This is a genomic window from Shinella sp. BE166 (assembly GCF_051201095.1).
GTDB lineage: Bacteria > Pseudomonadota > Alphaproteobacteria > Rhizobiales > Rhizobiaceae > Shinella > Shinella lacus.
In genome coordinates this window covers 567,608-679,461 of record NZ_JBPEHL010000003.1, presented here as the reverse complement: position 1 = coordinate 679,461, position 111,854 = coordinate 567,608, and the positions used below count along the sequence as shown (strand labels likewise).

Below are 111,854 nucleotides of genomic sequence, written 5' to 3'. Positions count from 1 at the left end.
TTGCCGTCGATGAAATTCATCACGCCGATGAAGTTCGCGACGAACCGGTCGGCCGGCCGCTCATAGACTTCCTCCGGCGCCCCGACCTGCAGCAGGCGCCCGTCCTTGAGGATCGCCATGCGGTCGGCCATCACCAGGGCCTCTTCCTGGTCGTGCGTGACGATGATGAAGGTGATGCCGGCCTCGTGCTGCATGCGCTTCAGCTCAAGCTGCATGCGTTCGCGCAGCTTCTTGTCGAGCGCGCCGAGTGGCTCGTCGAGCAGCAGCACCTTGGGGCGCTTGACCAGTGCGCGGGCGAGCGCCACGCGCTGCTTCTGGCCGCCGGAAAGCTGCTCCGGCTTGCGGTCAGCGAAGGGCGTGAGGTCGGTCATCGCCATGGTCTCGTCGACCCGGCGGCGGATTTCGGTCTTGGCGAGCCGCTCCATTTCGAGCCCGTAGGAAAGGTTCTGCCGCACCGTCATATGAGGAAACAGTGCATAGGACTGGAACATCAGGTTGAGCGGCCGCTTTTCCGGCGGCAGCGGCGAAATGTCCTTGCCTTCAAGCAGGATGCGGCCGGTATTCGGGCTCTCGAAGCCGGCGAGCATGCGCAGGAGCGTGGTCTTGCCGCAGCCGGACGGACCGAGCAGGGCGAAAAACTCGTTCTCACGAATATCGAGCGAAACATTGTCAACGGCCGTCACCGGCCCGAACGACTTGCCGACGCCCTCGATGCGCAGGATCGGGTTGCTCGATGAATTCATGGGACCTGCTGTTCTCTGTTGAGCCATTGCGAGATCAGGAGCGCCGTCGCGCTGACACCCATGACGATGGTGGCGAGCGCGTTGACCTCCGGCGTGATGCCGAAGCGGATCATCGAATAGATCTGCATGGGAAGGGTGATGGACGAGCGCCCGGCGCCCGCCGTGAAGAAGGCGATGATGAACTCGTCCACCGAAAGCGTGAAGGCGAGCAGCGCGCCCGCGACGATCGACGGCAGCAGCACCGGGAAGGTGACGCGCCAGAAGGTCGTCCAGCCGGAGGCGCCGAGATCGCGCGAGGCCTCGACGATGGAGAAGTCGAAATGTTTCAGCCGTGCGCGCACCACCGAGCAGACGAAGGCAAGGTCGAAAATGACATGGCTGATGATGATCGTGTGCAGCCCCATTGCCAGGCCGAGGCGCGAGAAGAAGGTGAGCAGCGCCACGGCGAGCACGATATCGGGAATGACCATCGGCGCGAAGGCGAGCGCTTCCAGCCCGTTGCTCTTGCGCCTCCGCGTTTCCATGCCGAGCGCCAGCAGCGTGCCGAGCACCGTCGAGATGACGGTTGCGAAGACGGCGACGATCAGCGTGTTCCAGGCCGCGCGCAGGATATCGGTGTTGGCGAGCAGCGCACCGTACCAGCGGGTGGAAAAGCCGGACCAGGAGGTCGGAAGGCCGCTGTCGTTGAAGGAAAGCAAAACCAGGACGGCGATCGGCAGGTAGAGGAAGCCGAAGACCAGCACGAGCACGATGCGGCCGGGCAGCTTGTGCGACAGCGCGGCACTCATCGCTCCGCCTCCGCTTTCCGCTCGCCGGAGGCATGCGCCGTTGCGCGGGCTTGCAGCAGCAGAAGCACGATCATCGTGAGGATCAGCGCCGCGCCGAGCGCCGCCCCGAAGGGCCAGTCATTGGCGGTCAGGAACTGGTCGTAGACGAGGTTTCCGACCATCTGGAACCGCCCGCCGCCGAGCAGCGCAGGGGTCACGAAATTGCCGATAGAGAGCACGAAGACGAAGACGCCGCCGGCCGCGACGCCCGGCAGGGTGAGCGGCAACGTGACGCGCAGGAAGGTGCGGACCGGGCCGGCGCCGAGATCGCGCGAGGCCTCCATCAGTTCCGGGTTCAGCCGCGACAGTGTCGAATAGATCGCGAGGATGACGAAGGGCAGGTAGTTGTAGACGAGGCCGGTGATGACGGCGCTCTCGGTGTAGAGCATCGAGAGCGGCTCACCTGTATAGCCGAGCGTGCGCAGCAGATTGTTGATCAGGCCTTCACGGTTGAGCAGCACGATCCAGGCATAGGTGCGGATCAGGTAGTTGCTCCAAAAGGGCAGCACGGCGAAGAACAGCAGGATCGGCTGCGTCATTCTGGGTGCGCGCGAAATCGCGTAGGCGGCCGGATAAGCGATGAGGATCGCGACGACTGTCGCCGCCAGCGCGATGCGGGCGGAATTGAGAAAGATCTTCGCGTAGAGCGGATCGACGACGCGGGCGAAATTTTCCAGCGTGAACGTATATTCCACCCCACCCCAGACGCCGCGCTGGAAGAAGGCATAGCTCAGCACCAGCAGGCACGGCACCACCATGAAGGCGACGAGCCAGGCGACGCCGGGCGCGGCGAGCGGGGTCGGTCTGGTGGCGTTGAAAGACACTATTTCACTCCCGCGGGGCCGCAACCTGCACCCGCGCATCGATGGATTCAGGACTGGAATTGCCCGTGGCGGCGTGAACCGCCACGGCAGGGGCGCGCGATCAGTTCGCGGCCTTGATCTCGCTCACGATGCGCGAATAGTCTTTCTGCGCGGTGCCGAGGTCACGCAGCAGCTCGTATTTCACGAGGTCGGCCGGGGCCATCGCCATGTTCGGATATTGCTCGGCCAGCGCCTTGTCGAGGCTTTCCATCGCGGCCTTGTTCGGCACCTTGTAGAGAATGTTCTGCGCGGCCCAGGCGTGGTTCTTGGCGTCCAGGATGAAGTTGATGAACTTCATCGCGGCTTCCTTGTTTTCCGAGCTCTTCATCACGACGATCGTGTCGATCCAGAGGTCGGAACCCTCCTTCGGCACGACGAACTTGATGGCCTTGTTCTCGGTGATGCCGTAGTTGCACCAGCCGTCCCAGGCCTGCACCAGCGAGGCTTCCCCTGAAACGAGTTTGGAATAGAAGGTCGTGTCGTCATAGGCGAGCAGGGTCTTCTTCGCCTCGACCAGGAGGTTCTTCACCTCTTCCAGCTTCGCCAGGTCCTTCTCGTTGACCGAATAGCCCTTGGCAAGCTCGCCGGCCGCCATCAGCCAGCGGTCGGTGGCGAGCATCGTCGTCTTGCCCTTCAGCGCATCGGTCGGCTGTAGCAGGTTCATCCAGCTGTCCGGCGTGCCTTCCACGAGGTCGGAGCGGTAGCAGAGGCCCGTCGAACCCCAGGTATAGGGCACGGAGAAGGTGTTGCCGGGGTCATAGGCAAGCGTGGTCGCCTCCGGATAGAGGTTGGCGAGGTTCGGCACGGCCGCCTTGTCGATCGGCTCGGCAAGGCCCTGCCCGTTCAGGATTTCGGCGAAGGGCGAGGAGACGAAGACGACGTCATAACCCTTGCCGCCGCTCGCCATCAGCTTGCCCATCACCTCTTCGTTGGTGGCGTGGTTGACCACCTCGATCTCCAGCCCCGTCGCGGCCTTAAAGGCATCGGCGATGTCGGGCGCCATGTAGCCGTCCCAGTTCGAGATGACGAGATCGGCGGCGGAGGCCGCGCCCGCCGCTAGGCATGCGGCAATGAGTGCCGCGGCCGCTGAGGTCGCAGTCAGTCGGTTCTTCGCGTTCACGGAAGACTCCCTTGTTCGATTGTTCCAACCTCTTCGACGGGCGCGCCGGTTCTCCGGTCTCATTCCTGTCGGAGTGGCAGTATTATTTATAAAAAAAATACGTCAATAGGCTTTGGCGATTTTGTGCACGGAAACGAAATCCCGTGCGGCGGACTTGCGAAAAGCGGGCGCAAAGGGCAGCATGCGCGGCGATAGATGTGAGATGCCGCAGATGACCCCGGAGCCGAAGCGCACCAATTTTCGCCATGTCGAACTGGCGCAAAAAATACTGGACGTCGCGGGCGAGCGCGGCATGGTGCCCGGTGAGCGGCTTGCCGAACAGGCGCTGGCCTCCCTCTGCAACGTCTCCAGAACACCAATCCGCAAGGCTTTGCAGATACTTGCCGAGCGTGGCGTGGTGACGGCGGATGCCGAGGGTGGGTATCTCCTGGCCGTGGACCCGGTGGCGACAGCGCGCCTAGAGGACACAGCGGAGGGCGATGGCGAGAGTGAAATCTACGCCGGGATCCTGCGCGATCTTTCCGCCGGACGCATCACGGAGAACCAGACGGTGGCCGCTCTCCAGCGTCGTTATGACGTCTCGCGCCAGATGGTACAAAACGCGCTGATGAAACTGGCGGAAGAAAACCTCGCCGAGCGCGGCGCCGGGCAGCAATGGTTGCTAAAGCAGTTTGCGATCAGCGGCGATGCAGCGGCGAAGAGCTATGAGTTTCGGCTTGCGACCGAGCCGCTCGCGCTGACCCTGCCGGATTTCAAGCGCGATATCCCGGCGATGACGGCGCTGCGCCAGTCCATGCTCATCCTGCGCGGCATGAACGAGACGAGCTTCGACCGAAAGCTCTTCGACCGCACGGATTTCGATTTCCACTTGCTGATCGCGCGCTCCTGCGGCAATCCCTTCATGGCCGAAGCGCTGGTCAACCACCATCGCCGCCGCCGCGCCAGTCCGCCTGCCGGCCATGTCAATGCCTTCCGGCTGATGCAGTCGAATCTCGAACATATCCAGATCCTTGAGCAGATCGAGCGCGGCCAGATGGAGCTTGCCGCCGATCTGATGCGTGTGCATATACAGCTCTCCCAATCGCAGCGCCCCCGGCTTGCCGGCCGCGGCGTTCCCCCCGCCTTCAAGCTTGTCGTGCGTTAGCCCCCATGGCGCCAGCAAAGACCATCGCCCTGTTTCCCGAAGCGAGCTACGGCGCGGCGCTGAACTGCGTCGGCATCGCGCAGGAGCTGCGGCGCCTGGGCCTTCGCCCGGTCTTTATCTGCCATCCGGGTTTTTCCGGCGTCTTTGCCGAATATGGGTTTGCCGAATATCAGCTCTCGGACGCCGAGGCCGGCGGGCCGACCGACTGGACCGATTTCATCGAACGCCACCAGGATGCCTTTCGCCAGGCGCCGCTCGACCAGCTCGAAAGTTATGTCGGCCCGACCTGGGAGGCGATCGTCGACACGGCGATGCGGGTGGAAGAGCCGCTGCGCCAGCTTCTCGCCCGGCTGAAGCCCGATGCCATCGTGCTCGACAACGTGGTGATGTTCCCGGCCATCGCCAATGCCGGCGTGCCCTGGATCCGCATTGTCTCCTGTGCCGAGACCGAGATTCCGGACGAAAACGTGCCGCCTTATCTCTCCGGCTGCGGCGACGATGAGCGCGCGGCCTGGGCAACCTTCGCCGCCGGCTACCAAAAGACCATTGCGCCAGCACACAAGCGGTTCGCCGACTTTCTTGGCGACTGCGGCCTCAAGACGCCGTCTTCACCTAATTTCCTCGACCCGTCGCCCTGGCTGAACCTGCTGCTCGCACCTGAAATCATCCGGCACGAGCGCCATCAGCCACTCGATCCAAAAACCTTCGTCTTCCTCGACGGATGCGTGCGCCACGAAGCGCCCTATACGCCGCCGCGTTTTGCCAGCCACAACGAAGCGCCGCTGGTGCTGACGAGCTTCGGCTCGCTGGGCGCGATGGACGTGGCGATGATGAAGCGCATGATCGGCGTCTTCGCCACTTTGCCATACCGTTTCCTCGTCAATGCCGGGCATTGGCGCGACGACTATCGCGAGGTGCCGGACAATGTCTTTATCGACAGCTGGTTCCCGCAGCCCTCGGTGGTCGAGCAAGCGGGCCTCTTCATCCATCACGGTGGCAACAATTCCTTCTGCGAGGCGCTCTATTACGGCGTGCCGTCGCTCGTCATGCCTTACTGCTGGGACGGTCACGACAATGCGGCGCGCGCCGCGGAAACCGGCGTCGGCCAGCGGCTCGCAAGATACGACTGGAGCGACGCCGAGCTTGCGGCCGCAATCAAAGGCCTGCTCGGAGACACGGCCATGCATGCGCGCCTGAAGGCGAATGCAGCAAAGATGCACAAGGCGGCGGGCGTAACGCTGGCGGCGGAGGAAATCGTGCGTGTCGCGACTGGTGCTGCACGGGCCTCCAGCTAAAGAACGGGAGACAGGGGATGCGCGAACAACTCTTCATAGACAGCAAATGGGTGTCACCTGCGAAGGGCGGCACTTTCCCGGTCATCGATCCGGCGACCGAGGAGGTCGTGCATCACGCCCCGGCCGGCACGGCCGCGGATATCGACGCCGCGGTTCAAGCGGCGCGGCGGGCTTTCGATGAAGGTCCGTGGCCAAAAATGTCCGGCAAGGAGCGGGCCGCCGTGCTGCGGCGCATCTCGGAGATCATCCTAGCCCGCAAACACGAGCTCGCCCGTCTCGAAGTGATCGACAACGGCAAGCCGATGCCGGAAGCCGTCTGGGACATGGAGGATACGGCCGGCTGCTTCTCCTTCTATGCCGGCCTTGCCGAAGAGCTGGACGACAATCCGGAAGAGACGATCGCGCTCGCCGAGCCGCGCTTCTCCTCCAAGGTGGTGCGCGAGCCGATCGGCGTCTCGGGCGCGATCATCCCGTGGAACTATCCGCTGCTGATGGCCTCGTGGAAGGTGGCGCCGGCGCTCGCCGCCGGTTGCACCCTGGTGCTGAAACCCTCCGAACTGACGCCGCTCACCGCGCTGGAACTCGGCGCTATCGTCACGGAGGCCGGGCTTCCGGCGGGCGTGCTCAACATCGTGACGGGGCTCGGCCCTGAGGCCGGCCAGCCGCTCTCCGAACATCCCGGCGTCGACAAGCTCGCCTTCACCGGCTCGGTGCCGACGGGTGCCAGGATCATGGCCGCCGCCGCGCGCGACATCAAGAATGTCAGCCTCGAACTCGGCGGCAAGTCGCCCTTCGTCGTCTTCGCCGACAGCGATATCGAGAAGGCGGTCGAGTGGATCCTGTTCGGCATCTTCTGGAACCAGGGCCAGGTCTGCTCTGCGACCTCGCGCGTGCTGGTCGAGGAAAGCCTCTATCCGGCGCTTCTGGAGCGGCTCGTCGCGGAAGCGGCAAAGATCCGCATCGGCAATGGGCTTGAGGAGGGAACCTTGCTCGGCCCGCTCGTCTCGAAGGACCAGTACGACAAGGTTCTCGCCGCAATCGAACGCGGCAAGGCGGAGGGCGCGACGGTTGCCGGCGGCGGCGAGCGGCCGGCAGGGCTCGACACCGGCTATTTCCTCGAACCGACCATCCTCACCGCCATGGCGGAGGACAGTTTCGTGTGGAAAGAGGAAATCTTTGGGCCGGTCGTCTGCGTAAAGCCGTTCAAGGACGAGGCGGACGCGATCCGCATGGCGAATGACAGCCGTTTTGGCCTCGCCGCCGCCGTCATGTCGAAGGACAAGGCGCGTTGCGAGCGGGTGGCGCGGGCGTTTCGCGCCGGCATCGTCTGGATCAACTGCTCGCAGCCCACCTTCACCGAAGCGCCGTGGGGCGGCTATAAGCAGTCCGGCATCGGGCGCGAGCTCGGCCGCTGGGGTCTCGCCAACTATCTGGAAGTCAAGCAGATCACCTCCTTCAACAGCGACGAGCCCTGGGGCTGGTACATCAAACCCGCCTGAGCGTGGGTTGCGACGCCAGCCGTTCTGGGCCATAAATCCCCTCCCCACCTGTCGAGGCCAGCCGTCATTGCGAGCGTTGCGGGCCGTGCGTGATCTTCACGCCACGGTATCTCTCCCCGCGCTCCGGCTGTCCAAGGCTCAAGGGCACGATAAATGCGGACCGATCAAAAAGGAGAACGCATCATGGGCGCAACGGGACATCTTGGCACGGCTTGGCGCAAGCGCGACTATCACCGCCAATGGCTCTGGCGGGAAGCAAACCGCCTGTTCGATTTCTTCCAGAACCGGGCCTTCAATCCGGTCGGCGGCTTCCACGAGCTCGATGCGGACGGTCGTCCGCTCAATCCCGGCAATCCGGTGCGCGGCATCCATTCGACCGCCCGCATGGTGCATTGCTTCGCCATCGGCAGCCTGCTCGGCCGCCCCGGCTCCGATGATATCGTCGACCATGGCATGAAATATCTCTGGGAAAAGCACCGCGACCAGGAGCGCGGCGGCTACCATTGGTCGCTCGACAATTCCGGCCTGCTCGATTCCAGCAAGCAGGGCTACGGCCATGCCTTCGTGCTGCTGGCCTCGTCCAGCGCCAAGCTCGCCGGCCACCCGGATGCCGACCGCATGATCGCAGACGTCACCGAAATCCTGGAGCGGCGCTTCTGGGAAGGCAAACACGGCGCGATCGCGGAAGAATTCGATGCCGACTGGACGCCGGTCCCCGGCTATCGCGGCCAGAATTCCAACATGCATCTGACGGAAGCCCTGATGGCCGCCTTCGAGGCGACCGGCGAGAAGAGCTATCTCGACAAAGCGGAAAGCATCGCCGACCTCGTCATCCGCCGCCGCTCTGGCGAAAACGGTTTTCGCGTGCCGGAACATTTCGACGAGAACTGGGTGCTCGACAAGGAGTATCGCGGCAACGAGATGTTCCGCCCCTCCGGCACCACACCCGGCCATTGGCTGGAATGGGCGCGCCTCATCCTCCAGCTCTATGCGCTTGGCGGCAAGAAGCACGGCTGGATGTCGGAAGCGGCCAAGGCGCTCTTCGCGCAGTCCATCGCGCTTGGCTGGGACAAGGAGAAGGGCGGCTTCTTCTACACGCTCGACTGGAACGACGAGCCGGCAAAGCGCAACAAGCTCTGGTGGCCGATGGCCGAAGGCGTGGGGGCCGCGGCCTTCCTGGCGGAACACCTGCCGAGCGACTTCCACGAGACCTGGTATCGCAAGATCTGGGATTCGATCGCCCGCCATTTCCTCGATCAGGACCGCGGCGGCTGGCATGAAGAGCTCACCGAGGATCTTCTGCCAAGTTACACCCTGTTCGCCGGCAAGGGCGACATCTATCATGCGCTCCAGGCCTGCCTCATTCCGCTCTATCCGGCGACGGGCAGCCTGACCAAGGGCATCATCGAGGCAGGCGGCCGATAAGGCCGTCTGTCGATCGGACGGGAGCGGAATGATCGATATACCCGACCAGATCTCGACTGTGTGGATCGCCGCCGCCTCGGTGGCGTTCCTCGTCAAACATTTTTTGGCGGATTTCGTCTTCCAGACGAGCCGGATGGTGGTGGGTAAGGACCGGCCGGTGGGCTGGTTCAAGCCGCTGGCGATCCATGCCAGCGTGCACGGCGTGATCACCGCCATGCTCTTCCTCGTCGTGTCGCCGCCGCTTGCCTGGCTCGGCCTCGCCGATGCCCTGGTGCATGGAACCATCGACCGGCTGAAAAGCATCGCGACGCGGCGCCAGAAACTGACGCCGGGCCAGACGACATTCTGGTGGTTCTTCGGCGCAGACCAGACGCTGCACCACCTGACGCATGTGCTGCTGGCGATCCTTCTCGCCGCCGCAGGCTCCGGGGGTTCCGCGGGTTAGGCGGCAGCGGCGGGCTGCACCTGCGCTACCGCCTCGCGCAGCAGCAGGTCCGTCAAAGCGAGTTTGTCGGCAAACCAGCGGTCTGCGGCATGCCACATCGTCGGCGTCAGGCGGATGTCGTGGCCGCCGCGGGCTGTGGTGGTCACCAGGCCGGCATCGCGTGCCGCTTCGACGATACGGCGGACATGGGTGCGCGAAACGCCGGTCTGCGTGGCGAGACGCTGGTATCCGGTGGAAATGGAGTTGTCGCCGCTCTCCCGGCCGCCGCGCAGCAGAAGCAGCAGGATCATGTAGCCGCAATCATGGGCGAAGAACGGCGCCAGCGGCAGATGCCGGCGAATGATGCGGCTGAGGCCTGGCAAAAGCGGCAGCGTGGCGCGCCGCATGCCGCGATGCAGTTCCGCGGGCAGCGGCCCCCTGCGTCCATCCGTCGGCGAAAGCCCGAAATCCGACAATCCATCGACGAGAAGCCCGAGGATGCCCGCATCGCGCGCCAGAAGGGCAGCACTCGGCACGAGCAGGCGCACCCGCCGGTCCGAGGCATGCGGCTGCTGCGTGAGGAACCCGTATTTGCGCAGGCACGAGACCTGCGCCTCGACCCGGTTGCGGCTGGCCACGCCAAGCTCGGTGACCTCGCGCTGGAGACGCCCGAGCGTCAGCCAGGTGGAGGGCTGTGCCATGTCCTGACTGGCATGGAGCGACAGTGCGGCGAGATAACAGAGGAACCGGCCTTCTTCCAGGATCAGCCGGTTGAAGAGGTGGTTGCCCTCATAGAGCGCGAGCTTGCCGGCAATCAGCCGGTCCCTCGTCTCTGCAAAACCCGGTGCGCTTAAGAATTCGAACGGCGGCACCTTGAATGCCACCGAGCCATCGTCAAAAGAAATCTGGTCCATGCCTGCTGTACCCCAAATACGAATCGGCACGCCTTGTTATGTTCTTGTCACGGTGCCGCAGGCCCGAATGGACCCTTTATTTTCCATGGGGTTGCAGTGTGGGGAAACTGTCAATTGTATTACTTAGCGCAACCCGCAATATGAGACGGGGGGACAAAAGAATGAGACGCCTTGCCAAGCCTTCAATTGCGGTGCGCTGGTGAATTTTCGGGAACCTTCGACCGTACCCATCCTTTGATAGGCATGTTGTCCGTTGTCCCAGCATCGTGAGAGAGAATGAGTTCTGCTGCCAAGCTGCCATCCAACTCCGTGCTTGCCGAAGCCGGCGCGGATTGTCGTCGCAAAAGCCAGCTCTTTGCCGAGACGCTCGATCCTGTCTTCGGCACGACCATGGCGACACCGGAAAAGATTACGGATTTCCGCGCGGGGCTTTCGACTTATTTCATGGGGCCGGCCGTGTTCTTCGTCGCGGATCTGCTCGGCACCACCTATACCTTTTCCCGTGATTCCGAGCGCATCGCCCGCAGCGGCCTCGACCTCATCTTCGTGCAGAAGACGCTGGAGGGCAGCGATGTGCGCACCGTCAACGGCGAGACGATGCTGGTGGAGGCGGGCGACATCTCGATCTTCGACCTCTCGCGCCCGATGCATGCCGAGACACAGTATTGCCGCAATCTTACCCTCGCTTTGCCGCGCCATTTGCTGTTCAGCAAGGATGTGCAGAACGATGCCCTGCACGGCCTCCTTCTCAAGCGCTCGACAAGTAGCGCCCGGCTGATCGGCAGCCATCTGCGCGCCCTTTTCGAGGATCTTGCGGATATCAGCCAGGAGGAAGCCCCGGCGATCGTCACGGCCACCGCCAATCTCGTGACGAACCTCGTCGGCCCGCAGGTCGCCGATCGCAGCCTTCCCTCGCCCACGGTGCGCGGTGCCGTCATCATGCAGATCCGCCGTTATATCGAGCAGCACATCGCGCTGCCGGATCTCGGCCCGGATCATCTGTGCAAGATGTTCGGCCTGTCGCGCGCCTCGCTGTACCGGCTGTTCGAGCCGATCGGCGGCGTCACCGACTATATCCGCACCCGCCGCCTGCGTGCCGCCTTCGACATGCTGGCGAACGAGCGCCATCGCACCGTCGGCGAGATCGCCTATGCTTGCGGCTTTGCCGATATTTCCGCTTTCTCCCGCGCCTTCCGCCACCAGTTCGGCATGAGCCCGAGCGAGGTGCGCGATATGGGCGGCGGCATGCCGCATGCCCGTGGCTCCGCCGATAGGCAGGCGGCCACCTCCGTGCACGACTGGCTGCGCATCGTCAGCGCTTTGTAGCCATCTTGTCGTTTGACACTTGAAATCACATCAACCAATATGTGATCACATTTCATTGGGGGTACGGCATGGAGAGGGCGAACCTGGAGGCGCGCGCCCGCGCGCTCATCGAGGCGGAAGCGGAGGTTTTTCGCGCACGGCGGCCGCGCTGCGCAGCCGCGCATGACGAAGCGGGATCGGGCTTCTTCGACGGCGTGCCGCAGCATTGGATGCTCGACTGGCCGACCCCCTTCCCGATGGTCGTCGACCAGGCGAGCGGCGTCGAACTCGTCGATCTTGACGGCAACCGCGTCGTCGATGTCTGCCTGGGCGATACCGGCGCGATGTTCGGCCACGGCCCGGCGCCTGTGCTGGAAGCGCTGAAGAACGCCGGCACGCGCGGCCTTACCACCATGCTGCCCTCCTCCGATGCGCAGGCCGTCGGCTACCTGCTCGTCGAGCGCTTTGGCCTGCCGCGCTGGCAGCTCGGCGCTACCGCAAGCGACGCCAACCGTTTCGCCATCCGCATCGCTCGCGCCGTGACCGGCCGCGCCAAACTGATGGTCTTCGATGGCTGCTACCATGGCGCGGTGGACGACACGCTGGTCGATCTCGTCGACGGCAAGACCATCTCCCGCCGCAACTTGCTTGGCCAGGTCCGCGACCTCGGCGAGCTGACTGTCTCCATCCCCTTCAACGACGAGGCGGCGCTCGAAAAGGCGCTCGCGGCGCACGACATTGCCTGCGTGCTCGCCGAACCGGTGATGACGAACTGCGGCATGATCCCGCCCTCCCCCGGTTTCCACGACGTGTTGCGTCGCCTGACGCGCGCGGCCGGCACGCTGCTGCTCATTGACGAGACGCACACCATCTCCACCGGGCTTGGCGGCTACACGAAGGTGCATGGGCTCGAGCCCGACCTGATCGTGATGGGCAAACCGATCGGCGGTGGTGTTCCTGTCAGCGTCTGGGGCATGAGCCAGGCGATTTCCGACCGCCTGCATATCATCCGCCGCGAGCAGAGCGGCCACGGCCATTCCGGCATCGGCACGACGCTTTCCGGCAGCGCCTTGCAACTCGCCTGCCTGCGGGCCTGCCTGGAACACGTCATGACGGAAGATGCCTACCGCATCATGCAATCCCGCGCGGATCGCATCGAGACAGGCTTCAAGTCGGCGATCGCCGCGGCCGGCCTCGACTGGACGGTTTCGCGCGTCGGCGCCCGGCTGGAAGTCGTCTTTTCGCCCGTGCCCGTGCGCAATGCCGAGGAAGCCCGCGCGGCCGCCTCCGACACGATCGAGGCAGCCCTGCACCTCTCCATGTTGAACCTCGGCTATCTGCTGACCCCCTTCCACAACATGGTGCTGGTCAGCCCGGCGCTTTCCGAAAAACAGGCCGATGGCCTCGTCGAGGCCTTTGCGACCGTCATCGGCCGCCTTGCAGAACGGAGGGCCGCCGCGTGAGCCGCGATCTCGCCACACGGCCACCGGAGGCCGCGGATATTGCGGAGGCCGAAGCCTTCCTCGCCGCCCATCCGGACATTACCGCCTTCGATCTCGTCCTGATCGACCTCAACGGCATTGCGCGCGGAAAAATCATCCGCCGGCACGAGTTGCTGCCGATCTTCCGCTCCGGCCGGCATCTGCCCGGCTCCATCCTCGGTCTCGACGTGACCGGCGAGGATGTCGAGGAGACCGGCCTCGTCTGGTCGGATGGTGATGCCGACCGCCGCGCTTGGCCGGTCGCCGGCTCGCTCGTACCGCTCCCCTGGACATCGCCGCAGCGTGGCGAACTGCGCCTCGCGTTGTTCGAACTCGACGGCGTGCCGATGGCCTGCGACCCGCGCCATGCGCTGGCGCGACAGGTGAAGCTGCTCGAAGCCGATGGTTTCCATCCCGTGCTCGCCTATGAGCTGGAATTCTACCTGCTCGATCGCGAGCGCACCGCTGAGGGCCAATTCCAGCCGCTGCGCCTGCCGCTCTCCGGCGAGCGGCCGGATGGCATCCAGGTCTATGGCGTGACGGAACTCGACCGGCTGGAACCCTTCATCGACGCCGTCTATCGCGGTGCCGAGGCGCAGGGCCTGCCCGTCGAGACGATGATTTCCGAATATGCCCAGGGCCAGTTCGAACTGACGCTGCGCCACGGCAATGCGCTGCGCGCCGCCGACGATATCGTCATGCTCAAGCGCCTGATCCGCGCCCTCGCCGTGCGCCACGGCATGATGGCCTGCTTCATGGCCAAACCCTTCGCCGGCCGCGCCGGCTCGGGCATGCATGTGCATGCCAGCCTCGCCGATGCCGAGGGCACGAACCGCTTCGCCGACCAGGGCGAGGCGCTCTCGCCCGTGTTGAAACACGCCGTCGCCGGCCTGCTGGAGACGATGCAGGATTCCATGCTGGTCTTCGCCCCGCATTTCAATTCCTGGCGCCGTTTTGCAGCTCAGAGCTACGCGCCGACCACACCCACCTGGGGCACCAACAACCGCAGCGTCGCCGTGCGCATTCCCGCCGGCTCCCCCGCTGGCCGCCATCTCGAACAGCGCGCCGCCGGCATCGATTCCAACCCCTATCTGGTCGGCGCGACCGTGCTCGCCGGCATGCGCAAGGGCATTCTCGCAAAAGCCGATCCCGGCCCCGAGACGACAGCCTATGCCGAAACCGCGGGCGACGACCTGCCACCGGACTGGCGCAGCGCCATCGAGACGGCGACTCGCTCCGCCTTCCTGAAGGAGGCGCTGGGCGAACGCCTGCACCACGTCTTCCTCGCCCTGAAGCGCGCCGAATACCGCCGCTTTGCCGCCGAAGTGACGGCGCTCGAACGCAGGTTTTATGGTGAAGTCGTCTGATGAAAACCTTCTACACGGCAGACCATCACCTGCATCACAGCGGCATGGAGCTTTCCTTCGGCCGCATCGTCGAAACCTTCGAGAAGCCGGTACGCGCCGAAATCGTGCTGCGGCGCGTAAACGAGGTCGGCCTCGGCCCGGTCATCGAGCCGCCGTCCTACGAGCGTGCGGTGATCGAGCGCATCCACACGCCCGACTATCTCGATTTCCTCGAAACCATCTTCGCCGAATGGCGCGCTGCCGGCCGAGACGGCGAGGTCTGGCCCTATAGCTGGCGCCACCGCTCCATGCCGATGATCGACGCCCCGCCCTCCGGCCTCGATGCCCGCCTCTCCTACTATTCCTTCGACATGGCCGGCTCGATCACCGAAACCACGTGGCAGGCCGCAAAACGCGCCGCCGACACCGCGCTCGCTGGCGCCGATGCGGTGCTCGCCGGCGACCGTGCCGCCTTCTCGCTCTGCCGCCCACCCGGCCACCATGCCGGCCGCGATTTCTTCGGCGGCTACTGCTACCTCAACAACGCCGCCATCGCCGCCCAACGCTTCCTCGACAACGGCCACGCCCGCGTCGCGATCTTCGATATCGACTACCACCACGGCAACGGCACGCAGGAGATCTACTACGACCGCGACGACGTGCTGCTCGCCAGCCTGCACGGCGACCCGGATTTCGAATTCCCCTTCCACCTCGGCTACGCCCGCGAACGCGGCGCCGGCAAGGGCGAAGGCTACAACCTCAACTATCCGCTCCCCGCCGGCACCGCCTGGCCCGAATGGCAGGCGGCCTTCGAAGACGCCCACGAAAAGATCCGCACCTACGCCCCGACCGCCCTCATCATCTCCCTCGGCGTCGACACCTTCAAGGACGACCCGATTTCGAAATTCAAGCTGGAAACCGAGCACTTTTCGACCATCGGCCGCCGCATCGCCGATTTCGCCTTGCCGACGCTCTTCGTCATGGAAGGCGGCTATGCCGTCGACGCACTCGGCATCAATGCGGTGAATGTGTTGCAGGGTTTTGAGGGCGGCTGAGGCGCCCTCACAAATCCTTGTGCAGGTTGTTGCGCGACAGGTTCTTTACATCCCGCTCGCCGCACAGCGCCATGGTCACGTCGAGTTCCTTGCGGATGATTTCGAGTGTGCGGCGGACGCCGGCCTTGCCGCCGGCGCCGAGGCCGTAGAGGAAGGGGCGGCCGATATAGGTGCCTTTGGCGCCGTAGCAGAGCGCCTTCAGCACGTCCTGGCCGGAACGGATGCCGCCGTCGAGATGGACTTCCATCTTGTCGCCGACGGCGTCGACGATGCGCGGCAGCATGCTGATCGAGGAGGCGGCGCCGTCGAGCTGGCGGCCGCCATGGTTGGAGACGATGATGGCGTCCGCGCCGCTATCCAGCGACATGCGGGCATCTTCCTCGTCCAGAATGCCCTTGAGGATCAGCTTGCCGCCCCAGCGGTCGCGGATCCACGCGATATCCTTCCAGGAGAGCTGCGGATCGAACTGTTCCGAGGTCCAGGAGGACAGTGACGAGAGGTCGCCCACACCCTTGGCGTGGCCGACGATGTTGCCGAAGGTGTGGCGCTTGGTGCCGAGCATGTCGAGGCACCAGAAGGGGCGGGTCGCCATCTGCCAGAGATGTTTCGGCGTGAAGCGGGGCGGCGCGGAGAGGCCGTTGCGCAGGTCCTTGTGGCGCTGGCCGAGGATTTGCAGGTCGAGTGTCAGCACCAGCGCCGAGCAGCCGGCCGCCTTGGCGCGGTCGATGAGGTTGAGGACGAAATCCCGGTCCTGCATCACGTAGAGCTGGAACCAAAAGGGCTTTGACGTGACGGACCGCACATCCTCGATCGAGCAGATACTCATCGTCGACAGCGTGAAGGGCACGCCGAATTCTTCCGCGGCCTGTGCGGCGAGCATCTCGCCATCGGCGTGCTGCATGCCGGTGAAGCCGGTCGGCGCGAGCGCGACGGGCATCGAAACCTTTTCGCCGATCATCTCGCTTGCCAGCGACCGGTTGGTCATGTCGACGAGCACGCGCTGGCGCAGCTTAATCTTGTGGAAGTCGTCCTCGTTGGCGCGGTAGGTGCCCTCCGTCCAGGCGCCGGAATCCGCATATTCGAAGAACATTTTTGGCACGCGGCGGCGCGCCTGGTTCTTGAGGTCTGCGATCGTCAGGGCCTGGTTCACGCTCATGCTGTCCGTCCTCGCACCGTCCGGCTGTTCCGGGATCACATTCTTTTACGAGGCGGCACACCCGCTCGCAACGGAAACGTTAGAGCGAAGTCGCACTCATATGAATGAGGTATTCACGCATAAATGATAGGGAAGTGCTGTCAATGCGGATTCAGCGCGATGGCGGCCACCCGCCAGGAAAATCGCCCTCCCGATGGTGTGGGAGGGCGAAAGTCTTATGCCGTGGCGTAGAATTTCGCCATGTCGGGCAGGCGCTTGACGCGGATGCTGGAGGCCTTGCCGGCGGTGCGGAAGGCTTCGAAACGCTCGCGGCAGACTTCCGTCATGCGGGCGGTCGCCGGCTTCAGGTAGGTGCGCGGGTCGAAATTGTCCGGCTTTTCCTTAAAATTCTTGCGGATCGTGCCCGTCATGGCGAGGCGAAGATCGGTGTCGATATTGACCTTGCGCACGCCGAGCGGGATCGCCTTCTGGATTTCGGAGACCGGCACGCCCCAGGTCTGCTTCATCTCGCCGCCATAGGTGGTGAAGAGGTCCTGCAGGTCCTGCGGCACCGAGGAGGAGCCGTGCATGACGAGGTGCGTGTTCGGCAGCTTCCTGTTGATGTTGGCGATCGTTTCGATCGAGAGGATGTCGCCGTCCGGTGCGCGGGTGAACTTGTAGGCGCCGTGGCTGGTGCCGATGGCGACCGCAAGCGCGTCGACGCCGGTCTTGGAGACAAAGTCGAGCGCCTGGTCCGGATCGGTCAGCAGCTCTTCGCGGGTCAGCTTGCCCTCGAAGCCGTGGCCGTCTTCCTTTTCCCCAGCGCCGGTTTCCAGGTTGCCGAGACAGCCGAGTTCACCTTCGACCGAAACGCCGGCCGCATGCGCGATCTTCACGACTTCCGCCGTGACGTCGACATTGTATTCGTAGCTGGCGATCGACTTGCCGTCGGCGAGCAGCGAACCGTCCATCATGACGGAGGTGAAGCCGTTGGTGATGGCCGAGATGCAGGTGGAGGGCTGGTCGCCGTGGTCGAGGTGCAGGCAGACCGGGATATGCGGGTATTCTTCGGCCGCACCCAGGATGAGGTGGCGCAGGAAGGCGTCGCCGGCATAGGCACGCGCACCGCGGCTCGCCTGCAGGATCACCGGGGAATCCGTCGCATCCGCCGCGCGCATGACTGCCTGGATATATTCCAGGTTGTTAACGTTGAATGCGGGCAGTGCGTAGTCGTTTTCCGCTGCGTGATCGAGCAATTGCCGCATGGTGATCAATGCCATTCCTGTCCTCCTTGGATGCAGTCTTCACGGGTCGGCGGCACTATTCACACATCGTCCGCCATATGCAACAGGCCTCAAAGACGGCACTGTAAGCCAAATCGATTAAATGGCGCGCGTGGAATAAATTTCCCGTGGACATGGCAAAAATCCGGCCCGCGGGTGCAGGCCGGATCCGGAAAATCCATCGGATTCAAATAAGTAGGACAATTGCCCGGCCGCTGGGCACATGCGGCCGGGAAAATCTCATTCCGCGTCGTCGGCTTCCGGTGGCGCCTGGAAGCTGCCCCGCTCGCCGCTGATGATCTCGCGCTTGCCGACATGGTTGGCGGGGCCGACGAGACCTTCCTTCTCCATGCGCTCGACGAGGGAGGCGGCACGATTGTAGCCGACGGCGAGACGGCGCTGGATGTAGGAGGTTGAGCACTTGCGGTCGCGCATGACGACCTTGATGGCCTTTTCGTAAAGGTCGTCGCCGTCTTCGGCACCCATGTCACTCTTGTCGAAGACCGCGCCGCCGCTGGCCGGCTTTTCGTCCTCGTCGTCCTCTTCCTCGGCGGTCACCGTTTCCAGATATTCCGGACGGCCCTGCGCCTTCAAGTGCAGCACGACCTTTTCGACTTCCTCGTCGGAGACGAAGGGACCGTGCACGCGCGAAATACGCCCGCCGCCGGCCATGTGTAGCATGTCGCCCTGGCCGAGAAGCTGTTCTGCTCCCTGCTCGCCCAGAATGGTGCGGCTGTCGATCTTCGACGTCACCTGGAAGGAGATGCGGGTCGGGAAGTTCGCCTTGATCGTGCCGGTGATGACGTCGACCGAGGGACGCTGCGTCGCCATGATCAGGTGGATGCCGGCGGCACGCGCCATCTGGGCAAGCCGCTGGATCGCGCCTTCGATCTCCTTGCCGGCCACCATCATCAGGTCGGCCATCTCGTCCACGATGACGACGATATAGGGCATCGGATCGAGGGCGAGTTCCTGCTCCTCGTTGATCGCCTCGCCGGTTCCCTTGTCGAAACCGGTCTGCACGCTGATGGTGATCGTCTCGCCCTTGTCGCGCGCGCCGGCCACACGGTTGTTGTAGCCGTCGATATTGCGCACGCCGAGGCGCGACATCTTGCGGTAGCGGTCCTCCATCTCGCGCACCGCCCATTTTAGCGCCATGACGGCCTTCTTGGGATCGGTAACGACGGGGGTCAAGAGATGCGGGATGCCGTCATAGATTGACAGTTCCAGCATTTTCGGATCGACCATGATCAGGCGGCACTCTTCCGGGCGGAACCGGTAGAGCAGCGACAGGATCATCGTGTTGATGGCGACGGACTTGCCCGAGCCGGTGGTGCCTGCGACGAGCAGGTGCGGCATCTTCGCGAGTTCGGCCACCACCGGCTCGCCGCCGATCGTCTTGCCGAGGCAGATCGGCAGCTTGTAGCCGGACTTGGCGAAATCGGCCGAGTCGATCATCTCGCGGAAATAGACCGTCTCGCGCGTCTGGTTCGGCAGTTCGATGCCGATGACGTTGCGGCCGGGCACAACGGCGACACGGGCCGACAGCGCTGACATGGAACGGGCGATATCGTCGGCAAGGCCGATGACGCGGGAGGATTTCACGCCCGGCGCCGGCTCGAATTCATAGAGCGTGACGACCGGGCCGGGGCGGACGTGGATGATCTCGCCGCGGACGCCGAAATCTTCCAGCACGCTTTCAAGGAGGCCGGCATTCTGCTCCAGCTGTTCCTGCGTCAGCACGAAACCGACGGTGCGCGGCGGCTCCTGCAGCAGCTCGCGCGGCGGGTATTCGTAGGCATCGCCGGCAGGCGCCGCCAGGGTGACCTGGAACGGCTTGGCGCGGGAGAGCACCGAGGACGGCATTTCGCGCACGGGCTCGACGACGGCGGCAGGAGTGATGACGACCGATGCGGGCTTGATCTCGGCTGCGACCGGGACGATTTCCGCCACGGCTTCGATGACGGGCGTTTTGACCGGCTCGGCCTTCGCCTCGGCTACGGCAACGACAACGGTCTCAGTGACCGGCTGGCGGGCAACGGGTGGGCGGCATTCGACCACCCGGAAGAGCGCGGTGATGGAGTTCGGCTCGTCCCGCTTTTTCGCAGGCACGGGCATCGTGACGGCGACCGGCGGGGCGGGCGTCGGCGCTGGCATGCGCACGACGGTGGCAGCCTTCTTTACCGGCATTTCGGATGCGTCCTCGTCCGGAACCAACGTTTCCCAGAAGGCATGGTCGGAGAGATGGGCGAACCGGCTGATCGCGGCGCGCACGTCCGCCTTGGCGACCGGTTTTGCGACCGCGACGGGTGCCGGCAACGGCACGGCGGGCTTGTAGACGACGGCGGCATCGGCGGGCGTGCCGGTCGTGCCGGCGGCAACGACGGCCTGGACCAGCGGCGGCACGGGCTCGGCCGGAGCGGCGGCCTGCTGTTCCTCGAAACGGCGGCGGCGATCGTCGAGCGCTTCGCGCAAACGCTGAAGCAGTTCCGATTGGGAGAGCTGCGCCGCCTCGGAAAGTTTCGTGGCCGGCACGGCCTGTTCGACGACCGGCTCGGCCTGCTGCACCTCTTCGGCAGCCGCCTCTTCGATCTTGGCGGCGACCTTGTCCGGGGTGCGCGTGAAGCGGACGTTCGGGGCCATGTAGAAGTGGCTTTCCCAGCTTCCGTCGGCATATTGGCCGGGGTCGTAGCTTCTCAGCGCCGGCGAGCGGAATCGCGGGCGATAGTCCTCATCGTTGGCAACCGGCTCGTCTGCCGCATGCCACTCTTCAGCCTCCGGCACAAATTCCGGCAAGGCATTGTTTTCATGGGTGTAATACGGCGCTTGCGCGTCGCTTTCCCCTTCGGTCTCTAGGATGGGATAGAAGTTTGTTCTGGAAATACGCATGAACCTGCAAACTCGACGATCATTGCCGATAGGGATGCGTAGATGGTTAGGAAATGAAGGTTAACATTGTCTTTGGAACGGACGGAAATCGTCTTCACGATCTCGTTTCAATCCACTCGTGTGCCCTCCGCGCCGAAGAGGTGAAGCTTGTCCTGCGGCAGGTCGACGCGGACGTTCGGCCCGGGATTGAGCATCGCCCGGTCGAGCGTAAAAATTTTCATCGGAATATCGTGGATGGTGACATGCATGATGATGCCGAAGCCCGTCGGCTCGATGAGATCGACCTTCGCCTCCAGCGCACCGCCATCTGCGATCACGACATGTTCCGGGCGGATGCCGAGCGTCGCCACCGAGCCTGATTCGATGCCGGGCCGTTTTCCGAGCGGCAGTCTCGCGCCGTTTGCCAGTTGCAACTCCGCGCCCTCGCTTGAGGCGGCGTAACGCCCTTCGAAAAAGTTCATGCCCGGCGAGCCGATGAAGCCCGCAACGAAGAGATTGGCCGGACGGTCATAGAGATCGAGCGGCGTGCCGACCTGCTGCACGACGCCGGCATGCATGGCGACAATGCGGTCGGCGAGCGTCATCGCCTCGATCTGGTCGTGGGTGACGTAGATGGAGGTCGCGCGAAGATCGCCGTGCAACTTCTTGATTTCGGCCCGCATCTGCTCGCGCAGGCGCGCATCGAGGTTGGAGAGTGGTTCATCGAAGAGAAAGGCCTTTGGTTGGCGCACGATGGCGCGGCCCATGGCGACGCGCTGGCGCTGGCCGCCGGAAAGCGCGCGCGGGCGGCGCTCCAGGAGCGGATCGAGGCCGAGCTTCGAGGCGGCATTGCCGACGGCGCTGGCAATCTTCTCCTTGGTGGAGCGGCGCAGCCGCAGGCTGTAGCTCATGTTGTCGGCGACGCTCATATGCGGGTAGAGGGCGTAGGATTGGAACACCATGGCGATGTCGCGGTCCTTGGGCGCGAGGTCGTTCACCCGCTTGCCGTCGATGCGGATCTCGCCGGCGGTGACGTCCTCCAGGCCGGCGATCATGCGCAAGAGCGTCGATTTCCCGCAGCCGGAGGGGCCGACCAGCACGATGAACTCGCCGTCGCGGATGGTGAGGTCGACGCCGTGCAGGACCGGAAAGGTGCCAAAACTCTTGCGGATGCCGTGGATATCGATGGAAGCCATGAAAGACCCTTTCAGCCTTTGACCGCGCCGGCCGTGAGGCCCTGCACGAGGTAGCGCTGGATGAGGAGGAAGAAGAGGCAGGCCGGAATGAGCGCGAGAATGCCCGCCGCCATCATCTGCCCGAAATCGACGGAGAATTTCGAGACGAAGGTGAGTAGGCCGACCGGGAAAGTCGCCGCGTCGTTGCCGGAGATCAGCATCAGCGCGAAGAGCAACTCGCTCCAGGCGGCTGTGAAGACGAAGCCGAGCGTCGCCGCGATGCCGGGCAAGGTCAGCGGCAGGATGATCTGGCGAAAGGCGATGAACTGCGTCGCCCCGTCGATCATCGCCGCCTCTTCCAGGTCCTTCGGAATGCCGTCGAAGAAGGACTGCATCAGGAAGGTGGCGAAGGGCACGTTGAAGGCGGTGTAGACGATGACGAGGCCGGTGAGGCTGTTGGTGAGGCCGAGCGGCGAGAGCATCTTGAAGATCGGCGCGACCAGCATGACGAGCGGAAACATCTGCGTGATGAGCATCAGCGCGACGATCCAGTATTTAGCCCGGAAATTGAAGCGAGACAGCGCATAGCCGGCGAGCGAGGCGAGAATGGTCACGGCGATGGCCGTGGAACCCGCGACGATCAGGCTGTTCTTGAAGAAGGTCGGGAAGGCGCTGTGCGCGATGACGAATTCGTAATGCTCGAAGGTCGCGCGCGACGGCCACATGCGTACGCCCTCGCTGTAGAGCAGGTCGTTCGGCGTCACCGAGACTTTCAGGAGCCAGAACAGGGGGAACAGCGCCACGACGATATACGCGAGGATGGCGAGGCGGTGCGCGACGGTGAGGAGGAGCTTGCTGGTGCGCATGGTGTCAGCCTTTGTTCAGCAGCGTCTGGCGCAGCAGCACGATTAGCATCGAATAGGCGAGCAGCAGCACGAGCAGCACCAGGGCGATGGCCGAGGCGTAGCCGAAATCGAGCCGCTTGAAGGCCTGCGTGAAGATGTAGCTCGCGACGATCTGCGTGCGGTCGGCCGGCCCGCCATTGGTCATGACGACGATGAGGTCGGCGAAATTGGAGATCCAGACGGTGCGCAGCAGGATGGTGATGGCGATGGTCGGCGCGAGGAACGGCAGCGTGATCGAGAAGAAACGCTGGACCGGCCCTGCTCCGTCGATGCTGGCGGCCTCATAGAGGTCGCGCGGGATCGCCTGAAGTGCGGCGAGCAAGGTGATCGCGAAGAACGGAATGCCCCACCAGACATTGGCGACGATCGGCCCCCACATGGCGAGATGCGGATCGGACAGGATGTTGTTCGGCGCATCCATGATACCGAGCGCATACATCCAGTGCGGCAGCGGCCCGATGACCGGGTTGAACAGCCACGCCCAGTTGAGGCCGGCGAGAAAGCTCGGCACCGCCCAGGGCAGGAAGACCAGCGCCTGCGCAATCCCACGACCGGCAAAGGGCTTGTCGAGCAGCAGTGCGAGGATGAGGCCGAAGAGGAATTGCAGGAAGACCGAGGCGCCCGTCCACCACAGCGTGTTGCGCAGCGCGCGGAAGAAGGCCTGGTCCTCGCTCAGCGCGCGAAAATGATCGAGCCCGATGAAGCCGCCGGACAGCGGGTTCAAAAGCTGGATATCGCGGAAGGCATAGGAAATGCCGAGCGCCAGCGGCACCAGCATGACGGTGATGATGAGGATCAGCGCAGGCGCACTGTAGAGATAGGGCTCCGACGCGTCGGCGATCCGCTTCTTGAGCGGTCGCACGGCTTGCGGATGGGCAGCAATGGTCATCGTCTCGCTTCCGTTCTCGGGTTGCGCGGCGTCTCATAAAGATGGCTCCGGGCGGAGCCTCGTATCTCCGCCCGGAGGTTCCCCGGCCTATTTCTTGGCGAGGAACTTCTGCTGTGCCTTGGTCAGGTAGTCCGCCCACTGGTTGGCGAGGTCTTCCGGTGTGATGTCGCCGAGAAGCGCTTCCTGCGAGGTTTTGATGACCAGCGAGTCCTTGAAGAAGGCGAACTCTTCGAGATGCGTCGGCATCACGGTCGGCACGGCGTCCTTGTCCTCAAGCTCGGCGAACCAGCCCTTGAACTGTTCGCTGGCATAGAACGGGTCCTTTTCCGCCGAGGTGTGCACCGGCAGAGCGCCCGTGCGCTTGTTCCACTCGATATTGCCTTCCGGTCCTTCGAGCGTCTCGATCAGCTTCCAGGAAAGATCCTTGTTGGCGCTGGAAGAGAACATCGACCAGCCCGCAAAACCAATGGTCGGGAAGGTCTTGCCGTCCGGCCCCTTCGGCATGGTCATGATGCCGTAGTCTTCGGCCTTCATGCGCTCGGCAATGGCGATGAGCGCATCCGGGTCCTGGTCGAGGAAGGCGCAAGTGCCGGAATAGAAACCGGCGACGATCTCGTTGAAACCCCAGTTGACGCTGTCCTTCGGGGCATAGCCGTTCTTGTAGAGGTCGACCACCCAGGTGAGGCCCTTGACCCAGCCTTCGCTGTTGAAGGTGGAGGTGCCGTCCTCGTTGAAGAACTTGTTGTCGCCGGCCATGGAGGCGCCGAACATCACCCAGCCATTTAGGCCGCCGGGGCCGCCGCGCAGGCAATAGCCATATTTGCCGGGCAGTGCCGAAACCTTCTTCGAGGCTTCCGCGAATTCGTCCATGGTCTTCGGCGGCTTGGAAACGCCGGCCTCGGCGAGCAGCTTCTTGTTGTAGAACATGGCGCGCAGATAGAAGCCGTAGGGCAGCATATAGGCCGTGTCCTTGATGTCGCGGCCGAGTTCCAGCGCGCGCGGCGTCAGGCCGGCGGTGTGTTCCCACTTCGCGAGATAAGGCTCCAGGCTTTCGAGCATGCCGTTGTTGGCATAGAGCGACAGCCAGGTGTCCGGCATTTCCATGACGTCAGGCACTTCGCCCGCGGAAACCATGGTGGCGAATTTCTGGAACGCCTCGCCCCAGGGCAGCGAGATGATCTCGACCTTGGTGCCGGGGTTTGCGGCCTCGAACTTGCCGACGATGGATTTCAACGTTTCGGTGCGCTCGGGGCTGGTGATCACCTCGACGAGCTTCAGCGTCGTATCGGCCAATGCGCTCGATGCCATCAGCGTTGTGATGAGAGCGGCAGTCAAAAGTCTCTTCATGGTCGTTCCCTCTTTTCTGGTTTGCTTCTGATGTCTGACGTCAGTTTGCGGATGCGGCTGTTATCGCCGCTTCCAGATCCCTCCACAGGGCCTCGGTTCCCTCCAGGCCGACATGGAGACGCACGGACCGCGCATCGATGCCGAAGGCATGCGCGGAATTTGGTTGGGCCTTCTGCTGCAACACCACCTCACCCGGCACGATCAGGCTCTCATGCCCGCCCCAGGAGACGCCGAGCTTGAAAAGCTGGAGGTGATCGGCAAAGGCGCGGATGTCGATGCCCTCGCGGAAGGTGAACGAGAACAGGCCGGATGTGCCGGTGAGCCCCGGCGGCAGGCGGTTGGCGAGCGCCGGATGAAACACCTTGTCGACGATATCGAGCGCTTGGAGCCGGTTGGCGATGTCGAGCGCGGAGGCCTCGTGCGCCTTCATGCGGATCGGCAGCGTGCGCAGCCCGCGCACCAGCAGCCAGGCATCGAAGGGCGACAGCTTTCCGCCGAGATAGGGATAGGCCTCCGAGCGGATGCGGCCGATCAGTTCCTTGGAGCCTGCGACGATGCCGGCCACGACATCGCTGTGCCCGCCGAGATATTTCGAGGCCGAATGCAGGACGAGGTCGACGCCGAGCGTCAGCGGCCGCTGGAAGATCGGGCTCGCCCAGCTGTTGTCGATGACGCTGACGACGCCGTGGCGTTTGGCAAGGGCCGCAAGCGCGCCGACATCATGCGCCTCCATCACCCAGCTCGTCGGACTTTCGAGATAGAGCAGCTTTGCGCCCGGCAAGGCCTTGGCAACCGCTTCTTCGTCGCGCCCGTCGACATAGGTCACCTCGACCTTCATGCGCTTCAGATGCGTGCCGAACAGGCGGAAGGCATCCGGGTAGCAATGACGCACCGCGACGATGCGGTCGCCCGGCTCGACGAACGTGAGCACGGTGGACGAAATCGACGCCATGCCGCTGGCAAAACCCAGCGCATCCTCGGCGCCTTCGAGCTTCGCCAGCATGTCCTCGAAGGCCCGCACCGTCGGGTTGAGGCCGCGCGTATAGATCGGGCGCACGATCTCGCCACGATAGGCGGCCACCATCTCGTCATAGCTGCCGAAGGTGAAGAGCGAGGTCTGCACGATCGGCGGCACCACGGCCTCGAAGGCATTCGCCTCGTCATGGGCGACGATAAGAGAGGCAAAGTCGAACGGATCGGCTCCGTTGATCATCGGGACATGTCCTTGATGTCTTCCTCGACAACGGCGAGGATCTTTAGGGTTTCCGCCCGCGCAGCCTCGGGGTCTTCGGCAGCGATGGCGTTGAAGAGCGTGCGGTGGAAAGGAAAGGAGCGACGGGCGAAATCCGGCCGGTTGAAGGGCTTTTCCCAGAACCGCTCGAAGGCGCCGCGCATCTGTTCGAGAAGCTGCTTGAACAGCGGATTGTGCGTGGCGTCGTAGATCGCGAGGTGGAAGGCCAGGTCTTCCGGCCCGGACGTGCCCTTGGCGAGATGCACGCGCTCCATCTCGTCGAGCTTCTCCTCGATATTGACGAGATCCTCCGCCGTGCGCCGCCGCGCCGCCACCATGCCGGCCTCGCATTCGATACCGCGGCGGACCTCCAGCGTCTGGAGCAGCACGTCGCGCAGGTGGATTGCATCGAAGGAAAGCGGCATGTGCACGGTGGCGCTCGTCACCGGCTTCAGCAGGTAGGTGCCGCTGCCCTTACGGCTTTCCATCACGCCGAGCGCCTGAAAATGCCGGATCGCTTCGCGGATCGTCGAACGCCCAACGGCAAGCGCCGCCATCAATTCGCGCTCGGCCGGCAGCCGGTCGCCGGCCTGCAGGTTCGCGCGGTCGATATAGGACGCCACGGCCTCGGTCACCTGTCGCGCCCGGTCGATGGGCGGCAACGGCTCGATCTGCGGCCTGTCGCTCGGCTCGGTTGGCATGATGCCAATTCCCCTGTTCGTGTCAGCTTCTCAAATTGGTCTGACATCTTAGCATTATGCGGCGCGCTTGCTCTGTCAAGCGGCAATCAAGGGGATTAATTCGCGAGCTGTTTGGGAATGATGGAGCGGCACCAGTCTTCCAGCACGCGGCGCATCGCCGTCTCGAAGGGCTCGGCCTGCGTGAATGCCCACCAGGTATGAGCACCCTGCCAGACACATGCCATCTGCCAGCCGAGACGCTCCGCCTCCTGCGGCTCGGCGGCAAGTCGCCGCCCCAGCGCCTCGACGATCTGCCGTGACCACCGGGCACCCCGCGCCCGCAGCACGGGATCGCGCACGTCTTCCCGAAGCAACAGAAGCCCGTCGCTGGCGTTCTGGTCCGCAAGCTCCGGCGGCATCAGCCGCATCAGCAGATCGACGGCGCCTGCAACGGTCACGGGCAGCTCGGCATCTGCCGCGGTCGTATCCGCATCAAGACGATCCCAGCTGCGCAGCAGGATCGACCGGACCAGGCCCTGCCGATCGCCGTAGCGCTGAACCAGGGTTGCCGGCGCCAGCCCGCAGGCCCCCGCCGCCTTGGCGAAAGTCAGGTTGTCCGGGCCGATGGTGAGAATGAGCGACAGCAACGCATCGAGCACCGCTTCGTCGGAAATGGTCCTGTTTCTCGTCATGATTCTTTTTATAAACGTATGTTCATTTATGTAAAGGAGGAGCGTTCGATGGCGAGAATTCTGGGTTACATCGCGGCAAGTCTCGACTGCTACATCGCGACAGAGGATGACGGGCTCGACTGGCTGTTCAAATACGACAGCGACAACCTCGGCGAGCACGATTACCGCCTCTTCATAAAACGCATCCGCACCGTCGTCATGGGCCGCGGCACCTATGATTTCATTGCGAAAGAATCTTCGCCCTGGGCCTATGCCGACCAGCGCGTCATCGTGGTCACGTCCAATCCCATCCCCGATCCCAAGGGCGCTCTGGAGGTCAGAGACGACGTCGACGCCCTCATAGCCGAACTGCGCGCGCTCGACGATGGCGACGTCTGGATGCTCGGTGGAGGAAAGCTGCAAATGGCGTTCCTGGAACGCGATGCACTGGACGAAATCGAGATTTACATCATCCCGGAAATGCTGGGTGGCGGACGTCCGCTTTTTCCCGCAACGGGCTTTCGCTCCACCCCGACGCTGGTCAGCGCCAAGGCGCTGGGCCAGGGCGTGCGCCTGCACTACAAATGGCGTTGAGGCGAGCCGGGCCGCGTAACCCTCCAGGGTTATTGGCTTTGCCGCCGGTTTCCCCGACCCTTCGGGCCTGTCTTCTGAGGAGGGGAACATGACGCAAAATACCATCAAGCTGGACCGCACCCTTGGCCTGTGGTCCGTGGTGCTGTTCGGTCTCGCCTATATGACGCCGATGATTGTCTTCGGCACGTTCGGGGCCCTAGCCTCGGCGAGCCAGGGCACCACGGCGATGGCCTATTTCATCGCGGCGCTGGCGATTTTCCTGACGGCGACAAGCTACGGCATCATGGCGAAGGTCTATCCGGTTGCCGGATCGGCTTATACCTATGCCCGCAAGTCTCTGAATTCCGGGGCCGGCTTTCTCGTCGGCTGGGCCGTGCTGCTCGATTATTTCTTCCTGCCGATGGTCATCTGGCTGATCGGTGCCGCCTATCTGAGCTCGGCCTTTCCGGCGGTTCCGGCCTGGCTGTGGATCGTCGGTTTCATCGTGCTGACGACCGCCGTCAACGTCATCGGCATCGCCTTCGCCAACCGGGTGAACGTCGTGCTCATGCTGGTGCAGCTCGCGGTACTCATCGCCTTCGTGGCGCTCGCCGCCCGCTATGTCGCCGCCCTCAACGGCGCTTCCGGCCTCGTCTCGGTCCGGCCGTTCTTCGAGGCCGGCGTGCCGTTCAGCGCTTCCGTCGCGGGTGCGGCCATCGCCGCCTATTCGTTCCTCGGCTTCGATGCCGTCTCCACGCTGACGGAAGAGACCCGGGATCCGACCCGCACCATGCCGAAGGCGATCATGATCATCGCCGTCATCGGCGGCATCATCTTCACGGGCTCGGCCTATATCACCCAGCTCGCCCATCCCGGCGGTGAGTTCACTTCCGTCGATTCCGCCGCATCGGAAATCGCCCTGATGATCGGCGGCGACCTGTTCGTCACGGTGTTCCTCGCCACGCTTGTCGTCGCGCAGTTCACCTCCGGCCTGGCCGCGCAGGCGAGCGTCGGCCGGCTGCTCTTCGCCATGGGGCGCGACGGCGTGCTGCCGGCCAGCATCTTCGGCAAGCTGCATGAGAAATGGCGCACGCCCGTGCTCAACCTTGTGGTCGTCGGCATCGTCGGCCTGCTCGCGCTGACGCTCGACATCACGACCTCGACGTCCTTCATCAACTTCGGCGCGTTCCTGGCCTTCACCGCCGTCAATATCTCGGTGATCGCGCTTTACCTGAAGGAAAACCCGATCGTCCGGCCGCTCGGCCCGCTTCTCGGGCTTGCCGTTCCGGCCGTTGGCGCGGTCTGCGACCTGTTCCTGCTGTGGAACCTCGATGGGCACGCCAAGCTGCTCGGCGTGATCTGGCTGGCGATTGGCGTCTGCTACCTCGCCTATCTCACCCGGTTCTTCCAGGCCGCACCGCCCGAAGTGGAGTTCGTCGAATAGTCAGCGACGACTCAAGAAGAGATGGAAGAGTTCCGCCTGGCTGGAAATGGTGAGTTTCGCATAGACCTGCCGGCGGTGCACTTTCACCGTATTGGGCGAAAGCCCGAGCGTCGCGGCGATGGAATAGGTCGAGTGACCCTTGAGGATGAGGGTCACGATCTCCAGCTCCCGTTTCGAAAGCAGCGGGTGGCTGATCGTCGCCGCGGCATTCGCCTCCCCGGCCTGCGGCTGGAACAGGGCATGCCAGTGTTTTTCGGCAAGTGCGCGCACCAGCGGCGCCGCACTTTCCAGCCGCGCGATGTCGCGCTTGGAAAAGACCGGCACCGCGCCGATTCGCGAGAGCGACAGCACCGCATCGACATGCTGAAGCTTCAGGATGAAGCCGATCTCGTCGACGATGCCCGTCGCCTGGTAGTGGCGCCGGTAATATTCCGTCTCGGTAAAGCGGTCTGGCGCGAGGCGCCGCATCACCAGCACGGCTGGCTGCGGCGAATTGCGGACGGCATCGTAGAACGGGTCGAGGATATAGGCGCCTGCCAGATAGTGCTCGACGATGGTGGTGCGATCGCCAACGATGCGATCGTTGTCGAGGTCGAAGGCCTTGCCGTTCGCCGCATAGGCAAAGCCGTTCATCATCTCGAAGGACACGAGATGGCGCAGCGCATGCTCCAGTGCCTCGGGGAAATCCGGCTCGCCGAGCGCCGATACCGCCTTGGCGACCCCCGCGTTCCACAGGTCGGCATGGTTTCCCGTCAGGCCCGCTTTCGTTACCAAGTCCATCCCCCGTTTGTCGAAACCAAGACCTAGCACGGAGTCCGCCGCCATGCAGACTGTTTCTCGCGCCGCCTCGCAGGCTCATCCGCTCGATCTTCCGGCACCGGAAATCGCGGCCGGCATTCGCGCCCGCGCTTTTTCGGCCGTCTCCGTGGTGGCCGAATCCCTGCGGCGCGCGAAGATCGTCGACCAGGCGCTGAATGCCTTCACGCTCTTGCGGGAGGAGGCAGCGCTTGCGGCCGCGCGGGAGGCCGATCGGCAGGTGGCGACCGGCGCCGTGACGCCCGCCCTCATCGGCGTGCCCTTCGCCGCCAAGGATCTCACGCCCACCCGCGGTGACCTCACCACGCTCGGTTCGTGGACCCGGGAGGATAGGGTTCCCACCGAGACCGCGCTGTGCATCGCCCGGCTGGAAGTCGCGGGCGCGATCCTCATCGGCAAGACGACGACGCCCGAATTCGCCCATTCCAGCTTCACCGCCAGCCCGCGCTGGGGCATCACGCGCAATCCCTGGAATGTTTCGCGGACCTGCGGCGGCTCGTCGGGCGGCTCGGCGGTGGCGGTGGCGACGGGCGTGGTGCCCTTTGCCGAAGGCACCGACATGGGCGGCTCCGTGCGCATCCCCGCCGCCTTTTCCGGCGTCGTGGGCTTCAAGCCGAGCCTCGGGCGCATCCCCATGACGATCCTACCCAGCGTCTTCGACAATATCTCGCATTTCGGCCCGCTGGCGCGCACCATTGAGGATGCCGTCGCCTTCATGGCGGTCGCTTCAGGTCCCGACGACGCGGACATCACCTCGCTGCCCGTGTCCTTCTCGCCGGAAAAGGCGCGCCGTGGCCATGTCGCGGGCCGCCGCTTCGCGCTGTCCCTCGACTTCGGCTATTACAGCGTGGACGCACCCGTGCGGTCCGCCATTCTCGCGGCGGTCGATGAAATCCGCGCCGCCGGCGCCATCGTCGAAACCGTGGATCTCGGCTGGTCGCGGGCCGTCAATGACGGCTGGTACGATCTGTGGTGCGTGTTCATGTCGGCGTTTTTCGGCGAGACGCTCGAAGCCTACCGCGAGCGCATGGATCCGCTCGTCGTCGAATTGATCGAACGCGGCCGCACGATAGGCGCCACGCAATACAAGCGCGTGGAACTGCTGCGCACCGCCATATGGAAGGACCTTTCCGCTGTCCTCGCCCGCTATGACGCCCTGCTCTGCCCCACTTGCGCCGTAACCGCGCCCCCGGTCGAGGCGAACGACAACGACTATGTCGCCGATCTGCCGGACGGTCGCTTCCAGGGGCTGGATATGACCTGTCCGTTCAACCTCCTCCCGCAATGCCCTGCTTTGTCTGTACCGGTGGGCTTGGCCGAGGACGGCCTGCCCGTCGGCCTCCAGATCGTCGGCCGGCGTTACGCCGACGAGGACGTCCTGTCGATCGGCGGCGCCATTGAGCGCACGCTTCGCGCGATCGGCCGTCCGGACGGCTGGCGCTGGTAGATTGCTGTCAAACGAAATGCAATCTCTAGGAGAATTTTGGGTGTATGGCAGCGGTTGGCGTGTGAGTAACCGGGTAGCATTCAACTCGACCTATGCGCGAGTTGGCTCAACCTTTGTTCTGGGTGCGCTTTAATCGCGCTATAGATGTATCTCGTTCTCAGGCTTTTGTGGGTTCAGAATAAATATTAGATTTTTTCAGTGCATTGTTTCCCGACTTCTTCCGTAAGCTTTGCAAAGATCAGCTTTTATAAAGCTTAATTCAATATTTACCAGTTAACCAAATATTTACGATCTGCTTAAATCTCATGGTAGCACGGTGTAAGCCACTTCAATCAGCGGGATGGTCCGTGGCAGGTATCGACAAGAGTTTCCGAAATAGCCTCGGCGAAAAAATACATCTATTGGTAGAGTTTGGTTGCGGCTTCCTTCTCCACCGTCATCCGGTGAATTCACCCTGGTCTTGCGGCCGAACCACCTCGCACCGGAGCCCTGGGAATCTTCGCGGCGGCGCAGTGCGGACATGACCAGCTTGCCGGCATAGGCGCGAAAATCCTCGTCGACCGTCCAGCTCGACAGGTTGCAGCGGACGGCCTCGACGCCCGGGTGGTGGAAGTAAAGCGTGAGCATGACTCCGACCACCCGCCCTTCGCTCACAAGCGTATAGCCATAGCGCGGAAAATCGCCGACGGCGGGACGCCGGGCCATGCGGGCAAGCGCCTCCTCCCAATGCTTCCGTGCACGTTCGGGAAAACCGCGGCCAAGGCAATCGATGACGCCGGCCAGTCGGCCTCCTCGATCGGGCGGCAGACGAGACTTTCTGGCAGAGCACCCAGGACACCCATTTCGGCTCCAGTTCTAAATCTATGAGTGTGAATCAGTAATTGCACACTTAAAAATAGAAATCATGGATTGGCAATCCACTTTTGCGATCAGCGTCGCAGGAACGATCGGCGCAATCTCGGTTCAGGCAGCCGCCAGGGCGGCCGCGACGGCTGCGGAATCGTAGGGTTTTTGCAGGAGGATGGCCGGGCGGTCGCCGGGAATGCTGGGCAGGCTGTTATGGCCGGTGGCGAAGACGACGCCGATGGCGGGGTTTTCCTCGCGCGCAAGGGTGGCCAGCTCCGTTCCGGGCATGGCCGGCAGGCCGATATCCGTCAGCAGGATATCGAAGGCGTGGGCCTTCAGCAGCGGCAGTGCCTCCTCCGCGGTCGTCGCCTCGACGATGTCGTGGCCGAGTTCCTGCAGCAGATCGGCGGCATTGAGCCGGATCAGGAAATCGTCCTCGACCAGCAGGATTTTGAGTGTCTTGGCCTTGATCGCCCCTTTCCCGGATTGGCCCTCGCCGGCCGGGCTTTCGGCATCCGCCTTCTTGCGGCCCGTCAGCGTCGCGCGCACTTTTCGCGCCAGCGCCTCGCGGCTGTAGGGTTTCGACAGGAGCTCCACGCCGGCATCGAGCCGGCCTTCATGCACGATCGAATTTTCCGTGTAGCCGGAAGTGAAGAGCACCGCGAGGTTCGGCAGGCGCTCACGCGCCTTGCGGGCGAGATCGGGGCTGCGCAGCGGCCCCGGCATGACGACATCGGTAAACAACAGGTCGATCGACACGCCGCTTTCGATGACAGTTAACGCACTCGCCGCATCGCGCGCCTTCAGCACCGAATAGCCTAGGTCGCCCAGCATTTCGACGACGGTGGCGCGCACCTCGTCGTCGTCCTCGGCGACAAGGATCGTCTCCGTGCCGCCGGTGACCGGGCCGTAGTCGATATCGGTGAGCCGGTCTTCCTCTTCCTTCGAGCGCGGCAGGTAGATGCGCACTGTCGTGCCCTCGCCCGGCTCGCTGTAGATTTTCACATGCCCGCCTGATTGCTTGACGAAACCATAGACCATGGAGAGCCCGAGCCCGCTGCCCTTGCCGACCGGCTTGGTGGAGAAGAATGGTTCGAAGGCGCGTTCCAGCACCTCGGCGGTCATGCCCTCGCCGGTATCGGTAACAGCGAGCAGCACATATTGCCCGGGCTTGATATCCGGATGGTGCCGGGCATAGGTGTCGTCGATATAGGCATTGCCCACCTCCACCGTCAGCTTGCCGATGCCGTTCATGGCGTCGCGCGCATTGATGGCGAGGTTGAGCACGGCGTTCTCGATCTGCGATGGATCGATATAGGTGTTCCACAGGCCGCTGGAGCGGATCGTCTCGACTTCGATCGCCTCGCCGATCGTGCGGCGCAGCAGGTCTTCCAGGGCGGAGATGAAGCGGCCGATATTGATGACCTTCGGCTCCAGCGCCTGCCGGCGGCCGAAGGCGAGGAGCTGGTTGGCGAGCTTGGAACCGCGCCCGACGCCGGCAATGGCATTGGCGATGCGCTGTTCCGCCCGCGCATTGCCGGCAATGTCCTTGCTCAGCAGTTGAAGATTTCCCGATATGACTTGCAAAAGATTGTTGAAATCGTGCGCAACGCCACCGGTGAGCTGGCCGATCGCCTCCATCTTCTGCGCCTGGCGCAACTGCTCCGAGGCGTCGGTCAGCGCGCGAGCCTGTTCCCGTTCCGCCGTCACGTCACGCCCGTATGCGAAGGTCAGCCCCTCCTCGACGAAGATGCGCCAGGAGATCCAGCGCGCCGATCCGTCAAGATGGCGAAAGCGCACGTCGAGGTCCGGCATGCGCCGGTCGCCTGTCAGGAACATTGCCGCATCGTCTGGCCAGACGAAGGTGCCGAGGCGCCGGCCGACGCTTTCGCGCGCCGGAAAACCCAGCACCGCCGACCAGGCCGGGTTGACCGAGCGGATCGTGCCGTCCTCGCCGGTCACCACCAGCAGGTCGCGCGCGTTGCGCCAGAGGCGGTTGACCTCGGCGGTGCGCTCGCTGACCTGGCGCTCCAGCGAGTTGGCCAGCTGTTCGAGCTTCTGCTCGGCGCGGCGCCGTTCCACGGCGACGCGGGTTCGCGCGGCGACGTCGCGCACGAAATCCAGGTCGCCCGGCGCCCATTCGCGTGCTTCCTCGTGGTTCAGATAGAGTAGTGCCACGAGGCCGGAGGCCTCGGTGATCGGCATGTTGATGAAGGCCCGCGCCTTGATCGCCTTCAGGGCGTCTGCGGTCGTCTTCGTGCGGGGATCCGTCTCGGCATCCGTGACGACGACGGTTTCGCCGCGCCGAAGGTCTTCGATATAGCTGCCATAGTCGCGGAATTTCAGCACGCCGGCGATCGTGTCGACGCCAGGCGCATTCCAGTCGCGCTCGATGGTGATCGTCTCGCCGACGAGGTCGATGGTGCCATAGCCGGCGCGGCTGACATTGTGCACCTTCGCCAGCATCTCGGCCGCCGCAAAGGCGATGTCGGCGGGCTCGGTCAGTTCGCTGAATCGGTCGGCAAGCTCGATCAGCGAATTGCGCCGCATTTCCTCCGCGCGCACCTCGGTGACGTCGACATTGACGCCGATCATGCCAATGAATTCGCCGCCTGCGCCGAAACGCGGCTGGGCCTCCGTGTGCAGCAGCCGGTAACAGCCGAGCTTGCGGCGATAGCGCGCCTCCACGGAAAACGGCACCTGCCGCCGCATGGCTTCGCCCACCGTTTCCACGAGCCCCGGAAGGTCGTCGGAATGGACGGTCTCGTTCCAGTCGAAACCGGCGACATCCTCCAGTGCGACGCCCCAGAATTCCCGTTTCGCGGCATTCAGGTAGAGGCATTTGCCGTTTTCGTCGCCCATCCACAGCATGACGGGCGCATTGTCCGCCGCCAGCCGGAACCGCGCCTCGCTCTCCCGCAACGCATCCTCGGCGCCCCGCTGCTCGGTGACGTCATGGCCCTGCACGAAGACGCCGGTCGCCCGGCCGGCCTCGTCGAACACCGGCTGGTAGATGAAATCGAGGTAGCGCTCGTCGGGCGCGCTGTCGTGGCGGCGGCGCAGCAGCACGCGCACGCCCCTGCCGACATAGGGGCGACGGGTGGAGAGCACCCGGTCGAGCAGGGCGACGAAACCCTGTTCCACGACCTCGGGCAGCGCCTCGCGGATGGGCTTTCCGAGGATGTCGCGTTGGTCGACAAGCTGGAGATAGGCATTGTTTGCGATCTCGAAGACATGGTCCGGCCCGGCGAGCGTCGCGACGAAGCCGGGCGCCTGCTCGAACATCTGGCGCAGCCGCTCGCCTTCCGATTTCAGCCGCTCCTCTGCCTTCACCTTGGCGGTGGTCTCGACCACGATGGCGATGACGCCGGCGGGTTGGCCGTCCTCGCCGAGCACCGGTGAATAGTCGAGGTTCATCCAGACTTGTTCAGGCTCGCCCCGGTGCCGGTAGAGCGTCAGGTCCTGGTCCTTGTAGGCGAGCGTGCCGCCGGCAAGGCCGACCTTCATGACATTGTCGTTGAAGTCGGCGACCTCCGGCCAGCCCTCCCGCACCTTGCTGCCGAAGAGTTCCGGGTGCCGCCCGCCGGCAAACACCGAGTAGCCCTCGTTGTAGATCATGATGCCGTCTTCGCCCCACAGCAGCACCATGGGCACCGGCGAGCGCAGCATCAGGCTGACGGTGGTCTTGAGGCTCTGCGGCCATCCGCCGATGGGGCCGAGCGGCGTTGTGGACCAGTCGAAGGCGACGATCAGGCTTGCGGCATCGCCGCCTCCGCTCAGGAACGGATGTTGCCCATCATGTTGCGACGCCATTCATACCTCTTTCCCGATCGCCATGTGGCAACCTTAGTAGCGCAGCTTCCCCGCGAAAACCGCAATCGATCCCGTCCATCCAAATTTGTCCGGCCTGCCGGTGGCACCCGGGACCGCGACCAGAGATAGGGCGCCGCGGCACCACGTCAAATGCCGGCACCGGGCAAGCACGCGCAATTTTCCGGCATGCGCGGAACATCGCGCGGGCGAGCCGGTTGTTGTCCGGTCCGGCGTTCGCCGGAGCCCAATCAAGGAGCCCAATCAAAGAGGACATCGAAATGGCTGAGAAGACGCTCAACGATCTGTTCTACGATACGCTGAAGGACATCTATTACGCCGAGCGGCAAATCGTGAAGGCGCTGCCGAAGATGGCCCGTGCCGCCCAGGCGCCAGCGCTGAAGAAGGCCTTCGAAAAGCACAAGGAAGAAACCGAAGGCCATATCGAGCGCCTGCAGCAGGTGTTCGAGGCGATCGGCAAGCGCGCGCAGGGCAAGACCTGCGAGGCAATCCAAGGCATCCTTTCCGAGGGCGAGGAAATCATCGAGGACTTCAAGGGCACGGCTGCCCTTGATGCCGGCCTGATTTCCTCCGCGCAGGCGGTCGAGCACTATGAGATCACGCGCTATGGCACGCTGAAGGCCTGGGCGGAACAGCTCGGCCACCGTGACGCGGCAAAACTGCTCGATGCGACGCTGAAGGAAGAATCGAAGACGGACGAAGCCTTGACCACGCTTGCCGAAAGCGCCGTCAACGCCGCCGCGCAGAAGGAGGTGGCATGATATTTGAACGGCCGGGCGCGGTGTCGCGCCCGGCCTGCCAGCCTCATACAAGCTTACGGCGTGATGCTTTCTCCGGGAGAGATTCCGGAGATACAGGACATGGAGCAAGCGCGGTTCAGGATTGTCGGGGGCACGGACATCAACCCTTCCGATCGAATATTGCCGACGACCGAGGATGTGATGCGGGAAGCGCGCCGCCGGCTTGCGGCCGGCGATAACGATCCGCACCGCCTGCGTGCGCTCGCAACCGGTCGACCGGTGCCGAGCGCCACGCGCTACCGCATGATGCAGATCGAGTTCGTCGCCAGCACGCTTTCGGCGCTCCGGCCCATTCCGGCGGACTTCGCCGACGACCGCTACTGGCCCGGCGGCTAGCGCAGCCAGATCGCGAGGTCGGAGGCTTCGCTTGCGCGGCGGCTCTTCAGCCCGAGTTTCTCCCATGCGAATTTCTGGGCCGCGGCCTGCGCGGCTTCCTTGCTCGGATAGGTATCCGGCAGAACATAATCCTTGCCTTCGCAGGACAGCAACGCCCGGCAACTCAGAACGTCGAAATGCAGCTGGATATTCGCGTGTTGTTCCATCTTGCCCTCCCTTCAAGGCAATGGGTGAAATGGCCTTTGCGCGAAGAAGTTCCCAAACACACGCAATTTGTCCCTATTCGATCTCCAGATCGGCGCAAAGCGGCAGGTGATCGGAAGCGCGGCGTGCAAGCGGGCTGTTGTGCACGAAGGTCTTTTGCACCCGGATACCCGCGCCGACGAAGATATGGTCGATGCGCAGCAGCGGCAGGCGGGAGGGGAATGTCGCTCTGGGCTTACCGCCTGACGCGATCTGCGCATCCGTGAAGCGCCGCGCCAGCATGCGATAGGAGGCGGAGCGGGAGATGGCATTGAGATCGCCGACGAAAATGGTGCGCGACGTTTCCGACATATCGGCGCCGAGCCAGCCCGGCCCCATCAAGGCCTCCGTCTGGCGCACGCGCTCGGCGCCGAAAAGGCCGAGATGCGTGACGAAAATCTGCAACGTCACCTCCCCGAACGGCACTTCGACCCAGAGCGCGCCTCGCGGCTCGCCGCGTGACGGCAGGCCGGCGGCCTTGACGAGACGGGTCGGAAGAGCGGTCAGCAGCGCGTCGCCATAACGCTCTTCTTCGAGGTGAAGTGCCGGATGGAAGTGCGAGACCATGCGGACATGGTTGGCGATCGTCTGCGCCTGGTCGACGCCGCCGCTGCGGGCCCGCGCCACGTCCACCTCCTGCAACGCAACGATATCCGCCTCGCATTCCGCAATCACCTCGGCGATGCGGCCGGGATCGAGCCGGCGGTCGGTGCCGAAGCAGCTATGTACATTGTAGGTCGCGATCCTGAGGCGCCTGCCCATGCCGTTCCTTTCGATATTTCGCACCCCCGGGAACACGAAAAGCCCCGTTTTCGTTCCGCCCCGACATATTCAGGAAAGATCGAACGAATGAAACGAGCCCATATTCTCCACGCGCTGGTCGCCTGCGCGGTCCTCGTCGCCGGCTGGCTGGTTTACCGGACCTTGAGCCAATATTCGTGGGCGGATATCACTGGCTCGATCGCCGAAATCCCCGGCACGAATTTCGCCCTCGCGCTTGCCTTCGCCGCCTGTTCCTATCTCTGCCTGACGCTCTTCGATTTCCTCGCTCTGCGTTATGTCGGAAAGCCGCTCGCCTATCCGCGCGCGGCCCTCGCCTCCTTCACCAGCCTCGCCATCGGCCACAATGTCGGCGTCGCCGCACTCAGCAGCGGTGCTGTGCGCTATCGCTTCTATTCCCGCTGGGGCCTGACCGCGGAGGAGATCGCCAAGCTGATCGTCTTCTGCGGCGTGACGGTCGGCCTTGGCCTTATCACGCTGGCCGGCCTCTGCCTGATCCTGCTTCCCGGCACGGCCGGAAAGGTGGCTGGGCTTGGCACAGCGGCGTCCGTCGCACTCGGCGCCTTCTGCCTGGCGCTCGGCGCCGGCTATCTGGCGCTTTCCGCCTTCGTGCGCGGGGAACTCAAGGTGCGGAGCTGGCGCTTCGCTTTGCCGACGCCGCGCATCGCGGCCTTGCAGATTGCCGTGGGAACGCTCAACTTCGCCTTCGTCGCTGCCTCCTTGCACCAGCTCCTCGCGGGTGCCGCCGGTTATATGGAAACGACGGCGGCCTATGTGGTGGGCAACCTCACCGCGCTCGTGAGCCATGTGCCGGGCGGGCTCGGCGTGCTGGAGGCGACGATCGGCTTCCTGCTCGGCGGTTCGGCGTCGATCGGCGCGCTGATCGCCTTCCGCGTCGTCTATTTCTTCATCCCGCTTCCGCTCGGGCTCGTTTCGCTGCTGGCCAGCGAAGCCTTGCTCGGACCGAACGAGGACACCGGCTTGCGCAACAGCCCGAGCTGACGGCGGAAGGAATCCACTAAGGTGGAGAGCGGCCACCACGGCGCGACAGGATCGACCAGCCCCGTGCCGAAAACCGGCTCGGTGGCGCCCTCGCCCTTAGCGGCCTCGAACTGGCGCAGGCCGCGCGCACGGGTGTTGAAGGCGTCGATGGCCGTGACGAGCGAGCTTTCTGTCCGGACAGCAGCCCCAAAGGTTGCGGGGTCCGCATCGAGATGTTCCGCCAACAGCCGGTCCCTCAGCGCGACGATGCTCCGCCGTTCAGCTTCCGTGCGCGCTTCGATCGCGATATCGAGTTCGGTATCCAGTCCCTCGCTGCGCTGGTTCAGGTTGGAGGAGCCGATGCGCAGGAAGATGTCGTCGACAATCAGGGCTTTCGAGTGGATGACGATTTCCTGCTCCGTGCCATCAGGCTTCGGCACGACGGGATAGAACGCCCGCATGCGGCCGAATTTATCGCATTGGTGAAGCCGCCGGACAAAACGATCGCGGTTCGCGCCGAGCACCATGCGTTCGATCATGCCATGCGAACTCAAGGTCGAGATCACCACGACCTCCGGGCCATCCGGGTCTGCAAGCTTTTCGCACAGCACGTCGCACACCTTCTTCGAGGCGAAATACTGGCTTTCGATGTAGATATGCCGGCGCGCTGCGGACAGGGCCGCAAGCGTGAGGTCCATCGCCTCCGTGCAGCAGGCCCGGCCGCGTAGCGCCGGTTCGGTGCGGGCAAGGGCGACGGTGCTGTTCGTCATGTCGGCGACGATGCCGTCGAGGCGCACGTTAGAGTCCGTCCCGCAAGCCGCCACCGCCTCGTCCGTCGCAAACAGCCAGCGGCTGCGCGCAATGTCGCCGGCCAGCCGCGCGGCGTCGCCTTCGAGCGCCACCTGCATGTCGTGCACCGGCTCATAGCGCTCGCCGGATGGCAGCGCGCGGCGGGGGTCCTCGACGCGGTGCTCGCTGGTGTCCCAGCGTTTCGCCGTGAGATCGATGCCGCCGACGAAGGCCACGCGGTCGTCCACCACCACCATCTTCTGGTGGTGCGATCCGCGCAGCGGATGCCGGTTGTCGAAGGCGAGCACGATGCGCGGATGGGAGGACCACCGCCGCTTGCGGAACATTTTGAGTGATTTTCCCGAATAGATCGGCCCCATCGACCAGATCAGCACCCGGATCGTGAGCGACGGACGCGTTTCGGCGAGGTTCAGCAGGAAGGCGCCAAGGGTCGGCGCTTGCGGGTCGCCGGGCCGAAGCCGGATATCCGGATTGAAGTCCCAGCCGATGATCCACACCTCGCGCTGCGCCTGTTTCAGCACGCTTTCCAGTGCCTGGAAATAGGCCTCGCCATCGACGAGCACGCTCAGCCGGTCGGCTTTCGCCGTGCGCCAGACATTGCATCCGGGGCGGATGATGGCGGACGGCGTGTCTTCGCTCGGGACGCGCAACGGAAACTCTTCAATTCGCACGATCTGCTGCCTTGCCTTGGTGACGTCAATTCGTTCTGCGCGGAAAGTCTTGGAAACGACTTTGGTTCCCGACGCTGAAAAAAGCCGGAACAAATGACGCCGGCCGGCATTGCTTTCGCTTTGGAGCGGGAGTGCGGCAGCGTGGCGCCACGAGCGAACTGGAAGGGTTTTTTGAAGGTGGCGGAGCTCGTCTGCCCGGTCGCCCTCTATACGGCCGCCTCGACGAATGAGCGTATTTCCTTCCACATGCTGAACCGTGCGACGGGAAACCGGCTGAGACGCGAATTCGTCGATAGCGAGACCGGCAAGCCGGTGGAGCGCGACGACCAGGTGAAGGGCTACGAGACCGGCAAGGACGACTATATCGTGCTCGACCCGGACGAAGTCGCCGCGGCGGTGCCGGAAAGCGACAAGACGATGGATGTCGAGGCCTTCATCGCCTGCGATGAGATCGACGACCTGTTTTTCGACAAACCCTATTACCTTGCGCCCGCCGACAGGCACGCCGAGGAGGTTTTCACCCTGATCCGCGAGGGCATGAAGAGCCGAAAGGTGGCGGCGCTCGCCGAGACCGTGCTCTTCCGCCGGATGCGCACCATGCTGATTCGCCCGCACGGCGACGGCCTCATCGCGACCACACTCAACTACGACTACGAGGTGCGCTCCGCCGAGGAGACGTTTTCGGAAATTCCGGACATCAAGCTGAAGGGCGAGATGCTGGAACTGGCCGAACACATCATCAAGACGAAGAGCGGCCGCTTCGATCCGAAGACGTTCGACGATCGCTACGATGCGGCGCTGGCCGAGGTGGTGAAGGCGAAGATCGAGGGCCGCAAGATCAAGCCGCAGAAACCGAAGGTCGAGGGCAAGGTCATCGACCTGATGGAAGCGCTGCGGCAGAGCGCGGGCAACGACGGCAAGACGGCGAAACGCGGCACGAAGAAAACCGCCACACGCAAGCCGGCCGCCGGCGGGCGAAAGGCAGGCTGAGCATGGCGACGCTAGATGTCTACCGGCAGAAACGGGACTTCAAGACGACCGCCGAGCCGAAGGGGCGCAAGGGGCGCAAGAGCGGCAACAGCTTCGTCATCCAGAAACATGACGCGACCCGCCTGCACTACGATTTCCGACTCGAAATGGACGGTGTGTTGAAAAGCTGGGCGGTGACGCGCGGCCCGAGCCTGGTGCCGAGCGAAAAGCGGCTCGCCGTGCATGTCGAGGACCACCCGCTGGCCTACGGCGACTTCGAAGGCACGATCCCCAAGGGCGAATATGGCGGCGGCACGGTGATCGTCTGGGATCGCGGAACCTGGCAACCGCTTGGCGATGCAAAGAAGGCCTATGCCAAGGGGCATCTCGAATTCGAGCTCGATGGCGAGAAGCTGCATGGCCGGTGGCATCTCGTGCGCATGCAGGGCAAGCCGGGGGAGAAACGCGAGAACTGGCTGCTGATCAAGGGCGACGACGAGTTCGCCATACCGGACGGGGAGGACGGCCTTCTTAATGAGCGGCCGGAATCGGTGAAGACGGGACGGGAAATCGCGGATGTCGCCGGCGAGGCGCCGGGCTGGTCGTCGAAGACGGGGCGCATCCGGAAATCCGCGAAGCCGAAACTGAGTAAGAAGGTAGAGCCGGAGGTCAAGACGGCCCCTGTGCCCGATCCGTCCGGTCTCAAGGGCGCCCGTAAAGCGAAAATCTCGGATTTCCTGCCCCCGACGCTGGCGACGCTTGCTGCCGCGCCACCCGCCGGTGAACGATGGCTGCACGAGATCAAGTTTGACGGCTACCGGCTCCAGGCCCGCATCGAGGCCGGCCGCGTGAGGCTGCTCACCCGCAGCGGTCTCGACTGGACGAGGAAATTCGGCAAGGCCGTGCCGGAGGCGCTGCGCGATTTGCCTCTCGGCACGGCGATCATCGACGGCGAACTGGTCGTCGAAACCGCCGCCGGCGCTTCCGATTTCTCCGCCCTCCAGGCCGATCTCAGCGAAGGGCGCGACGACCGCTTCATCTTCTATGTGTTCGACCTTCTCTATCTGGACGGTTACGACCTGACGCGTCTGCCGCTTGAAGAGCGAAAGTCCGTGCTCAACGCGCTCGTGCCCGGCACGGAGGGCACGCTGCGCTACAGCGGGCATTTCGACGAGAACGGTGCACTTGTGCTGCGCCATGCCTGCCGGCTGAGCCTTGAAGGCGTCGTTTCCAAACTGCGCGACGCGCCCTATCGTAGCGGGCGCAGCAAGAGCTGGATCAAATCGAAATGTTCGGCACGCCAGGAATTTGTGGTGGGCGGTTTCGTGCCCTCCTCGGTGTCGCGCCAGGCGATCGGTTCCCTCGTGCTCGGTGTCTACAAGAATGGCAAGCTCGAACCCGTCGGCCGGGTCGGAACCGGCTTCAGCGCCTCGGTCGCTGCCGATCTCTTCAAGCGGTTGAACCGCATGCGGACGGACGAAAGTCCGTTCGGCCGGCCGCTGACGGCGGATGAAGCGCGGCAGGCGCGCTATGTGCGGCCGGAACTGGTGGCGGAGGTGGAATTTCGCGCCTGGACGGCCGATGGACATCTGCGGCATGCTTCCTTCCGCGGTTTGAGGGAAGACAAGCCCGCAACGGAGGTCGTCGCCGAAGTGCCCAGATCGAAAACCACCCCGAAAGACGAAAAGCCGCCGCGCCGCACCGTGCGCCTCACCCATCCTGACCGGGTCTACTGGCCCGACGAGGGCGTCACCAAGGAGGGTCTTGCGGATTATTACACCGAGGTCTGGCGCTATATCGCCCCGCATATCGTCGGCCGGCCGCTCGCGCTGTTGCGCGCGCCAAGCGGCATCGACGGCCAGACCTTTTTCCAGAAACACGCCTGGAGAGGTATCAATGCCAATATCGTCGAGGTGCAGGACCCGGCGGAGAAGGATGACGAGCCCTATGTCGCGATCAACGATCTCGACGGGCTGCTGGGCCTCGTACAGTCGGCGACGCTGGAAATCCACCCTTGGGGCTCGATCCTTGCCGACTGGGAACGGCCGGACCGCATCATCATGGACCTCGACCCCGGCGACGGCGTCGACTGGCCCGCGATCATCGAGGCGGCGGAGGAGACCCGCAAGCGGCTGGAGGCGGCAGGGCTCAACGCCTTCGTCAAGACCTCCGGCGGCAAGGGCCTGCACGTCGTTGCGCCGCTGAAACCTTCCGCGCAGTGGCCGGCGGTCAAGGCGTTCTGCAAGGGCATTGCCGACGCCATGGCGAAGGACAGCCCGGACAAATATGTCTCGACCATCACCAAGTCGAAGCGCAGCGGCAAGATCCTCATCGACTACCTGCGCAACCAGCGCGGCATGACGGCGGTCGCACCCTATTCCACCCGCGCCCGTCCCGGTGCCGCCGTGTCGATGCCGCTTGCCTGGAACGAGCTCAGCCCGGATATCGGCCCCGCCTATTTCACCGTCGAAAACACGCCGACGCGGCTCCAGGCGCTCGACGCCGATCCCTGGGCGGAGTTCAAGGCTGCGGCGGAGCCGCTGAAGGCTGCAAAGGGCAAGGCGAAGGGTTGAGGGCTACTTGCCCTTGCCCTCGGCCTTGATGCTGTTTCGCAGCGCATCCATGATGTTGATGACATTGCCGGAAGTCGGCGGGGGCGTCTTCGCCTTGGCCGGGCGCTTGCGGCCCTTCTTCTTCGTGGCGATGATGTCGAGAAGGCGGTCCTGCACCGGGTCGTCCGCCATTTTCGGATCCCACGGCTTCGTGCGCTCCTTGATGAGCGTCTTGACCAAGCTTAGCGCCTTGGCCTCCGGTTTGCCCGCCTTCATTCCCATAAAATAGTCCTTCTCCTCGCGCACCTCGTCGCCGTAGCGCAGCGTCCACAGCACGATGCCCTTGCCCCGCGGCTCCAGCATCACTGCGCGCTCGCGGCGATAGAGCACCAGCCGGGAAATGCCGACCGTGCCGGTCGCCGCCATCGCCTCGCGGATCACCGAAAACGCCTCTTCCCCGACAGTATCGTTCGGCACGAGAAAGTGCGGCGCGTCGTACCAGATCCATTCGATCGTCTCGCGGGGCACGAAGGTCTCGATGTCGATCGTGCGGGTGCTTTCGAGCGCTACTGCCTCGATCTCCTCGTCCTCCAGCATGACGTAATCGTCCTCGCCGCGGGGATAGCCCTTCACTTCGTCGTCCTCGCCGACCGCCTTGCCGGTAACACCATCCACATAACGGCTGACGACGGGATTGCCGGTCTTGCCGTTCAGCGTGCGGAAACGCACCTTGTCCTCCTCGGAAATCGCCGGCGTCATCGCCACCGGGCAGGTGACGAGCGAGAGCTTGAGATATCCCTTCCAGAAGGAACGCGGCGCCATCAGCTCTTCCTCTCGATCGGCAGGTGCTTGGAGAGCGCGAACCGTTCGGCAAACGCGATGTCCTCCTGCGTGACGATCGGGATCGGATCGGACAGGATCGCCATCAGCGTTTCGCGCGAAATGGAATCCTCCTCCAATACCTCCAGCAGGGCGCCGCGGGTTTCGCGCTCGGCGCGCAGAAGTGCTGCCAGCGCCAGGATCAGGCGGTCCTTGTTATCCATGGCGAGTGTCTCCGTTCGAACCCCTAATGCGGCATGGCGCCGTCGGTTCCCGGAACATTCGGTCGCGTGGGCAGTTTGGCGGTATAAAGACGCCGGAACGCGGTGAACGAGGTCGAGATGACGAACCCGGAGATACATTTCTTCCCCGCCAGCGAGTGGGTGCCGAACCATCCTTTCCTGCCGGTCCTAGTCTACAGGCAGGTTTTTACTGCCGCGGAGAAGGATCGCGCGCATGGCTTCGAACGCCGATTTTCCGATGCCGGGTGGCAGGGGCTCTGGCGTAACGGTGTCTTTTCCTACCAGCACTACCATGTCGGGGCGCATGAGGTGCTCGGCATCGCCGAAGGCAAGGCCGAACTGTTGATCGGCGGGCCGGAGGGCGCCACCCTGGAGGTGAACGCGGGTGATTGCCTGGTGCTTCCGGCCGGCACCGGCCATATGCGGATTTCCGCCAGCGAGGATTTCCTCGTGGTCGGCGGCTATCCGCCGGGCCAGCACGCCGATATCGAGACGGAGGCGGCAACGCGGGGCGAAATGAAAATCATCGCCACCCTGCCCGTTCCGCACAGCGATCCGCTCTATGGCGCCACAGGGCCGCTGGTTTCCCTCTGGAAAGAGGCATCCGGCTACCCGGACTAACCAAGGTCGATGAGGGCGATGCCGAGATCGGCGCGGTGTTTGCGCCTGAGATCGGCCGGCGTTTCCCGCAGCATGACTTCCAGCGTCGGCCGCACATAGCCTTCCAGGAAATGACCGCCCTTCGTGCTGCCGTCGGAAAGGCCCAGCACGACATGCAGATGCGGGCTCGCCTTGCCTTCGTCGTCGATCGCGATATCGCCGAGCATGCTCAGCACCTCCGACTGGACCGCGACGGGGATCTTCTCGTAGCTCTTCGTCTCGAAGTCGAAGAAGGCGATCGTCGCCGAACGAAACGCGCCGATCGCGGTGATCGAAGCGGCCGTAACGCCCTCTCTTTCTGCGAAGTCGACGATGCAGCGGAAGGCCTCGTCCCCCTCGTCGAGAACGAGAATGAAGGTGCGTTCGCCCGCGTCGCTGGCCAGAAGTTTGTGTTTCATCGTGGTCTCCCTTTGCCGAAGAGGAAAGGCGCGAAGGCCGTTTCTGTTCCGGATGATCAGGAGGCGGACGCCGCCCTCTGCTCGTGCGCAGTGGCGATGGTGGCAAGCGCGGAGCGGATGGCCGAGGGCGAGGAGGCTTTCGAAAGCGCGCAGGTGGCCGTGGAAAGCGAGCCGACCCGGATCGACTGCCCGCCGCGCGCATTTGCCAGCGCGAACATGGATTCGTCCGTCAGGTCGTCGCCGATCGCGATGGGCAGGCGACCGGCGAAGGCCGGCTGCTCCAGATAGGAGGCGACCGCATCGCCCTTGTCGGCGCGGGCGGGACGGATTTCGAAGACCATCTTGCCGGGTTGCAGCACCCAGTCAGGCCCCGCCTCGTCCGCAAGGTGGCGCATCGTGGTTTCAAGCGCGGTGTCATAGGCGGGTGCCAGCCGGTAGTGCGCGGCGACGGCCGCACCCTTGTCCTCGATCAGCACGCCCTCCATCCAGGCCGTCTGTTCGACGAGGCGCTGTTTCAGCGCGGTGAAGGCTGGGGTTTGCGTGACGATCGAAGTCTCGCCGTCGGCGCCCCGGAACTCCGCGCCGTGCAGGCCGGCGATGGGGAAGCGGAAGGGCGCGAAGAGCCCGTCCGCATAGGGCAGGCTGCGGCCCGTCACCAGCGCCAGCGCGCCGCGCAACCGGGCGGAGACTGCATCTAGGGTGCCGGGCAGCGACAATGGCACCTGGATGGCATCCGGCGTCGTCGCGAGATCGATGAGGGTGCCGTCGATGTCGAGGAAGAGCGCCCAGCGGTCGGGTTCCTCGACCAGACGGCGGATGAGATGGCGGGTTGCGGCATCGGACGGCCGCAATTTTTCCTGTTCGCTCATCGACCAGCAAGTAGATCGCGATTGCCTCCCGGCAAGGGCAGATGTTCGCGCTCCCGGCAGGAACAAGTTTTTCCCGGGCGCATTGTGGTCTCGCATCAACAAAGGAACGGACATGGCCAAACAGAAATCGCGACCGGTCGAGGAGAACGAAGCGCCCGTCACCCACGGGGCGGAAGAGCTTCCGACGGTCACCGTCGCAAGCTACAATCTCGAACGGCGCGACAAGGATGGCTTCATCGGCGACCGGGCCAACAAGGGCGCCTTCCGCGACGCCATCAACGACTGGCGCAAGCGGGTCCGCGAAGGCGGCGACGATCCGCTCGGCGGCGTTCCAACCGACGATCTCTCGAAGAAGGAGGTCGATGCGCTGCTGAAGGACCCGGAATCCGAGGCGGCCGCTCTCGTGATGGCGGCGATCGGCGACTTCGCGAAGACGCTCGCGGACGTGCTTGCCCGGTATCTGAAGGAAGATTCCTGGAAGGATACCGAAACGATCGCCGTGGGCGGCGGGTTTCGCGACAGCAAGGTCGGCATGTTGGCAATTGCGCGCGCCCAGATCCTGCTCAAGGCGGAAGGCCTGAAGGTGGCGCTGAAGCCGATCGCCAACCATCCGGACGAGGCCGGACTCATCGGCGCCGTGCACCTCATTCCCTCCTGGATGCTGAAGGGACACGACGCGATCCTCGCCGTCGATATCGGCGGCACGAACATCCGTGCCGGCGTCGTCAAGCTCAACCTCGGCGAAAAAGCGGATTTCTCCAAGGCCAAGGTCTGGAAGTCCGAACTCTGGCGCCATGCCGACGACGAACCCCGCCGAACGGCGACCATCGAATATCTCGTGCGCATGATCGAGGCGCTGATCGCCAAGGCCGAGAAGGCCAAGCTGGCGCTGGCGCCCGTCATCGGCATCGGCTGCCCCGGCATCATCGCAGCGGATGGGTCGATTGCCCGCGGTGGGCAGAACCTGCCGGGCGGCAATTGGGAAAGCACGCATTTCAACCTGCCGGAGGCGCTGCGTACCGCCATTCCGCGCATCACCGACCAGCCGACCTTCGTCATCATGCACAACGATGCCGTCGTTCAGGGCCTTTCGGAGGTGCCGCGCATGAAGGACGTCAAAAGCTGGGCCGCGGTGACGATCGGCACCGGGCTCGGCAATGCCAGCTTCGTCAACAAGAAAAGCTAGCGCGCGAAGGCGAGCGGGCGGCCGGAGGATTGCTGGCGTACCACATCCATGGCGACACCGAAGATGCGATCGAGTTCTGCCGGCGTCATGATGCTCTCCGGCGTGCCGATCGAGACCACCTCGCCACCCCGCAAGGCGACGATGTCGTCGCAGTAGCGTGCCGCCATGTTGACGTCGTGCAGCACGGTGACGATGGTGACGTTCTTCTGCGTTGTCAGGTCGCGCACCAGCGAGAGAACCTCGATCTGATGGGCGATGTCGAGGGCGGAGATCGGCTCGTCGAGCAGCATGCAGCGGGCGTCCTGGGCCACCAGCATGGCGATCCAGGCGCGCTGGCGTTCGCCGCCCGAAAGGCTGTCGACCAGGCGATCGGCGAGCGGGCCGAGATGGGTCAGTTCGATCGCTTCTTCGACCTTGCGGCGGTCCTCGGCGGAAAACCGGCCGAGCGCGCCATGCCAGGGGTAGCGGCCGAGCGCCACCAGTTCCTTCACCAGCATGCCCGGCGCCATCGGCAGGGACTGCGGCAGGTGGGCGAGTCGGCGGGCCAGCGGGCGGCGGTCCCAGCTTTCGAGCGGCTGGCCCTCGAAGCGGATGCGGCCGGATGTCGGCGTGGCAAGCCGGCCGAGAAGTTTCAGCAGCGTCGACTTGCCCGATCCATTATGGCCGATCAGCGCGACCGAGCGGCCTTCGACGATTTCCAGCGAGATCGAGCTCAGTAGCGCCCGCCCCTCCAGTTCCATGCCGACATCGTGCAGGGAGAACACGGAGGCCGGAGCGGTGGAAGGTCTGGTTGCGTGTGCCGCCGATGCGCTCATGGAAAGCAGGTCCTCGCAAATATGATTTCCGCCTTCATATTTTCGCGCACGCGGCTCGGCAAGCACCAAGTTGCGGGGAATGTCATGCGGCCCGCTGCTTGCGGACCAGATAGACGCCCGCGAGGCTCATCACCGCCAGCGCATACCAGGTGAGCGCGTAGACGAGATGGCTGTTGCGGAAGGCGACGACGGTGAGCCCACCGACCGGCAGGCCGCCCGGATTGGGCGTCGCGTCCGCGTCGATGAAATAGGGCGCGACAGTGCTCAGGCCTTTGGCGGCGGCGATGGCGGCGATATCGCGGGAGAACCACCGGTCGTTTGCCGGATCGTTGGCGCGCAGGAAGCCGCCGACCGGTTCGCTGAGGCGCAGCAGGCCGGTCACGGTGACGGGGCCGGCGGCAAGCTCGCTTGCCACGCGCGCAGCGGGATCGCGCTTCTCGGCGGGCACGAAGCCACGGTTGATGACGACGGTCGATGCATCCGGCAGGACGAGCGGCGTCAACACCCAGAAACCGGCGCCGCGCTCCGTCACGGCCTGCACCAGCACCGTCTTGTCGTGCTGGAAGAGTCCGGTGGCGGTAACGTGGCGGTACTCGTCTTTCTCCGAGTTGATGGCCGGCCATTCCGCCCCGGCTGGTGCCGGAACAGGATCGGCGTGGACGCGGCTTTCGACGCGCGCGATGAGATCGAGCTTCCAGAACAGCCGCTGCACCTGCCAGGTTCCCAGAGCCAGGAACACGGCGACGAGGAGGAGCAGGAAGCCCGTGAGAAGCCATTTGGCGCGCGAGGAGGAGGCACCCTCCCCTGCGGCTTGCGGGTCAGCGTTCATGGCGCCCTCGTCAGGGCATGTTCTTCATCATCTCATGGGTCATCGGCATCATGTTCTGGTTGAGGTGATGCATAACCCAGAGGGAACCGGCGAGCGCGATGCCGACGATGATCAGCGTGAAGATCAGCGCCATCATGGTCCAGCCGCCTTCCGAGCGCGGGTTCATGTGCAGGAAATAGACCATGTGCACGACGATCTGCACGACGCCGATGCCCATGACGATGACGGCGGTGAGCAGCTTGCTGTCCAGCACGCCGGCCATGACGAGCCAGAAGGGAATGGCCGTCAGGATCACCGACAGGATGAAGCCCGTCATGTAGCCCTTGAACGAGCCGTGGCCGGCATCGTGTCCGTGGCTATGGGCGTGATGGGTATCAGCGGCGCTTTCGTGGTTCGGGCTCATCCGATCACTCCCAGGAGGTAGACGAAGGAGAAGACGCCGATCCAGATGACGTCGAGGAAGTGCCAGAACATCGACAGGCACATCAGGCGGCGGCGGTTTTCCGGGATCAGCCCGTGCCTGCCCACCTGCACCATCAGCGTGATCAGCCAGATGATGCCGAAGGTGACATGCAGGCCGTGCGTGCCGACGAGCGTGAAGAAGGACGACAGGAAGGCCGAGCGCGTCGGGCCGGCGCCCTCGTGGATCAAGTGGTAGAATTCATAGATTTCCAGCGCCAGGAAGATCGCGCCGAGCACGCCGGTGATGCCGAGCCAGACCAGCGTCTCCATCTTGGCGTTGCGCTCCATCTGGAGCATGGCGAAGCCGTAGGTGATGGAGGAAAGCAGCAGCATCGCCGTGTTGATCGCGACGATGTTGAGGTCGAAGAGATCGGCCGGCGACGGACCGGCCGCATAGTTGCGGCCGAGCACGCCGTGCGTGGCGAAGAGCACGGCGAAGATCAGGCAGTCGCTCATCAGGTAGAGCCAGAAACCCAGCATGGTGCTGTTTTCCGGGTGATGGTCTTCCGTCAGGTAGAACTGCGGCTTTTCGTCGGTTTGCTGGACTTGGGTCGCGCTCATGGCTCAGGTCCGTTCTTGAAGCAGCTTGGAACGCGCGTCTTCCGTCGCCGCCACCGTTTCGGCGGGGATGAAGAAATCGCGATTGTAGTTGAACGTATGGGCGATCGACACCGCGATGATGCCGATGAAGGACACGGCGACCAGCCACCACATGTACCAGATCATCGCGAAGGCGAGCACGACGCTGATGCCGGCGAGGATGACGCCCGTGCCGGTGTTCTTCGGCATGTGGATCGGCTTGAAGCCTTCGAGCGGACGCTCGTAGCCACGGCTCTTCATGTCGTACCAGCTGTCATGGTCGTGCACGACGGGCGTGAAGGCGAAGTTGTAGTCCGGCGGTGGCGAGGACGTCGACCATTCGAGCGTGCGGCCATCCCACGGATCGCCCGAGATCACGCGCAGCTCGTCGCGCCGGAGGTAGCTCACCACCAGCTGGACGATGAAGGAGCCGATGCCGAGCGCGATCAGGCCGGCGCCGAAGGCGGCGATGATGAACCAGATCTGCAGGGACGGGTCCTCGAACTGGCTGACGCGGCGGGTGACGCCCATCAGGCCGAGCACGTAGAGCGGCATGAAGGCAAAGAAGAAGCCGATCTGCCAGAACCAGAAGGTCATCTTGCCCCAGAACGGATCGAGCTTGTAGCCGAAGGCCTTCGGCCACCAGTAGACGAGGCCCGCCATCAGCCCGAACAGCACGCCGCCGATGATGACGTTGTGGAAGTGGGCGATCAGGAACAGCGAATTGTGCAGCACGAAGTCGGCCGGCGGAATTGCCAGCATCACGCCGGTCATGCCGCCGATGACGAAGGTGATCATGAAGCCGACCGTCCACAGCATTGGCACCTCGTAGCGGATGCGGCCGCGATACATGGTGAAGAGCCAGTTGAACATCTTCGCTCCCGTCGGGATCGAGATGATCATCGTGGTGATGCCGAAGAAGGCGTTGACCGAGGCGCCCGAGCCCATCGTGAAGAAGTGGTGCAGCCACACGATGTAGGAGAGGATCATGATCACGCAGGTGGCGTAGACCATGGAGGCATAGCCGAAGAGGCGCTTGCCGCAGAAGGTGGCGACCACCTCGGAGAAGATGCCGAAGGCCGGCAGCACGAGGATGTAGACCTCCGGATGGCCCCAGATCCAGATGAGGTTGATATACATCATCGGATTGCCGCCGAGGTCGTTGGTGAAGAAGTTCGTGCCAACGTAACGGTCGAGCGACAGCAGGGCGAGCGTCGCGGTCAGGATCGGGAAGGTCGCGACGATCAGGATGTTGGTGCAGAGCGAGGTCCAGGTGAAGACCGGCATCTTCATGAAGGTCATGCCGGGGGCGCGCATCTTCACGATAGTCGCGATCAGGTTGATGCCGGAGAGCGTGGTCCCGACGCCCGCCACCTGCAGGCCCCAGATGTAATAATCCACGCCGACGCCGGGACTGTAGTCCACGCCCGAGAGCGGCGGATAGGCGAGCCAGCCGGTGCGCGCGAATTCCCCGACGAAGAGCGACATCATCACGATGATCGCGCCGCCCGTCGTCATCCAGAAGGAGAAGTTGTTGAGGAAGGGGAAGGAGACGTCGCGGGCACCGATCTGGAGCGGCACGACATAGTTCATGAAGCCGGTGACGAAGGGCATCGCCACGAAGAAGATCATGATCACGCCATGTGCGGTGAAGATCTGGTCGTAGTGATGCGGGTTGAGGTAACCCTCGTTGCCGTTGAAGGCGATCGCCTGCTGGATGCGCATCATGATCGCATCGGCAAAACCGCGCAGAAGCATGACGATCGCCAGGATGATGTACATGATGCCGATCTTCTTGTGATCGACGCTGGTGAACCACTCGTGCCAGAGATAGCCCCAGAGCTTGAACTTCGTGATGAGGCCGAGGAGCGCGATGCCGCCCAGCGCCACGACCGCGAAGGTCACGACGAGGATGGGCTCGTGATAGGGGATCGCCTCCCAGGTAAGCCGTCCGAAGATGAATTGCGTGAGGCTGATGTCACCGAACATGGGTTGTCCAATATCTTTCGAATGCGAGCCCCAGGGCTCGTGAGGTCTCTCGGCGCCCGCCAGAACCGGCGAGCGCGGTGAGGTCCCGTTACATCTTGTGCATGTCGTGGTTCATCGTGGCCGGCTCCTCCTGCCGTTCCTCGACGCCCTCTGCCGGCTCTTCGCTGCGCGCGGGGTTGCCGGTTTCCGGGAAGGTGGCGCCGGGCGTCTCCTCTGCCGCATGGCGATTGTCGTGCTCCAGCTTTGCCCGGTTCTCATGGCTCTCGACGCCGGCGCCGCCCATCATGTCGATATGCATCATGTCTTTCATGCACATCTGGCCGGGGCGTGCGCACATGTTGAGCACGGCCTCGTAGAGCCCGTCCTCGACGGTGGCGTAGTAGCGGACCGGCTCCTTGATGCTCGGCTTTTCGAGCTTCAGGTAGGCGTCGCGGTTGAGCATCGTGCCGTTCTGCTTCACCCGGGCGACCCAGGCGTCGAAGCCAGCCTGGTCGACGCCGTGGAACTTGAAGCGCATGTGCGAAAAACCGTCGCCGCTGTAGTTGGACGACAGGCCTTCATATTCGCCCGGCTTGTTGATGACGGCGTGCAGCCGGGTCTGCATGCCCGGCATGGTGTAGATCATGCCGGCGAGCGCCGGCACGTAGAACGAGTTCATCACCGACGAGGCGGTGAGCTTGAAATTGATCGGCACGTCGACGGGGGCCGCCATTTCGTTGACCGTGGCGATGCCGTAGTCCGGATAGAAGAACAGCCACTTCCAGTCGAGCGCCACGACTTCGACATTGATCGGCTTCACCTGTTCGGTGACCGGCCGCGCCGCATCGATCCGGTCGAGCGGACGATAGGGGTCGAGTTTGTGGGTGCTGACCCAGGTGATTGCGCCGAGCGCGATGATGATGGCAAGCGGCGCCGACCAGATGATGACTTCGAGGCCCGTCGAGTGGTGCCATTCCGGATCGTACTTGGCGGCCGTGTTGGACTGGCGGTAATGCCAGGCGAAATAGAGCGTCAGGCAGATGACGGGAATGATGATGATCAGCATCAAAAAGGTCGAAATGACGATCAGGTCCCGCTGCTGCGCCGCGATATCGCCGGAGGGCGACATGACGACCATGTTGCACCCCGAAAGCGTCGCGAGCATCAGCGTGAATAGGAGCGATCGTCTGGCTAAACTGAATGGCTTCGGCATTTCGGCCTCAACTTGTGTTCTGTCTAGTCGGCAATAGGCGGGTGCGGCCACGCTTGAAAATGAGGTCGTTCGTCGCAGCGCAGCATTCTGTCGCAGTAGGCTAGTGAAGTTGGGGCTTTCTGTCGATGCGCGTTTGTACTAGCCCAATAGAAATGTTTGTTGTCAATTGAGGCCGGCTCGCGGGCTTTCTGCGTCTTGTCCTTGATATCGGGCGCCGATTGGTCAACATTCTAACGACATGACGCAAATCCCCGTGGAGAAGTTCATGAGCTCGGCCAGCAACCCCACATCGTCCGGTCTCGAGCGAGACGCCCGCCGCATGCACGACGACGACAAGCCGCTGTCGCCGGGCAGCGTCGCCATCGGCGTGGTGATCGGCCGAACCTCGGAATTTTTCGACTTCTTCGTCTACGGCCTCGGCTCCATCCTCGTCTTCCCGAAGCTCATCTTCCCCTTCGCGCCCAATCCGGTCGCCGCGACCCTGATGTCCTTCGCGCTGTTCCCGCTGGCCTTTCTCTCGCGCCCTGTGGGCTCCTTCGTCTTTATGTGGATCGACCGCAACTATGGCCGCGGCACCAAGCTGACGGTCGCGCTGGTGATCCTCGGCGGCTCGACCGCGTCGATCGCCTTCCTGCCCGGCTACGAGACGCTCGGATATTGGGCCGTGGCGCTGCTGGCGCTGTTCCGGCTGGGCCAGGGTTTTGCGCTGGGCGGCGCGTGGGATGGCCTCGCCTCGCTGTTGAACCTCAGCGCGCCGCCGAATCGCCGCGGCTGGTATGCGATGATCCCGCAGCTCGGCGCGCCGATCGGCTTTGCGCTGGCGAGCATCCTCTTCGGCTACATGGTCTCCAGCCTTTCCGAGGCCGATTTCCTCGCCTGGGGCTGGCGTTATCCGTTCTTCGTCGCCTTCGCGATCAACGTCGTGGCGCTCTTCGCGCGCCTGCGCATCGTCGCCAGCAAGGAATTCGGCGCGGCGATGGAGGCGCAGGAGTTGCAGGCCCGGCCGATCTTCGAGATGCTCAGCAAACACAGCATGGACGTGGTGCTCGGCGCCTTCGTGCCGCTCGCAAGCTTCGCGATGTTCCACCTCGTCACCATCTTCCCGCTCTCCTGGATCACGCTCTTCGGCGGCCAGTCGGCGGCGCAGTTCCTGTGGGTGCAGGTTGCGGGTGCGGCACTCGGCGCCGTCGGCATCGTGCTGTCCGGCTTCATCGCCGACCGCATCGGCCGGCGCAACGAGCTGATGCTCGGCGCCATCCTGATCGCGATCTTCAGTTTTTCCGCGCCGTTCCTGCTCGATGCCGGCGGAAAGGGCCAGGATGCCTATATCCTGATCGGCTTCTTCATCCTCGGCCTCACCTTCGGCCAGTCCTCCGGCGCCGTCTCCTCGCGCTTCACGCAATATTACCGCTATACCGGTGCTGCCCTCACCTCCGACCTCGCCTGGCTTCTCGGCGCCGGCTTCGCGCCGCTCGTGGCCCTCGGCCTCGCCAGCAGCTTCGGCATCATCTTCATCGGCGGCTACCTGATCTCGGGCGCGATCTGCACGATTGCGGCGCTCACGCTCACGCGCGCGCTGGACCAGCACTGACGGCTTGAGACCCTCCGGCTGCTACTCGGCCGGTGCGGGCTGCTCCGCTTCGTCGGCGGGCTCGACCGGCGCTTCGGCCGGCACCTCCGGATTGCCCTCCGCCCGGTCGCGGTGGAGCGCCGCGCGGGCGAGCAGCATCAGCGTCACCGGCGTGGTGACCGTCACGAAGATGCCGATCAGGATTTCATGCACGACGAGCCGCGTGGAGAGCACGGTGAAGAAGATCATCGAGGCCATGACGATGCCGCCCGTGCCCCAGCTCGTGCCGAGTGTGGGCGCATGGATGCGTTCGTAGAAGGTCGGCAGGCGGGTGAAGCCGATCGTGCCGATCAGCGTGACGCCTGCGCCCACGACGAGGAAGAAGGAGACGGCGAGTGCGGCCCAGGCCGGCAGGTCGCCCGCATGTTCGATCGTGCTCATTCGACCACCTCCCCGCGCATCAGGAATTTGGCGAGCGCTACCGTGGCGACGAAGCCGAGCATGCCGATGACCAGCGACGCCTCGAAATAGATGACCTTGCCGGTGCGGATGCCGAAGACCATCAGCAGCAGCATCGAGTTGACATAGAGCGTATCGAGCGCCAGCACGCGATCCTGCGCGCGTGGCCCCCGCGACATGCGGATCGCCGCGAGCGCCATGGCAAGCGCCAGCATGATTTGCGCGATGGTGACGGACCAGGCGAGGATCATGTGGCTCATTCGAAAATCTCCATCAGCAGCGCTTCGTAGCGCGTCTTGATCAGCACCCGCCATTCCTCCTCGTCGACGAGGTCGAGTACGTGGATCAGCACGGTCCTGTTCAGGGAATTGTATTCGAGCCAGGCCGTGCCCGGCGTGCTCGTCACCACCACGGCGAGCACGGCGAGCGCGGTCGGGTTCTCCAGGTCAAGCGGCACGGTCATGAAGCCGGACTTGTGGCTGCGCTTGCCGCCCGTCAGCAAGATCGAGGCGACGGCGATGTTCGAGCGCAGGATATCGTAGAGCACGATGCCGACGAGTTTCGGTAGCAGATACCATTTGTTCAGGCGCGGCTTAGCGGGCCGGAGCGACGCCATGCCCCAGGAGGCGAGCACGGCGACGATGCAGCCGAGGATGAGCTGGCCGATCGTGAAGCCGTTGAGGGCCAGCCACATGAGGACGAGCGAGGCGCTGAGGAGCGGATAGGGCAGCATGTCAGAGCCCTCCCCCGCCGTCCGGCCCGCTCGCCTCCGCCACGCCGGCGCGGCGCGCGTTGATGACGGCGTCGATATAGGTGGCCGGCTGCTGCAGGTTGCGCACCGTCTCCTCCATATAGGTCATCGCCGGGCCGGCCTTGATCGTCAGCGTCAGCGTCAGCGCGATCAGCAGCATGACCGGCGCCATTTCCATGACGAGCACGCGCGGCACGGTGCCTTCCATCGACGCCCAGAAGGTGCGGATGCCGGCGCGGGTCATCGAGATGAGCGCCGCGAGGCCCGACAGGATGAGCAGGCCGACGATCCACCAGACGGAGGCGGCGATTGGTCCTTCCTGGGCATTCATGCCGATCATGCCGGTGAGCATGGCGAATTTCGCGACGAAGCCGGAGAGCGGCGGCAGGCCGGACAGCAGGATGCCGCAGGCGGCAAAGCAGATGCCGAGCACGGCGATCGTCCCCGGCATGGTAATGCCGACCTCGACCTCCCGCTCCTCCTCGTCCGCATCGCCATAGGCTTCCATGGTGACGGCGAGAACCGAGGCGCCGGCATCCTGCCCGCGTTCCACCAGCTCGATCAGCATGAAGAAGGCGCAGATCGTCATGGTCGAGCTGACCATGTAGAACAGCGCGCCGGCCGTGACCTGCCCGTTGCTGAGGCCGAGCACCGCAAGCAGCGTGCCGGAGGAGACGAGCACCGAATAGCTCGCAAGCCGCCCGAGCGCCTGTGAGGCGAGCACGCCGATCGTGCCGAAGGCGATGGTCGCCATGCCGCCATAGAGCAGCACGTTGAGGCCGAGGCCGGCGGATTCGCCCTGCCCGAAGACCAGCAGCGACAGGCGCAGGATGACGTAGATGCCGACCTTGCTCATTATGGCGAAGATACCGGCGACGGGCGCGGTCGCGGCGCTGTAGGCGCCCGGCAGCCAGAAGTTCAGCGGCCACATCCCGGCCTTGATGAGGAAGACGATGCCAAGGATGCCGGCGCCCGCCTCCAGCAGCATGCGCCGCTCGCCCTCGATCTCGCCGATGCGCACGGCGAGATCCGCCATGTTGAGCGTGCCGGCAGAGCCGTAAATGGCGCTGACGCCGATCAGGAAGCAGAGGGCGGCTGCGAGGTTGACCGCGATATAGTGCATGCCGGCCTTGACGCGCATGGAACCGGAGCCGTGCATCAGCAGGCCGTAGGAAGCGGCGAGCATCACCTCGAAGAAGACGAAGAGGTTGAACAGGTCGCCGGTGAGGAACGCGCCGTTGAGGCCCATCAGCAGGAGCTGGAACAGCGTGTGGAAATGCGCACCGGCCGCATGCCAGCGGGCGAGCGCGAAAACCAGCGCCGGAATGGCGAGGATCGAGGTGAGCACCAGCATCAGCGCCGAGAGGCGGTCGACCACCAGCACGATGCCGAAGGGGGCCGGCCAGTTGCCGAGCAGGTAGACGCCCTCGAAGCCGCCTTCGCCGCTGCCGCTATTTGCCAGCCGGAACAGCGTGATGGCGACGGCGGCGAGTGCCAGGCACGAGACCACGCTGATCATCGCTTTGACCACACGCTCGCGCTCGTCGAAAAACAGGAGGAGCGCGCCGGCGACCAGCGGGATGAGGATCGGCGCGATGATGAGGTGTTGCTGCCAGCCGCTCATTTCGGCTGCTCCCTGCCGTCGACATGGTCGGTGCCGGTGAGGCCGCGTGCGGCGAGCAGCACGACGAGGAAGAGCGCCGTCGTGGCAAAACCGATGACGATGGCGGTCAGCACCAGGGCGTGCGGCACCGGATCGGTGAGCGTCGAGATGTCGACGCCCTCGCCGAGCAGCGGCGCGGCATTGGACTTCACCCCGCCGACCCCGAAGATGAACAAGTTGACGGCATAGGAGAGCAGCGACAGGCCGATGATGACCTGGTAGGTGCGCGGGCGCAGGATGAGCCAGACGCCCGAGCCGGTCATGACGCCGATGCCGATTGCGAGAACGAGTTCCATCAGGCTTCCTCCGCCTTTGTGGCGTCGAGATTGCGGACCCGATGCGTGCGTATGGATTGGTGGGCGAGCGCGATGAGAATGAGTACCGTCGCGCCGACGACGAGCGAGAAGACGCCGAGATCGAACAGCAGCGCGGTCGCCGCCGGCACCTTTCCGATGAACGCCACCTCGATATATTGCGAATGGGATGTCAGGAACGGATAGCCCAGGAACCAGGCGCCGATGCCGGTCGCGGCCGCCAGAAGCAGGCCGAAGCCCATCCAGCGCAGCGGCAGGATGCGCAGCCGGTCCTCCGCCCAGCGCACGCCGCCCGCCAGATATTGCAGCAGGAAGGCGATCGCCATGGTGATGCCGGCGGCAAAACCGCCGCCCGGCAGGTCATGGCCGCGCAGGAAGAGATAGACCGAGAAGGTAATGACGACCGGGAACATCCACTGCATGATGACCGAGGGCACGAGCAGGTAGTCACGCACCGTGTCGCCGGCCGAGCGCTCGGGCCGTTCCGCGTCATAGGCGTTCTGGATGCGCTGCTGCTCCGGCTTCTCGATGCTGTCGGCTGCGGGACGGAAACGACGCAGCAGCGCGAAGACCGTCAGTGCGACGATCGCGAGCACCGCGATCTCGCCCATCGTGTCGAAGCCGCGGAAGTCGACGAGGATGACGTTGACGACATTGCGCCCGCCACCTTCCGTATAGGCCTTTTCGAGGAAGTAGCTGGCGATCGCGTCCGGCACCGGCTGTTTCATGATGGCGTAGGAGAAGATGAACATGCCGAAGCCGCAGGAGATCGCCAGCAGGAAATCGCGGAAACGGCGGCTGCGCGCGGCGAGCGACACGGAGTTGTCGACCTTTTCCGAGCGCTTGGGCAGCCAGCGCAGGCCGAGCAGCAGCAGGACTGTCGTGACGATTTCGACCAAAAGCTGGGTGATGGCGAGGTCGGGCGCCGACAGCCAGACGAAGGTGATGCAGGTGGTGATGCCGGCACCGCCGAGCAGGACGAGGGCTGCAAGCCGGTGATACTTCGCCTGGTAGGCGGCGGCGAGCGCGCAGAAGGCGCCGACGCACCAGACGGCGGCGAAGATCGGGTCGACATCGCCGAATTCCGGCGGCTTTGGCGTGAAGCCGGCGAGATAGAGCGGCACCACGCCGGCAAGCAGGCCGGCGGCCGCGACGAGGCGCAGTTGCGGCTGGAGATTGCGCGTGCCGAGGTGGCTTTCCAGCCAGCGCGCCCATTTCCACGACACCGTCACCAGCACGCGCTCGAAGATGCGCTGGCCGCCGAGATGACGGAACAGCGGCGGCCCGTCATCGCATTTGGCGAGGTAGTCCTTCAGCACAGCGTAGAGCGCCGCACCGCCGATGAGCGCGATCATGCTCATGATCAGCGGCGTGTTGATGCCGTGCCAGACGGCGAGGCTGTAGTCCGGTGTGCGCTCGCCCAGCACGGAGACGACGGCGGAATGCAGGAACGGGCCGATCGACAGGCTCGGGATGATGCCGACGACGAGGCAGGCGAGCACCAGGAACTCGATCGGGAAGCGCATCCAGTGCGGCGGCTCGTGCGGCTTGGGCTTCGGCAGGTCGACGGGCGGCGGGCCGAAGAACACCATGTGGATGAAGCGCAGCGAATAGGCGACGGAGAAGGCGCCGGCCAGCGTCGCGACAAAGGGCAGGATGCGGTCAAGCACGGAATCGGCATGCGTTTCAACGGCTTCCGCGAAAAACATCTCCTTGGAGATGAAGCCGTTAAGGAGTGGCACCCCGGCCATCGCCGCACTCGCCACCATGGCGAGCGTGCCGGTGATCGGCAGGTATTTGAAGAGCCCGCTTAATCGTCGCATGTCGCGCGTGCCGGTCTCGTGGTCGATGATGCCGGCGGCCATGAAGAGCGAGGCCTTGAAGGTGGCGTGGTTGACCATGTGGAAGATCGCCGCCACCGCGGCGAGCGGGCTGCCGAGGCTCAGCAGCGTCGTGATGAGGCCGAGATGGCTGATCGTGGAATAGGCGAGCAGGCCCTTCAGATCCTGCTGGAACATCGCGAAATAGGCGCCGAGGATCAGCGTGCTGATGCCGGCAATGCCGAGCAGCATGAACCATTCATACGTGCCCGACAGCGGCGGCCAGAAGCGCACCAGAAGGAAGACGCCGGCCTTCACCATGGTCGCGGAATGCAGGTAGGCCGAGACCGGCGTCGGTGCGGCCATGGCATTTGGCAGCCAGAAATGAAAGGGTACCTGCGCGCTCTTGGTCAGGGCGCCGATGAGGATCAGCACCAGCGCCGTCAGGTAGAGTGGATGCGCCTTGATCTTGTCGCCGGCCGCCAGCACCACATCGAGGTCGTAGCTGCCGGCGATGTGGCCGAGCACGATGAGGCCGGCGAGCAGGCAGAAGCCGCCGATGCCGGTGATCGTCAGCGCCATGCGCGCGCCGTCACGCGCGGCGGCATTGTGATGCCAGTAGCTGATCAGGAGGAAGGAGAAGATGCTGGTGAGCTCCCAGAACACCGAGAGCAGGATGATGTTGCCCGACAGAACGATGCCGAGCATCGAGCCCATGAAGGCGAGCAGGAACGAGAAGAAGCGCGGGACCGGGTCCTCTTCCGACATGTAATACCGCGCATAAAGCACGACGAGGCAGCCGATGCCGGTGACGAGCATGGCGAAGAGCCAGGCGAAACCGTCCATGCGCAGCGTGACGTTCAGGCCGAGCTGCGGCAGCCATTGCAGATCGACGCGGACCTTGCCGCCGTCGCGTACCGCGGGGTAGAGCACGGCCGTCATGACGAAGCCGGCGAAGGCGACGACGCCCGCCATGCGCGCCGCGAGCACCCGCGAATCCGTCCGCAGCAGAATGGTCGCGGCGAGGCTTCCCGCGAAGGGAAGGCAGACCAGCAGGACCAGAATCATTTCACCTGTCATCGTTTAAATCGATCGCTTTACGTCAGAGCTTCTTACGCCGGCATGCCGGCGACATCGGGAAGACCGCGCGCGATCGACGGGACGATCGAAGCGGTCGTCAGGCGAAATGGAACGGAGGGGCACGGGCCCCGCGCGTTTCGATGCGACCGCTGCCGCAGCGGCACTGCGGAACGATGGCGACAGCGACGTCCGCGTCCGCCAGGTGCAAAACGCCTTGCGCCGGCGGACAGCCGATGCCGTCGCCGCCGTCAAGCGGCGTGACCTTGCCGGCGACGGGGCGCTTGCGGCACTCCAGGTCGGCAAGTGCAGATGGATGACCAAAAGTCTTCTGCGTGCCGTAACGAAGCAGTTTCGAGCTGGCGCTGACGGCAGAAGGTGCGGACAGCGTGGATATCAACAGCAAAAGACAGGTGAACGTGGCGCAGAAAAGGCGGAAAGCCCGACGAACCGGTCGATGCTGTTGCCCTGTTGCTGCCAAACGCCCTGCCTCTCGATTTCGTCGTCCGCGTTGAATATTCTCTCATCCGGACAATACGTTGGCGGGATCGACACTGTCCACCCGCCAGCATGAAACTTTTCCAAAATTACGCCGATTTGCCGCAACCCGGGGCATGATTTTCCTTACCATGCGGGCTGAAGGCCAGGATGCCGCGGCCGGCTCGGCTTGATGCCCTGTCGCTTTCGGCGCATTCTAGCCTTGCGAATCGCATGAAGCAGACCTGCTCCAAGAAGGGCCTTACCCCGGAGCGTATGGTGCGCCGAATATCTGGACCTGCCGGTCGAACGCTCCCGGCCCTCCAGCGAGTTCCGTGTCCCGGTCCTGCCTGCACATCCTGCGCGGCACATCGGCGGCATGGCGTCAGTCAACCCTTGAACGGGCAACTCTTGAACGGGGATTAGCGATGTCGGATGTGCGTTTGGAATGGATCAGCAAGCGAGCCTATGCGATCTGGGAAGAGGCCGGCCGGCCGCATGGCCAGGACGCCGAACATTGGGAACAGGCCGCGCGCGAGCGCGACGAGTTCGAGCGCGTGGCGCTTGCCGAGGATCCCAAGCCGGCCAGTGCGAAAAAGCCGCTGATCGAGATCTCCAAGAAGGCGCAGACGAAGAAATCCGAGGCCAAGCCGAAGAAGAAGGCGGATGCCGGCGCCGAAAAGCCGGTCGCCGCCAAGGCCGTCGCAAAAGCGAAATCGGCCAAGGGCGCGGCGAACAGCAAGCCGATCTGAGCGGTTTCAGAGGGTCGCCAGCGTCCGGTTGGTGATCGCGCCCGCATAGGCGTCGCGCTGCGCGACCTTCTGCTCCAGCGCGGCAATGATGCTGTCGGCAAAATCGATGTCGTAGAGATCGAACATCACGTTGAGGCCGCCCGGCGTGAAGACGTTGATCTCCAGAATCTTGTCGCCGACGATATCGAGGCCGACGAGGAACATGCCGTCCTCGACGAGTTTCGGCCGAACCATGTCCGCAATCGCAAGGATTTCCGGCGTGATTTCGACGGAGACCGCCGTGCCGGCCGCGTGGATGTTCGACCGCACCTCGCCCTTCGCTGGCACCCGGCGGATCGCGGCATATTTCCCGTCGCGCTCCAATGGCCGGCCGTTCATCAGGAAGAGCCGGATGTCGCCTTCGGTCGCAGCCGGCAGGTAGTTCTGCGCGATGAGGTAGCCCTCGCCGCTGACGGCCTCGAAGATCTGGTTGAGGTTCGCCTCGTCGGGCGAGCCGATCTTGAAGACGTTTTTGCCGCCGGAGCCCTGCAGCGGCTTCATGATGACGCCCTCCTTGTGGCCGTCGATGAAGGCGCGGATTTCGTCGATGCTCTTGGAAATCAGCGTTTCTGGCCGCACGGCGCGCGGAAAACCCTGGAAATAGAGCTTGTTCTGCGCCAGCGATAGGCCATCCGGATCGTTGACGACGATGGTGCCGCGCGCCGCCGCAAGCCGGCCGAACATTGCGCCGACATGGGCCGCCCAGGGCCGGTCGTCGGCATCGAGCGACGGGTCGTTGCGCAGGAACAGCACGTCGACATCGCTCGTGTCCATCGTCTCGATGGCCGCGTCCTCGCCCTGAAGGGCCGCGTGAAAACTCTCCGCCTTCTTGTAGCGTTTTCCCGGCAGCACGCGGCCGCGCACCGACAGGCTGTCATCCGCCCTGAGCACGAAATCGCCCGGCGTCACGTAGCAGATCTCATGCCCGCGCCCGAGCGCGGCCATGGCAAGGCCGGTTGTGGTATAGGTCGGGGTTTCCCCCTCGATGGAATTGACGAAAAAGGCGATACGCATGGTTGCTCTCCTCAAGCTTCGAGCATTGTCAGGGGTGTCAGTCCGGCACGGGCGCGCTCCAGCCTTGCGCGCCCGCGATCGGTTTCGAGACAGAGTGGCCGCAGGATCGGCGCCTTCAGCAGGCCGCGGGCGCCGAGTTCCTCCATCACGCTGAAATGGCCTGCCGAAATCTTGCCCATCCAGAACGGATCGAGCGCGCCGCCGCCCTTCAGGTGGCTCAGCAGCGAGAGCAGGCCGCGCAGATAGATTGCGTCCTTGGCGAGCCCCCCGCCGCGGAAGACGCGCAGCAGCAATCCGAAGGCGGTCTCGGCGTCGAAATCGTAATTTTGCGTCAGCGTGCGAAAGCTCTCGACGAAGGAGGCGCCGGCGAGCATCAGGTCGCAGCCGACGACGCGGGCGGCAAGCAGCCGCAGGCGCTCCGGCGTGAAGCCGCCGGCGAGGAATTCGGCGAAGACCGCCAGCCCCTCCTGCATGCCCTCGTAGCCCGAAAGGCCGGTGCGGAAGACGCGCAGGCCCTGCGCCGAGCCGTTGAAATAGGTGAGAAGATGCACGCCGACCTCGTGGCTCAACAGCGCATCGACGCGGTGGCGCATCATGCGCGTGCGCCGTGAAATCAGCAGGCGGCGGCCGGACACGAGCAGGCCGGCCGGCACGTCGTCGCGCAGCTCGATCGCCGCGTCGAAACCGTCATAATGCTGGTGATAGTGCATCATCATGGAGCGCGCCTTGCGCTCGACATAGAAGCAATCCACCACCTCGTCGTCATTGGCGAGCGCCGGCATGCGCTTGGCATGCCCCGTGCCGTCGAAAACCTCGGCGGCGGCCTTACGCAGCGATGGTTCGACGGGGCCGTAGAGCGCGCGGCCGAATTCGACGAAACGCGCCTTCTCCCGCTCGCCGATCAGCGTCAGTTGCAGGTCAAGCTCCTGCTGCTTTTCCCGGTAAATCTGGTGCAGTACGGGGTCTTCGAGCCGGTCGAGCGAAATGGAATAGAGGCGGCGCTTCTGCCCCTCCACCAGGAGGGGCAGCGGACGGTAGAGGAAACGCGGCGGCCGGTCGTAGTGGTTCGCCTTGAATTCCTGCCAGGCGGCGTTTGCGTTGATCGGCGTTACGGCAAGCAGGAAATCGAAGCTGGAGGCGACCTCGTCCATGCCGCGATCTGCCCGCTCGACCGCATCGATGAAGGCCTTGCGGCCGAAGGCCCGGTAGGTGGCGGGTTTCGGAAAACCGTCCGCCTCCAGAAAGGCCGCGAAGGCGCGCAGGCCGGCATCGAGGAAATTGTCCACCAACCGCTCGCGCAGGTCCGGATAGGTGGCATCGGATCCCGTGACGCGGTAGATCGGCGCGAAGCGCAGCGTCAGAAGCGGCAGCTTGAGTTTCAGAAGCTCCGGCCGGGCGCAGGGATCGTCCTCCGCCGCGCAAAGCTCGACATGCGGCGTGCGGAAGCGGGCCTCGAACGCCTCTACCGCCGTCTCAAAGGCGTCCATCGCCCGCCTGGCCGCAGGCTGGCGCGTCGCCGACAGCATGACCTCGAAGGGCTGGAGGAACGGGGCATCGTCGGACAGCAGCCGGTCGCGCTGCAACTCGTCCACGTCGAGCAGCACGAAGGTGCCGAATTTCTTGCGTAGCGCCGCGGCAATCGGCGCAATGAGTTCTACAGCATCCTCAATGCGCGGCGTGACGAGGTAGGAGGCGTTCGCGGCGGCGACCTCGCGTGCCACGACATGGGTGTCCGGCTCGCCGACATGCAGGCAGAGGAACGGCAGCGGCCGGTCGATATGCAGGCGGCCGCCTTCGAGGTCGCGGCGCACCGGCTTGCCGGCTTCGAGCGCTTCGATCACGTCGTCTACCAGCGTTTTTTCCTGCTTCTGGCGCGGCTTGCGCGCCGCCTTCGCTGGGCTCATGCGACCTCCCGCAGCGCCCGTTCGAGCACCGGCGCCGCCCCCGCGACGAGCGCCTGAAGGGATGCGAGCGCCTGCCAGTCCGGCGCGCCCGTCCACTCGTCCATGAAGACCTTCTTGAATTCGACGGCGATGGCGCAGCCGTTTTGTGGGAAACGCTCGTGGATGAAGCGCGTCTGCTCGCCGCGCCCCTCGAAGGCGATGTTCTCGCGCACGTCCAGCCGGCGGCCGAGAAAATCGAAATCGGCGGCGAAGTTCATGAAGGCATCGACCACCGGCGCCCATCGGGACCGATCCATCGAGGAGGTGCCGATGTTGATTTCCGGCGCATCGCTCGCTTCGGTCGGCGGGGCCGAAGGGCCGGCGCGGCGGTGGTTGTAGCTGTGCATGTCCAGCACGACGAAGCGGCCGTGCTGCGCCTCAACGCCGCGAAGATAGTTTTCCAGCATGCCGTAATAGGCATCGTGCACGGCGAGGCTTTCGGCAAGCTCGGCGTCCGAGGGTGGTGCGCGCCAGACCTTCAGGCCCCACGCCTGTTCCGGCCGCAGGTAGATGGCGCCGTCGCGGGCGCGGTTGAGGTCGATTTCGAAGCGGGAGCGGTGGAAGATGATGCGATTGGCCAGGCCGCGAATGGTTTCGGCCGTGAACGGGTCTTCCTCGCGCAACCGCTCGTCGTCGTCCAGCGCCATGTTCAAGAGGAGGTTCTGGCGCACGGCGTGGCCATTGTGGATGGCGGTGCCGACGATCGGCGAGGCGCCGCGCTGCGTCGTCCACCAGGCATGCTCGTCTCCACGGTCGATATCGTCCAACATTCGCCTCGCCCTGCCCTGTTTCCGTCCGCAAGGAATGCCCGAGGAAGATGTTCGTTCCACCCGTTGCGGTACGATGGCCCCTTGGAGGCGGGCGCAAAGCACTCTATCTGAACGGCGACGCGTTTTTTTGAACGAGGATCCCTGTGCGCTCGCTCTACATGCTGGCCGGCCTGCTGATGACGGCGCTCGGCATTATCGGCGCTTTCCTGCCCCTGCTCCCGACGACGCCTTTCCTGCTCGTTGCCGTCTGGTGTTTTTCGCGCTCCTCGCCGCGCCTCGAACAGTGGCTGCTGAACCACCGCACGCTCGGCCCGCCGCTCCAGAACTGGCGGCGGGAGGGCGCCATCTCCGCGCGCGCCAAAATCGTCTCCGTCTGCCTCATCGTCGCGAGCTACGGCTTCTTCTATTACGGCACGCAGCCCTCGCTGCTTCTCGCCGGAACGGTCGCGCTCATCCTGTCGGGAAGCGTGCTGTTCATCCTCACCCGTCCCCTGCCGAAAAGGAGCTGAAGAGATGGCTGCGAGCGAAAATCCGGTCATCGTCTGGTTCCGCAAGGATCTGCGCGTCGACGACAACGCCGCGCTCGCCGCCGCCTTGGAGACGGGACGCCCCATCGTAACGCTCTACATCCGCGAGCCGGAGAAAGCCGGAACAGGCCCGCTCGGGGGTGCGCAGCAATGGTGGCTGCATCATTCGCTGGCGTCGCTCGGCAAGACGCTTCAGAAGCTCGGCTCGCCGCTGGTGTTGCGCAGCGGTGCGGCGGATGCGGTGCTTGCCGATCTGATCGAAGAGACCGGCGCTGACGCCGTTCACTGGAACCGCCGACACGATCCCGCGGGCATCGCGATCGACACGGACATCAAGGCGGCGCTGAAAGGGCGTGGCATTGCCGCCAAAAGCTTCGCTGGACAGTTGCTGCACGACCCGACGCGCCTGATGACAGGGGAGAAAAAGCCCTACCGCGTCTACACGCCATTCTGGAAGGCGCTGGAGCGGGAGGGCGAGCCGCATGAACCGATCGACGCGCCGGAGAAACTGGCCTCACCCCGCAAGTCGCCGGCATCCGAGACGCTCGCCGACTGGGACCTGCTGCCGAAGAAGCCGGATTGGGCGGCCGCATTCCCCGATGTCTGGACGCCGGGGGAAGAGGCGGCGCGCGAACGGCTGGAAGGCTTCGTCGACGGCGCGATCGGGGGCTACAAGGAGGACCGCGACCATCCCGCCATCGACGCGACCTCGATGCTGTCGCCGCATCTGGCGCTGGGCGAAATCTCGCCCGCCCGGATCTGGCATGCAACGCGCGGCCTGAAGGCGCCGGCGGAGGATGTCGTGCACTTCCGCAAGGAACTCGCGTGGCGGGAATTCTGCTACCACCTGCATTTCCATTTCCCGCAGCTTGCGGAAAAAAACTGGAACGACCGTTTCGACGCCTTCCCTTGGGGAGCAAGCCGGAAGAATTTTACGCTTTGGACGCGAGGCCAGACCGGCTACCCGATCGTTGATGCCGGCATGCGGCAGCTCTGGACGCATGGCTGGATGCACAACCGCGTGCGCATGATCACCGCTTCCTTCCTGATCAAGCACCTGATGATCGACTGGCGGCGTGGGGAAGAATGGTTTCGCGATACGCTGGTGGATGCGGATGCGGCCTCGAATGCGGCGAACTGGCAATGGGTGGCGGGCTCGGGCGCCGATGCCTCGCCGTTCTTCCGCATCTTCAACCCGATCCTGCAGGGTGAAAAATTCGATGCCGACGGCACCTATGTCCGCACCTTCGTGCCCGAACTGGAGAAGCTGGATTCAGCCTGGATCCACAAGCCCTTCGACGCGCCGGAAAGTGCCCTGAAAAAGGCGGGCGTCGAGCTTGGGAAAACCTATCCGAAGCCGATCGTCGATCACGGCAAGGCGCGCGAACGCGCACTCGCCGCCTATAAAGCACTGAAGGGCGGCTGAATCAGTCTTCGCGCGCGAGTGCGGAGACGAGCAGCGAGACGAAGGCCTCGCCCGCCTCTTCCAGCGCGCCGCTATTGTCGATGACGACGGTATCGGCAGCGACCACGATTTCCGGCACGGCACGGTCGAGACGCTTGGCGATGCCCTCCGCACTTTCCCGACCACGCGCGGCGAGGCGGGCGGCGAGAATGTCAGGCCGCGCCGTGATCACCACGACCTTCAGCCGCGAGTAGGCATCGGCGAAGGCGGGCAAGGCCGAACGGCTGCCATTGGCGACGAGCGTGACACCGGCCGCGAGCGCGTCCAGCGTTTCGCGCAGGATGCCGTAGGACAGGCCATGCGCCTCCCAGGACACGGCGAACCCGCCCTCGGCGGCGCGTGTTCGAAACCCTTCCGCATCGATCGCCTCATGCGCCTCCCCGCCGGCATCGGCCGGGCGGGTGATGACGCGGCGAACGAAGCGCACGCGGGCTTCCTCGGCGAAATGCCGCGCGGCATAGGACATCACGCTGTCCTTGCCGGCACCGCTCGGACCGACGACGACGACCATCGTGCCGGCGGCGACGGCTAACGGCTGGCGGACGGCGGCTTCGGCGTCGAGGCTCATGCCACGCGCCTGCCCTGGCGCCAGACGGAGCGCACGACCGGAACGCCGGAAGGGCGGCGCACGCGCACCAGATCGGCACGCAGGCCCTTGGCGATGGCGCCGCGATCATCGAGCCCGACGGTGCGTGCGGGCGTCGTCGAGACCATGTTGATGGCCTTCGGCAGGTCCATGCCCTCATCGGCAAGGATGAAGGGCGCGTGCATCAGGCTGAAGGGCACGTAGTCGGAAGACAGCACGTCGAGCACGCCCATGTTTGCGAGGTCACGGGCGGCGATGTTGCCCGAATGCGACTTGCCGCGCACGATGTTCGGCGCGCCCATCAGCACGCTCATGCCCGCGCCATGCGAGGCCTTCGCGGCTTCGACGCTGGTCGGGAACTCGGCAAGGCGGATGCCGTAGCCGATCGCCTCCTCGACATGCTCCAGCGTCGCATCGTCATGGCTTGCGACCGAGATGTTGCGGGCGGCGCAGGAGGCGGCGATCGCATCGCGATGCGGCTTGGCATAGCGGGCGGAGAGATCCTGCTGGCGCTTGCAGAAGGCGTCGAACTCGTCGTCGGTGAGGCCGCGCTTCTTCTTGTAGTAGAGGATATATTGCTCCAGCGTCTGGAACTGGCGCTGGCCCGGCGCGTGGTCCATCAGCGAGACGAGGCGAACGAGCGGATCGTCCTCGAATTCCTCGTAGTGTTCCAGCACGTTGTCGGTCGAGACTTCGCAGCGCAGGTGGATTAGGTGTTCCGCCCGCAGGCGGTCCTCGTTCTGCGCCTCCGCGATGGCGTTGGCCATGGCGCGCATCTCGCCCTTCTCGAAGCCGCCGTCCTCGTCCGAGCCCATGCGCAGGCAATCGAAGACGGTGGTGATGCCGGAGGTCACGACCTGGGCGTCGTGTGACTGGATGGCGGCCGTCAGGCCCCAGCGCACGCCGGGGCGCGGCGAATAGTGGGCTTCCAGATGGTCGGTGTGCAGTTCGACGAGGCCGGGGATGAGGAAGTCACCTTCCATGTCCTCGCCCTCATTGGAGGAGCCTTCGGAGATGTCGGCGATCAGGCCATCGCGCAACACCAGCGTGCCGTCGAGGATCTTGTCCTCAAGCACGATACGGGCATTGGAGAGAACGGTTTCGCGGGTCATGTCAGGCGGTCTTTCTATTGGCTGCGGCTGCGAGCGGGAAGAGCGAATGGACGGTGAAATCGGCGCCGCGCGACGGCTCCCGGAAGAGCGCCAGGCCGGCGATCGTCAACGGGCGGCCGTGGAAATCGGCGAACTGATCGAGAAGCACGCCTTCGACGGCATCGCGGCGCTCCGCCGGAACGCGCCCCGTCAGCGTCATGTGGAAGCGGAACTCGTCGAACACATAGGGATATCCCCACTGCACGAGGTTCTGGCGCTCGGCGGCGGTGAGTTCATCGGGCTTGCGGCGGGAAATATCCGCCGAGGTCAGCGGTGCGCGAAAACGCTCAAAACGGCGCACGACCTCTCCGGCAAAGCTTTGCAATTCGTCGCACTGGTCGCCCGGCACGAGCGCGAAGAACGAGCCAAGCCGGCCGACGACGAGCTCCGGAATGTCGAACGGTTCCGTCTCGCAGACGAAGCGGCCGATTTCAGCCACGAGCTCGGCCTCACTGCGGCCTTCGGAAAGCGCAAAGGGCGCCTTCATCGTGGCGTGGAAACCATAGCGGCGCGGGTCTGCCGTGAGGCCCGAAAGCGTCGCCGCGTCGAACCCGCCCACGGTCGGCTGCTCCAGGGCTGCACCCGTGAACGCATTGCGCCCCAGCCAGCGCTGGGCGGAAAGCGTCAGCGGATCGCTTGCAGGCGGGGTGAAATAGAGGGCGTAACGCAAGGGCTCATTCCTATAAAATTCAAGTCATGCCGCCGGATCGGCGGCATCGGATCTTGTAGGGATTCGTGTGGCAGCATCATGCCGCCACCCCGATCAATGCGAGGGCTTGCCCATCAGGCGGGAACGCAGCGCATTCGATATGCCGTCGAAGACGAAAACCACCATGAGGATCAGCAGTACCATGTAGGCGACGTTCTCCCAGTCGGAATTCGTGCGCATCGCCTCCCAGAGCTTCAGGCCGATGCCGCCGGCGCCGACCGCGCCGATGATCGTGGCGGATCGGGTGTTCGATTCCCAGAAATAAAGCGCCTGCGAGGCGAAGAGCGGCATGACCTGCGGCAGCACGCCGAAGCGCTGCACGGCGACGGGGGCCGCCCCCACCGACTTCACGCCCTCACGCTGCTTGTCATCGATGTTTTCCAGCGCTTCGGAATAGAGTTTGCCGAGCGTGCCGGTGTCGGTGAAGAAGATCGCCGACATGCCGGCAAGCGGCCCGGGACCGAAGGCGCGGGTGAAAAACAGCGCCCAGATCAGCATGTCGACCGAGCGAAGGAAGTCGAACAGGCGCTTGGTGATCTGGTTGGAGAACCAGCTGCGCGTAATGTTGCGCGCCGCAAGGAACGCCAGCGGGAAGGCCAGCAGCATGGCGAACAGAGTGCCGACGAAGGCCATGACGATGGTCTGGAGCAGCTTGGTCCAGACGTCGAGATGCTGCCATTCGGAATTGTAGAGGATGTTGTCCCAGGCAAGCGACAGGTTCGATTGCTTCGGATCGATGCGCTCACCGGATGTGATCAGCGACACCACCTCCGATGTCGACTTGCCGTGGAAGGGCGAGTTGGTGTCGAACAGGAAGTTCGCCCAGCCGAGGAAGCGTTTGCGGATCGAGACATCGTCCGCCTCGATCTCGCCCCAGCCGGCAAAGCCGAAGGCCAATGTGATCTTCTGGCCGGGCGTCTTCTGCGTCGCCCAGCCCGGCAATGCGCCCTCGGGCTTCACCTCGGAACCGTCCACGTCCACCACCAGCGTCTCGCCGGCATGCTGGACGGTCACGCGCTCGGGCACGACCTCGACGCTCGTCGTGGAATTGAGGGTGATCTTGGCGCGCTTGACGACCTCTTCCTCGCGCGTCGTCGCCATTGCAAGGCCTTCGGCCGCGGCAGCCGCGCCGCCGATGACGGCGCCCTCGCCCATGAAGCCCATCGAGGCGGGCTTCTTTTCCGTCGTGGTCGTGGCACCGGCAGCCGGCGTGGTGCGGGTCATCGTGCCAAGTTCGATTTCGACCCAATTGGGCTTGGCATTTGGCCCGAGCGGCGAGAAACGCGGATAGGTGAGCTTCATCGCGCCATCGGGATCGATCGCCACTTCCGGGCGCACCTCGTAGGAAACCCAGTCGGCGAGATAGGTGCCGGCAATGTTCCAGTTCGCGGTGCCGAGCACATGACCGATCGCGAAGAACCACCAGCAATAGAGAGCGTAGAGCACGAAGCCGCCGGTGATGATGGCGATACGGAAACGCTGCCAGAACGAGCGGTGGAAGACGGCCGGGTGGCGTGCCGCGATCTCATCCATCTGTGCGGAATTGAGGGTCGTCATGGCGCACTCCTATTGAGCCAGCCGGAAGGCATGATCGCCGACCAGCTTGCGGCGCAGCCAGGCGGAAAACTGGTCGACGGCGATGATGGTGACGAGGAGAAGCAGCACGATGGCCAGCGTCTTCGCCTGGTGGTTCTGGCCGATCGACAGGCGCAGCAGCTCGCCGATGCCACCGCCGCCGACGGCGCCGATGATGGTCGAGGCGCGCACGTTGATCTCCAGGCGCAGCAGGAAGTAGCTCACGAAGTTCGGCAGCACCTGCGGCACTATGCCGAACCAGACGCGCTCCACCCAGCTCGCACCCACGGCGCGAAGCCCCTCCTCCGCCTTCATGTCGGCATTCTCGACGACCTCGAAGAACAGTTTCCCGAGGGCACCAACCGTGTGGATCGACACGGCGATGACGGCGGGAAGCGGCCCGAGCGACAGGATGGCGAGGAAGAAGCCGGCGAGCACGACTTCCGGGAAGGCACGCAGGATTTCCATGAAGCGGCGCACGAAACCGCGCAGCAGGCGGTTGGCGACGAGGTTCTTGGCAGCGAGGAAACAGAGCAGGAAGCCGAAGACCATGCCGATGATGGTGGAGAACAGCGCGATATTCAGCGTTTCCAGCATCTTGTGGAAATATTCCGGCACATAGAGGCTCTCTGTGATGTAGAGCCGGCCTTCCGGATAATTGTACTTGAAGCTGCCGTCGTCATAGGGCGACGGCAGGTCGAACAGCGCGCGGAAGACCTCAAAGCCATCGCGTGGAACCATGTCGCCGACGAAGTCGAAGAGATAGGGCAACCGGTCGAAGAACTTGCCGGCATTCGTCTCGTTGGCGAACCACAGCGAGCCGGAGAGTGCCACCGCGAGGATGGCGAGGCCCAGCCAGGTATAGAGGCGGCGGCGCGCGTTCAGCTCCTGCCAGTGTCGCTCGATCAGAGCGCCCTTCTCGCTGAAGCCGTCGTGGAGCGTGTTCGTGGCCATGGTCTATCCCGGCTTGTTCAAAAACAGAGGCGCCGGCCGGGGTGCGGCCGGCGCCGATGTCCGTATGGCGATCAGCCGCCGATCGTTGCCTTGCGGGCGTCGATGATCGGCTTGTAGAAGTCGACGTTGACTTCCGTGAACGAGGTGAAGTCACCGCCCATGACGGCGGAGAAGCAGGCTGCGTCCTTCTTCGGCAGGTCGAGCATGAACTGCTTGAACTTCGCCTTGGTCTCGTCAGCCATCGCGCTGCGAACGACGATCGGGCCGTTCGGGATCAGCGGCGACTTCCAGATTTCGACGAGATCGTTCATGTCGAGAATGCCCTTCTCGACCATCTTGTAGAGGTTGCCGGAGGTGTAGCCGTCCTTGAACTCGCCAACGCCCGAGCCGAAGGTCGTGCCGGCATCGAAGGTGCCCTTCAGCACTTCGAGGACGAGGTTTTCGTGACCGCCGCCGAAGCCGGTTTCAGCGAAATATTCCTTGACCGGGCCGCCGATGGCTTCCGGCAGGGTGACGAGCGGGATCAGGTAGCCGGAGGTGGAGTCCGGGTCGGCGAAGCCGAGCTTCTTGCCCTTCAGGTCTTCGAGCTTGGTGATGCCGGAATCCTTGCGGGCGACCATGATCGAGTGGTAGCCGGTCGAGCCGTCGGTCTGGACGGTCGTCAGGATCGGCTCGACAGCCTTCGGGTCGGCGAGGTAGATCTTGGCATAGCCGGAAGCGCCGAGTTCGGCGTAGTCGAGCGTGCCGCCGAGCAGGCCCTGGATGACGCCGTCATAGTCGGCAGCCGGGAAGAACGAGACCTTCTCGAAGCCGAGGTCGGCCTTCAGGTGATCGCCGAGGCACTGGTAGTTGCGCAGGCGGTCGGCTTCGTTTTCGCCGCCGATGATGCCGACGCGGAATTCTTTGAGGTCTTCAGCCTGTACGTGGCCGGCGAGCGCGATGAGCGCGACGGCGCCGAGAAGAACTTTCTTCAGCATGGTCTCTCTCCTGTTTGACCGGCTTTGCCGGCTGGAAGTTTATGACCCTTCACGCGGGTCCTTCGATCCTGGCGGGGGAGCTTAAAGCCCGGCCAGTGCCAGCGGTGTCGGGCTGGCGGATTCCTTGATGTTGTCCTGTTTGGCGGGGTTGCGGATCGCCGTGGAGGTCATGCTCTCGTCGATTTCCGCGCCATCGGCGCCCGTGCCGTAAATCGTGCGCACCGCTTCGCTGTCGAGCTCGCGCGCCGAACCGTCGAAGACGACGCGGCCATGCGCCATGCCGATGATGCGCTCGCAATAGGCGCGCGCCGTATCCAGCGTGTGCAGATTGGTGATGACCGTGATGCCCTCGCGCTCGTTGATGTCGCGCAGCGCGTCCATGACGATCTTGGCGTTCAGCGGGTCGAGCGAGGCGATCGGCTCGTCGGCGAGCAGCATCTTCGGGTTCTGCATCAGCGCACGCGCAATCGCCACGCGCTGCTGCTGGCCGCCGGAAAGCGTGCCGGCCGGCTGAAGCGCCGTCTGCTCGATGCCGAGGCGTTCGAGCGCCGCAATCGCCATGATGCGCTCTTCCCGGGTGAACAGGTTGAGGATGCTGAGCGTGGTCGAGCGGTGGTTCAGGCGGCCGAGCAGCACGTTGGTCAGCACGTCGAGGCGCGGCACCAGGTTGAACTGCTGGAAGATCATCGCGCAGTCGCGCTGCCAGTTACGCAGGCCGGAGCCGCGCAGCGACGAGACCTCGATATCATTGAAATGGATCGAGCCTTCGCTCGGATCGGCCAGACGGTTGATCATGCGCAGCATGGTGGACTTGCCGGCGCCCGAGCGGCCGATGACGCCGACCATCTGGCCCTGCGGGATGTCGAAGGTCACATCGTCGACCGCAACGCGCTCGCCAAAACGGCGGGTGACATTCTTCAGTCGGAACATGGCGGATCCCTCTTTTTTCAGGCTGAGCCCAAAGTCGGGCAGTGTCGTTTTCGGGACTGGCTGTAAACGCTGTTGATGAAGCGGCAATGTCAGTTTCATGTCGGAAAGATTACAGTCCACAGGGCTGAAGTTCCGGCTTCTCGCGCGCCCCTCTTACCCGTCGTGACGGGCAAGAAAGGCTTCTGCGTCAAGTTTGCGAAAATCGTCCAAAGCGGTGCGCAACCGGGCATGATCCCAGTCCCACCAGGCGAGTTTTTCCATGCGCTCGGCGATGTTTCGGGGGAAACGTTCGCGGATGACTTTCGCCGCCACGCCGCCGACGATCGTGTAGGGTTCGACGTCCTTTGTGACAACCGCGCCCGATCCTATGACAGCGCCGTTGCCGATTGTGACACCGGGCAAAATCGTCGATCCGTGGCCGATCCAGACGTCGTGGCCGATGGTGACGCGGTGCTCGCGCCGCCAGGCGAAGAAGTCCGGTTCGGGCTCGGCATCGGTCCAGTAATCGTTGGCCCGATAGGTGAAGTGGTGCAACGTCGCGCGCCACATCGGGTGGTTCGTGGCATTGATGCGGACCGACGAGGCGATGTTGGCGAATTTGCCGATCGTCGCGCACCAGACCGAGCCATCCTCCATGATGTAGGAATAGTCGCCGATCTCGGCCTCGCTGATGCGGCAGCGCTCGGCGATCTCGGTGTAGCGGCCGAGCGTCGTCTCCGAGACCTTCGCCGTCGGATGGATCAGCGGCGTTTCGGAAAGCTTGGTCATGCGGCGGCCTTTCGCGGTGAAAAGGCGGAGACATCCACGATGCGGTCGGCGACTTTTTCGCGCACGTCCTCGTCATGGAAGATGCCGAGCAGCGCCACGCCGGCCGCCTTCTTCTCCTCGATCATGCTGACGACGACGGCGCGGTTCTTTGCGTCGAGCGAGGCGGTCGGCTCGTCGAGCAGCAGGATGCGGTGATCGGTGATGAAGCCGCGCGCGATGTTGACGCGCTGCTGCTCGCCGCCGGAGAAGGTGGCGGGCGGAAGCTGCCAGAGTTCGCGCGGCAGGTTGAGGCGGGCAAGCATCGCTTCCGCGATCTCCATCGCTTCCGCCGCAGCAGTGCCACGGCCAAGCAGCGGCTCGGCGACGACATCGACGGCGGCGACACGCGGCACGGTGCGCAGGAACTGGCTGACATAACCGAGTGTGGCGCGGCGCACCGACAGGATCGTGCGCGGATCGGCGGTCGCAAGATCGAGCAGGCGTCCGCCGTGCTCGATCAGGATCTGGCCGCTGTCGACGGCGTAGTTGCCGTAGACCATCTTCAAGAGCGAGCTCTTGCCGATACCGGACGGACCGCCCAGCACGACGCATTCGCCTGCCTTCACCGAGAAGGCGACATTCGACATCACCGGCAGGCGGATGCCGTCGCGAAGATGCATGGTAAAGCTCTTCGCCACTTCGGAGACAACAAGGGGTGTGGGCATGGTTACACCTGAAGGATCGAGGAGACGAGGAGCTGGGTATAGGCTTCGCGCGGATCGTCGAGCACGCGGTCGGTCAGTCCCTGCTCGATGACGACGCCGTCCTTCATCACCATCATGCGGTGCGAAAGCAGGCGCGCCACGGCGAGGTCATGCGTGACGATGATCGCTGAGAGGCCGAGGTCCTGTACGAGGCCGCGCAGCAGGTCGAGCAGGCGTGCCTGCACCGAGACGTCGAGGCCGCCGGTGGGTTCGTCCATGAAGATCAGGCGCGGCGAGGTGACGAGGTTGCGGGCGATCTGCAGGCGCTGGCGCATGCCGCCGGAAAAGGCGCGCGGCTGGTCGTCGATGCGGTCGACGCTGATCTCGACGCGGCCAAGCCAGTTGCCCGCCGTCTCGCGGATATTGCCATAGTGCCGTTCGCCGACCGCCATCAGCCGCTCGCCGACATTGGCGCCGGCCGACACGGCCATGCGAAGGCCATCGGCCGGGTTTTGGTGCACGAAGCCCCAGTCGGTCCGCATCAGGAAGCGGCGCTCCGCCTCGCTCATGCGGGAGAGTTCGCGCATTTCCCCATCGCGCATGCGGTATTCGACGGCGCCGGAGCTCGGCATCAGGCGGGTCGCAAGGCAATTGAGCAGCGTCGTCTTGCCGGAGCCGGATTCACCGACCACCGCCAGCACTTCGCCGGGCCAGAGGTCGAAGGAGACATTCTTGCAGCCGATGCGCGCACCGTAGAACTTTGAAATGTCGCGGACTTTGAGCAGAGGGGCGTCAGTCATTCGGCGGCCTCCTTGTTATAGGCGAGATGGCCGCGGTGGCCATTGGCGCAACGTTCCTCGCAATGGTCGGTGTCGGAGCAGACGAACATCCGCCCGCCCTTGTCGTCGAGCACAACTTCGTCGAGATAGACATTCTCGGCGCCGCACAGCGCGCAAGGCTTGTCGAAGGTCTGGATCTCGAAGGGATGATCCTCGAAATCGAGGCTGACGACTTCGGTATAGGGCGGCACGGCGTAGATGCGTTTTTCACGACCTGCGCCGAACAGCTGGAGCGCTTCCGAGCGGTGCATCTTCGGATTGTCGAATTTCGGCGTCGGCGACGGGTCCATCACGTAACGCCCCTCGACCTTCACCGGATAGGCATAGGTCGTGGCGATATGGCCGTTCTTGGCGATGTCTTCGTAGAGTTTTACATGCATCAGGCCGTATTCTTCCAGCGCATGCATCTTGCGCGTCTCGGTCTCGCGCGGCTCTAGGAAGCGAAGCGGTTCCGGGATAGGCACCTGGTAGACCAGCGTCTGGCCGGCCGTCAGCTTCTCCTCCGGAATGCGGTGGCGCGTCTGGATGATTGTCGCCTCGCGGGTCTTGGTCGTCACCGCGACATTCGCCACTTTCTGGAAGAAGGCGCGGATGGAGACGGCGTTGGTCGTGTCGTCGGCGCCCTGGTCGATGACTTTCAGTACATCCTTTGGTCCAAGGATCGCCGCCGTAACCTGCACGCCGCCGGTGCCCCAGCCATAGGGCATGGGCATTTCGCGGCTGGCGAAGGGCACCTGATAGCCGGGAATGGCGATCGCTTTGAGGATCGCACGACGGATCATGCGTTTCGTCTGTTCGTCGAGATAGGCGAAGTTATAGGTCGCGAGCCCGGCGCTCGTCGGAACATCAGGAGTCATGGGTCGTTTCCTGCTGGGAAAGGAGGAGGACATGGAACTGACCACCTTCATCGTGATCATGATCGCGATACTGGTTGCCGTCGGCGTCTTTTCGCGACGGCGTGAGAAGGACTGAGCTCATTCGGCGGCATCCCTCATGACGGCGTCGGCCCTCTCCTCGTATTCCCGCCGCATGCGGCGCACGAGATCGAGTTCCGCCTGGAAATCCACGTAATGCGGCAGCTTCAGGTGCTCGACAAAACCGGTCGCCTGCACGTTGTCCGAATGGGAAATGACGAATTCCTCATCCTGCGCCGGCGCCACGATGTCCTCGCCGAACTCTTCGGCGCGAAGAGCGCGATCGACCAGCGACATGGCCATGGCCTTGCGCTCGCTCTGGCCGAAAACGAGGCCGTAGCCACGGGTGAATTGCGGCGGGTTCTTTGCCGAGCCCTTGAACTGGTTGACCATCTGGCATTCGGTGACCTGGATGCGGCCGAGCGAGACGGAAAAACCGAGCTCCGGCATGTCCAGCTCCACCTCGACCTCGCCGATGCGCACTTCCCCCACGAAGGGATGGGTGCGGGCATAACCACGCTGCGTCGAATAGCCGAGCGCCAGCAGAAAACCCTCGTCGCCGCGGGCAAGCGCCTGCAAGCGCAAGTCCCGCGCCATCGGGAATTCCAGCGGCTCGCGCGTGAGATCCCCCGCGACATGGCCCTCCGGCAGGTTGCCGTCGTCCTCGACGAGGCCTTCGCCGGCGAGAATGTCGGAAACGCGCATCACCGGTTCGCCGGGCTCGTCGCGTTCGAGGGCCGCATCGACCGGTTCGTCGCCGAGCAGCGACGGGTCGAGCAGGCGGTGCGTATAGTCGAAGGTAGGCCCGAGAAGCTGGCCGCCCGGCAGGTCCTTGTAGGTCGCCGAGACACGGCGTTCGACGAGCATCACGCCCGTCTCGACCGGCTTCGAATAACCGAAGCGCGGCAGCGTGGTGCGGTAGGCGCGCAGGATGAAGATCGCCTCGATCATGTCGCCGCGGGCCTGCCGGACGGCAAGGGCCGCAAGCGCCCGGTCGTAGAGCGAGGCTTCCGCCATCACGCGGTCGACGGCGAGGCCGAGCTGGGCGACGATCTGTTCGATGCCGATCGCGGGCAGTGAACGGTCACCGCGGCGGCGGTCGGCGAGAAGGCGGTGGGCGTTGGAGATGGCGGCTTCGCCACCCTTGACGGCAACATACATGGCTCAGGCCTCCTTCACGCGAAGAACGGTAGTGCGGGGCAGGCAGAGGATCCGGTCGCCGGCAACGAGGATCAGGTCCACGCCGCGCGGGAAATTCTGCCGGTTCTCCGACCAGAAATGCGGGAACATGTCCGGCAGGCCGAGCGGTGCGATCTCTTCTTCCGTGCGAATGCCTGGGCCGGTCAGCACCAGCGGACGGCCACCTTCGAAAGTTTCGATCTCGACGACGAGCGTCGTGGAGCGATCCGGATATTCCTGCGTGCCCTGCGCGAAGAGGCAGAGATTGGGCAGCATGGCGCCCTTTTCCACGAAGGCGAAGCGGGCGTTCTGGCGCTCGTCCGTCAGCGTCGCGCCGGCATTGAAGGCGAGCCAGCCGGGCAGCGCCGAGGCGCCGAGCTTCGGCGTCAGCCAGACGGTGGTGTCGTGATCGCAGAGGGTTAGCGCGACGGCGCCGGCGGCGGCGTTAAGCGGGGTCGGCGGCGTGACGGTCGCGGCAATATGGCCGATCGTGCCCGGGCGGGCCATGCAGTCCATCAGCGTGCGGAAGACGGCCTGCGCCTCGAACACCGGCTGCGCAAAACCGCCGGCAAAGGCGAGCGTATCGAGTGACATCAGTCCTCTCCCCGAACCATGGTGAAGAAATCGACGCGGGTGGCGGCCGTCTGGCGCGCCTTTTCGGCGTCCTCATCGGCAATGCGGGCCGCGATGGCATCAAGCAGCGTCTCGACATCCGCCTTGCGGGCCGTCTGCTGGAAGAGCGCATCGAAAGTCGCGGCAAGCCGCGCCTTGACCGGATCCGTGCCGAGCGACTGGCCGTGGCCGACCGTGCCGTCTTCCAGCCGGATGCTGGCGCGGGTGACCGTCGCCTCGCCGAGATTGAACGGCGCGCCGCCGCCGCCGATGCGGCCGCGCACCATCACGAGGCCGGTTTCCGGCCCGCGCACGGGCTGCAAGGCCGGCTTGTCGCCGATCGCGTCCCAGGCGTCTTGCAACTCCACGCGGCTCGCCTTCGCCAGCAGGCCCATCGCCCTCTGCCGCTCGCCGGCGGCACCTTTCGCGGCGCTCTCGGCATATTTCTGTGTTGATGTCATTGTCATCTCTCCAAATGTCTATTAATCTAGACAACCGAACATCTAAGTCTTGTCTTATTGGGCGGGAATGACAAGGGTGTGACAGAGGGTATTCGCGGGGGCGAAAATGGTGGAACGACAATCGGGCGTGGCGCTTTGGCGCCAGATCGCGGATCGCATGCGGCTGGCGATCAACAATGGCGATTTTGACGAAACAGGCATGATGCCGCCGGAAGTGGTGCTGGCCGGCCGCTTCGGCGTGAACCGGCATACGGTGCGCAGTGCCATGGCGGCGCTTACGGAAGAAGGGATCGTGCGGCCGATCCAGGGCATCGGCACCCGCATCGAGCGGCGCGACCGCCTGCGTTTCCCAATTTCGCGGCGCACGCGGTTTTCGCAGGGCCTCGGCAACCAGGCGCGTGATCTCGAAGGAAAGCTGCTGGATGCCGCAACGGAAGCGGCACCGGCCATCGTTACGGAAGCGCTGGGGCTGGCGGCGGGTTCAAGCTGCGTGCGGCTGGAAATCGTCAGCAGCGCGGACAAGCGACCGATCTCGCGCTCGACGAGCTATTTCCCGGCCGATCGCTTTGCCGGCATGGCGGAGGCCTATGAGAAGACCCGGTCGATCACCGCGTCCTTCCGCGAACTAGGCCTTCCCGACTATGTGCGCCGCTCCACCGAAATATCGGCCATCCATGCCGAGGGCGACGATATGCGGCAGCTAAAACTGTCGCCCGGCGCCATCATCCTCGTGGCGGTGGCCACCAATACGGACCTCGACGGCACGCCCATCCAGTTTTCCCGCACGCGTTTTGCCGCCGATCGCGTCAAGCTGACGGTGGAGCCGGAGCCCGAGGTTGTTTCCGGCAGCAGAGGATGAAGCGGCGGTAAAGCAGCGTGCGCAGCTTGTTGCGCAGGTCCGCGGTGCGGCGTTGCGCGGCCGCGATCGGGGCATGCGAGCCGATCGTCATGTCGCGAAAACCCGCCACTTCCAGCAGCGGCAGCACGCGCTCGACGCTGAGGCCGTCTCCAAACGGAAGCCGTTCCATGATGCTGGCATGCCGGTCGCTCATCGCGCCGTCATAGTGGGGATCGGCGCCGGCAAACCTGTCGATGACCGCGATGGCGCGGCTTGCCAGCCGGCCGAGCCGGGTGGGCGCCGCCCAGTCGCCGTCGAAGAACAGCAGCGTACCGCCGGGCTTCAGCATGCGGTGCCATTCGGCAAAGGCCCGTTGCGGCGTCGTCAGCGTCCAGACAAGGTGCCGGCAGACGATCGCGTCATAGCTCTCGTCCGGCTCCATCGGGTTTTCCGCATCGGCAAGCAGGAACCGCAGCCCCTTCGCGCCAGCGTGTTTGCGGCGTGCCACATCCAGCATTGCCTCGGAGAAATCGAGCGCCGTCACCTCGTGGCCGAGTGACAGCAGCAGGCGCGTCACCTCCCCCGTGCCGCAGGCAAGCTCCAGCACGCGGCGCGGCTCAGGGCCGAGCTGTTCGCGGATCGCCGCCGCCCAGGCGTCGAATTCCGGGCCTTCAGGAATGCGGTGGCCGAAGGCAAGGTCGAAGGTTTCCGAGCGTCGCGACCAGTAGTCGCGAATGTCTTCCTTGAGGTGGATGTTGGGGAGCGCTCCGTGCATCAGTTCCCCTCGCCTGCCACAAGTTTCAGGCGCGGCGGCCGCGGATCAGGCCGGCGATAGCGGATGAAGCAGCCACCGGCGCCGTCGCGCTCGACGTCGACAGTCACGCCGAAGACGTCGTGCAGGCGCTGCGGCTCCAGCACCTTGGCGGGCGTGCCGAGCGCCACGATGCGGCCGCCCTGCATGACGGCGATGCGGTCGCAAAACATGGCGGCGTGGTTGAGGTCGTGCAGGGCCGCGACCACGGTGAGGTCCTGTTCGCGTACGAGCTGGAGCAGGCCGATCTGGTGGCCGATGTCGAGATGGTTGGTCGGCTCGTCGAGCAGCAGGATCGGCGATTGCTGCGCGAGCGCGCGGGCAACGTGCAGCCGCTGCCGCTCGCCACCGGAGAGCGTGTGCCAGAGCCGCCCGGCGAAATGCGCCATGTCGACCTCCTCAAGCGCACGATCGACGATCGCGTCGTCGGCCTTCGACCACGGCGTCAGCGCGCCGAGATGCGGCGTGCGGCCGAGCTCGACTGCCTGGCGGGCGGTGATGCGCTCCGTCGTCTCCGCCTGCTGCTCGACGAAGGCGATGCGCTGGGCGATCTCGCGCCGGCCATGCGCCTGCAAGGGCTTGCCGCCGAGCAGGACGTCGCCGCGCTGCGGCTTGCGGATGCCGGCGATCAGCGCCATCAGGCTGGTCTTGCCGGAACCGTTCGGGCCGATGATACCGAGGAACTCGCCGGGGCGCACGACGAGCGACACATCCGACAGGATGGTCGTGCCACCGGCCGACCAGAAGAGACCATTTGCCGAGAGCGTCATAGCGCCGATCTCCGCTGGCTGAGGATGAGGGCGAAGGCCGGTGCGCCGAACAGCGCCGTGATGACGCCGATGGGCAGGACCTGGCCGGGAATGATGATGCGTGACAGCACGTCCGCCGCGATCATGAAGATGGCGCCGATGAGCGCGGAAGCCGGCAGCAGCAGGCCGTGGCGCACGCCGACGACCATGCGCGCGGCATGCGGAATGACGAGGCCGACGAAGCCAATCGAGCCGACGATGGAGACCATGGTCGCCGTCATCAGGGCGGAGATGGCGATCAGCACGATATAGACGCGACGCACCGGAATGCCGAGCGAGGCGGCCGATTCCGTGCCGAAGGTGAAGGCGTCGAGCGCGCGGGCATGCCACAGGCAGACAAGAAGGCCGAGGATCGCCACCGGCAGCGCGAGCCAGACATCCGGCCAGCGCACGCCGGAGAGATTGCCGAGCAGCCAGAACATGATGCCGCGCGCCTGTTCGGCGCTCGCGGCCTTGGTGACGATGAAGGAGGTGAGCGCATTGAAGAGCTGCGAGCCGGCGATGCCGGCAAGGATGATCGCGCCGGTGCCCCGCCCTGCCCGCACGGCAAGCGCGCTGACAAGGCCGAAGGCGAGGAGTGCGCCAAGAAATGCGCCGGCCGGCAGCGTCAAGGCGCCGGCGCCAATGCCAAGAATAGCGACGGAGACCGCGCCGGTGGACGCCCCCGCCGAAATGCCGAGGATATAGGGATCGGCCAGCGCATTGCGCAGCAGCGATTGCAGGATGACGCCGCAGAGTGCCAGCGCCGAGCCGCAGCAGGCGGCAACCACCGCCCGGCTCAGCCGGTAATTCCAGATGATGCCCTCGTCGATCGGCTCGATCGCGTGCCCCGTCTGCCAGAGGCGGTTCGCGACCGTCTTCGCAACGATATCGAGCGGTATCGCCGTCTCGCCGACGGCTGCCCCGACGCCGAGCGCGACGACCAGTAGGACGAGCGCCGCGAATGCGGCGCCCGTGCGGAACAAGAGGGGGCGTTCCGCTATCACTTCGCCAGACCAGCCTTTTCAATGGCGTCGGCAAGCTGTTCGATGCCCTCGATCGTACGGATCGTGGGGTTCATCGCCTGCGCGTCCATATCGAAGACATGGTTGTTCTTGACGGCCGGCATCAGGCTTGCCACCGGGTCCGTCTTCAGGAAGTCGAGCTTTGCCTCGAGGCTGTCGAGCGGATAGCGGCGGCGCTCCATCGAGCCGGCCACGATGATCGTCGGTCCCGATTTGGCGATCGTTTCCCAGCCGACCATCGGCCACTCGTCATCGGTCTTGATGATGTTGTCGATGCCCAAGGCCGACATGATGTAGCCGGGCGCACCGTTCTTGCCGGCGACATACGGATCGGAATCAGCCGCGCTGGAGAACCAGAACACGGCCGACAACTTGCCATCCGCAGCCGCGACCTTGGCGCGGGCGGCCGCCTCGCGCGCCTTCAGTTCGGCAACAACCTCTTCGCCCTTGTCCTGCACGTTGTAGATTTGCGCCAGTTCGCGCACTTCCTGATAGACGAGGTCCATCGTGAAGACCTGATGGCGCACGCCGTCGCTTGCTGCGCTGTTCTCCTTGCCGACGCAGTCGGAAGGGGATGTGTAAACCGGAATGCCGAGCTCCTCGAACTGTTCGGGCTTGGCGACCACGCCTTCCGGGCCGATCTGCCATTGGAACTGGACCGTGACGATATCCGGCTTCTTGCCGAGCACGCTCTCGAAGCTCGGGTCATTGTCCGCAAGACGGTCGATCTTGGCGTTGACCTCTTCATAGCCCTTCAGAACGGGGCCGACCCAGAGCGCGGTGCCGACCACGCGGTCGGCAAGACCCAGCATGTAGAGAATTTCGGTCGAGCTCTGGCCGACAGAAACGGTCTGCGTCGGTGCCTTCTGGAAGGTGACCGGACGGCCGCAATTCTGCAGCGTCAGCGGATACTGCGTCTCGGCAGCCGAGGCGGCATAGGCTGAAAGCAGAAGCGCCGTAGAGCCGGCGACGAGCGAGAGCAGCGATGCGGACCGCACGGCCGCAGAAAACAGGGTCATGTATTTCTCCCGGGTGAATGAAAGCGTGCGGCCTCAGCCGACGCGCCGAAGGGGGCGGATCGATCGCGGGCGGGAGAAAACGAGGGAAGGTCTGCCGGGTACGGCAGGCAGATTCGTCATGGCGTCTCCGTTCCGGGCATCCCCGCCCGTGACTTGGATTGTTGCTATGACGGCAGGTCTCCTGGCTCACGGATATCTGCTGCCTGTCTGCCTTCCCGCGGAAAACCGCAGTGGCATGACGCGAAACGCGTCCGAGGACAGGCGGCAATCCGCCTACAGTTGCGGGGGCAGCCACGGAATGGGTCCCTGTTGGGTCGTCCGTACCGTGTTCCCTATTAATCCCCTGGGAGTCATCCTTCAGGGAACCGTCATCCCATCCTTAGTCCCCGGCAGTCGGCAGCGTCAAGGCGCTCAGCTCTCGAAATCCCCGAAGACGTCCTGAAGGCGGGTCAGCGTGTCGACGCGCTCGCTCACAGCCTCGCCCATCACGACGATGATGTTGGAGAGCATAAGGTCCATGACGGCGGTCATGGTGGCCGCGCCATCCCAAAGAGGTCCGTGCGAACCCGGCACGATGAGGCAGATGTCCGAGACCTCCGGCCCCCAGGGGCAAAACTCGTCCGTGAGCAGCACGACCTTGACGCCGGCGCGCCGTGCTTCCAGTGCCAGAGGCCGCGCCTTGGCGGCAAAACGGCGCACGTCGTGCAGGAAGAGCAGGCGCCCCTCGACGGAGCCGTCCAGCAGTTCGGAATAGGTGCCGTTCAGCCCGTCGACGAATTGCACGCGAGGCCGCGTATAGGAAAGCTGGCTCGCGAAATACTGCGCGATGCCGCGCACGTTCTGGTAGGCGGCGACATAGATCTCCGTTGCGCCGACCAGCGCATCGATCGTCTGCTGCCATTCCGGCGCATTGGTGATTTCGTAGATCTGGCCGAGATTGTCGATCTGCTGCTGGATGAGGCCCGCGAGAAGTTTTCCTTCCTTGCGGTCCTGCTCCAGCCGGTCGACCTGGCCCTTGACCTGCCAGGCGGGGTTGGAGCTGCCGCGGCGCAATTCGCCCTTAAGCTCGTCGAGGCCGTCAAAACCCATGCGGCGGAGATACCGCCCGACGGTCATCGGGGAAAGTTCCAGCCGCTGGGCGATGGAGCGCGCCGTCTCGAAGGGCAGATCGGCGATGTTGCGCTCGATATAGTTGGCGATCAGCTTGTCGGATTTGGACCGCCGGAGGTCGTCGGACTGAACGAGCTTCAGAATGCGTTTCGACACGTCGCCCTTCCCCAAAAAGACCGCCCGTCCGAAGACGGGCGGGATAGTCACGCCATTACTGCGCCGTCTTCACCCGCGTCCAGACACGGTCGAGCTGGCGGAGCGCCGGGCCAAGATCCTCGAAGATCTGGAGACGCGCCATGGTCTCGGCCGGCGGATTGATCTCCTTGCTATTCTTGATCTTTTCCGGGGTCAATTCCCGCGCCGGCACGTTGGCCGTGCCATTGGTCTGCTGCGAGACATTGAGCGCCGCGATCTCCGGCCGCGTGTAGAACTGGAGGAATTTGACGGCGTTCTCCTTGTTCGGCGCGCTCTTCAGCACGCAGACGTCCTCCTGGTACATGGTCCCGCCTTCTTCCGGGATCACGTAGCCGAGATCCTTCTCGTCGGCGAAGACATCGACCATGGCGCCGACGAAGAAATGGCCGGCCGCAACATCGCCGGATTGCACCATCGGCCGCGTGTCATAGGTGAAGGCCGCGACATAGGGCTTCATGGCGATGATCGTTTCCGCCGCCTGCTGCAATTGGGCCGGATCGGTTGAGTTGATCTTGTGGCCGTTCAGCATGAGGCCGACGGCGAGCACCTCGCGCATGTCGTCGAGCAAGGTGAATTTCAGGCCCTTGGCCTTGACGGTCTCGATCAGGTCCTTCCAACCGGTGACGTCCTTGCCGAGGATCGTGCGGTTATAGAAGATGCCGACCGAACCCCAGGCATAGGGCAGGCAATATTCGCCCTTCGGGTCGCTTTTCGCGCGCAGGAAGGCGGGGTCGATGTTCTTGAACCCCTCATAGGTGTTGATGTCGGTCTTTTCGAGCAGGTCCAGCTTGGCCATGATGTCGTGCATGTGCACGGACGGGAAGACGATGTCGTAACCCGTCGCACCACCCTGGATTTTTGCCAGCATTTCCTCGTTGGAGGAATAGGTCGAGAGGTTGACCTTGATCTGGGTCTCCTCCTCGAACTTCTTCAGAACCTCCGGATTGATGTATTCGCCCCAGTTGTAGATGTTGAGTTCGGCGGCACTTGCAACGCCCGCCATGGCCACGAGGGCGGCAAGCGAGAGAGCGGTCTGGCGCGTCCATGCGCGAAGGCCGGATGCGCCGGCATTGGAAATTTTGATCATCGATAGTCTCCTCTGGTGGTTGGCCCGTCGTGGCCCGGCGCTTTCCTTTGCGCCGCCTGTTCCTGTCCCGGCTTCTTTCGGCCGTTGACTTGGATGAGCAAATGGTATCCAGATATCTAAATCGCACAAGCGTTATTTTTATAACATAATGGGGAACGACGATGCGAGATTCCATAGTCCGCCTGGAGAAGGCGGCGAAGGCCTTTGCCACGCCCGAAGGCCAGACCGTGACGGCGCTCGATGCGATCGACCTCGATGTCAGCCGCAACGAATTCCTGACGCTGCTCGGCCCGTCGGGCTGCGGCAAGACCACGCTGCTCCAGGCGATCAGCGGTTTCGTCGAGCTCGATGCCGGCCGCATCCTGATCGACGGCGAGGATATGACGGACCGCCCGCCCTATCGCCGCCCGGTCAATACGGTGTTCCAGAACTATGCGCTGTTTCCGCATATGACGGTGGGCGAGAACACGGGCTATGCGCTGGAAGTCGCAGGCATCGCGAAGGTGGAGCGGGCAAAACGCGTCGCCGATGCGCTGCGCTTGGTGGGGCTCGAAGGCATGGAAGGCCGCAAACCGCGCCAGCTTTCCGGTGGTCAGCAGCAGCGCGTGGCGCTCGCCCGCGCCATCATCGCCCGTCCGAAACTGCTGCTGCTCGACGAGCCGCTCTCCGCCCTCGACAAGAATCTCCGCCAGGCCATGCAGATCGAGCTGAAGACGCTCCAGCACGAACTCGGCATCTCCTTCATTTTCGTCACGCACGACCAGCAGGAGGCGCTGACCATGTCGGACCGGGTGGCGGTGCTGTCCGGCGGCCGCATCCAGCAGCTCGATACGCCGCGCGCCATCTACGACCAGCCGAAGAACAGCTTCGTCGCCACCTTCGTCGGCGCCAGCAACCTGTTCGAGGGCGAGGCCGTTGGCGGACATCTCCTGACGACGGACGGCCTCTCCATTACCCATGGCAAGGCGCAATCGACGGGTGCGGCGACCGCCCTCATCCGCCCCGAACAGTTTTTCCTCGCGCTGCAGGGCGACAGCGCCCCGAGCCTCGACGTCGATCTCGAACAGATCGTCTTCGTCGGCTCCACCTTCGAATTGTTCGGCCGCACCGCGACGGGCCGGCGGGTGATCGCCGAAATCCCGGCGACGCGCCGCAACCTCGTCGGCGAGATCGAGCAGTCGCGGCGCGCCCGCCTCGCCTACGATCCGGCCGCGGTCCACCTCATCCCGGCGGAGGCCGCCTGACATGTCGTCGATCGCCTTTCGCCGCCGCGCCCAGCTCGGCCTGCTTCTCGGCCCCGTCTCGCTGTTCCTCGCCGTCTTCTTCCTCGGCCCGCTCGCCATCATGATCGTGACGAGTTTTCTGGCGCCCGGCCTCTACGGCGGGGTGGAATGGACCTGGTATCCGCACAATTACGGCCGCATCCTCGGCTTCGCCGACCCGATGTTCGAGGATTTCGATCCGGTCTATATCGCGATCTTCCTGCGCTCGCTGAAGATCGCCGCGATCACCGTTCTCGCGACGCTCCTCGTCTGCTACCCGGCTGCCTTCTGCATCAGCCGGCTTTCCGAACGCTGGAAGAATTTTTGCCTTTTCCTCATAACGCTGCCCTTCTTCACCAGCCTCATCGTGCGGCTGTTCATCTGGGTCCTGATCCTGCGCCAGACCGGCCTCGTCAACGCGGTGCTGCTCAACACCGGCGTCATCGCCCGCCCGCTGGAGCTGATCTATACGGATGGCGCGATCATCCTCGGCATGGTCTATATCTTCATCCCGTTCATGTTCATGCCGGTCTATGCCAGCGTCGAAAAGCTCGACTGGACGCTGGTGCGCGCCTCGCTCGATCTCGGCGCCGGGCCGATCCGCACGTTCATCCGCATCATCCTGCCGCTGACGGCGCCCGGCATTGCCGGCGGGGCGGTGATCGTCTTCATTCCCGCGCTCGGCAATTTCGTCGTGCCGGCCATCCTCGGCGGCGCCAAGGTGATGATGCTCGGCAATCTCATCGAGCAGCAGTTCCTCGCCGCGCGCAACTGGCCCTTCGGCTCGGCGCTCGCCATGATGGTGATGTGCGTGATGCTGGTGCTGCTCTTCGCCTATGTCATCGTGTCCGGCCGTCGCGGCATCGATGCCGCGACCGGGCGCTGAGGAGGACGGCCCATGAAGATCATCGCCTCCCTCGCCCGCGGCAGCCTCATCGGCTACACCGCGCTCTTCTTCGCCTTCATCTACATCCCGCTGGCGCTGATCGCGGTCTATTCGTTCAATTCCAACCCGGTCAACATGATGACCTGGACCGGTTTCACCACCGAATGGTACGCCCAGGTCCTCGGCTTCAAGACGGCGGTTTCGGAAAGCGCGCTCTATATCGAATCGACCGACCAGCTCGTTCAGGCCGTGTGGAACAGTCTGATGATTGCCGCCTCCACGACGACCATCGCCGCCGTGCTCGGCACGGCGATCGCCATCGCGCTCTACCGCTTCGATTTCTTCGGAAGGCGTTTCTACCGTGTCGTCATGTTCATGCCGATGCTGATGCCGGACATCGTGCTCGGCATCGCGCTGCTGATCTTCTTCGTAAATGCCGGCGTTAATCTCGGCCTCATGACGATCATCATCGGCCAGTGCACCTTCCTGATCTCCTACGTCTTCATCGTCGTTTCCGCCCGGCTCGCCGGCATGGATCGCACGCTGGAGCACGCGTCGGCCGATCTCGGCGCCAATGAATGGACGACGTTTCGCAGGGTGGTGTTCCCGCAGCTCCTGCCCGGCATCGTCGGCGGCGCGCTGCTCGCATTCATCATCTCGATGGACGATCTCGTGATCACCTATTTCATCGCCGGCGTCGACGTCACGACGCTGCCGATGTTCATCTTCGCCATGCTCCGGCGCGGCATCAAGCCGGAGATCAACGCCATCGCCGTGATGATGCTGACCTTCTCCTTCGTCGTCGCCTCGCTCGGCCTCTACCTTCGCTCCCGGCAGAAATGACCATGACCCAGACAAAACCCCGCGCCCGCGATCTCGGCCTGCCCTTCACCGCCCGCACCGGCCCCCTCAACGCCATTACGGATGTCGAGGGCATCGCCGTCGGCTTCCGCACCATTGTCGAGGAGACCCCGCGCCCCGGTCGCAAGCTGCCGGTCCGCACCGGCGTCACCGCCATCCTGCCGCATGCCGACAGCGAAACGCCCGTGCCCGTCTATGCCGGCGTGCACCGCTTCAACGGCAATGGCGAGATGACCGGCACGCACTGGATCGAGGACGGCGGCACGTTCCTGGGGCCGGTGATGATCACCAACACCCACGGCGTCGGCATCACCCATCACGCGACCACCCGCTGGATGCTGGAGCGCTACGCCTCGACCTACGAGGTGGGCGATTTCCTCTGGCTGATGCCGGTCATCGCCGAGACATATGACGGCGTGCTGAACGACATCAACGGCATGCCGGTGACGGAAGCGGACGTGCGCGCGGCGCTGGAAGACCTGTCGCGAGGGCCGGTTTCGGAAGGCAATTGCGGCGGCGGCACCGGCATGATCACCTACGGCTTCAAGGGCGGCACCGGCACCGCGTCTCGCATCGTCACTGTCGGCGATCGGGATTATACGATCGGCACGCTGGTGCAGGCGAACCACGGCCAGCGCGACTGGCTGACGATCCGCGGCGTGCCCGTCGGTAAACACCTGCAGGACAACACGCCGCAAAGCCAGCTCAAGGAGCGTGGATCTATCATCGTCGTCATCGCCACGGACCTGCCCATGGCGCCGCACCAGCTGAAACGCCTCGCCCGCCGCGCCGCCATCGGCATTGGTCGCAACGGCACGCCCGGCGGCAATAATTCGGGCGACATCTTCCTCGCCTTCTCGACCGCCAATCCACAGCTGATGGCGCATCGCGCGCCGGCCATGCTCAACCTCGACATGGTCAACGACGAGCATCTCGACCCGGTCTATCTGGCGGCGGTGGAGAGTGTGGAGGAAGCTGTGGTCAACGCCATGTTGGCGGCGGAAGACAGCGGCGGCACGCCGCATGATCGTTTCCGCATCGACGCAATCAAGCATGACCAGCTCATGGCCGTCATGCAGCAATACGGCCCGCACCTTTAGGCACCGGCCTGGTCGATATCAGTTGCTCGTCCCGTCCGGCGTGACGCTCTGGCTGTCACCGCCGCTGCCGGATTGCGAGGTCGGGTCGCGTTCCGTCGGAACCGTCTCGCCGCCGCCGGGAACAGTGTTGTCGATCGTGTCCTGCGTCGGCGTGCCGTTCGAGGTGGAGGACGTCTGCTCGGTATCGACGGTCGGATCGACCCGCTCGCCCCAGATCTCGACACCGCCCCACACGAGGACGGCAAGCGCTAGGCTGATGCCGAGCACCTTCAGCATCGGTTTGCCGAGGCGGCCCTGGCGGGCTTCCTGCGCCGCATAGTTCTTGCGGGCGGGATCGTGGGTGCGGGTCAGCGGATCGCCGCGTTCGTCTTGCTGATGGGTCATGGCAGCACTCCCTGCTTTTCGCGTCAGGGAAGGAACTTGCGGTGAAGACGAAAGTTCCCGCCGCGCCTTACGCCTTCGCAGGGCCATCCAGTCCCAACGCTTCGAGAAGAAGGCGCTGGCGCAGCAGCAGATGGGTCAGCGCGATCACGTCGCCCTTCGCCGGCTGGTGCGTCATGCCCTCGTCGACGGCCTCCACGATCGCCTCCAGCGTATCGGCGATTTCGCGTGAGACGCCGTGCAGCTCGGCGAAACGCCGGTCGGCGACCGCCGCTGCCAGCGTCAAGGTGTTCACGCGCCCGATGCCGCGCGGCACCTTCGCGCCGGCATCGACATATCCATCCGGCAGGCCTCCCTTGAGATTGCTGATCCGCCGGTAATGGATGGCATCGATGATCTGGTCGACCGCCTGGCAGGCGCCTGCGACGCGCGAGGGATGGTCCGTATCGGCCGCTGCATGCGGCAGCAGTTCGAGTTTGCCGGGGTGGCGGCCGGCAAGCGTGAGATAGGGCAACATCGGCCCGCTGAGCGCCCCGCTTTCCGCATCCTTGAAAAGATCGGCGTCGATTGCCGCGTGGCGTACCTGTCCGGCCGCCAGCGCACGGTCGAGCGCCCCCGCATCCACGACCTCGCCGCGATCGTAGTTGACGACCACCGCCCCGCGGTTCATCGCCGACAGCACGGCCTCGCCGACGATGCCGGCATTGGCATAGGCCCGTGTCACCGCATCGAGCCGGCCAAGGCCGACATGGACGGTGAGCACATCCGCCCCCTGCGCCGCCGCGGCCGGTGTTTCCGCGTGCTCGAACCCTTCCGCCTCGATCCATTGCCGGTGTTTCGCCCGCGCATGTACCACGACATGCATGCCGAAGGCGCGCGCGAGTTTGGCGACCTCGCGGCCGATATTGCCATAGCCGAGCACCGCCATCCGGCGGCCTTCCAGCTTGCCGGTCGGGTAGGATTTGAGGTCGCGGCCGGTATCGAAATCGCCGGCGACGACCCGTTGGTGAAGCAGGTCGACCGGCAGGTCCGGCGTGACCTTGAGCACCGCCTTCATCACCATCTGCGCCGTTGCGCGGCTGTTGATGCCGGGCGTGTTCATCAGCGGTGCGACGCCGCCTTCGCCATCGCCGCCGCCCCAGGACGCGGAGCCCATATTGCCCGTACCGGCACCGATGCGCACGCCGCCGAGCGGGAACAGGGCCTGCATCGGAATGAAGGTCGCCGCGGCGATCAGCGCGTCATATTGGCCATGGGCGGTCTGCGCGAGGATGTCGTCCTTGGTGCTCAGGTCCGGCTGGTAGAAGAAATGGATGCCGGGCGGCAAGGCCCCGCCCGCATAGGGGCCATCATGGAACGTGCCGCCCTGCGCCTCGATATGGGCCTGCACCTCGCCGTGATCGGGCCGGCCATTCGCATCGAAGCGAAGGCCGATCAGGTCGGCGATCAGGATTCGATAGGCGCGTTCGGGGTCGCCCAGCCGCGTCCGGTCTTCAAAAGCCGCGTGTCGATCCTGCATGGCGCCCCTCCCTGCTTGTCCCCCATTTTTCGTAGGCGAGTTTTCCCGGGTCGGCAAGCACCAAGACAAAAGCGACATGCAAGGTCAAAACAACCATATTGCCCGCCCCGCATGCCCCCGCCATAAAGAGGCGCAAGAGAGGATTTCCCATGACAGACCGCGCCTTCACCGTCATCGAAAACCAGTGGATCACGCTTGCCGACGGCACAAGGCTCGCCGCCCGCATCTGGATGCCGGAGGGTGCGGAACAAGATCCCGTGCCCGCCGTCTTCGAATTCCTGCCTTACAGGAAACGCGATGGAACGAGCCCGCGCGATGAATCGACCTATCCGGTCTTCGCCGCCGCCGGCATTGCGGGCGTGCGGGTCGATATCCGCGGCTCGGGTGAATCCGACGGCGTCATCGATGGCGAATACACGCCGCTGGAATTGGCGAACGCCTGCGAGCTCATCGCCTGGATCGCCGCGCAGCCCTGGTCGAACGGCGCCGTCGGCATGATGGGGATCTCCTGGGGCGGCTTCAACTGCCTGCAAGTCGCGGCACTCAAGCCCCCGGCACTGAAGGCCGTCATCTCCATCGCCTCCACCGTCGACCGCTATAACGACGACATCCATTACAAGAACGGCACGCACCTTTCCGCCCAGCTCTCCTGGGCCGCCACCATGCTCGCCTATCAGTCGCGCTCGCCCGACCCGGAACTCGTCGGCGAGCGGTGGAAGGCCATGTGGCTGGAGCGGCTGGAAAACGAGCCCTTTTTCCTGGAGGAATGGCTGCAGCACCAGCGCCGTGATGCCTTCTGGAAGCACGGCTCGATCGCGGAGGATTTTGCCGGTTTCCCCGTGCCCGCCCTCGTCATCGCCGGCTGGGCGGATGGCTATCGCAGCACGCCGCTGAAGGCCGTCGAAGGTCTTGGCGAGAAGGCGAAGGCGCTCATCGGCCCATGGGTGCACAAATACCCGCATTTCGCCTGGCCGAAGCCGCGCATGGATTTCCACGCCGAGGCGATCGCCTGGTGGAACCGCTGGCTGCGCGGCGAGGAGAACGGCGCGGAAAACACGCCGCAGGTGCGCGCCTATATCCAGGACGCCGCCCGTCCTTCGCTGTGCCGAGAAATCGACCCCGGTTTCTGGATCGCCAAGGATAGCTGGCAGACGCCGGACATGGCGACCTTCTACGTGGAGCAATACGGCACGCTTGCATCCGGCATGCCGATTGCCGGCGCCGTCGGCCATGACCGCTTTCTGAAATCACCGCTCGACACCGGCATCATGGCCGGCGAGTGGTTCACGCTGAAGCCGGATGCGGAAATGGCGCTCGACCAACGGCTCGACGATGCCGGTTCGCTCGTCATCGAGACGCCGCCGCTTGCGGAACCCCAGGATTTCCTCGGCCAACCGGTTCTGGAACTCGACATCGCGACGGAGGCCGACATCGCCAATCTCTGTGCCCGGCTCGTCGATGTACACCCGGACGGTACGGCGACACGCGTCACCTTCGGCGTCGTGAACCTTGCGCATCGGGGCGGCAATGCCGCGCCGGAGGCCATGCCGCGCGGCAAAAAAACCCGCATCCGCCTCGTGCTCGACGCGATGGGCTATCGTTTTCGCGCGGGCCATCGCATCCGCCTGTCGCTCTCGACCGCCTACTGGCCGATGGTGCTGCCGCCGCCGACGGATGCCGGCGTCACGATCGACCTCGCCTCGCTCGGCCTCGCCCTGCCAAAGCTTGGCGCGCATCGGGTCGTCGCGCTTCCCGAGCCGAAAAACCCCGATCCGCTGCCGAAATACACCGAGCTCGCGCCCGGAGAAACGGCGCGCGGCGTGGAGCGCGACCTGACGAACGGCCTCACCGAATATTCGATCTACGAGGACACCGGCCTCTGTGAGCATCCCGGCACGGGGCTTGCCACGCGGCAGGTGCGCGACGAACTCTGGTCGATCGCCGAAAACGATCCGCTCTCGATGACCGGCACGGCGGTCTGGACCTGCGACATGCAGCGCCCCGGCTGGTTCGTGCGCACGGTCTCGACCGCGACCATCGCCTGCACCGCGACGGACTGGCTGATCTCGGCAAGCGTGCGCGCCTTCGAGGGCGAAGCACAGGTTTTCGAGAAGACCTTCGAAAAGGCAATCCAGCGCGACTTCATGTGAGCCGATCAGTGGAAGTCGCGGGATTTGACGCGGATTTCATCGATATGGCCGTAGCCGTCGACGAGATTTCGCGGTTTTACAAGTTTTGGCGCGCCACGCGGATCGTGCGGCGGGCTGCCGTGATGGAATTCGTCGCCGCGCCCATGGGGCAGCGGAAACGGCCCGTCGCGGTGCCCGACGCTGGCGAGCATGCCGGAAAGGTCCGTCAGGTGCTGGGCCACCACATGCACCACCTCCCCCTCTCGCTGGATGTAGCCCTTCACGCCGAGCATGGAGGCGCCCATCACGACCTTGCGATAAGCGATAAAAACCTTTCTCCAGACGACGAGGTTGGCAATGCCCGTCTCGTCTTCGAGCGTCACGAAGATGACGCCCTTGGCTGAACCCGGCCGCTGGCGCACGAGGATCACGCCGGCCGTCTCGACCCGGGTCCGGTCGCGCAGGTTCGTCGCGACATGGCAGGAGAGGATCTTCTGCCGTTGCAGATCCTCCCGCAGGAAGCTGACGGGATGAGCCCGCAGCGTCAGCCCGACATGGCCATAGTCCTCGACGACCTCGTTGCCCGCGGTCATGGGACGAAGCGCAACGGCCGGCTCGTCCAGTTCCGCGATCACCGCCGCCTCCCTTTCAGCTGCCGCGACGAAGAGTGGAAGCGGTTCGTCGCGCAAAGCACGGATAGCCCAGAGCGCCTCGCGCCGGGCTAGCCCCAGCGACGGCCGAAAGGCATCCGCCTCAGCCAGTTCGACCAGCGTCGCCACCGGCAATTGGGCGCGTCGCCAAAGATCGTCTACCGAGACGAACGGCTCTTCCGATCGCTCACCGAAGAAGTGCTTCAGCTTCTTGTCGTTCAACCCTTTGATCAACCTGAGGCCAAGCCGCACCGCAAAGCGGTCCTTGTCCTCCGTCGGCTCCAGCGTGCAATCCCATCGGCTTTCATTGACGCAGACCGGTCGCACCTCCACCCCATGCTCCTGCGCATCGCGCACGATCTGCGCCGGCGCGTAGAAGCCCATGGGTTGCGAGTTGAGCAGCGCTGCGCAGAAAATGTCCGGGTGATGGCACTTCATCCACGCGGAGGCGTAGGCGATGATGGCGAAACTGTAGGCGTGGCTTTCCGGAAAACCGTAGGAGCCAAAGCCTTCAAGCTGGCGGCACATGCGGTCGGCAAATTCCAGTGAGTAACCGTTTTTGGTCATGCCATTGATCAGCTCCTGTCGGAACTTGTCGACGCCGCCCGTATGTTTGAACGTCGCCATGGCGCGGCGAAGCTGGTCAGCGCGGCCCGCAGTGAATTTAGCGCCGACAATGGCGACCTGCATGGCCTGTTCCTGAAACAGCGGTACACCAAGCGTCTTTTCCAGGACCTTCTTCAATTTGTCATCGTCTGGATAATCTGGCTTTTCCAATCCCTGCCGCCGCCGCAAATAGGGATGCACCATGTCTCCCTGGATCGGGCCAGGGCGGACGATCGCCACCTGAATGACGATGTCATAGAATTTATTGGGTCTCAGCCTGGGCAACATTGACATCTGCGCCCGGCTCTCGATCTGGAAGGTCCCGAGCGTATCGGCCTTGGAAATCATCTCGTAGGTCGGCTCATCCTCCAGGCCAATGTTCCAGAGCCCCTTTTCTATGCCCTTGAGGTCTTTCAGATATTCGAAAGCCCGGCGCATGCAGGAGAGCATGCCGAGCGCCAGCACATCCACCTTCATGAATTCCAGGAACTCGACATCGTCCTTGTCCCATTCGATGACCTGGCGATCATCCATGGCGGCCGGCTCGATCGGCACGAGATCGTCGAGCCGATCACGGGTCAGCACGAATCCGCCGGGATGCTGAGAAAGATGGCGCGGCACACCTGTCAATTGCCGGGAAAGTTCTACCAAGAGCCGGATGCGCCGGTCGTCGATATTAAAGCCGATATCTTCGATCTGTGCCTTCGGAATATCGTTGGACCAACCCCAGACCTGCGACGACAAGGCTTTGAGCACGTCCTCGGGCATGCCGAGTGCACGCCCGACATCCCGCATGGCACCGCGGGAGCGATAGCGGATGACCGTGGCGCAAAGCGCAGCGCGATCATGGCCATAGGTATCGTAGACCCACTGGATGACCTCTTCGCGCCGTTCATGCTCGAAATCCACGTCGATGTCGGGTGGCTCACCGCGCTGCTCCGAAACGAACCGCTCGAAAAGCAAACCATTGTTGGTCGCATTAATTGAGGTAATACCGAGAGCGTAGCACACCGCGCTGTTTGCCGCCGACCCCCTGCCCTGGCAAAGGATGCCGATCGATCGGGCATGGCGGACAATCGAGTTCACTGTCAGGAAGTAAGGGGCATACTTCATCTTCTCGATGAGACGCAGTTCATAGTTCAGCTTCTTGCAGACGATATCCGGCACGCCGTCCGGGTATCGGTTCGCGGCTCCCTCCCAGGTGTATTTCTCCAGCGCCTCCTGTGGCGTAAGGTGGGCATACTCCTTCTCCTCGGGATATTGGTATTGCAATTCGTCCAGCGAGAATTGGCAGCGCTCCATAACTTCAAGCGTGCGTCGAAGCGCTTCCGGAAAGCGCGTGAAGAGGCGGTGCATTTCTTCCGGGGGTTTCAGGTAGCGGTCGGCGTGGCGCTCGCGGAGGAACCCAGCATTGTCGATGGTGACGTTGTGGCGGATGCAGGTCACGATGTCCTGCAACATCCGCCGGCCTGGTTCGTGGTAGAGCACGTCGTTGGTGACGACGGTTGGCACGCGATATTGCGTGGCTAGGTTGGAGAGGTCAAAGAGGCGGAGCTGATCGTTTGGCCGACGGCGAAGCGTCAGGGCGAGGTAGCAGCGGCCCTTGAATGTTTCACGCATGCGGCGGAGCTGGAAGGCCGCGGTCTCGTCCGCCTCGTCGGGGACCAGAACGGCGATGAGGCCTTCGTTCCAATCCACGACGTCCGACCAGTCGAGATGGCATTTGCCCTTGCCCGCTTTCTTCTTGCCGATAGTGAGCATGCGGCAGAGGCGCCCGTACGCGTCGCGGTCGGTCGGATAGACGAGCAACGACATGCCGTCGACAAGGTCGAGCCGGCAACCGACGATGAGACGCACGATGTTGGCGTCCGCAGGCAGCTCCTTCGCCGCCCTGTGGGCCTGAACGACGCCGGCAAGGCTGTTGCGGTCGACAACCGCCAGGGCCTCGATGCCGAGAGCGCTTGCCTGGGCGAACAATTCCGCGCTGCTGCTCGCCCCCCTCAGGAACGAGAAGTGTGACGTGACCTGGAGTTCGGCGTAGCGCGGCTTCATGCGAAAATTCCGTGCAGGAACCAGCGGCCGAGGCCGGCTGTCACCTGCTGTTCATCGCCCGAGCGGAAGAGCCAGAAGCGTTCGCCGACGGCGTCCTCGACCTGGAAATAATCGCGCACGGCGGCAAGTTCGGCGTCGCGCTTCCACCATTCGCCGAAGATGCGTTCGGGGCCGTCGGCGCGCTTCACCAGCCGGCGCTTGCCGCGCCAGGTGAAGGAGGCGGGCGGGTGGTCGGGCAGGAGCGCCATGACTTCGATCGGCTCGGGCCGGGCCAGCAGGCGCGCCGGGCGCGGCCAGCGGTTCTGCCAGGTCGTGCCGACATCGGGGGCTAGCGGCGGAATGCGGCGGAAGGAACGCTCCGGCACGTCGCTTTCGACGGGGGCGATGCGGTAGAGGCGGGCGGCCCCGATGCGGTTGGCGATCACGTCGACGAGACCGGCAATGTCGGCCTGCTCCTCCTCGATCAGCGAGGAGACCGCCTGTTGCAGGACGAGCGGTTCGGCAAGCGTGGCGGTCAGGTCCATGATCTCGATGCCGAAACCCGGATCGATCGTCTCGATGCGGTCCGAGAGGAGCCGGGTGAGACGGTCTTCGTCGCGAACGGCGCGTGCCGTGCCGACGCGGATCGCCTGGAGCGAACTGTCGACGCGGTGGAACAGGAGATCGAGCCGGCGGGCGCCGAGGCCGCGTTTTTCCAGCGCCTGGCAGAGATCGTGCACGAGGGCCTTCGTGTAGCGCGCGATGGTTTCGGGCGCGCCGATCGGCTCGCCAAACACTTTGCGGACCGTCACGACATCGGGATCGCGCAGCGGATCGACGGGCTCCGAGATCGTGCCCTGGATCTGGTCGAGCCGGCGGCCGAGGAGCGGGCCGAAGCGAAGCACCAGCGGCGCGCGGGGCACGGCCAGCACGTCGCCGATAGTGGCGAAACCGAGCACGCGCAGGCCCGTGACGGTTTCCGGCGGTATCCGCAGCCCGAGGATCGGCAGTGGCGCGACGGTTTCGCCCACCATGCCCGGCGCAATGACGCGTACGGGATCGGCAAGGAAACGGGCGGCGGCATGCGCGGCACCCCAGCTATCCGCCACCGCCGCGCGCGCAAAAATGCCGGAGGCCGTGAGGCGGTTGACGAGGCCGGTCAGCATGCGCTCCTCGCCGCCATGCAGGTGGTCGGCGCCGGTCGTGTCGATGACCAGGCCATCCGGCGGATCGGGCGCGACGATGGGCGCATAGTGCTGCAAGGCCCAGAGCGACAGGCGCTCCAGCGCCGCCGCATCCGCTGCGGGATCGGCCGGCATGGTCACCACCTCGGGGACCAGCGCATGGGCCTTGGTGAGCGGCATGCCGACGCGCAGGCCCGCCTGTTCGGCCGGCTTGCTCACGGCGGTCAGGATGCGGCGCGAGCCCTCCCGGCCGACGAGCACGAGCCGCTTGTCAGGCGGAGGTGCCGAGGCGCCAAGTGCCCGCCTCAGGCGATCGATCGGCCAGCCGGGAAGAAAAAGCGATACGACCCTCGGCATCGGGTGCCTCCACGTCAAAGTCTGCCGCCTCGCCGGCCCGGCAGCGCACGAGTTGCAAAAGCCACTGCGCCCGGCCGATGCCGGGCACGGGAAGGGCGACGGACGGCCGGACGGCAACCCGCCAGCGCGTCACGGCGGCAGAGGGCTGCCCAAAGGCACCCTCTTCCGACCGGTGCTTGAAACGGCGCAGCGCAATGCCGAGCGTGCCGCCGGCCTCTGCCGCCAGTTGCAGGCGGCGCGAGGCGGTGAGCGACAGCCGCGCCACCTCCGCCACCACCGCGCCGAGCCCGCCATGGCGCAGGCCCTCCTCGAAACAGAGGAGCAGGCTTTTTTCATCGCCCGCCTCCACATAGATCACGCGGCCGGGGGCAAGCCCCGCCTGGGCGAGCGCCGGCGCGAAGAGATCCGGCCGCGTCAGGACCCAGAGCACCTGCCCCTTGGTGCGCGCCGCGATGCCGGCGGCAAAGAGCATGGCGGCCGCGCCCTCGACCGCATCGTTGCCGCCGCCGCAGACCTCGTGCAGGCTGGCAAGCGCCAGCCCGCCGCCGGGGAGCCGGTCGTCTATGTCAGGCACGCCGAAGGGCAGCACCGCCCGGTCGCGCGCGGCGCGGCCATCGAACTGCCGGATGCGGTCGCGCAGGTCGGCGACAACGGCATGGGCGGCGGAGGCGGACATCGGCGTTGCGGCTCCCGGGTTTGAGACGGTTTGTTCCTTATTTGTTCTCAAAGTGCGCGAGAGTCAATCACTGAGTCGCAGGGGAAAGATCACAGTTTGAATCATCGGCGGGAACCAACGGGCGCGGCGGTCGTTCTTGCTCATGCCATTCCATCAAATCCAGGAGACATGTCCATGGCTGACGAAAAGAGCACCGGCAAGCGCACGCTTGGTGTCGTTGAAAGTGGCGATAGCATTTCGGAGGATGCCCGTGCGGCGGCTGCGGAAGCGACGGTCAGCGAACAGATCGAAGTGCTGAAGGCGGAAATCAGCCGGCTGAAGGAAACCGCGGGGCTGATCGCCGAAGGTACAGGCCAGCTTGCCGTTGCCAAGGCGGAATCGCTGCGCGAGGATATCCGCCAGACGATCCAGACCAACCCGCTTGCGACCCTCGCAGGCGCCGCCTTCATCGGCTATCTCTTCGGCCTGCGCCACCGGTAAGAATAAGCGGAGGCAATGGTTTGCCTCCGTTTGGTGAAGCACATGAAAAAGCCCGGCACTGCCGGGCTTTTCCAGTTCAGAACCAGCGCTGCTGGCGCCGCGGCGGCTCGCTTTCGAGGGAGCCGAGCAGATAGCCGATGACGACACCGGCAAGGCCGGCCGTCAGCACCACGGTGGACAGTGCGGCCGGATGCTCGCGCGCGGCCTGGGCCACGGCAGCGCCTTCATTGCGCACATATTTCGTTGCCGAACGGACAGCGGGCCGGGCAGCCTCGACGGCATTGCCGGCGCGATCGCGGATCGTGTCATAGGCTTCGCTGCCCCGTTCGCCGAGGTCCTTCTGAAGCGCGGCGATTTCTGCGCGAAGAGCGGAAATCTGGGATTGAACGTCGTTGCTTGCCATTACGGTCTCCTTGTCAGCAATGGAGACCGAACGGCTGGCGGGCGGCTTGGTTCCAAGCGGCCGGAAAAGTTGCCCGTCAGCTTGCCCCCCTCAGCCTGCTTGTCGGCGGCCGTCGCGGCGGATCTGCGAGGGCGTGTCGCCGAAGGCGGCGCGGAAACGGCGGGTGAAGTGCGACAGGCTCTCGAAGCCGGTTTCCAGCGCGATCTCGATCAGCGGCTTGTTGGTACGCACCACCATGTTGAGCGCCGCCGCCATGCGGATCTTCATGTAGATCGCGCTCGGCGAGGCGCCCATGTCGCTCTCGAACAGGCGTTCGAGCTGGCGGCGGGAGACGTTCGTCATGGTGGCGATGCTGTCGATCGACAGCAGGTCTTCGGTGTGCTGCTCCATCATCATGATGGCAAGGTGCACGCGGCGGTCGCGCGCTTCGAGGCCGAGCGGGTTGCGCGGCTGGAGGTCGGTGGCGTCGCGGCGGTGGCGGATTTGCAGGATTTCCAGCGCATTGCGCTCCGCCGCCTCGCCGACATGGTGGCGCACGAGCGTCGCTGCGAGATCGGCGACGCTGCTGCCGCCGGCACAGGTGGCGACCTTGCCGTCGAAGCGGAAGATCTGCTCCGACGTCGCCTCGATATCGGGAAAACGGCCGCGGAATTCGCGGTGGTGCAGCCAACTCACGCAGGCCGTGTGCCCCTTCAGCAGGCCGGCTTCGGCGAGGATGAAGCTGCCGGTACACAGGCCGATCAGCCCGACGCCGGCATTCGCCGCCTTGCGCAGATAGGCGAGCGCATAGCTGTCGATCGGCTCGTCGACCTTCAAGAGGCCGCCGACGACGGCGATATAGTCGAAACAGGAGGGATCGGCGAAGGGCGCGGTGGGGGCGACCTGGATGCCGCTCGACGAGGAGATGAAATTGCGCGTGCTGCTGAGCACGTCCCAGTCGCAATGGACGCGCCGGGAGCGGTCCTCGCTGTCGCTGGCCAGCCGCAGCGTATCCACGAACAGCGCGAAGGCGGAAAGCGTAAAGCTCTTCGACAAGATAAAGCCGACGCGCAACGCCTTGGGACTTGCGGCCCCGCTCACATCCTTCGCCGTCCGAACATCCAACGCCATCCAGATCTCCCAGAGCGTTTTGCCGGACACGATCGTCGCGGGCAAGGACGGCTCACGATACAGCCATAGCAGATTTCCCCCGCTGGCTCCATTCCTTGCACCGACCTTTGTGCGTTCCGAAACGGCCGCATTTGCCACCGCGACGCGTCTGATGCAGGGTGGCTTGATCGGCTTTGCCTCGGGAGGAACCGTGAGCACCCAACTCTTCGACCTGACGGGCAAACGTGCCCTCGTCACCGGCTCCTCGCAGGGCATCGGCCTTGCGCTCGCGCGCGGCCTTGCTGCAGCGGGCGCCGGGATTATCCTCAACGGACGCGATGCGGCGAGGCTCGCGGCGGCCGCGGAAAGTCTCGGGACGAAACACATGCTCGCCTTCGACGCCACGGACCATGAGGCCGTGCGCGCGGCCGTCGATGGTTTCGAGGCGGAGGTCGGCGCCATCGATATCCTGGTCAACAATGCCGGCATGCAGCATCGTACGGCGCTCGAAGACTTTCCGGCGGATGCCTTCGAGCGGCTGTTGAAGACCAATATCTCGACCGTCTTCAATGTCGGTCAGGCCGTTGCCCGGCACATGATCAAGCGCGGCGCGGGCAAGATCATCAACATTGCCAGCGTGCAGACGGCGCTCGCCCGCCCCGGCATCGCGCCCTACACGGCCACCAAGGGCGCTGTCGGCAACCTCACCAAGGGCATGGCGGCCGACTGGGCGAAATACGGCCTGCAATGCAACGCGATTGCGCCCGGCTATTTCGACACACCGCTGAACGCCGCCCTCGTCGCCGACCCCGCCTTCTCCGACTGGCTGGAAAAACGCACGCCGGCCGGCCGCTGGGGCAAGGTCGAGGAACTCGTCGGCGCATGCATTTTCCTGTCCTCGAATGCCTCCTCCTTCGTGAACGGACACATCCTCTATGTCGACGGCGGCATCACGGCCTCGCTTTGATCCTCTAGCGCGCGAATTTCCGCGCGCCGGCGACGCAGAGCACGATGGCAAGCGTGGTGACCACCATCAGCGGGCTGACCTTTTCGTGCAGCAGGAAGGCGGCGAGCAGGAGGCCGAAGAAGGGTTGCAGCAACTGTAGCTGGCCGACCGCCGCGATGCCGCCGAGCGCCAGGCCGCGATACCAGAACACGAAGCCGATCAGCATGCTGAAGACGGATACATAGGCAAGCCCCGCCCAGGCGCTGCCGTCGATGCCGGCCCAGGTCTGCGGCAGCGAGACGAGCGCGATGACCGCCATCGGTGGCAGCGAGAGGATCAGCGCCCAGGAGATGACCTGCCAGCCGCCGAGGCTGCGCGAGAGTTTCGCGCCTTCCGCATAGCCGAGCCCGCAGACGATGACGGCGGCCACCATCAGCAGGTCGCCGACGAGCGAGATCTCCGCGCCGGAATTGAGCGCAAAGCCCACCACCGTCGCGCTGCCGATGCCGGAAAACAGCCAGAACAGCGGCTTCGGCCGCTCCCCACCCCGCAGCACGCCGAAGATCGCGGTCGCCAGCGGCAGCAGGCCGATGAAGACGATGGAATGGGCGGAGGTGATGTATTGCAGCGCCACCGCGGTCAGCAGCGGGAAGCCGACGACGACGCCGAGTGCCACGATCGTCAGCGACAGCAGCGTGTCGCGCGACGGTTTCGGCTGGCGCAGCGCGAAGAGAAGGACGGCGCCCAGCAGCGCGGCGATGACGGCGCGCGCCGAGGTCAGGAACAGCGGCGAAAAATCCGACACCGCAATACGGGTCGCGGGCAGCGAGCCGCTGAAGATGATGACGCCGACGAGGCCGCTGCCCCAGCCTTCCATGGATGATTTCATGACACCTCGCATTCGCATCCTTCGTACATCCGTGGGGCTGGCGGAAACAGGAACGGAGCAGTACAATTCGAAAGAACTGTATGTGTTCAAGGACCAGTACAATGAAGGCAAACTTCGCGAACGAAGCAGCGGCGGGAACCCGGATTTCGGAGGTCGTGGCGGCGATCGGCGGCCGGATCGCCAGCCGCGCCTTGGCGCCCGGCGATCGGCTTCCCTCGATCCGGCGGTTTGCGGCTTCCATGGGGGTCTCGCCCTCCACCGTTGTCGAGGCCTATGATCGTCTCGCGGCGGAAGGGCTGATCCGGGCGCAGCGCGGATCCGGGTTCTATGTCTCGAATGCCGGCCTGCATCCGCTGAAACTGGCGGAAGCGGAGACGCTGAAGGCGCGTGCGGTCGATCCGTTCTGGGTGTCGCGGCAATCGCTCGATGCCGATGCCGGGGTGCTGAAACCCGGCTGCGGCTGGCTGCCGGCGGACTGGATGCCCGACGCGTCGCTGCGCCGCGCGATCCGCAGCCTTGCGCGCAGCGACGGCGACGTGCTCGCCTATTACGGCAGCACGCGCGGGTCCCAGGCGCTGCGCCGGCTGCTGCTTGGCCGCCTGGCGGAGGAAGGCATCGCGGCCGGGCCGGATCACCTGATGCTGGCGAATACCGGCACGCAGGCGTTCGACCTGGTCTGCCGCTTCCTGCTGCGTCCCGGCGATACGGTGCTGGTCGACGACCCATGTTACTTCAATTACCAGGCCCTGCTGAAGGCGCATCAGGTGACGGTCGTCGGCGTGCCCTATACGCCGTCAGGGCCGGATATCGCGGCCTTCGAGACCGTGCTGGATGCGGCGCGGCCGCGGCTCTACGTCACCAATTCGGCAATCCACAACCCGACGGGCGCCACCCTGTCGCCGCAGGTCGCCCATCGTCTGCTGAACGCGGCGGCGGGCAGCGACACGATCCTCGTCGAGGACGACATCTTTGCCGATTTCGAGCCGGAGCCGTCTACCCGGCTTGCGGCGCTCGACGGGCTCGGCCGCGTCATCCGCATCGGCAGCTTTTCCAAGACGCTCTCGGCCTCGGCGCGCTGCGGCTATATCGCGGCGCGGGCGGACTGGATCGAGGGGCTGGTCGATTTGCAGATCGCCACGAATTTCGGCGGCCCGAGCCCGATGTCCAGCGAGATCATCGCCCATATGCTGGCCGGCGGCGGCTACCGCAAACATATGGAGGAACTCCGGCGCAAGCTCGTGCGCGCCCGGCGCGAGACGGTGGACCGGCTCGCCCGGCTCGGCATAGAGCCGTGGCTTTCACCGCGCGGCGGCTTCTATCTCTGGTGCCGGCTGCCGGAGGGGCTGGATTCCGGCGAGGTGGCGCAGGCCGCCGTTGACGAGGGCGTCGTGCTCGCCCCCGGCAACGTGTTCAGCGTGTCGCAGACCGCGGGAAACTTCATGCGCTTCAACGTCGCGCATATGCGCGAGCCACGCGTCTATGAGGTCCTCGCGGCGGCGCTGAAGCGCTAGCGCCGCTTCGCCAGCATGGAGCGCGACAGCATGACGACGAGGCCGATGAGGACCGTCGCGGCGATGAAGAGGAAGGCGGCGGCGGCGATCGCCGGGCTGATATTCTCGCGGATGCTGGAGAACATCTGCCGGGCCAGTGTGCGCTGGTTGGGGCCGGCGACGAAGAGCGTCAGCACCACCTCGTCGAGCGACGTGGCGAAGGCGAGCACGGCGCCGGAGAGCACGCCGGGCATGGCGAGCGGTAGCGTCACGCGGCGGAAAACCGTGATGGGCGCAGCGCCGAGGCTTTGGGCGGCGAGTTCCACGCGCTCGTCGATGCCGGCAAGCGCCCCGGTGACGCTGACGATGACGAAGGGCACGGCGACGACCGTGTGGGCGATGATCACGCCGGCATAGCTGTTCGTCAGGCCGAAGCCGGCAAGCAGCACCTGCATGCCGACGCCGAGCACGACGGCGGGCACCACCATCGGCAGCAGGAAAAGCGTGCGCATCGCGCCGCGAAAGAAGAGGAGGCGGTTGCGCAGGCCGAGCGATGCGGCGGTGCCGAGCACGGTGGCGAGCAGCGTCGTGCCCGTGCCGATGATCAGGCTGTTGATGATCGCGCGGCGCCAGGCATCCGCCGTGAACAGTTCCTCGAACCAGCGCATCGACCAGGACGGGATCGGATAGGTCAGGATGACGCTCGATGTGAAGGCGAGCGGCAGGATGGCGATGAGGGGGGCTACGAGGAACAGGATTGTCAGCGTGGCGAAGGCGACTTTGGCGAGCTTCATCGGCATGGCCTAGCGCCTCCCCGGCTCTTCGGCCGAAAGCCGTGCATAGACGCTGTAGAGCAGGAGCGTGGCGACGAGCAGCACGACGCCGAGCGCGCCGGCCATGCCCCAGTTCGCCGAACCCGTCGCGTAGAAGGCGATGATCGAGGAAATCATCTGGTCGCCCGGCCCGCCGATCAGCGCCGGCGTGATGTAGTAGCCGATCGCCGAGATGAAGACGAGCAGGCTGCCGGAAGCGACGCCGCGCAGGCTCAAGGGAAGCAGCACGCGCAGGAAGGCCCGCCAGGGCGGCGCGCCAAGCGACGCGGCCGCCGGCATCAGGTTCTTCGGGATGGTGATCAGCACCGAATAGATCGGCAGAACCATGAAGGGCAGCAGCACATGGGTCATGGCGATGATGACGCCGGTGCGGTTGAAGATCAGCGGCAGCGGCGCGTTTATGAGGCCGATCGCGCGCAGGAGATCGTTGATGAGCCCCTGTTCCTGCAACAGGATGAACCAGGCGGCGGTGCGCACCAGAAGCGAGGTCCAGAGCGGCAGCAGCACGGCGCCGAGCATCAGGTCGCGCTTCCAGCCGTCGAGCGAGGCCGCGATGATCGCATAGGGGAACCCGATGCAGGCGCAGAAAAAGGTGACGAGGGCGGCGATCCAGAAAGTGCGCACGAGAATGACGCGGTTGACGGACTGGTCTGCCGGTAGGTGCTCGATATCGCCCGCGGCATTGCGGCCGAGATCGACGGCGGCAAGCAGGTTGCGGTCGGTCAGCGGCGACAGCGCATCGGCGATTGCCAGCCAGAATTCCGGCCTCTCCCAGCGCTTGTCAATGGAAACGAGGTCGGCGGGCGGGTTTTCGACGTCGTTAAGCGCGCTCGTCGTCTTGGACATCAGGGTGCGGAAGCCGGAGCGGGCGCTATTGAGGCGGCGCACCATGTCGCCAAGCGCCTGGTCATCGTCGACGGCCTTCAGGTCCTCCATCAGCGCCGCCTGCATCGGCATGGTCGGCGGCGACTTGCGGTCCCAGTCCGGCAGCACCTGCGCGCTGCGGGGTAGCAGGCGCAGCACGGCCGGATCCGACACGGCCTGCGACATCATGCTGAACAGCGGCCAGACGAAGAAGCCGAGGAGAAAGATGAGCAGCGGCGCCAGCAGGATCAGCGAGCGCCCGGTGCGCGACGAGCCCGCGCTCATTGCGCGATGACCCGGCAGTCGCCGGCCGAAAAGGCCGCATAGACCCGCGTCCCCGGTGCGAATTCGCGCGAGCGGCGGCCGAGCTTGGCGATCAGCGGATGCGCGGCGTTCTGCAATTGCACACGAAGATGATCGCCCTGGTAGACGGAATCGGTGACCTCCGTTTCCAGGCAGTTGCGCTGGTCGCCGCGCGTCTCGCTGAGATCGACCCGTTCCGGCCGGATGGAGAGCAGGACCGGCTGGCCGGAGGCGACGCTGCCGGACACGGCCGAGACGATCTCAACGCCCGAGGACAGCCGCACGGTCGCCTCCTGCCCCTGCACGCCCTCGACGACACCCTCGACCAGGTTGGTCTCGCCGATGAATTCCGCGACGAAACGCGTCGCCGGCTCGTCATAGACCTGCCGCGGCGTGCCGATCTGCTCGATCTTGCCCTTGTTGAAGACCGCCACGCGGTCCGACATGGTGAGCGCTTCCGACTGATCATGCGTGACGAAGACGATCGTCAGCCCGAGCCGGCGGTGCAGGTCGCGGATATCGAGCTGCATCTGTTCGCGCAGCTGCTTGTCGAGTGCGCCGAGCGGCTCGTCCATCAGCACGACGCGCGGCTCGAAGACCAGCGCGCGCGACAGCGCCACGCGCTGCTGCTGGCCGCCCGAAAGCTGCGACGGCCGGCGGTCGACGAAGGCCGAAAGCTGCACCATGTCCAGCGCGCGTGCCACGCGCTGGGCGATCTCCGCCTTGCCAAGCCCGCGCATCTGCAAGGGGAAGGCGACGTTCTCGCCGACCGACATATGCGGGAACAGGGCATAACTCTGGAAGACGACGCCCATGTCCCGCTTGTGCGTCGGCACATCGTTGATCGCCGTGCCGTCCAGCACGATGTTGCCCGAGGTCGGCTGCTCGAAGCCCGCAAGCATCATCAAGAGCGTCGTCTTGCCGGAGCCGGAGGGGCCGAGCAGGCTGACGAACTCGCCCTTGCCGATGCCGAGATCGAGATTTTCGACCACGCAGAGCGGGCCGTAGAATTTGGTGATGCGGTCGAAGCGGATGAATTCGGCCACGAAAGACTCCATCGCTAGAGGCGAAGGATACGGCCCTCGGGAATCCGCGGGAACGCATCCGGCCAGACAGGAAGGGCGCCGGCGGCGCCCTTCGTCATGGATGTTCTTACTGGGCCAGCCAGGCGTTGAAGCGCTGTGTCAGCGTTTCGGCATTGTCGATCCAGAAATCGACGTTGAGCGCGATCGAGTCCGTCATGTTGGCGGGATCGGTCGGCAGGTCCTTGGCGAATTCTGCCGGAACCTTGGCGGCCGCGTCCTTGTTCGGCAGGCCGTAGGCAACGAATTCCGGTAGCTTCGCCTGATGTTCGGGCAGGCTCGCAAAGGCGATGAAGTCCTGCGCGGCGTCCTTGTTCTCAGCGTCCTTCAGCACGACCCAGCTATCGACGGCGTAGATGCTGCCGGGGAAGACGACCTTGAAGTTCTTGCCTTCCGTGCGGTTGATGCCGGTGATGCGGCCGTTATAGGCCGATGTCATCGCCACTTCGCCGGAGGCGAGGAACTGCAGCGGCTGGGCACCCGATTCCCACCAGACGATGTTCGCCTTCAACTCGTCGAGTTTCTTGAAGGCACGTTCGACGCCTTCGTCGGTGCCGAGCACGTCGTAGAGTTCGTCCTTCGATACGCCATCGGCGAGCAGCGCGAATTCCAGCGTATATTTCGGCCCCTTGCGCAGCGCGCGCTTGCCGGGGAACTTTTCGACATTCCAGAAATCCGCCCAGGAGGCCGGGCCTTCCTTCAGCTTGTCGCCGTCATAGGCGATCGCCGTGGACCAGACGATGGCGCCGACGCCACAGTCGTTGACGGCGCTGTCGAGGAACTTGTCCTTGCCGCCCATCTTGTCCCAGTCGATCTTTTCATAGAGGCCGTCGGCACAGCCGAGCGCCAGCTCTTCGGCTTCCACCTGCACGGCGTCCCAGTTCGGCGCGCCGGCCTTGACCTTCGACTGGATGACACCGATGCCGCCATCCCAGGCTTCGTCAAGCACCGGCTTGCCGGACTTTTCCGCGAAGGGCTTGAAGTAGATGTCGCGCTGCGCATCCTGATAATTGCCGCCCCAGGAGACGACGGTCAGGTCCCGCGCGAAAGCCGGCAAGGCAAGGCTTGCAGACAGCAGGATTGCTGCGGCGGCCAGAACACCCGATTGAATCTTCGTTTTCATGACATTCCCCTTTTCTTCGTTTGTGAAGGAACCGGTGTGATGCCGGCCCCGATGACGAACTCCTGCGGACTGCTGGCACCACCCTCGCCTTTGG

At 64.5% G+C, this 111,854-nt stretch carries 104 protein-coding genes, 1 pseudogene and 1 riboswitch (1 of these 106 cut by a window edge); of the genes and pseudogenes, 32 read left to right on the top strand and 73 right to left on the bottom strand.

Annotated elements, in window-relative coordinates; all coding sequences use genetic code 11:
- From J2Y63_RS10540 to J2Y63_RS10525, 4 genes are all read right to left on the bottom strand, one after another.
- Positions 1 to 743, bottom strand: partial view of an ABC transporter ATP-binding protein gene (locus tag J2Y63_RS10540; protein ID WP_435266052.1) — the 5' portion only. The gene continues 310 nt to the left of window position 1, outside the view; 743 of the gene's 1,053 nt are visible here — the first part of the coding sequence; the start codon lies at positions 741 to 743; its stop codon lies beyond the left edge, outside the window.
- Positions 740 to 1,531 (bottom strand): ABC transporter permease, encoded by a 792-nt coding sequence (locus tag J2Y63_RS10535; protein WP_435266051.1) that lies wholly within the window; start codon positions 1,529 to 1,531, stop codon positions 740 to 742. Before J2Y63_RS10535 ends, J2Y63_RS10540 begins: the two co-directional genes overlap by 4 nt.
- A complete protein-coding gene (locus J2Y63_RS10530) occupies positions 1,528 to 2,328 on the bottom strand; it encodes an ABC transporter permease (RefSeq protein WP_435266079.1) in 801 nt (266 codons plus the stop codon). Before J2Y63_RS10530 ends, J2Y63_RS10535 begins: the two co-directional genes overlap by 4 nt.
- A gap of 166 nt (positions 2,329 to 2,494) precedes the next feature.
- The gene (locus J2Y63_RS10525) at positions 2,495 to 3,553 is read right to left on the bottom strand and encodes a polyamine ABC transporter substrate-binding protein (RefSeq protein ID WP_435266050.1); all 1,059 of its coding nucleotides are present in this window, start codon (positions 3,551 to 3,553) and stop codon (positions 2,495 to 2,497) included.
- A gap of 202 nt (positions 3,554 to 3,755) precedes the next feature.
- On the opposite strand from J2Y63_RS10525, the gene J2Y63_RS10520 reads away from it, so the two are divergent.
- From J2Y63_RS10520 to J2Y63_RS10500, 5 genes are all read left to right on the top strand, one after another.
- Complete coding sequence (locus J2Y63_RS10520; protein WP_435266049.1) at positions 3,756 to 4,697, top strand: GntR family transcriptional regulator; 942 nt, start codon at positions 3,756 to 3,758, stop codon at positions 4,695 to 4,697.
- 5 nt (positions 4,698 to 4,702) lie between these two features.
- Positions 4,703 to 5,992, top strand: a complete 1,290-nt coding sequence (locus J2Y63_RS10515; RefSeq protein WP_435266048.1) for a glycosyltransferase — start codon at positions 4,703 to 4,705, stop codon at positions 5,990 to 5,992.
- 17 nt (positions 5,993 to 6,009) lie between these two features.
- Positions 6,010 to 7,491 (top strand): aldehyde dehydrogenase family protein, encoded by a 1,482-nt coding sequence (locus tag J2Y63_RS10510; protein WP_435266047.1) that lies wholly within the window; start codon positions 6,010 to 6,012, stop codon positions 7,489 to 7,491.
- Positions 7,492 to 7,674: 183 nt separating this feature from the next.
- On the top strand, positions 7,675 to 8,916 hold the full coding sequence (locus J2Y63_RS10505) for an AGE family epimerase/isomerase (RefSeq protein WP_435266046.1): 1,242 nt from the start codon (positions 7,675 to 7,677) through the stop codon (positions 8,914 to 8,916).
- 28 nt (positions 8,917 to 8,944) lie between these two features.
- Complete coding sequence (locus J2Y63_RS10500) at positions 8,945 to 9,361, top strand: DUF3307 domain-containing protein (protein ID WP_256116785.1); 417 nt, start codon at positions 8,945 to 8,947, stop codon at positions 9,359 to 9,361.
- Here J2Y63_RS10500 and J2Y63_RS10495 read toward each other — a convergent pair.
- Positions 9,358 to 10,254: a hypothetical protein gene (locus J2Y63_RS10495; protein ID WP_435266045.1), complete on the bottom strand. Its 897-nt coding sequence runs from the start codon at positions 10,252 to 10,254 to the stop codon at positions 9,358 to 9,360. The genes J2Y63_RS10500 and J2Y63_RS10495 overlap by 4 nt on opposite strands.
- 276 nt (positions 10,255 to 10,530) lie before the next feature.
- Here J2Y63_RS10495 and J2Y63_RS10490 point away from each other — a divergent pair, with 276 nt between their 5' ends.
- The 4 genes from J2Y63_RS10490 (at position 10,531) to J2Y63_RS10475 (ending at position 15,441) form a co-directional block, all read left to right on the top strand.
- The gene (locus tag J2Y63_RS10490; protein ID WP_435266044.1) at positions 10,531 to 11,580 is read left to right on the top strand and encodes a helix-turn-helix domain-containing protein; all 1,050 of its coding nucleotides are present in this window, start codon (positions 10,531 to 10,533) and stop codon (positions 11,578 to 11,580) included.
- Between the two features lie 68 nt (positions 11,581 to 11,648).
- Complete coding sequence (locus J2Y63_RS10485) at positions 11,649 to 13,022, top strand: transaminase (protein ID WP_435266043.1); 1,374 nt, start codon at positions 11,649 to 11,651, stop codon at positions 13,020 to 13,022.
- A complete protein-coding gene (locus J2Y63_RS10480; RefSeq protein ID WP_435266042.1) occupies positions 13,019 to 14,407 on the top strand; it encodes a glutamine synthetase family protein in 1,389 nt (462 codons plus the stop codon). The genes J2Y63_RS10485 and J2Y63_RS10480 overlap by 4 nt, the downstream gene beginning before the upstream one ends.
- The gene (locus J2Y63_RS10475; RefSeq protein WP_435266041.1) at positions 14,407 to 15,441 is read left to right on the top strand and encodes a histone deacetylase family protein; all 1,035 of its coding nucleotides are present in this window, start codon (positions 14,407 to 14,409) and stop codon (positions 15,439 to 15,441) included. Before J2Y63_RS10480 ends, J2Y63_RS10475 begins: the two co-directional genes overlap by 1 nt.
- A 7-nt stretch (positions 15,442 to 15,448) precedes the next feature.
- On the opposite strand, the gene J2Y63_RS10470 is transcribed toward J2Y63_RS10475, so the two are convergent.
- The 10 genes from J2Y63_RS10470 to J2Y63_RS10425 form a co-directional block, all read right to left on the bottom strand.
- Entirely contained in the window at positions 15,449 to 16,591 is a 1,143-nt protein-coding gene (locus tag J2Y63_RS10470) for an alpha-hydroxy acid oxidase (protein WP_369431635.1), read from the bottom strand.
- 221 nt (positions 16,592 to 16,812) lie between these two features.
- Positions 16,813 to 17,856 (bottom strand): class II fructose-bisphosphate aldolase, encoded by a 1,044-nt coding sequence (gene fba / locus J2Y63_RS10465; protein ID WP_435266040.1) that lies wholly within the window; start codon positions 17,854 to 17,856, stop codon positions 16,813 to 16,815.
- Between the two features lie 243 nt (positions 17,857 to 18,099).
- Positions 18,100 to 20,748 (bottom strand): DNA translocase FtsK, encoded by a 2,649-nt coding sequence (locus J2Y63_RS10460; RefSeq protein ID WP_435266039.1) that lies wholly within the window; start codon positions 20,746 to 20,748, stop codon positions 18,100 to 18,102.
- A gap of 107 nt (positions 20,749 to 20,855) precedes the next feature.
- Positions 20,856 to 21,923, bottom strand: a complete 1,068-nt coding sequence (locus J2Y63_RS10455) for an ABC transporter ATP-binding protein (RefSeq protein WP_435266038.1) — start codon at positions 21,921 to 21,923, stop codon at positions 20,856 to 20,858.
- 11 nt (positions 21,924 to 21,934) lie between these two features.
- On the bottom strand, positions 21,935 to 22,768 hold the full coding sequence (locus J2Y63_RS10450; RefSeq protein ID WP_435266037.1) for a carbohydrate ABC transporter permease: 834 nt from the start codon (positions 22,766 to 22,768) through the stop codon (positions 21,935 to 21,937).
- Between the two features lie 4 nt (positions 22,769 to 22,772).
- Complete coding sequence (locus tag J2Y63_RS10445; RefSeq protein WP_435266036.1) at positions 22,773 to 23,696, bottom strand: carbohydrate ABC transporter permease; 924 nt, start codon at positions 23,694 to 23,696, stop codon at positions 22,773 to 22,775.
- Between the two features lie 87 nt (positions 23,697 to 23,783).
- Positions 23,784 to 25,043 carry an ABC transporter substrate-binding protein gene (locus J2Y63_RS10440; protein ID WP_435266035.1) on the bottom strand — a complete coding sequence of 420 codons (1,260 nt, stop codon included), beginning with the start codon at positions 25,041 to 25,043 and terminating at the stop codon, positions 23,784 to 23,786.
- A gap of 40 nt (positions 25,044 to 25,083) precedes the next feature.
- The gene (locus J2Y63_RS10435) at positions 25,084 to 26,256 is read right to left on the bottom strand and encodes a PLP-dependent transferase (RefSeq protein WP_435266034.1); all 1,173 of its coding nucleotides are present in this window, start codon (positions 26,254 to 26,256) and stop codon (positions 25,084 to 25,086) included.
- Positions 26,253 to 26,975, bottom strand: coding sequence for a FadR/GntR family transcriptional regulator (locus J2Y63_RS10430; RefSeq protein WP_435266033.1), 723 nt, complete (start codon positions 26,973 to 26,975; stop codon positions 26,253 to 26,255). The genes J2Y63_RS10435 and J2Y63_RS10430 overlap by 4 nt, the downstream gene beginning before the upstream one ends.
- A gap of 95 nt (positions 26,976 to 27,070) precedes the next feature.
- Positions 27,071 to 27,646 carry a TetR/AcrR family transcriptional regulator gene (locus J2Y63_RS10425; protein ID WP_435266032.1) on the bottom strand — a complete coding sequence of 192 codons (576 nt, stop codon included), beginning with the start codon at positions 27,644 to 27,646 and terminating at the stop codon, positions 27,071 to 27,073.
- 48 nt (positions 27,647 to 27,694) lie between these two features.
- Here J2Y63_RS10425 and J2Y63_RS10420 point away from each other — a divergent pair, with 48 nt between their 5' ends.
- Together J2Y63_RS10420 and J2Y63_RS10415 are read left to right on the top strand one after the other, a co-directional pair.
- Positions 27,695 to 28,219 (top strand): dihydrofolate reductase family protein, encoded by a 525-nt coding sequence (locus J2Y63_RS10420; protein ID WP_435266031.1) that lies wholly within the window; start codon positions 27,695 to 27,697, stop codon positions 28,217 to 28,219.
- Positions 28,220 to 28,307: 88 nt separating this feature from the next.
- Positions 28,308 to 29,642 carry an APC family permease gene (locus J2Y63_RS10415; RefSeq protein WP_435266030.1) on the top strand — a complete coding sequence of 445 codons (1,335 nt, stop codon included), beginning with the start codon at positions 28,308 to 28,310 and terminating at the stop codon, positions 29,640 to 29,642.
- Here the strand turns inward: J2Y63_RS10415 and J2Y63_RS10410 are convergent, their stop codons facing one another.
- The gene (locus J2Y63_RS10410; protein WP_435266029.1) at positions 29,643 to 30,416 is read right to left on the bottom strand and encodes a helix-turn-helix transcriptional regulator; all 774 of its coding nucleotides are present in this window, start codon (positions 30,414 to 30,416) and stop codon (positions 29,643 to 29,645) included.
- A 49-nt stretch (positions 30,417 to 30,465) separates the two neighbouring features.
- On the opposite strand from J2Y63_RS10410, the gene J2Y63_RS10405 reads away from it, so the two are divergent.
- A complete protein-coding gene (locus J2Y63_RS10405) occupies positions 30,466 to 31,905 on the top strand; it encodes an amidase (RefSeq protein ID WP_435266028.1) in 1,440 nt (479 codons plus the stop codon).
- A gap of 303 nt (positions 31,906 to 32,208) precedes the next feature.
- On the opposite strand, the gene J2Y63_RS10400 is transcribed toward J2Y63_RS10405, so the two are convergent.
- Complete coding sequence (locus J2Y63_RS10400; protein WP_435266027.1) at positions 32,209 to 32,610, bottom strand: hypothetical protein; 402 nt, start codon at positions 32,608 to 32,610, stop codon at positions 32,209 to 32,211.
- Between the two features lie 258 nt (positions 32,611 to 32,868).
- Entirely contained in the window at positions 32,869 to 36,564 is a 3,696-nt protein-coding gene (locus J2Y63_RS10395) for a PAS domain S-box protein (RefSeq protein ID WP_435266026.1), read from the bottom strand.
- Between the two features lie 278 nt (positions 36,565 to 36,842).
- On the opposite strand from J2Y63_RS10395, the gene J2Y63_RS10390 reads away from it, so the two are divergent.
- Both J2Y63_RS10390 and J2Y63_RS10385 read left to right on the top strand, forming a co-directional pair.
- A complete protein-coding gene (locus J2Y63_RS10390) occupies positions 36,843 to 37,343 on the top strand; it encodes a ferritin-like domain-containing protein (RefSeq protein WP_435266025.1) in 501 nt (166 codons plus the stop codon).
- Positions 37,344 to 37,442: 99 nt separating this feature from the next.
- On the top strand, positions 37,443 to 37,718 hold the full coding sequence (locus J2Y63_RS10385) for a hypothetical protein (protein WP_435266024.1): 276 nt from the start codon (positions 37,443 to 37,445) through the stop codon (positions 37,716 to 37,718).
- Here the strand turns inward: J2Y63_RS10385 and J2Y63_RS10380 are convergent.
- A complete protein-coding gene (locus J2Y63_RS10380; protein WP_435266023.1) occupies positions 37,715 to 37,924 on the bottom strand; it encodes a hypothetical protein in 210 nt (69 codons plus the stop codon). The genes J2Y63_RS10385 and J2Y63_RS10380 overlap by 4 nt on opposite strands.
- A 73-nt stretch (positions 37,925 to 37,997) precedes the next feature.
- On the bottom strand, positions 37,998 to 38,723 hold the full coding sequence (locus J2Y63_RS10375) for an endonuclease/exonuclease/phosphatase family protein (RefSeq protein ID WP_435266022.1): 726 nt from the start codon (positions 38,721 to 38,723) through the stop codon (positions 37,998 to 38,000).
- 87 nt (positions 38,724 to 38,810) lie between these two features.
- Here J2Y63_RS10375 and J2Y63_RS10370 point away from each other — a divergent pair, with 87 nt between their 5' ends.
- The gene (locus J2Y63_RS10370) at positions 38,811 to 39,743 is read left to right on the top strand and encodes a UPF0104 family protein (protein WP_435266021.1); all 933 of its coding nucleotides are present in this window, start codon (positions 38,811 to 38,813) and stop codon (positions 39,741 to 39,743) included.
- On the opposite strand, the gene J2Y63_RS10365 is transcribed toward J2Y63_RS10370, so the two are convergent.
- Positions 39,641 to 41,182: a phospholipase D-like domain-containing protein gene (locus J2Y63_RS10365; RefSeq protein WP_435266020.1), complete on the bottom strand. Its 1,542-nt coding sequence runs from the start codon at positions 41,180 to 41,182 to the stop codon at positions 39,641 to 39,643. The genes J2Y63_RS10370 and J2Y63_RS10365 overlap by 103 nt on opposite strands.
- A 162-nt stretch (positions 41,183 to 41,344) precedes the next feature.
- Here J2Y63_RS10365 and J2Y63_RS10360 point away from each other — a divergent pair, with 162 nt between their 5' ends.
- The gene (locus J2Y63_RS10360; RefSeq protein WP_435266019.1) at positions 41,345 to 42,193 is read left to right on the top strand and encodes a Ku protein; all 849 of its coding nucleotides are present in this window, start codon (positions 41,345 to 41,347) and stop codon (positions 42,191 to 42,193) included.
- A gap of 2 nt (positions 42,194 to 42,195) precedes the next feature.
- Positions 42,196 to 44,745, top strand: coding sequence for a DNA ligase D (gene ligD, locus J2Y63_RS10355; protein WP_435266018.1), 2,550 nt, complete (start codon positions 42,196 to 42,198; stop codon positions 44,743 to 44,745).
- Between the two features lie 3 nt (positions 44,746 to 44,748).
- On the opposite strand, the gene J2Y63_RS10350 is transcribed toward ligD, so the two are convergent.
- Positions 44,749 to 45,546, bottom strand: a complete 798-nt coding sequence (locus J2Y63_RS10350; RefSeq protein ID WP_435266017.1) for a Ku protein — start codon at positions 45,544 to 45,546, stop codon at positions 44,749 to 44,751.
- Positions 45,546 to 45,767, bottom strand: coding sequence for a hypothetical protein (locus tag J2Y63_RS10345; protein WP_256116824.1), 222 nt, complete (start codon positions 45,765 to 45,767; stop codon positions 45,546 to 45,548). The genes J2Y63_RS10350 and J2Y63_RS10345 overlap by 1 nt, the downstream gene beginning before the upstream one ends.
- Before the next feature lie 117 nt (positions 45,768 to 45,884).
- Here J2Y63_RS10345 and J2Y63_RS10340 point away from each other — a divergent pair, with 117 nt between their 5' ends.
- Positions 45,885 to 46,406, top strand: coding sequence for a cupin (locus J2Y63_RS10340; protein ID WP_435266016.1), 522 nt, complete (start codon positions 45,885 to 45,887; stop codon positions 46,404 to 46,406).
- Here J2Y63_RS10340 and J2Y63_RS10335 read toward each other — a convergent pair.
- Together J2Y63_RS10335 and otsB are read right to left on the bottom strand one after the other, a co-directional pair.
- Complete coding sequence (locus tag J2Y63_RS10335) at positions 46,403 to 46,843, bottom strand: PPC domain-containing DNA-binding protein (protein ID WP_435266015.1); 441 nt, start codon at positions 46,841 to 46,843, stop codon at positions 46,403 to 46,405. The genes J2Y63_RS10340 and J2Y63_RS10335 overlap by 4 nt on opposite strands.
- A 56-nt stretch (positions 46,844 to 46,899) precedes the next feature.
- Positions 46,900 to 47,712 (bottom strand): trehalose-phosphatase, encoded by an 813-nt coding sequence (otsB, locus tag J2Y63_RS10330; protein ID WP_435266014.1) that lies wholly within the window; start codon positions 47,710 to 47,712, stop codon positions 46,900 to 46,902.
- Positions 47,713 to 47,824: 112 nt separating this feature from the next.
- Between otsB and J2Y63_RS10325 the strand changes: the two genes are divergently transcribed.
- Positions 47,825 to 48,898, top strand: a complete 1,074-nt coding sequence (locus J2Y63_RS10325) for an ROK family protein (RefSeq protein WP_435266013.1) — start codon at positions 47,825 to 47,827, stop codon at positions 48,896 to 48,898.
- Here the strand turns inward: J2Y63_RS10325 and J2Y63_RS10320 are convergent.
- The 6 genes from J2Y63_RS10320 to cyoA form a co-directional block, all read right to left on the bottom strand.
- On the bottom strand, positions 48,895 to 49,713 hold the full coding sequence (locus J2Y63_RS10320) for an ATP-binding cassette domain-containing protein (protein WP_435266012.1): 819 nt from the start codon (positions 49,711 to 49,713) through the stop codon (positions 48,895 to 48,897). The genes J2Y63_RS10325 and J2Y63_RS10320 overlap by 4 nt on opposite strands.
- A gap of 82 nt (positions 49,714 to 49,795) precedes the next feature.
- Complete coding sequence (locus J2Y63_RS10315) at positions 49,796 to 50,542, bottom strand: SURF1 family protein (RefSeq protein ID WP_435266011.1); 747 nt, start codon at positions 50,540 to 50,542, stop codon at positions 49,796 to 49,798.
- Between the two features lie 10 nt (positions 50,543 to 50,552).
- Positions 50,553 to 50,945, bottom strand: coding sequence for a cytochrome o ubiquinol oxidase subunit IV (cyoD, locus tag J2Y63_RS10310; protein WP_256116834.1), 393 nt, complete (start codon positions 50,943 to 50,945; stop codon positions 50,553 to 50,555).
- Complete coding sequence (gene cyoC, locus J2Y63_RS10305; protein ID WP_435266010.1) at positions 50,942 to 51,565, bottom strand: cytochrome o ubiquinol oxidase subunit III; 624 nt, start codon at positions 51,563 to 51,565, stop codon at positions 50,942 to 50,944. The genes cyoD and cyoC overlap by 4 nt, the downstream gene beginning before the upstream one ends.
- Before the next feature lie 3 nt (positions 51,566 to 51,568).
- On the bottom strand, positions 51,569 to 53,572 hold the full coding sequence (gene cyoB / locus J2Y63_RS10300) for a cytochrome o ubiquinol oxidase subunit I (RefSeq protein WP_435266009.1): 2,004 nt from the start codon (positions 53,570 to 53,572) through the stop codon (positions 51,569 to 51,571).
- 88 nt (positions 53,573 to 53,660) lie between these two features.
- Complete coding sequence (gene cyoA / locus J2Y63_RS10295; protein WP_435266078.1) at positions 53,661 to 54,716, bottom strand: ubiquinol oxidase subunit II; 1,056 nt, start codon at positions 54,714 to 54,716, stop codon at positions 53,661 to 53,663.
- Positions 54,717 to 55,029: 313 nt separating this feature from the next.
- On the opposite strand from cyoA, the gene J2Y63_RS10290 reads away from it, so the two are divergent.
- Positions 55,030 to 56,355, top strand: a complete 1,326-nt coding sequence (locus J2Y63_RS10290) for an MFS transporter (protein ID WP_256116838.1) — start codon at positions 55,030 to 55,032, stop codon at positions 56,353 to 56,355.
- Positions 56,356 to 56,376: 21 nt separating this feature from the next.
- Here J2Y63_RS10290 and mnhG read toward each other — a convergent pair whose 3' ends face one another.
- The 7 genes from mnhG to J2Y63_RS10255 all read right to left on the bottom strand — a co-directional run bounded on the left by mnhG (position 56,377) and on the right by J2Y63_RS10255 (position 62,899).
- Positions 56,377 to 56,775: a monovalent cation/H(+) antiporter subunit G gene (mnhG, locus tag J2Y63_RS10285; RefSeq protein ID WP_435266008.1), complete on the bottom strand. Its 399-nt coding sequence runs from the start codon at positions 56,773 to 56,775 to the stop codon at positions 56,377 to 56,379.
- Entirely contained in the window at positions 56,772 to 57,053 is a 282-nt protein-coding gene (locus tag J2Y63_RS10280; protein ID WP_256116839.1) for a K+/H+ antiporter subunit F, read from the bottom strand. The genes mnhG and J2Y63_RS10280 overlap by 4 nt, the downstream gene beginning before the upstream one ends.
- Entirely contained in the window at positions 57,050 to 57,526 is a 477-nt protein-coding gene (locus tag J2Y63_RS10275) for a Na+/H+ antiporter subunit E (protein WP_435266007.1), read from the bottom strand. Before J2Y63_RS10275 ends, J2Y63_RS10280 begins: the two co-directional genes overlap by 4 nt.
- A 1-nt stretch (position 57,527) precedes the next feature.
- A complete protein-coding gene (locus tag J2Y63_RS10270; RefSeq protein WP_435266006.1) occupies positions 57,528 to 59,168 on the bottom strand; it encodes a monovalent cation/H+ antiporter subunit D in 1,641 nt (546 codons plus the stop codon).
- A complete protein-coding gene (locus J2Y63_RS10265; RefSeq protein WP_435266005.1) occupies positions 59,165 to 59,503 on the bottom strand; it encodes a Na+/H+ antiporter subunit C in 339 nt (112 codons plus the stop codon). The genes J2Y63_RS10270 and J2Y63_RS10265 overlap by 4 nt, the downstream gene beginning before the upstream one ends.
- A complete protein-coding gene (locus J2Y63_RS10260; RefSeq protein WP_435266004.1) occupies positions 59,503 to 62,421 on the bottom strand; it encodes a monovalent cation/H+ antiporter subunit A in 2,919 nt (972 codons plus the stop codon). Before J2Y63_RS10260 ends, J2Y63_RS10265 begins: the two co-directional genes overlap by 1 nt.
- Positions 62,422 to 62,518: 97 nt before the next feature.
- Positions 62,519 to 62,899, bottom strand: a complete 381-nt coding sequence (locus J2Y63_RS10255; RefSeq protein ID WP_435266003.1) for a hypothetical protein — start codon at positions 62,897 to 62,899, stop codon at positions 62,519 to 62,521.
- A gap of 424 nt (positions 62,900 to 63,323) precedes the next feature.
- Here J2Y63_RS10255 and J2Y63_RS10250 point away from each other — a divergent pair, with 424 nt between their 5' ends.
- On the top strand, positions 63,324 to 63,647 hold the full coding sequence (locus tag J2Y63_RS10250) for a DUF2934 domain-containing protein (RefSeq protein ID WP_256116845.1): 324 nt from the start codon (positions 63,324 to 63,326) through the stop codon (positions 63,645 to 63,647).
- Between the two features lie 6 nt (positions 63,648 to 63,653).
- Here the strand turns inward: J2Y63_RS10250 and J2Y63_RS10245 are convergent, their stop codons facing one another.
- The 3 genes from J2Y63_RS10245 to J2Y63_RS10235 are packed head-to-tail and all read right to left on the bottom strand — an operon-like array spanning position 63,654 to position 67,413.
- On the bottom strand, positions 63,654 to 64,700 hold the full coding sequence (locus J2Y63_RS10245; protein WP_435266002.1) for a glutathione synthase: 1,047 nt from the start codon (positions 64,698 to 64,700) through the stop codon (positions 63,654 to 63,656).
- A gap of 11 nt (positions 64,701 to 64,711) precedes the next feature.
- Positions 64,712 to 66,604: a flavohemoglobin expression-modulating QEGLA motif protein gene (locus tag J2Y63_RS10240; protein WP_435266001.1), complete on the bottom strand. Its 1,893-nt coding sequence runs from the start codon at positions 66,602 to 66,604 to the stop codon at positions 64,712 to 64,714.
- Positions 66,601 to 67,413: an N-formylglutamate amidohydrolase gene (locus J2Y63_RS10235; protein ID WP_435266000.1), complete on the bottom strand. Its 813-nt coding sequence runs from the start codon at positions 67,411 to 67,413 to the stop codon at positions 66,601 to 66,603. The genes J2Y63_RS10240 and J2Y63_RS10235 overlap by 4 nt, the downstream gene beginning before the upstream one ends.
- A gap of 143 nt (positions 67,414 to 67,556) precedes the next feature.
- On the opposite strand from J2Y63_RS10235, the gene J2Y63_RS10230 reads away from it, so the two are divergent.
- Both J2Y63_RS10230 and J2Y63_RS10225 read left to right on the top strand, forming a co-directional pair.
- Positions 67,557 to 67,922: a YbaN family protein gene (locus J2Y63_RS10230; RefSeq protein WP_435265999.1), complete on the top strand. Its 366-nt coding sequence runs from the start codon at positions 67,557 to 67,559 to the stop codon at positions 67,920 to 67,922.
- Positions 67,923 to 67,926: 4 nt separating this feature from the next.
- Positions 67,927 to 69,366, top strand: a complete 1,440-nt coding sequence (locus J2Y63_RS10225) for a cryptochrome/photolyase family protein (RefSeq protein ID WP_435265998.1) — start codon at positions 67,927 to 67,929, stop codon at positions 69,364 to 69,366.
- 1 nt (position 69,367) lies between these two features.
- Here the strand turns inward: J2Y63_RS10225 and phnN are convergent, their stop codons facing one another.
- The 14 genes from phnN to phnG form a co-directional block, all read right to left on the bottom strand.
- The gene (gene phnN / locus J2Y63_RS10220; protein ID WP_435265997.1) at positions 69,368 to 69,973 is read right to left on the bottom strand and encodes a phosphonate metabolism protein/1,5-bisphosphokinase (PRPP-forming) PhnN; all 606 of its coding nucleotides are present in this window, start codon (positions 69,971 to 69,973) and stop codon (positions 69,368 to 69,370) included.
- Positions 69,970 to 71,103, bottom strand: a complete 1,134-nt coding sequence (locus J2Y63_RS10215) for an alpha-D-ribose 1-methylphosphonate 5-triphosphate diphosphatase (protein ID WP_435265996.1) — start codon at positions 71,101 to 71,103, stop codon at positions 69,970 to 69,972. Before J2Y63_RS10215 ends, phnN begins: the two co-directional genes overlap by 4 nt.
- 1 nt (position 71,104) lies before the next feature.
- Positions 71,105 to 71,812, bottom strand: a complete 708-nt coding sequence (locus J2Y63_RS10210) for a DUF1045 domain-containing protein (protein WP_435265995.1) — start codon at positions 71,810 to 71,812, stop codon at positions 71,105 to 71,107.
- A 93-nt stretch (positions 71,813 to 71,905) separates the two neighbouring features.
- A complete protein-coding gene (gene phnE, locus J2Y63_RS10205; protein ID WP_435265994.1) occupies positions 71,906 to 73,408 on the bottom strand; it encodes a phosphonate ABC transporter, permease protein PhnE in 1,503 nt (500 codons plus the stop codon).
- A gap of 9 nt (positions 73,409 to 73,417) precedes the next feature.
- Positions 73,418 to 74,380 carry a phosphonate ABC transporter, permease protein PhnE gene (gene phnE, locus J2Y63_RS10200; protein ID WP_435265993.1) on the bottom strand — a complete coding sequence of 321 codons (963 nt, stop codon included), beginning with the start codon at positions 74,378 to 74,380 and terminating at the stop codon, positions 73,418 to 73,420.
- A 71-nt stretch (positions 74,381 to 74,451) separates the two neighbouring features.
- Positions 74,452 to 75,357: a phosphonate ABC transporter substrate-binding protein gene (gene phnD, locus J2Y63_RS10195; RefSeq protein WP_435265992.1), complete on the bottom strand. Its 906-nt coding sequence runs from the start codon at positions 75,355 to 75,357 to the stop codon at positions 74,452 to 74,454.
- A gap of 81 nt (positions 75,358 to 75,438) precedes the next feature.
- Positions 75,439 to 76,287: a phosphonate ABC transporter ATP-binding protein gene (gene phnC, locus J2Y63_RS10190; protein WP_256116859.1), complete on the bottom strand. Its 849-nt coding sequence runs from the start codon at positions 76,285 to 76,287 to the stop codon at positions 75,439 to 75,441.
- A 153-nt stretch (positions 76,288 to 76,440) separates the two neighbouring features.
- Entirely contained in the window at positions 76,441 to 77,055 is a 615-nt protein-coding gene (locus J2Y63_RS10185) for a DapH/DapD/GlmU-related protein (protein ID WP_435265991.1), read from the bottom strand.
- A complete protein-coding gene (gene phnL / locus J2Y63_RS10180) occupies positions 77,052 to 77,759 on the bottom strand; it encodes a phosphonate C-P lyase system protein PhnL (protein ID WP_435265990.1) in 708 nt (235 codons plus the stop codon). The genes J2Y63_RS10185 and phnL overlap by 4 nt, the downstream gene beginning before the upstream one ends.
- Positions 77,760 to 77,761: 2 nt before the next feature.
- Positions 77,762 to 78,538: a phosphonate C-P lyase system protein PhnK gene (gene phnK, locus J2Y63_RS10175; RefSeq protein ID WP_256116864.1), complete on the bottom strand. Its 777-nt coding sequence runs from the start codon at positions 78,536 to 78,538 to the stop codon at positions 77,762 to 77,764.
- A complete protein-coding gene (locus J2Y63_RS10170; RefSeq protein WP_256116865.1) occupies positions 78,535 to 79,434 on the bottom strand; it encodes an alpha-D-ribose 1-methylphosphonate 5-phosphate C-P-lyase PhnJ in 900 nt (299 codons plus the stop codon). The genes phnK and J2Y63_RS10170 overlap by 4 nt, the downstream gene beginning before the upstream one ends.
- A gap of 117 nt (positions 79,435 to 79,551) precedes the next feature.
- The gene (locus J2Y63_RS10165) at positions 79,552 to 80,652 is read right to left on the bottom strand and encodes a carbon-phosphorus lyase complex subunit PhnI (RefSeq protein WP_435265989.1); all 1,101 of its coding nucleotides are present in this window, start codon (positions 80,650 to 80,652) and stop codon (positions 79,552 to 79,554) included.
- Positions 80,653 to 80,655: 3 nt separating this feature from the next.
- The gene (gene phnH / locus J2Y63_RS10160) at positions 80,656 to 81,264 is read right to left on the bottom strand and encodes a phosphonate C-P lyase system protein PhnH (RefSeq protein WP_435265988.1); all 609 of its coding nucleotides are present in this window, start codon (positions 81,262 to 81,264) and stop codon (positions 80,656 to 80,658) included.
- Positions 81,264 to 81,749, bottom strand: coding sequence for a phosphonate C-P lyase system protein PhnG (phnG, locus tag J2Y63_RS10155; protein WP_435265987.1), 486 nt, complete (start codon positions 81,747 to 81,749; stop codon positions 81,264 to 81,266). Before phnG ends, phnH begins: the two co-directional genes overlap by 1 nt.
- Positions 81,750 to 81,849: 100 nt before the next feature.
- On the opposite strand from phnG, the gene phnF reads away from it, so the two are divergent.
- On the top strand, positions 81,850 to 82,602 hold the full coding sequence (gene phnF, locus J2Y63_RS10150; protein WP_435265986.1) for a phosphonate metabolism transcriptional regulator PhnF: 753 nt from the start codon (positions 81,850 to 81,852) through the stop codon (positions 82,600 to 82,602).
- Here the strand turns inward: phnF and J2Y63_RS10145 are convergent.
- The 6 genes from J2Y63_RS10145 to J2Y63_RS10120 all read right to left on the bottom strand — a co-directional run bounded on the left by J2Y63_RS10145 (position 82,550) and on the right by J2Y63_RS10120 (position 88,616).
- A complete protein-coding gene (locus J2Y63_RS10145) occupies positions 82,550 to 83,356 on the bottom strand; it encodes a class I SAM-dependent methyltransferase (protein ID WP_435265985.1) in 807 nt (268 codons plus the stop codon). The genes phnF and J2Y63_RS10145 overlap by 53 nt on opposite strands.
- Positions 83,356 to 84,162: an ABC transporter ATP-binding protein gene (locus J2Y63_RS10140; protein WP_435265984.1), complete on the bottom strand. Its 807-nt coding sequence runs from the start codon at positions 84,160 to 84,162 to the stop codon at positions 83,356 to 83,358. Before J2Y63_RS10140 ends, J2Y63_RS10145 begins: the two co-directional genes overlap by 1 nt.
- A complete protein-coding gene (locus J2Y63_RS10135; RefSeq protein WP_435265983.1) occupies positions 84,159 to 85,166 on the bottom strand; it encodes a FecCD family ABC transporter permease in 1,008 nt (335 codons plus the stop codon). The genes J2Y63_RS10140 and J2Y63_RS10135 overlap by 4 nt, the downstream gene beginning before the upstream one ends.
- A 17-nt stretch (positions 85,167 to 85,183) precedes the next feature.
- Positions 85,184 to 86,224, bottom strand: a complete 1,041-nt coding sequence (locus J2Y63_RS10130) for an ABC transporter substrate-binding protein (protein ID WP_435265982.1) — start codon at positions 86,222 to 86,224, stop codon at positions 85,184 to 85,186.
- Positions 86,225 to 86,378: 154 nt separating this feature from the next.
- Positions 86,379 to 86,609, bottom strand: a riboswitch (cobalamin riboswitch).
- Between the two features lie 26 nt (positions 86,610 to 86,635).
- Positions 86,636 to 87,490 (bottom strand): MurR/RpiR family transcriptional regulator, encoded by an 855-nt coding sequence (locus J2Y63_RS10125; protein ID WP_256116882.1) that lies wholly within the window; start codon positions 87,488 to 87,490, stop codon positions 86,636 to 86,638.
- Positions 87,491 to 87,545: 55 nt separating this feature from the next.
- Positions 87,546 to 88,616, bottom strand: coding sequence for a polyamine ABC transporter substrate-binding protein (locus J2Y63_RS10120; RefSeq protein ID WP_435265981.1), 1,071 nt, complete (start codon positions 88,614 to 88,616; stop codon positions 87,546 to 87,548).
- Between the two features lie 161 nt (positions 88,617 to 88,777).
- On the opposite strand from J2Y63_RS10120, the gene J2Y63_RS10115 reads away from it, so the two are divergent.
- The 4 genes from J2Y63_RS10115 to J2Y63_RS10100 are packed head-to-tail and all read left to right on the top strand — an operon-like array spanning position 88,778 to position 92,725.
- Positions 88,778 to 89,860, top strand: a complete 1,083-nt coding sequence (locus J2Y63_RS10115; protein WP_435265980.1) for an ABC transporter ATP-binding protein — start codon at positions 88,778 to 88,780, stop codon at positions 89,858 to 89,860.
- Between the two features lies 1 nt (position 89,861).
- Positions 89,862 to 90,764: an ABC transporter permease gene (locus J2Y63_RS10110; protein WP_435265979.1), complete on the top strand. Its 903-nt coding sequence runs from the start codon at positions 89,862 to 89,864 to the stop codon at positions 90,762 to 90,764.
- A 12-nt stretch (positions 90,765 to 90,776) separates the two neighbouring features.
- Complete coding sequence (locus tag J2Y63_RS10105; RefSeq protein ID WP_435265978.1) at positions 90,777 to 91,607, top strand: ABC transporter permease; 831 nt, start codon at positions 90,777 to 90,779, stop codon at positions 91,605 to 91,607.
- A gap of 2 nt (positions 91,608 to 91,609) precedes the next feature.
- Complete coding sequence (locus J2Y63_RS10100; RefSeq protein ID WP_435265977.1) at positions 91,610 to 92,725, top strand: P1 family peptidase; 1,116 nt, start codon at positions 91,610 to 91,612, stop codon at positions 92,723 to 92,725.
- Positions 92,726 to 92,743: 18 nt separating this feature from the next.
- Here the strand turns inward: J2Y63_RS10100 and J2Y63_RS10095 are convergent, their stop codons facing one another.
- Together J2Y63_RS10095 and J2Y63_RS10090 are read right to left on the bottom strand one after the other, a co-directional pair.
- A complete protein-coding gene (locus tag J2Y63_RS10095; protein WP_435265976.1) occupies positions 92,744 to 93,109 on the bottom strand; it encodes a hypothetical protein in 366 nt (121 codons plus the stop codon).
- A 67-nt stretch (positions 93,110 to 93,176) separates the two neighbouring features.
- Positions 93,177 to 94,589: pseudogene (locus tag J2Y63_RS10090) on the bottom strand (NAD(P)-dependent oxidoreductase); the annotation flags it as partial.
- A gap of 185 nt (positions 94,590 to 94,774) precedes the next feature.
- Between J2Y63_RS10090 and J2Y63_RS10085 the strand changes: the two are divergent.
- Positions 94,775 to 96,775, top strand: coding sequence for a CocE/NonD family hydrolase (locus tag J2Y63_RS10085; protein ID WP_435265975.1), 2,001 nt, complete (start codon positions 94,775 to 94,777; stop codon positions 96,773 to 96,775).
- A 5-nt stretch (positions 96,776 to 96,780) separates the two neighbouring features.
- Here J2Y63_RS10085 and J2Y63_RS10080 read toward each other — a convergent pair whose 3' ends face one another.
- Genes J2Y63_RS10080 through J2Y63_RS10070 form a run of 3 tightly spaced genes read right to left on the bottom strand, consistent with a single transcriptional unit; the run spans position 96,781 to position 102,258 of the window.
- Entirely contained in the window at positions 96,781 to 100,062 is a 3,282-nt protein-coding gene (locus tag J2Y63_RS10080) for an error-prone DNA polymerase (protein ID WP_435265974.1), read from the bottom strand.
- Positions 100,059 to 101,582, bottom strand: a complete 1,524-nt coding sequence (locus tag J2Y63_RS10075; protein ID WP_435265973.1) for a DUF6504 family protein — start codon at positions 101,580 to 101,582, stop codon at positions 100,059 to 100,061. Before J2Y63_RS10075 ends, J2Y63_RS10080 begins: the two co-directional genes overlap by 4 nt.
- A complete protein-coding gene (locus J2Y63_RS10070) occupies positions 101,497 to 102,258 on the bottom strand; it encodes an ImuA family protein (protein ID WP_435265972.1) in 762 nt (253 codons plus the stop codon). The genes J2Y63_RS10075 and J2Y63_RS10070 overlap by 86 nt, the downstream gene beginning before the upstream one ends.
- A 174-nt stretch (positions 102,259 to 102,432) precedes the next feature.
- Between J2Y63_RS10070 and J2Y63_RS10065 the strand changes: the two genes are divergently transcribed.
- Complete coding sequence (locus J2Y63_RS10065) at positions 102,433 to 102,738, top strand: hypothetical protein (protein ID WP_435265971.1); 306 nt, start codon at positions 102,433 to 102,435, stop codon at positions 102,736 to 102,738.
- A 76-nt stretch (positions 102,739 to 102,814) separates the two neighbouring features.
- Here J2Y63_RS10065 and J2Y63_RS10060 read toward each other — a convergent pair whose 3' ends face one another.
- Together J2Y63_RS10060 and J2Y63_RS10055 are read right to left on the bottom strand one after the other, a co-directional pair.
- Entirely contained in the window at positions 102,815 to 103,141 is a 327-nt protein-coding gene (locus J2Y63_RS10060) for a hypothetical protein (RefSeq protein ID WP_256116893.1), read from the bottom strand.
- A gap of 90 nt (positions 103,142 to 103,231) precedes the next feature.
- Entirely contained in the window at positions 103,232 to 104,251 is a 1,020-nt protein-coding gene (locus tag J2Y63_RS10055; RefSeq protein WP_435265970.1) for a GlxA family transcriptional regulator, read from the bottom strand.
- A gap of 190 nt (positions 104,252 to 104,441) precedes the next feature.
- On the opposite strand from J2Y63_RS10055, the gene J2Y63_RS10050 reads away from it, so the two are divergent.
- Positions 104,442 to 105,197, top strand: coding sequence for an SDR family oxidoreductase (locus tag J2Y63_RS10050; RefSeq protein ID WP_435265969.1), 756 nt, complete (start codon positions 104,442 to 104,444; stop codon positions 105,195 to 105,197).
- Between the two features lie 4 nt (positions 105,198 to 105,201).
- Here J2Y63_RS10050 and J2Y63_RS10045 read toward each other — a convergent pair whose 3' ends face one another.
- Positions 105,202 to 106,065 carry a DMT family transporter gene (locus tag J2Y63_RS10045; protein ID WP_435265968.1) on the bottom strand — a complete coding sequence of 288 codons (864 nt, stop codon included), beginning with the start codon at positions 106,063 to 106,065 and terminating at the stop codon, positions 105,202 to 105,204.
- Positions 106,066 to 106,166: 101 nt separating this feature from the next.
- Here J2Y63_RS10045 and J2Y63_RS10040 point away from each other — a divergent pair, with 101 nt between their 5' ends.
- Entirely contained in the window at positions 106,167 to 107,576 is a 1,410-nt protein-coding gene (locus J2Y63_RS10040) for a PLP-dependent aminotransferase family protein (protein ID WP_435265967.1), read from the top strand.
- On the opposite strand, the gene J2Y63_RS10035 is transcribed toward J2Y63_RS10040, so the two are convergent.
- The 4 genes from J2Y63_RS10035 to J2Y63_RS10020 all read right to left on the bottom strand — a co-directional run bounded on the left by J2Y63_RS10035 (position 107,573) and on the right by J2Y63_RS10020 (position 111,760).
- Positions 107,573 to 108,355 (bottom strand): ABC transporter permease, encoded by a 783-nt coding sequence (locus J2Y63_RS10035; RefSeq protein ID WP_435265966.1) that lies wholly within the window; start codon positions 108,353 to 108,355, stop codon positions 107,573 to 107,575. The two genes, J2Y63_RS10040 and J2Y63_RS10035, sit on opposite strands and share 4 nt — an antisense overlap.
- A gap of 3 nt (positions 108,356 to 108,358) precedes the next feature.
- Positions 108,359 to 109,537 carry an ABC transporter permease gene (locus tag J2Y63_RS10030; RefSeq protein ID WP_435265965.1) on the bottom strand — a complete coding sequence of 393 codons (1,179 nt, stop codon included), beginning with the start codon at positions 109,535 to 109,537 and terminating at the stop codon, positions 108,359 to 108,361.
- Positions 109,534 to 110,613: an ABC transporter ATP-binding protein gene (locus J2Y63_RS10025; protein WP_435265964.1), complete on the bottom strand. Its 1,080-nt coding sequence runs from the start codon at positions 110,611 to 110,613 to the stop codon at positions 109,534 to 109,536. Before J2Y63_RS10025 ends, J2Y63_RS10030 begins: the two co-directional genes overlap by 4 nt.
- A 94-nt stretch (positions 110,614 to 110,707) precedes the next feature.
- The gene (locus tag J2Y63_RS10020) at positions 110,708 to 111,760 is read right to left on the bottom strand and encodes an ABC transporter substrate-binding protein (protein ID WP_435265963.1); all 1,053 of its coding nucleotides are present in this window, start codon (positions 111,758 to 111,760) and stop codon (positions 110,708 to 110,710) included.
- Between the last annotated feature and the right edge of the window lie 94 nt (positions 111,761 to 111,854).

Bases quoted from the DNA above. Each gene is read 5' to 3' on its own strand.
- J2Y63_RS10535 (WP_435266051.1), bottom strand. From the start codon at position 1,531: ATGAGTGCCGCGCTGTCGCACAAGCTGCCCGGCCGCATCGTGCTCGTG.
- J2Y63_RS10530 (WP_435266079.1), bottom strand. From the start codon at position 2,328: ATGGTGGTGCCGTGCCTGCTGGTGCTGAGCTATGCCTTCTTCCAGCGC.
- J2Y63_RS10520 (WP_435266049.1), top strand. From the start codon at position 3,756: ATGCCGCAGATGACCCCGGAGCCGAAGCGCACCAATTTTCGCCATGTC.
- J2Y63_RS10515 (WP_435266048.1), top strand. From the start codon at position 4,703: ATGGCGCCAGCAAAGACCATCGCCCTGTTTCCCGAAGCGAGCTACGGC.
- J2Y63_RS10510 (WP_435266047.1), top strand. From the start codon at position 6,010: ATGCGCGAACAACTCTTCATAGACAGCAAATGGGTGTCACCTGCGAAG.
- J2Y63_RS10505 (WP_435266046.1), top strand. From the start codon at position 7,675: ATGGGCGCAACGGGACATCTTGGCACGGCTTGGCGCAAGCGCGACTAT.
- J2Y63_RS10500 (WP_256116785.1), top strand. From the start codon at position 8,945: ATGATCGATATACCCGACCAGATCTCGACTGTGTGGATCGCCGCCGCC.
- J2Y63_RS10495 (WP_435266045.1), bottom strand. From the start codon at position 10,254: ATGGACCAGATTTCTTTTGACGATGGCTCGGTGGCATTCAAGGTGCCG.
- J2Y63_RS10490 (WP_435266044.1), top strand. From the start codon at position 10,531: ATGAGTTCTGCTGCCAAGCTGCCATCCAACTCCGTGCTTGCCGAAGCC.
- J2Y63_RS10485 (WP_435266043.1), top strand. From the start codon at position 11,649: ATGGAGAGGGCGAACCTGGAGGCGCGCGCCCGCGCGCTCATCGAGGCG.
- J2Y63_RS10475 (WP_435266041.1), top strand. From the start codon at position 14,407: ATGAAAACCTTCTACACGGCAGACCATCACCTGCATCACAGCGGCATG.
- fba (WP_435266040.1), bottom strand. From the start codon at position 17,856: ATGGCATTGATCACCATGCGGCAATTGCTCGATCACGCAGCGGAAAAC.
- J2Y63_RS10460 (WP_435266039.1), bottom strand. From the start codon at position 20,748: ATGCGTATTTCCAGAACAAACTTCTATCCCATCCTAGAGACCGAAGGG.
- J2Y63_RS10455 (WP_435266038.1), bottom strand. From the start codon at position 21,923: ATGGCTTCCATCGATATCCACGGCATCCGCAAGAGTTTTGGCACCTTT.
- J2Y63_RS10450 (WP_435266037.1), bottom strand. From the start codon at position 22,768: ATGCGCACCAGCAAGCTCCTCCTCACCGTCGCGCACCGCCTCGCCATC.
- J2Y63_RS10445 (WP_435266036.1), bottom strand. From the start codon at position 23,696: ATGACCATTGCTGCCCATCCGCAAGCCGTGCGACCGCTCAAGAAGCGG.
- J2Y63_RS10440 (WP_435266035.1), bottom strand. From the start codon at position 25,043: ATGAAGAGACTTTTGACTGCCGCTCTCATCACAACGCTGATGGCATCG.
- J2Y63_RS10435 (WP_435266034.1), bottom strand. From the start codon at position 26,256: ATGATCAACGGAGCCGATCCGTTCGACTTTGCCTCTCTTATCGTCGCC.
- J2Y63_RS10430 (WP_435266033.1), bottom strand. From the start codon at position 26,975: ATGCCAACCGAGCCGAGCGACAGGCCGCAGATCGAGCCGTTGCCGCCC.
- J2Y63_RS10425 (WP_435266032.1), bottom strand. From the start codon at position 27,646: ATGACGAGAAACAGGACCATTTCCGACGAAGCGGTGCTCGATGCGTTG.
- J2Y63_RS10420 (WP_435266031.1), top strand. From the start codon at position 27,695: ATGGCGAGAATTCTGGGTTACATCGCGGCAAGTCTCGACTGCTACATC.
- J2Y63_RS10415 (WP_435266030.1), top strand. From the start codon at position 28,308: ATGACGCAAAATACCATCAAGCTGGACCGCACCCTTGGCCTGTGGTCC.
- J2Y63_RS10405 (WP_435266028.1), top strand. From the start codon at position 30,466: ATGCAGACTGTTTCTCGCGCCGCCTCGCAGGCTCATCCGCTCGATCTT.
- J2Y63_RS10400 (WP_435266027.1), bottom strand. From the start codon at position 32,610: ATGGCCCGGCGTCCCGCCGTCGGCGATTTTCCGCGCTATGGCTATACG.
- J2Y63_RS10395 (WP_435266026.1), bottom strand. From the start codon at position 36,564: ATGGCGTCGCAACATGATGGGCAACATCCGTTCCTGAGCGGAGGCGGC.
- J2Y63_RS10390 (WP_435266025.1), top strand. From the start codon at position 36,843: ATGGCTGAGAAGACGCTCAACGATCTGTTCTACGATACGCTGAAGGAC.
- J2Y63_RS10385 (WP_435266024.1), top strand. From the start codon at position 37,443: ATGGAGCAAGCGCGGTTCAGGATTGTCGGGGGCACGGACATCAACCCT.
- J2Y63_RS10380 (WP_435266023.1), bottom strand. From the start codon at position 37,924: ATGGAACAACACGCGAATATCCAGCTGCATTTCGACGTTCTGAGTTGC.
- J2Y63_RS10375 (WP_435266022.1), bottom strand. From the start codon at position 38,723: ATGGGCAGGCGCCTCAGGATCGCGACCTACAATGTACATAGCTGCTTC.
- J2Y63_RS10370 (WP_435266021.1), top strand. From the start codon at position 38,811: ATGAAACGAGCCCATATTCTCCACGCGCTGGTCGCCTGCGCGGTCCTC.
- ligD (WP_435266018.1), top strand. From the start codon at position 42,196: ATGGCGACGCTAGATGTCTACCGGCAGAAACGGGACTTCAAGACGACC.
- J2Y63_RS10350 (WP_435266017.1), bottom strand. From the start codon at position 45,546: ATGGCGCCGCGTTCCTTCTGGAAGGGATATCTCAAGCTCTCGCTCGTC.
- J2Y63_RS10345 (WP_256116824.1), bottom strand. From the start codon at position 45,767: ATGGATAACAAGGACCGCCTGATCCTGGCGCTGGCAGCACTTCTGCGC.
- J2Y63_RS10340 (WP_435266016.1), top strand. From the start codon at position 45,885: ATGACGAACCCGGAGATACATTTCTTCCCCGCCAGCGAGTGGGTGCCG.
- J2Y63_RS10335 (WP_435266015.1), bottom strand. From the start codon at position 46,843: ATGAAACACAAACTTCTGGCCAGCGACGCGGGCGAACGCACCTTCATT.
- otsB (WP_435266014.1), bottom strand. From the start codon at position 47,712: ATGAGCGAACAGGAAAAATTGCGGCCGTCCGATGCCGCAACCCGCCAT.
- J2Y63_RS10325 (WP_435266013.1), top strand. From the start codon at position 47,825: ATGGCCAAACAGAAATCGCGACCGGTCGAGGAGAACGAAGCGCCCGTC.
- J2Y63_RS10320 (WP_435266012.1), bottom strand. From the start codon at position 49,713: ATGAGCGCATCGGCGGCACACGCAACCAGACCTTCCACCGCTCCGGCC.
- J2Y63_RS10315 (WP_435266011.1), bottom strand. From the start codon at position 50,542: ATGAACGCTGACCCGCAAGCCGCAGGGGAGGGTGCCTCCTCCTCGCGC.
- cyoD (WP_256116834.1), bottom strand. From the start codon at position 50,945: ATGAGCCCGAACCACGAAAGCGCCGCTGATACCCATCACGCCCATAGC.
- cyoC (WP_435266010.1), bottom strand. From the start codon at position 51,565: ATGAGCGCGACCCAAGTCCAGCAAACCGACGAAAAGCCGCAGTTCTAC.
- cyoB (WP_435266009.1), bottom strand. From the start codon at position 53,572: ATGTTCGGTGACATCAGCCTCACGCAATTCATCTTCGGACGGCTTACC.
- cyoA (WP_435266078.1), bottom strand. From the start codon at position 54,716: ATGCTCGCGACGCTTTCGGGGTGCAACATGGTCGTCATGTCGCCCTCC.
- J2Y63_RS10290 (WP_256116838.1), top strand. From the start codon at position 55,030: ATGAGCTCGGCCAGCAACCCCACATCGTCCGGTCTCGAGCGAGACGCC.
- mnhG (WP_435266008.1), bottom strand. From the start codon at position 56,775: ATGAGCACGATCGAACATGCGGGCGACCTGCCGGCCTGGGCCGCACTC.
- J2Y63_RS10280 (WP_256116839.1), bottom strand. From the start codon at position 57,053: ATGAGCCACATGATCCTCGCCTGGTCCGTCACCATCGCGCAAATCATG.
- J2Y63_RS10275 (WP_435266007.1), bottom strand. From the start codon at position 57,526: ATGCTGCCCTATCCGCTCCTCAGCGCCTCGCTCGTCCTCATGTGGCTG.
- J2Y63_RS10270 (WP_435266006.1), bottom strand. From the start codon at position 59,168: ATGAGCGGCTGGCAGCAACACCTCATCATCGCGCCGATCCTCATCCCG.
- J2Y63_RS10265 (WP_435266005.1), bottom strand. From the start codon at position 59,503: ATGGAACTCGTTCTCGCAATCGGCATCGGCGTCATGACCGGCTCGGGC.
- J2Y63_RS10260 (WP_435266004.1), bottom strand. From the start codon at position 62,421: ATGACAGGTGAAATGATTCTGGTCCTGCTGGTCTGCCTTCCCTTCGCG.
- J2Y63_RS10250 (WP_256116845.1), top strand. From the start codon at position 63,324: ATGTCGGATGTGCGTTTGGAATGGATCAGCAAGCGAGCCTATGCGATC.
- J2Y63_RS10245 (WP_435266002.1), bottom strand. From the start codon at position 64,700: ATGCGTATCGCCTTTTTCGTCAATTCCATCGAGGGGGAAACCCCGACC.
- J2Y63_RS10240 (WP_435266001.1), bottom strand. From the start codon at position 66,604: ATGAGCCCAGCGAAGGCGGCGCGCAAGCCGCGCCAGAAGCAGGAAAAA.
- J2Y63_RS10235 (WP_435266000.1), bottom strand. From the start codon at position 67,413: ATGTTGGACGATATCGACCGTGGAGACGAGCATGCCTGGTGGACGACG.
- J2Y63_RS10225 (WP_435265998.1), top strand. From the start codon at position 67,927: ATGGCTGCGAGCGAAAATCCGGTCATCGTCTGGTTCCGCAAGGATCTG.
- phnN (WP_435265997.1), bottom strand. From the start codon at position 69,973: ATGAGCCTCGACGCCGAAGCCGCCGTCCGCCAGCCGTTAGCCGTCGCC.
- J2Y63_RS10215 (WP_435265996.1), bottom strand. From the start codon at position 71,103: ATGACCCGCGAAACCGTTCTCTCCAATGCCCGTATCGTGCTTGAGGAC.
- phnE (WP_435265994.1), bottom strand. From the start codon at position 73,408: ATGACGACCCTCAATTCCGCACAGATGGATGAGATCGCGGCACGCCAC.
- phnE (WP_435265993.1), bottom strand. From the start codon at position 74,380: ATGGCCACGAACACGCTCCACGACGGCTTCAGCGAGAAGGGCGCTCTG.
- phnD (WP_435265992.1), bottom strand. From the start codon at position 75,357: ATGCTGAAGAAAGTTCTTCTCGGCGCCGTCGCGCTCATCGCGCTCGCC.
- phnC (WP_256116859.1), bottom strand. From the start codon at position 76,287: ATGTTCCGACTGAAGAATGTCACCCGCCGTTTTGGCGAGCGCGTTGCG.
- J2Y63_RS10185 (WP_435265991.1), bottom strand. From the start codon at position 77,055: ATGACCAAGCTTTCCGAAACGCCGCTGATCCATCCGACGGCGAAGGTC.
- phnL (WP_435265990.1), bottom strand. From the start codon at position 77,759: ATGCCCACACCCCTTGTTGTCTCCGAAGTGGCGAAGAGCTTTACCATG.
- phnK (WP_256116864.1), bottom strand. From the start codon at position 78,538: ATGACTGACGCCCCTCTGCTCAAAGTCCGCGACATTTCAAAGTTCTAC.
- J2Y63_RS10170 (WP_256116865.1), bottom strand. From the start codon at position 79,434: ATGACTCCTGATGTTCCGACGAGCGCCGGGCTCGCGACCTATAACTTC.
- J2Y63_RS10165 (WP_435265989.1), bottom strand. From the start codon at position 80,652: ATGTATGTTGCCGTCAAGGGTGGCGAAGCCGCCATCTCCAACGCCCAC.
- phnH (WP_435265988.1), bottom strand. From the start codon at position 81,264: ATGTCACTCGATACGCTCGCCTTTGCCGGCGGTTTTGCGCAGCCGGTG.
- phnG (WP_435265987.1), bottom strand. From the start codon at position 81,749: ATGACAATGACATCAACACAGAAATATGCCGAGAGCGCCGCGAAAGGT.
- phnF (WP_435265986.1), top strand. From the start codon at position 81,850: ATGGTGGAACGACAATCGGGCGTGGCGCTTTGGCGCCAGATCGCGGAT.
- J2Y63_RS10145 (WP_435265985.1), bottom strand. From the start codon at position 83,356: ATGCACGGAGCGCTCCCCAACATCCACCTCAAGGAAGACATTCGCGAC.
- J2Y63_RS10140 (WP_435265984.1), bottom strand. From the start codon at position 84,162: ATGACGCTCTCGGCAAATGGTCTCTTCTGGTCGGCCGGTGGCACGACC.
- J2Y63_RS10130 (WP_435265982.1), bottom strand. From the start codon at position 86,224: ATGACCCTGTTTTCTGCGGCCGTGCGGTCCGCATCGCTGCTCTCGCTC.
- J2Y63_RS10120 (WP_435265981.1), bottom strand. From the start codon at position 88,616: ATGATCAAAATTTCCAATGCCGGCGCATCCGGCCTTCGCGCATGGACG.
- J2Y63_RS10115 (WP_435265980.1), top strand. From the start codon at position 88,778: ATGCGAGATTCCATAGTCCGCCTGGAGAAGGCGGCGAAGGCCTTTGCC.
- J2Y63_RS10110 (WP_435265979.1), top strand. From the start codon at position 89,862: ATGTCGTCGATCGCCTTTCGCCGCCGCGCCCAGCTCGGCCTGCTTCTC.
- J2Y63_RS10105 (WP_435265978.1), top strand. From the start codon at position 90,777: ATGAAGATCATCGCCTCCCTCGCCCGCGGCAGCCTCATCGGCTACACC.
- J2Y63_RS10100 (WP_435265977.1), top strand. From the start codon at position 91,610: ATGACCCAGACAAAACCCCGCGCCCGCGATCTCGGCCTGCCCTTCACC.
- J2Y63_RS10095 (WP_435265976.1), bottom strand. From the start codon at position 93,109: ATGACCCATCAGCAAGACGAACGCGGCGATCCGCTGACCCGCACCCAC.
- J2Y63_RS10085 (WP_435265975.1), top strand. From the start codon at position 94,775: ATGACAGACCGCGCCTTCACCGTCATCGAAAACCAGTGGATCACGCTT.
- J2Y63_RS10080 (WP_435265974.1), bottom strand. From the start codon at position 100,062: ATGAAGCCGCGCTACGCCGAACTCCAGGTCACGTCACACTTCTCGTTC.
- J2Y63_RS10075 (WP_435265973.1), bottom strand. From the start codon at position 101,582: ATGCCGAGGGTCGTATCGCTTTTTCTTCCCGGCTGGCCGATCGATCGC.
- J2Y63_RS10070 (WP_435265972.1), bottom strand. From the start codon at position 102,258: ATGTCCGCCTCCGCCGCCCATGCCGTTGTCGCCGACCTGCGCGACCGC.
- J2Y63_RS10065 (WP_435265971.1), top strand. From the start codon at position 102,433: ATGGCTGACGAAAAGAGCACCGGCAAGCGCACGCTTGGTGTCGTTGAA.
- J2Y63_RS10060 (WP_256116893.1), bottom strand. From the start codon at position 103,141: ATGGCAAGCAACGACGTTCAATCCCAGATTTCCGCTCTTCGCGCAGAA.
- J2Y63_RS10055 (WP_435265970.1), bottom strand. From the start codon at position 104,251: ATGGCGTTGGATGTTCGGACGGCGAAGGATGTGAGCGGGGCCGCAAGT.
- J2Y63_RS10045 (WP_435265968.1), bottom strand. From the start codon at position 106,065: ATGAAATCATCCATGGAAGGCTGGGGCAGCGGCCTCGTCGGCGTCATC.
- J2Y63_RS10040 (WP_435265967.1), top strand. From the start codon at position 106,167: ATGAAGGCAAACTTCGCGAACGAAGCAGCGGCGGGAACCCGGATTTCG.
- J2Y63_RS10035 (WP_435265966.1), bottom strand. From the start codon at position 108,355: ATGCCGATGAAGCTCGCCAAAGTCGCCTTCGCCACGCTGACAATCCTG.
- J2Y63_RS10030 (WP_435265965.1), bottom strand. From the start codon at position 109,537: ATGAGCGCGGGCTCGTCGCGCACCGGGCGCTCGCTGATCCTGCTGGCG.
- J2Y63_RS10025 (WP_435265964.1), bottom strand. From the start codon at position 110,613: ATGGAGTCTTTCGTGGCCGAATTCATCCGCTTCGACCGCATCACCAAA.
- J2Y63_RS10020 (WP_435265963.1), bottom strand. From the start codon at position 111,760: ATGAAAACGAAGATTCAATCGGGTGTTCTGGCCGCCGCAGCAATCCTG.